The following is a 114,349-nucleotide window of genomic DNA, read 5'->3' on the forward strand; positions in this document are numbered from 1 at the left end:
CGCGGCGCTGGGCGCCTCGCGCGCGGCGGTGGACGCGGGCTTCGTGCCGAACGACTACCAGGTGGGGCAGACGGGCAAGATCGTGGCGCCGGGGCTGTACATCGCGGTGGGCATTTCCGGGGCGATCCAGCATCTGGCGGGCATGAAGGACAGCAAGGTGATCGTGGCGATCAACAAGGACCCGGAGGCGCCGATCTTCGGCGTGGCCGACTACGGCCTGGCCGGCGACCTGTTCGCCCTCGTGCCGGAACTGGTCGCGGCGCTCTGAGACCTGCCGCAAGCCGCCGCCAGAGCGGCATCGCGGCATCAACGGTACAGACAAGGGCGCCCATCGCGGCGCCCTTTTTCATTGGAGGAGACATGGCATACGAGGCACCGCTGGAAGACATGCGGTTCGTGATGAACCAACTTGCCGGTCTGCCGCAGCTCGCGACCTTGCCCGGCTGCGAGGAGGCGGGACCCGATACGGTCGCCGCCATCCTGACCGAAGGCGCCCGCTTTGCGAGCGAACGGCTGGCGCCGCTGAATCCGGTCGGCGATCGGCAGCCGCCGACGCGCGACGCCGACGGCGTGCACGCCACGCCCGGATTTGCGGCGGCCTTCAGGCAATACGCGGACAACGGTTGGCAGGGCGTGACGCACCCGGCGGAGTACGGTGGCCAGGGCCTGCCGAAGCTGCTCGCCGCGGCTCTGGCCGAGATGTTCAACGGCGCCAACCTGGCGTTCGCCTTGTGTCCGCTGCTGAGCGACGGCGCGATCGAAGCGTTGCTGATCGCGGGCAACGACGCGCTCAAGCGCGAGTACGTGCCCAAGCTCGTTGCCGGCGAGTGGACCGGCACGATGAATCTCACCGAGGCGCAGGCCGGTTCCGACCTGTCATTGGTGAGGACGCGCGCCGAGCCGGTCGGCGACGGGCGCTATCGAATCGTCGGCACCAAGATCTTCATTACCTATGGCGACCATGATCTCGCCGACAACATCGTCCATCTCGTGCTGGCGCGGCTCGCGGACGCGCCGGCCGGCATCAAGGGCCTGTCGCTGTTCCTGGTGCCGAAATGGCTGCCCGACGCGGCCGGCAAGCCGGCGCAACGCAACGATGTGCACTGCCTGTCGCTGGAGCACAAGCTCGGCATCCACGGCAGTCCGACTGCGGTGCTGCAGTTCGGCGAGCACGAGGGCGCAACTGGCTTTCTGGTCGGCCAGGAAAACCGCGGGCTGGAGACGATGTTCATCATGATGAACGCGGCCCGCTTCATGGTTGGCATGCAGGGCGTCGGCATCGCGGAACACGCCACCCAGCAGGCCCGCGCCTATGCGCGGGAGCGTTTGCAGAGCCGCGCGGTGATTGGCGCGGCCGACGGTCCGGCGCCGATCATCCGCCAGCCGGATGTGCGGCGCATGCTCGCCACGATGCGCTGCCTGACCGAGGCGGGGCGCATGGTGGCCTATCAGGCCGCGGCCGCGGCGGACCGGTCTCGCCACGAGATCGAACCGTCGCTGCGCGACGCGCAGCGCGCGCGTTATGCGTTCCTGGTGCCGATCGTGAAAGGCTGGTGTACGGAGATGTCGCTCGAAGTCAGCAGCCTGGCGGTACAGGTGCACGGCGGCAGCGGCTACATCGAGGAAACGGGCGTGGCGCAGTTCTACCGCGACGCCCGCATCCTGACGATCTACGAAGGGACGACAGCGATCCAGGCCAACGACCTGATCGGCCGCAAGATCCTCCGCGACGGCGGCGCGGTCGCTCGCGCGCTGTTCGCTGAAATACGCACGACGGCGTCCGCGCTGGGCGACGGAGACGCATTGGCGCGTGCGTACGGAGACGGGTTGACCGTCGCGGTCGAGTCGCTGGACCGCGCGGTGGCTCATGTACTGAAGGCGGGCGCCGCAAACGAGATCGTCGCCCATGCGGTTGCGGTGCCGATGCTGCTCGGCTTCGGCTACGTATTGGGCGGCTGGCAATATGGGCGGGCGTTGCTGGCCCTTGCGGCGGGCCCGGCGGCGAGCGACGTGAGCGAAGCGTACGCGCAAGGCAAGCGTGCCAGCGCACGGTTCTATCTGTCCGGCGTATTGCCGAGGGCCGAGGGACTGTGCCGCGCGATTTTGGCCTGCGACGAGGCCGACGCCGCCGCCAGCGAGACAGTCTGGGGTGTGCCCGACGCGCTTGTCTGACCCCGGCCGGCAAGGCCGAACCGTGAGCGGCCTGCGTACCAGCGCGCCGCCGTGTTCGCTTGGTTGCGGATTCGACGCGCCGGCCGCCGGAACGGGTGACGACTGGCGGCCGGCCGAAGACCCTTGCGACGCAGGAGGTCGCGTGGCGACCGGCATCGGCTAGCAATCGAGACCGCGCAGCCGACCGTGGTCAGCCTGCGGCGTCGGCTCAGGCGTCGGCTCAGGCGTAGGCTCAGGCGTAGGCTCAGGCGTAGGCCGGCGCCGCGGCCTGGCGCTGGCCGAGATAGCGGAACACCGACAAGTCGTCCGCCGCAATCGCCGGGCGGCGTCCAGAGATGAGGTCGGCGAGCAATTGCGCGGAGCCGCAGGACATGGTCCAGCCAAGCGTCCCGTGCCCGGTGTTCAGGAACAGGCCGTCGACCGGCGTCGGTCCGACGATCGGCGTGCCATCCGGCGTCATCGGGCGCAGTCCCGTCCAGAAGCTCGCGGCGGACGCGTCGCCCGCGCCGGGGAACAGATCGCCGACGCACATCTCCAGCGTGGCGCGGCGCTTCGGGTCGAGCCGGTAGTCGAAGCCGGCAATCTCCGCCATGCCCCCGACGCGGATGCGCGAGTCGAAACGCGTGATCGCGATCTTGTAGGTCTCGTCCAGCACCGTCGACACGGGCGCGGCGTCCGGCGCAACGATCGGCAGCGTCAGCGAATAGCCCTTGAGCGGATACACCGGCAACTCGACGATGCGCCGCATGAACGATGTCGAGAACGAGCCCAGGGCGACCACCACGGCCTGGGCGCGATGAAGTGTCTGACCGCATTGCACGCCGACCACGCGCTGGCCCGCGGTGGCGAGCGCATCGATCGGCGTGTCATATTCGAATGTCACGCCGAGCGCTTCGGCCATCGCGGCCAGGCGAGTGGTGAAGAGCTGGCAATCGCCGGTCTCGTCATTCGGCAAGCGCAAGCCGCCGCTGAGCTTCCCGGCGGCCAATGCGGGCTCGGCGCCATGCAGCGCGGCGGTGCTGTCGAGCAGCTCGAAAGGCACGCCCGCGTCCCGCAGGACGGCGATGTCCTTGGCCGCTGCGTCGAGTTGCTGCTGCGTGCGAAAGACCTGCAGCGTGCCGCGCGTGCGTCCTTCGTACTGGATGGCCGTGTCGGCGCGCAGCGCGCGCATGCAGTCGCGACTGTATTCGGCAATGCGCACCATGCGCGCCTTGTTCGTCGCATAGCGGTCGGCTGTGCAGTTCCGCAGCATCTGCGCCATCCAGCGCAGTTGCAACAGCGAGCCGTCGAGGCGAATCGCCAGCGGTGCGTGTTGCTGGAACATCCACTTCAGCGCCTTCAGCGGCACCCCCGGGGCGGCCCAGGGCGACGCATAGCCTGGTGAAATCTGCCCTGCGTTGGCAAAGCTCGTTTCCATCGCCGGTGCCGGCTGGCGGTCGATGACGCGAACCTTGTGTCCAGCGCGCGCGAGATAGTAGGCACTGGTGGTGCCGACGACGCCAGCGCCGAGAACGATGATTTCCATTGCAGGTTTGATGTTGATTGCCAGGAAAGATGCCTATGTTATTCGTTAAAATAAGGCGTTTGGGCACGAAAAAATCGCCTCATCCAGCGAAATAAAACGACAAGAAAGGCAAATCCAGTGAAAAACATCGACCGGATCGATCGCCGCATCCTCGGTGCGCTGCAGGCCGACGGCCGCATGTCGCTGAAAGACCTGGCAGAGCGCGTCGGGCTGTCGACCACGCCCTGCGCCGAGCGAGTCAGGCGACTTGAACGTGACGGTTTCATCACCGGCTATTACGCGCGCCTGAACCCTGCACTGCTTGGCGCGTCACTGTTGGTGTTTGTCGAGATCACGCTCGATCACAAGAACGGCAATATGTTCGAACAGTTCCGACGCGAGGTGCTGAAGGTGCCCGAGGTACTGGAATGTCACCTGGTATCCGGCGACTTCGACTATCTGATCAAGGCGCGCATTGGCGAGATGGCCGATTACCGCAAGATCCTTGGCAATGTGTTGCTGCAATTGCCCGGTGCCGTGCAGTCGCGGACCTATATGGTGATGGAGGAGGTCAAGGAGACGCTGGCACTGAAGCTGGACGATTGACCGGGTAGCGTGCGCGCGGAAATACTGTATATTTATACAATACTCATGCGCTGCGTGCTGCCATGCCTACTTCCAATTCCCGCTCCCCGGACGCGCCATACGAGCCATATGAGCCATACGCGCCTAGACCTGCGACGCGAGCAAGCGGGCGCGTCGCACCGTCCACGGCCGACGCCGTTACCGCCGCGGCATCCCGGCGCGTCGGCCGGGCAACGGTCTCCCAGAAAAACGGCGCCGCGACGCCGCGCGCTTCGCTGCGCAGCGGCTCGGATGCATCCGACGCGTCCGATCCATCCGGTGCTTGCATTGCTTTCGATGGCTTCAGTCCACCCGACCGAGCCGGCGCCCCCTCGTATGCGCCGGCAACGGCGCGCAAGGGACGTGGCGCCGTCAGCAATGTCGCCTCGCGCTTCGATGCCTGTCAACGCGAGGTCGACGATGGCCGCCTCGATGCCGACACGGCGCAAGAGCACGTGGTCCGTTTCGTGACCAGTGTCACCGCGGAAACCGCGCGTACCGTCATCTCGCGCAACACCTCGCCCGACATTCCCTTCGACCGTTCGATCAATCCCTACCGTGGCTGCGAGCATGGCTGCATCTATTGCTACGCCCGGCCCAGTCACGCCTATCTCGGGCTGTCGCCCGGTCTCGATTTCGAGACTCGTCTCTACGCGAAGACCAATGCGGCGGCCGCGCTGCGCGCCGAATTGGCGCGCCCAGGCTATGAACCCGCATGCATCGCGCTCGGCGCCAACACCGATCCGTATCAGCCGATCGAGCGGGAACACCGGCTGACCCGTGCGGTGCTCGAACAGCTCGACCGTTGCGGGCACCCTGTCACGATCACCACCAAATCCGCACTCGTGCTGCGCGATCTGGACATTCTGAGTCGTCTCGCGCAGCGGCAGCTGGTGCGGGTCTATCTGTCCGTTGCGACATTGGATGCCACCGTCGCGCGGCACTTGGAGCCGCGCGCCACCACGCCTGTCCGACGCATCGAAGCCGTTCGCCGCTTGTCCGAAGCGGGCGTGCCGACCGGCGTCGTCGTCGCGCCAGTCATCCCGTCCTTGACCGATGCGGATATCGAGCGGGTCTTGGAAGCGGCCGCGGCGGCGGGCGCCACGCAGGCGGGCTACGTCATGTTGCGCCTGCCCCGCGAGGTGCGCGACCTGTTCGTCGAATGGCTCGACGCCCATTTCCCGATGCGCAGCCGCCATGTGATGAGCCTGATCGAGCAGGTGCGGGATGGCGCGCACAACAGCGCCGAATTCGGTACGCGTCTGCGTGGCACCGGGGTGCATGCGGAACTGGTGGCGAAGCGTTTTTCGGTCGCGGTGCGGCGCTTGGGACTGAATGCGAAACGGCCGGATCTTCGCACCGATCTGTTCGTCCGGCCCGCGGGCGAGACGGCACAGATGCGACTGTTCTGACCATGCCTCACCGCACTGCACGGCGGGCGCCGCATCGGACTGCGCCGTCAGCCGTCAGCCGTCGGTCGTCAGCCGTCAGCCGTTCTACATCGGTGGTCGGTCGTCCGTCAGCAGCCGCCTGGCGCTTCAGCGCGCCGGCGCTTCCGTGCTCGTTTGACCGAGATCGAACTCGAAATAGGTCTGGAACGTGATGGCCAAGGCGGCCATCAGCAGGCTGGCACCGATGAAGAGCGAGAAGATCACGATGAACACCACTGGCCAGCCCGAGCGAGATTCGCGGCCGGTCGCGGCGTTGAAGCGCTGATCCCATTGCGCGTCGGGGCGCAGGCCGATCCGAAGTGCGGCGATAAACGCGGCGAATACGGATATCGCACCGATCGTCGCGAGGACCCAGCCGGTCAGCGACGCGCGGTGCGTTTCGAACAGCAGGCCCACGCCGACCGCGCCGAGCAGCGTGGCGGCGATGTGCAGCCACGCGTAGCGGTCGCGCCGTCCGAACAAGTAGAAGCGGTGTGCGCCAACGCTACCGAGCAGGAAGGCGAGCAGGGCGGCGAAGGTCTTGGACCGAAAGCGGGCGGGAGCCAACATGAGCGACGGCAATGGAAGCGGGACGAAGGAATGGCAGCCGCATCGCCAGCCGGTGCACGCTAGGCCGATGTGACCGCACGGCAATATGCGATGCCAGCGGCAGGCATCGGCGGGCATCGGCGGCCGGGCGGGCCGGCCTGACGTCTGGCGAGGGCGACGACTATCGATGACCGGCGCGGTACCGAATGCTCGAACGGCATCGGGATGGCGATGGGCAGCGGGATTGTACCGCCAGCGCGAGCGCCGGCACAGGCGCCGCCTGTCGCAGCCGCTGCTGTCCCTCTGGCCGCCGCCGCCGCCGTACCGAATATTGTTGACGTGCGCCCGGCGATGCCAGCAGATGGACTGCACCACGCGCGCGACAAGCTTTTCAGATAAAATCGCGCGCTCAACGGTTTACCCGCTATAATGGCGTGTTTTAGCTGAACCGAATTCGCAAGGAACCAGCATGGTCATTATCCGTCTGTCGCGCGGTGGCGCGAAGAAGCGTCCGTTCTACAACATCGTCGCGACCGATTCGCGCAGCCGCCGCGACGGCCGTTTCATCGAACGCGTCGGGTTTTACAACCCGGTTGCGAGCAAGGGTGAAACGCTGCGTATCGCGCAGGACCGCCTGAACTATTGGATTGGCGTCGGTGCGCAACTGTCGCCGACCGTCCAGCGTCTGGTGAAGCAGGCTGGCGCGACCGCCGCCGCTGAACCGGTTGCGGCGCCGGCTGCCTGAGTCCGTCCGGACCCAGCCAGCGGATCGGTGCGGTCAGGCCGATCGGTGAATCAGCATGAGTGAAAGCCGCCCCTTCGGTGCGTTTGTGCCGCGTGCCGCGAGAGGCGAGAAGGGCGCTGCGTCTGCGCGCCCGGTCGATGCCGAGACGGGCAGCGCCGGCGCGGGCGATGCGGTACACGCACCGCATGCAGCAGGTGAGCCGCCGGCCGATCTGATCGAAGTCGGCGTGATCCTGCAGGCTTACGGCGTGCGCGGCCAGGTCAAGGTCGTGCCACACGGCCAGGGCGGTGACGCGCTGTTGAACGCCCGCACGTGGTGGATCGATCGCCACGGGGCGTTGAGCGTGGTATCCGGTGTGCGAGCGCGTCTGCATAGCGGCAGTGTCGTGGCCGGCTGGGCGGGCTGCGATGACCGGGACGCCGCCGAGGCATTGCGCGGCGCACGGATCAAGGTCCGCCGCGGCGATTTTCCGACCCTGCCGGATGGCGAGTTCTATTGGGTCGATCTGATCGGTATCACGGTGTCGAACCCGTCCGGGGACGTGCTGGGCACGGTCGTGGACCTGGTCGACAACGGTGCGCATTCGGTGTTGCGGGTTGTCGCGCCGGGCACGGGTGACGACGCGGTCGAACGCCTGATTCCGTTCGTCGATGCCTATCTGGTCGAGGTCGACGTGCCGGGCCGACGCATCGTCGTCGACTGGCAGCTCGACTACTGACCCGCGGGGCGGCATGCGTTTCGACGTGGTGACCTTGTTTCCCGAGATGTTTCGGGCGTTGACCGATTTTGGCATCACGGCGCGCGCCGCGAAACTGGGCGCCTATTCGCTGATGACGTGGAATCCACGGGATTTCACGCAGAACGCGCATCGCACCGTCGACGATCGGCCGTATGGCGGCGGTCCCGGCATGGTGATGTTGGCGCGCCCGTTGGATGCGGCGCTGGATGCAGCCGCCGCGGCCCAGGCAGCGGAAGGACCGAAAACCCGCGTCGTGTTGCTGTCGCCGCAGGGCGCGCCGCTGACGCATCGTCGTGTGATGGCGTTGGCCGGTGAACCCGGCCTGACGCTGTTGTGTGGACGCTACGAAGCGATCGACCAGCGTCTGATCGATCGGCGTGTCGACGAGGAAATCAGCCTGGGCGACTTCGTCCTGTCGGGCGGTGAGTTGCCCGCGATGGCGCTGCTCGATGCGATCATCCGGCAATTGCCGGGCGTGCTTGGCGACGACAAGTCGGCAGTCGAGGACAGTTTTGTCGATGGCTTGCTCGACTGCCCGCATTACACCCGGCCCGAGGAGTACGACGGCGAACGGGTGCCCGACGTGTTGCTGGGTGGTCACCATGCGGAAATCATCGCGTGGCGCCGTCGGCAGTCGCTGACGGCGACATGGCGCAAACGGCCCGATCTGCTGGAGCGGGCGCGGCGCGAAGGATTGTTGAGCCCTGCCGACGAGGCATGGTTGACAAGCCTGGCGAAGGATTCGCCAGGCATATAGGCGGCGGCCGTTCGCGGTCGCCATGTTCCATCCATCCTATGCCGGGGCCGAAAGTGCTCAAACGCCGGTACGATGGGTTTGGGAGTAGAAGATGAATCTGATCGATCAGCTCGAACAAGAAGAGATCCAGCGCGTGCTGGAAGGCAAGACCATCCCCGATTTCGCACCGGGCGATACGGTGGTCGTGAACGTCAATGTCGTCGAAGGCAACCGCAAGCGCGTCCAGGCCTACGAAGGCGTGGTCATCGCGAAGCGTAACCGTGGCCTGAACTCGTCGTTCATCGTGCGCAAGATCTCGTCGGGCGAAGGCGTCGAGCGGACGTTCCAGACGTACTCGCCGCAATTGGCCAGCATCCAGGTCAAGCGCCGTGGCGACGTGCGCCGCGCGAAGCTGTACTACCTGCGCAACCTGTCCGGCAAGAAGGCTCGGATCAAGGAAAAGCTGGTTCGCCGTACGCCAGCCGCAGAGAGCAACGCTCAGGCGTAACGCTCGTGCAAGGCACCCCACGCGGTGCCTTGTTTTTTTCACGGTGTCGCCCGGCACCGGTGCGATGCCACCGCGCAGCGCGCGAATGTGATGGAATAGACGTTCGACGTCCACGCAGAAATTGTCAGTGCTTGCAGGCAGTCCCTTCGATCCCGAATCCGTCCCGGTCGAGTCGACCGGTGAGGGGCTGCCGCCTGTGCAGCCGGCCGCGCTTCGGCCGGCGGCGCTGCGGCAACGTTTCACGGCGCCGCCGACATGGCGTCCGGACATCATCGCGGAAGACCGGATGGCGGGGCTCGCGCGCGATCCGCGTCAGGCGGCCGTGCTGGTGCCGCTGGTCGATCGACCCGATGGCGTCACTGTCCTGCTGACGCACCGCGCCGCGCATCTGAGCAAGCATGCCGGCCAGATCAGCTTCCCCGGCGGTCGTCGCGACCCGGAAGACCACGATGCGGTCGCCACCGCGTTGCGCGAGGCGCTGGAGGAAGTCGCGCTCGATCCGGCGTGCGTCGAGCCGATCGGCGCCTTGCCCGACTATCTGACCGGCACCGGTTACCTCGTGCGGCCGGTGGTTGCGCTGGTTCATCCGCCGTTCGATGTGGTGGCGGCCGACGATGAAGTGGCGGAAATCTTCGAAGTGCCGTTGTCGTTCCTGATGGACCCGCGCCACCACGAGGTGCGCTGGCTGGAAACCGCCGCCGGTTCGCGCCGCTTCTTCTCGATGCCCTGGCCGCGGCCAGAGGGCGGCGGACGGCACTTCATCTGGGGCGCGACGGCGGGCATGCTGCGCAACCTCTATCGTTTCCTGAGCGCCTGACCGCAGCGGAACCAGACGCCCCGCCTCGGCGGAGCGGGCACCTGGCGTCTGTATCGGCCGTCTTCATCAGGCGTCTTCATCAGGCGTCGGCGCGGCGCGACGCCGCATCACCTCACACGTGCCCTGGCAGGCCGTGCCGGCCGCTTCCCGCATCTCGCCGCATCTCGTTGCATCTCCCCGCAGCGCGTCATCAGCCGAGCTGCTGTTGCGCTGTTGCAACGCGCCCCTGTGCTATCGTAGCTGCTCCCATTGGGCCGCCAACCGGGCACCTGGGCACTTTCCGGCACGCAGCATGACCTTCCTTTCCGTCCTCCTGGCACTGATCATCGAGCAGTTCCGTGCGCTGTCCGCGCGCAATCCGATAGCGCTGACGCTGGCGTCGCACGCACGCGCCGCGCACCAGCGGCTGGATGCCGGACGGACCCGACACGGCGCGCTCGCATGGTTGGCCGTGGTACTGCCGTGGACGCTGGCCGTCGGCCTGATCTACGTGCTGCTGCTCGAAGTCCATGTAGTGCTGGCGTTCGCGTGGAACGTGGTGGTGCTGTACTTCACGCTTGGCTTCCGGCAGTTCAGCCACTACTTCACCGACATCCACCTTGCGCTGAATGCGGACGACGTCGGGCAGGCGCGCGAAATCCTGGCCGAGTGGACCGGCATGACGACCGACGACATGCCGGTCGAGGAAATCGTGCGCCACACGCTGCGTTATGCGGTGGTCCAGTCGCATCGTCATGTCTTCGGCGTGTTCTTCTGGTTCATCGTGCCGATCGGCCCGGCCGGCGCGGTGTTGTACCGAATTGCCGAATACCTGTCGCGCGAGTGGATCGACGTCAGTGACGACCCCGACGCGGCGTTTCCGCGCTTCGCCGGACGGATCTTCTACCTGATCGACTGGCTGCCAGCACGCCTGACGGCGCTGGGCTTCGCCATCGTCGGCAATTTCGAGGACGCGGTGCACGCGTGGCGGCAGGCCGCCCGCCAATTGCCGCAGAGCAACGATGGCGTGTTGCTCGCGGCCGGCGGCGGTGGCCTCGGCGTGCGTCTGGCCACGCCGATCGCGGAACCGGACAGCCTCGATGCGTTGTCGGGGGACGTCACCGTCGAACTGGACGGCCAATGCACGCCACGCACCTTGCAGTCGGCGGTGGGCATGGTCTGGCGGGCGGTCATCCTGTGGATGATCCTGCTGCTGATGCTGTCCGCCGCGCTGTGGTTCGGTTGAGTGCACGACGGCGGTCGCGCTGATGCACCGATGCGCGCCGGCCGCCGGCACCGGCGCAACCGGCGCAACCGGCGGCCGCAGCACCGGCACCGACCGGTCGGCGCCGCAAGCGCCGCTCACGCGCCGCCGTCAGCGCACCATCTGGCTGGACTCATGGACCAACTGCGCATACAGCGCGTGGCGTGCGGGCAGCACCGCGCCGCTCGCGACGCCGGCCAGGATCGCGCAATCCGGTTCGCGCAGGTGCCGGCAATTGTAGTAGCGGCATCCGCCCAACAGCGGACGGAATTCCGGGAATGCGCGTTCCAGCTGACCTTCGCTCAGATGGTGCAGGCCGAATTCCTGAAAGCCAGGCGAATCGATCAGCGACGCGCCGTTCGAGCCGTTTGAGCCGTTCGGGCCCTCCCCGCTACGCTCCCTGTCAGGTAGGGTGAACAGCCGGGTGAAGGTCGTTGTATGCCGGCCCGAGTTCAACGCCGACGAAATCTCGCGCGTTGCCGCATCGGCGCCGGGCACCAGCAGATTCACCAGCGTCGACTTACCCATCCCCGACTGACCGAGCAGCAGACAGGCGTCGTGGCCGATCAAGCCCAACAGGGTGTCGGCCGCCGCATCGGGCGCCTGCCGCGCGCTGATCTCGACGACGCGGTAACCCAGCGCCGCGTAAGGCGCCAGGCGCGCCCGCGCAGCCGGCAGGGCCGGCGCGACGTCAGTTTTGTTCAGCACGATCGTCGCGGCGATGCCGGCGGCCTCGGCGGCGATCAGCGCGCGTCCCAGCAGGTCCTCGCTGAAGTGAGGTTCCGTGGCCAGCACGATCAGGAGGTGGTCGACGTTGGCCGCAAAGACCTTCGATTTGTATTGATCGGACCGGTACAGCAGCGTCACGCGCGGCAGGATCGCCAGGATGGCGCCCTGGTCGGCCGCGATCGCCGCGTACTGCACACGATCGCCAACCGCCACCTCGCTCTTCTTGCCGCGCGGGAAGCACTGGATCGGCGCGCCGCCCGCGGCCGGTTCGACCAGATAGTGCCGACCGTGGGCCGCAATGACTCGTCCTTCCGAAGTTTCCCCAACCGCCGTGACCTCTCGCGTGTCGCGCTGCCGGTACTTCATGCGGCCCCCGCCAGCCGGCCGATGCGTTCCGGCGCGGGCGGATGAGAGTAGTAGAAGGCGGTGTAGAGCGGGTCGGGCGTCAGCGTCGAGGCATTGTCCTGATACAGCTTGACCAAGGCGCTGACCAGATCGTTCGGATTCGTCTGCGACGCCGCGAACGCGTCGGCCTCGAACTCGTGCCGGCGCGAAGTCATCGCGCCGATCGGGCCGAGGAAGAACGTGAAGACCGGCAGGGCCAGGAAGAACAGCAGGAGCGCCAGCCCCTCGTGGCCGACCAGCGGCGACAGCCCGTCGCGGGCCCCGGCGGCCATCGCGTCGGCCACCGGCGCGGACACCGCATGCAGGCCCGCGTAGAACCAGGCGGTTGTCGACAGCCAACCGAGCAGCGCAAGCAGGGCCAGACTCAGGCCGAACAAGGTGGTCAGCCGCTTGATCAGATGCCGGTGCTTGAAATGGCCCAGCTCGTGCGCGAGCACCGCCTCGATCTCGTCGCCGTTCAGCCGTGCCAGCAGCGTGTCGAAGAAGACGATTCGCTTGGCCGCGCCAAAACCGGTGAAGTAGGCGTTGCCGTGCGCGGAGCGTCGGCTGCCGTCCATCACGAACAGCCCTTTCGAGCGGAAGCCGCAGCGCACGAGCAGGCGGTCGATACGCTCGCGCAGCGAAGCGTCGGCCAACGGCTCGAACTTATTGAACAGCGGCGCGATCACGGTCGGGAACAGAACCAGAGCGGCGAGGCTGAAGACCATCCAGGCGAGCCATGCGTAGAGCCACCACGCCTGCCCGGCGCGCGCCATCAGCCACAGCACCAGCGCGATCAGCGGCAGCCCGAACGCCGCGCCGAGCACCAGTGACTTCAGCCCGTCGAGGAAGAACAGGCGGCGCGTCATCCGGTTGAAGCCGAAGCGCTCCTCGATGACGAAATGGCGGGCGTAGTCGAACGGCAGGTCGACAATGCCCGAGATGACCAGCACCGAGGCGATCAACGCGAGTTGCTGCCCGATGCCGCGGCCGAACCAGCCCAGCGTCAATGCGTCCAGCGCGGCGATGCCACCGCCCAGCGTGAGCACCAGCAGGAGCAGCGCGCCGACCAGCGTTTCGGCGATTGCCAGGCGGGTCAGCGCCACCGTGTAGTCGGCGGCGCGTTGATGGGAGGTGAGTGGGATAGTGGTTGCGAAGCGGCTCGGCACGCTGTCGCGGTGCGCGCGCACGTGCCGGATCTGGCGAGCGGCCAGCCACAGCTTGGTGACGACCATCGCCGCGAGGGCCAGCGCAAAGACGAATGTAAACATCGGGACGTCCGTGGGAACTATGCCAAAATTATAGTTTGTGTCGTGGTTTCAGGCCCGCGTTCGGCCGCAGCGCGTTGACGATGCGCCGCGGCCGTTTCATTCGGGCGCGGAGCCACGGCGGTGCGCAAGGGCAAGGTTTACGAATGAACGACGAGCAAGCAAGCGGCACGACCGAACAGGCGCAGGCGCCGCTGGGCCGCAGTGAATACAACCTGATCTGGGTCGACATGGAGATGACCGGCCTGGTGCCCGAGCGCGACCGGATCATCGAGGTCGCAGTGGTCGTCACCGATCCCAAGCTGGAGCGCGCGGTGACCGGGCCGGTTTTCGCGATTCATCAGAGCGACGCCGCGCTCGACGCGATGGACGAATGGAACCAGTCCACGCATGGCCGCTCGGGCCTGATCGAGCGCGTGCGCGCCTCGAACACCGACGAGGCGACGGCCAGTGCCGAGCTGATCGCGTTCCTTGACCGCTACGTGCCGCGCGGCAAATCGCCGATGTGCGGCAACTCGATCTGCCAGGACCGCCGTTTCATGGCGCGTTGGATGCCCGAACTGGAGCGTTTCTTCCACTATCGCAACCTTGACGTCAGCACCCTGAAGGAGCTGGCCAAGCGCTGGCGGCCCGAGATCACGAAGGGATTCGTGAAGCGTGCCCAGCATACGGCGCTGGCAGACATCGAGGAGTCGATCGCCGAACTGAAGTACTACCGCAAGCACTTCATCAATCTCGGCTGACGGCCTGGCCGCGCCCAGTCCCCGGTCCCCGGTCCCGATACCGATGCCGATGCCGATACCGATCCGCAATGGTCGGAAAGCGTAGCGAACGAGCCGCGCGCTGGGAGCGGTGGGGCCGATCGGGGCGATCAAGCCAATCGGAACGTCGCGCCCGTTTACTGCCGGCGCGCGTTCTTCGGGCGGAAGGCGGACACCACGCTCTCATGCGTTTCGATATACGGGCCGCCGATCAAATCGATGCAGTACGGCACCGCGGCAAAGATGCCCGGCACCGTCACGCGCCCATCGCCGTCGCGCAGCCCTTCAAGCGTCTCCTTGATCGCCTTCGGCTGTCCCGGCAGATTGATGATCAGCGCCGCATGGTCATCGAGTTCGCGCAGCACCGCCACTTGCCGCGACAGGATGGCGGTCGGCACGAAATTCAGGCTGATCTGCCGCATCTGCTCGCCAAAACCGGGCATTTCCCGGCTTGCCACCGCAAGCGTGGCCTCGGGCGTCACATCGCGTCGCGCTGGCCCGGTCCCGCCGGTGGTCAGGATGAGCTCGCACCGGTCCTCGTCAACGAGATCGATCAGCGCCGAGGACACCTCGCCGATATCGTCGGCAACCAGTTTCTCGACGGCCGTCCAGCGCGTCGCCAACGCGCCGCCCAACCAATCGCGCAGGCCCGGGATGCCCTGGTCGACATAGTCGCCGCGGCTCGCGCGGTCGCTCACGGAGACCAGGCCGACGCGCAGCGGGCGATCGGCATCCAGCTCGTCGGCGGGCGGCGCTTCGGGTGAGGTCGTCATGATCATCGCTCCTTGAGTAGCGGCGCCGGCGCATGCCGGCTCCCGGTCACTGACCGCGCAGGGCCCGCAGGCGTGCCGCCGCGTCGCGCGCGTCGTCTTCGTCCGCTTCGTCAACTTCGTCCGTCGCGTCCGCGGCGCGGGCGGCACCGGTCGGGGCGCGGCCGCCCGTCCAGGCCGCGCCATTGTCGTCATCGTCATCGTCGAACGCGTCGGCGCCGTCGTCGGCGGTCGCGCCCGCATTGCCGGCATCGATCGCCGCCTTCACCCACTGGAAGATTTCGCGGAAGTAGCGCGGCGGCTTGCCGGCGGCGGCTTCGCGACGCGCGTTGCGGACCAGCGTGCGACCCTGCTGGCTGTCGGCTTGCGGGTGGGCGGCAAGGAACTCGGTCATCGCGGCATCGTCGGCCAGCAACCGCTCGCGCCAGCGCTCGACCGCGTGCAGCTTGGCGGTCTCCGCCCGGCTGTCGCCGCGGATCGCGGCAAGCGCCGCCTGCAGCGCGGCCACCTCCTGCTGTTCGAGCGTGCGCATCACCCGGCCGACGTATTGCATCTGACGGCGCCGACCTTCGTGGTCCGTGATGCGGCGCGCCTCGCGAATCGCGTCGTACAGCGCCTCGGGCATCGGCACCCGCTTGAGCGCGTCCTTCGGCAGTGCCGCAATGGCATCGCCGATTTCCTGCAACGCATGCATGTCACGCTTGCGCTGGGATTTGCTGGGACGGCCGTAGCCGTCGTCGGAAAGATCGTCGCTCGGCGCGGCGTCGTCGGGGAAATGGGATCGGCGGCTCATGGGCCGTATTGTAGCCCGTCGCGCCGCCGTGCCGGCACCCTGCCGTCAGGTGCCAGCGGCGTGCGTCGAGGCTTGCTATGATCGGCCCATCGATCGGAAGGAGAAGGAGCGTCATGGCTCGACGAGAGCGCTTGTTTACCCACACCCAGGATGAGCTGCGGACCATTGCGGCCGACATCCTCGCGCACGCGAAGGCACTCGGCGCGAGCGATGCCGCCACGGAACTGTCCGAGGGCGATGGCCTGTCGGTGTCGGTGCGACGCGACGAGGTCGAGACGATCGAGCATCACCGCGACAAGTCGGTCGGCGTCACGGTGTTCATCGGCAACCGTCGCGGCAACGCGAGCACTTCCGATTTTTCCGCGCAGGCGCTGCGCGACACGGTCGCCGCGGCCTACAACATCGCGCGCTTCACCGCCGAGGATCCGTGCGCGGGACTGGCCGAGGCGGAATTGCTCGAAACCGCGCCGCGCGACCTGGACCTGTTCCATCCTTGGGAACTGGATGCGACGACCGCCGTCGAGATCGCGCAACGCGCGGAGCGGGCCGCCTTCGAGACCGATGCGCACATCGTGAATTCGGACGGGGCAAGCGTTGCGGCGCAACACTCGCAGTTCGTGCTCGCGACCTCGCGCGGCTTCGTCGGCGGCTTTCCGTCGTCGCGGCACTACATCACCTGCGCGCCGATCGCCGGCCTGGACGGCCAGATGCAGCGTGACGACTGGCATTCGTCGCAGCGCGACGCGACGCTGCTCACCGCGCCGGAAGCCATCGGCAGGTATGCGGCGCAGCGGGCGCTGGCGCGTCTGCGCGCGCGTCCGATCGCCACGCGCAAGTGTCCGGTGCTGTTCGAGGCGCCCCTCGCGGCCGGCCTGGTGGCGTCGTTCGTGCAGGCGATCAGCGGCGGCGCGCTGTACCGGAACACCACGTTCCTGCTCGATAGTCTCGGGCGGCAGGTGTTTCCGGAGCACATCGACATCGTCGAGGATCCCCACGAGATTGGCGGCTCCGGCAGTGCGCCGTTCGACGACGAAGGGGTTCGCACGCAGCGCCGCAAGGTGGTCTCGAACGGTGTGGTCGAAGGTTATTTCCTGTCGACCTACTCGGCGCGCAAGCTCGGCATGGCCACCACCGGCAACGCGGGCGGGCCGCACAATCTGCACTTCGAAAGCCGCTTGACGGAGCCGGCCGACGACCTGGACGCGATGTTGCGCAAGCTCGATACCGGCTTGCTGGTCACCGACCTGATGGGGCAGGGCGTGAACCTGGTCACCGGCGACTACTCGCGCGGCGCCGGCGGCTACTGGGTCGAGAAGGGCGTGATCCAGTACCCGGTCGAGGAAGTGACGATCGCGGGCAATCTCACCGAGATGTTCTCGCGCATCGCGGCGGTGGGCGCCGATACGCTGGTGCGCGGCAACAAGCGCGTGGGCTCGCTGCTGATCGAGGAAATGACGGTCGCCGGTCGGGGCGACTGAACGCGACGCGGGCTGCGCCTCGGCGCGGCCCGGCGGAACCCCTGCCGGTCCGACCGTCCGCCGCCCGACCGTCTACGGGCGACCGGCTAAGGGCCACCGGCTAAGGGCGACGACGGTACTCGACGAACGAGAACGCGTAGCCTTCGGCGCCCGTCGAGCGATGCGACTCGCGCGCCGTTTCATGCCAAATCGCAGGGTCCGGCGCCGGGAACGACACGTCGCCCGCGACGTCGGCATCGACCTCCGTGATCAGCAGGCGGGTCGCCAGCTCGGCGGCGTCGGCGAACAGCTGCGCGCCGCCGATCACGAAGATCTCCGTGGCATCGGCGCAGCGCTGGATCGCCTCGTCGAGTCCGCCGACCACTTCGCAGCCCGCGCTCGCATAATCGGGATTGCGGCTCACCACGAGATTGCGCCGGCCGGGCAACGCGCGACCGATCGACTCGTGGGTCTTGCGGCCCATCACGATCGGCGCACCCATCGTCGTGCGCTTGAAGAACGCGAGATCCTCGGGGATGTGCCAGGGAAGCTGGTTGTCTCGTCCGATCACGCCGTTGCGGGCGCGCGCGACGATCATTGTGAGATAGGTCATTCGGCTGGAAGTCGGAAGCGCGGAACGAAGCGGCGGCGCGAGGCGAAGCGCCGCACCGTCGAGCCGATTCTACAAGATGCGGCCGTGCGGGCGGCCGCTCGCGCTTGGCCGGGCGCCGTTTTGCTACACTGGCGCATTACACGGAGGGGCAGGCATGCAGGCGTACTTGGATCTGGTCCGGATGGTGCTGGACACCGGCAGTTGGCAGGAAAACCGCACGGGAATCCGCACGCTCAGCGTCCCGGGGGCGGCCATGCGCTTCGACCTTGCCGAAGGCTTTCCGGCTGTGACCACCCGCAAGCTACCGTTCAAGTCGGCGATCGGCGAGCTGGTCGGCTTCCTGCGCGGCACGCGCAGCGCCGCGGATTTTCGCGCGCTCGGTTGCAAGGTCTGGGACCAGAACGCCAATGAGAACCAGGCCTGGCTGGACAATCCCTACCGGGGCGGGCCCGACGACCTGGGCGACATCTACGGTGTGCAATGGCGCGCCTGGCCCGCTTACAAGCGGGTCGCGCGCGACGCGCGCGCTCAGCTGGACGATGCGCTCGGCAAGGGTTTCCAGGTGGTTGCCGAGACGGCCGACTCGCTCGTGCTGTACAAGGCGATCGACCAACTGCGTCAGTGCGTCGAGACCATCCATGCGCGCCCGGGCGACCGGCGCATCCTGTTTCATGCATGGAACCCGGCCGAACTCGACCAGATGGCACTGCCGCCATGCCATCTGCTTTACCAATTCCTGCCGAATGCGCAGCGCCGCGAACTGTCGCTGTGCCTCTACGTGCGCAGCAACGACATCGGCCTGGGCGCGCCGTTCAATCTGTGCGAAGCCGCTGCGTTGCTGCACCTGATCGGCCGGCTGACCGGCTATCGGCCGCGCTGGTTTTCGTATTTCATCGGCGACGCCCACCTCTACGAAAACCAGCTCGACATGGTGCGTACCCAGCTCGACCGCGCGCCGTTGCCCGCGCCGACGCTGCGCATCGCGGACCGCATCCCCGACTTCAACGAGACGGGCGTGTTCGCGCCCGAGTGGCTGGAAAAGGTTGAACCCGCCGACTTCGTGCTCGAAGGGTACCAACATCACCCGCCGCTGACCGCGCCGATGGCAGTCTGACGCAACCGAACCGCTGCGGAGCCGCGACGATGAAAGTCCTGTTGATGGCGCTGGCTTGTGCGCTTGCCTGTGCCGGCTGCGCGCCGGTCGCGCCGCGTGCGAACGGCGGTCATGTGGAGATGTACGGCACGATCGACAGTGGCGTCACGGTGCACGACTGAGCCGGCGCGGATGCATGCCGTTCCGGACGATGCGAGCGCAGCGGCACGTCCAGCCGTTCCCGCCGCTCCAGCCGCTCCGGCAGGACGGCCGTGCACCGCGCGCTACGACGCACCGCGCGTGGCATGCGCGCGCGGCGATGCGGCATGCGCCGCGCGGCGGCTGCGGCCGGGCCCACCCGCGATGTGGCCGTGGCAGCGCCTGCTGCGCGTGCCCGCCGCGCTGTTGCTGGCTGTGGTACTGACGGCCTGTGCCGGCGCAACGGGGCGCGCCGCCGCACCGGAAGATCCGCTTTCAGGGGGCGATACGGCCGCGCCGGAGCCCGCCGGCCGGGTCGCCGGTGCCAGCGTGCGACCGCCACCGGTGGTGCGTTTCCTGACCCGCTACGACGCGGACGACGTGGTGCGCTGCATCGACGAGCGCTGGAGCCGTCTTTCGGCCCTGGGGCCTGGCGACATCCGGCGCCATGCGAGTTTCCGGGGCGCGATGGTCGACGTGCGTGTCGGCGGCGAGCCGCTGGCCCGTGCGCAGGCGGAGGTCTACCGCGTGCCGGGTGCGACGGTCGTCGACTACTTCATTCGTCCCGCAGTCGACGATCCGCTCGAGGACCTGAGACTGCGGGCATTGCGCTACTGCCTCGGCTGAGCGCGGTCGGGCCCGATCAGTCGCGGCGGCCCACCATCTGCTCCGGCCGGACCCACTCGTCGAACTGCGCGTCGGTGACGTGGCCGCTGGCGATCGCCGCCGCCTTCAGCGTCGTGCCTTCCTTGTGCGCCTTCTTCGCGATCTGCGCGGCCTTGTCGTAGCCGATGTGCGGGTTCAGCGCGGTCACCAGCATCAGCGATTCGTTGAGCAGCGCGTCGATGCGATCGCGATTCGGTTCGATGCCTACCGCGCAATGGTCGTTGAAGCTGAGTGCGCCGTCGGCGAGCAGACGGATCGACTGCAGCACGTTGTGGGCGATCATCGGACGGAACACGTTCAGTTCGAAGTTGCCGCTGGCGCCGCCCATGTTCACCGCGACGTCATTGCCGAAGACCTGGGCGCAGAGCATGGTGACTGCTTCCGACTGCGTCGGGTTGACCTTGCCCGGCATGATCGAGCTGCCCGGCTCGTTTTCGGGAATCGACAACTCGCCGAGCCCGCAGCGCGGGCCGCTGGCCAGCCAGCGCACGTCGTTGGCGATCTTCATCAGGCTGGCCGCGATTGTCTTCAGCGCGCCGTGCGCGAACACCAGCGCGTCGGCGGCCGCCATCACTTCGAACTTGTTCGGCGCGGTGACGAACGGCAGTTCGGTCAGCTTGCCGATCTCGGTCGCCACGCGCGCCGCGAATTCGGGATGCGCGTTCAGGCCGGTGCCGACGGCCGTCCCGCCCAGCGCCAGTTCATAAAGGTGGGGCAGCGTTGCGTCGAGGTGGCGCAGGCCCTGGTCGAGTTGCGCGACGTACCCGGAGAATTCCTGGCCGAGCGTCAGCGGCGTGGCGTCCTGCAGGTGCGTGCGGCCGATCTTGACGATGTCGGCGAAAGCCGCCGACTTCTTCGCCAGGGTCTCGCGTAGCGTGCGCAACGACGGGATCAGATGCTTGACGATGCCCTCGGCGGCGGCCACGTGCATCGCAGTCGGGAACACGTCGTTCGACGACTGGCCGCGGTTCACGTCGTCGTTCGGATGGATCGAGCGTTCCTCGCCGCGCGCACCGCCGCCCAGTTCGCTGGCGCGGTTGGCGATCACCTCGTTGAGGTTCATGTTGGTCTGCGTGCCGGAGCCGGTCTGCCAGACGGCCAGCGGAAATTCGCCCGCGTGCTTGCCGGCGATCACTTCGTCCGCGGCTTGCACGATCAGCGCGGCCTTGTCCTGCGCCAGCACGCCGAGCGATGCGTTGACCGTGGCCGCGGCGCGCTTGATCACCGCCAGCGCGCGCACCAGTTCGGGCGACTGCTTTTCCGACGAGATCTTGAAATTCTCCAGCGAACGCTGCGTCTGCGCGCCCCAGAGGCGGTCGGCGGGTACGGCGATCTCGCCGAAGGTATCGCGTTCGAGTCGGACTGATGTCATCGCTAGGCTCTCCTGTTTCCTGCTCATGGAAGGGCGACGGCGGCATCGCACGCGCCGTCGCATCGGGCCACCCACGTTTGGCGTTCGCGCGGCGAGGCGCGACGGCCGGTTTCGCGCGGAAGCCGGCCTACAGCTGGTCGTCGAGCGGCAGAATCGTAAACAGCGCACTCATCGCGTTGCGCTTGAAGCCGGCATCGGGGTCGAAGTTGTAACGGAGGATGTGGCCGTTTTCCTCGGTGATCCAGATCAACGGCGAATCGGGCGCGCCTGTCTTGGCGAGCGCATCCCGATCGGCCTGGTCGGCGAGGACCACATGATAGCTTTCGTCGAGCGAGGCGGTTTCGTCGAACAGTTCGACCACCTGCGCGGCGATGGGCGGGCTCTCGATTTCGAGCGCGACCTCGGTGTTGAGACCGACCGAGCGCGGATCGAAATTCAGCGAGCCGATCACCACGGTACGCCGGTCGATCACATAGGTCTTCGCATGCAGGCTCGCTCGGGATTTCGACCCGGCGATCGCCGTGCGCGGCTTGGAACCCGGGCTGGGCTTGTACTCGTACAGCGACACGCCGTTCTTCAGCAGCGGCACGCGAAACGGATTGTAGCCGGCCTGCACGGCGGGAGCGTCGGTCGCGGCCAGCGAGTTGGTCAGCACGCTCACCTTGACGCCGCGGCGCACCATCTCGCTCATCATGTCGACGCCGTGCTGGTGCGGCACGAAGTAAGCGGAGATCAGCAGGAACTCCTGCTGGGCCTGCTGCATCAGCTCGCCCAGCCGCTTCGCCGGCGGGCTCACGTAGTCGTCGGTCGGCTCCACGATCTTGTCCGGCGTATCGGTCCAGAAGCGCGCCTTCGCCCAGGTCAGCGGCATCTCACCGGTGCGGATCTGGCGCGCCAGCGGCGGCTCCTCGAGATGCGCGCCGCCGGTGATCGCCACCGATTCTTCCCAGTGACGCTTCAGGTCCTCCCGTACCCGCGCCATCTCCTCCCGGTCGACGTGGATCGGCTTCAGCGCGCGCAGCGGGTAGGCCTCGGCGCTGTTCCAGAACAGATCGAAGCTGCGCGAAATCGGCGGCACGATGTCGCCGGCCGCGACAATATCGAGATCCCGGAAGCTGAGCACGTGGCTCGCGTCGAAGTACGAGTCGCCCACGTTGCGGCCGCCCACGATCGCCACCTGGTTGTCGGCGATCATCGCCTTGTTGTGCATCCGTCGCGTCAGCGTGTCGAGGCTGGTGAACAGATTGCTCACCTTGCCGAACGGACCCTGCGCGGCCGTGCCGAACGGATTGAAGATACGAACCTCGATGTTCGGCGACGCGTCGAGCACGGCGATCGTCGAATCGTGGTCCTTGAAGTTCATGTCGTCGAACAGCATGCGCACCCGCACGCCTCGTTCGGCGGCGCGCAGCGCGGCCTCCAGCAACAGCTTGCCGGTTTCGTCCACGTCGGCGATGTAGTACTGCAGGTCGAGCGTGCGTTGCGCGGAACGCGCCAGCGCGATGCGCGCACCCAGTGCGTCGCTGCCCTTGACCAACAGCTTGAAGCCGGATTCGCCGGGATGGGCGGCTTTCAGTGGCGTCAGCGTCGCGTTCAGGGCGCTGGGCGTGCTGGCCGGCAACGCGAATTCGACCGCGCGCGGATAGGCGGTGGCCGGCAGCCGCTGGCTCGCGCAGGCGGCCAGCATGCAGGTGGCCGTGAGCAGAAACAGGCGCTGCAGGTATCGGCCCGCCTGGCTGTCATGCCCGGCCATGCCGCCGAGCGGCTGGCTTGAGGTGCGGCGCGGGGTGCGCATGCCTGCGGCGCCAAGCCGGATCCACCGCTTCCACACTCGCTGCACGCCCAAGTCTCGCTCCTCGTTCCGGGCTCGCGCCGCGCGATTGCGCGGCACGCCTTACTGCGGATCATTCTATGGGATTTCGGGACGCTGCATCGGTCGGGGCCGTGGCAAGGTTTGCTATACTCTGTGCCCGCGACCGACCGACCAATGCGCCGCTCGATGTCGCCACCGCGCCGCCGTAGCTCAGTGGATAGAGCATTTCCCTCCTAAGGAAAGGGTCACAGGTTCGATTCCTGTTGGCGGCGCCATCTTTCCGGAACGATGCGTGCCGACCCCAGGTGGATCAGGCCGCCCGACGGCATGAAGCGCACCGGCCGCCAAGCACGTGAAATCCCTGATGTCGCATTTTTGAGCACCGCCCGGCGCCGGCCTTCTCGCGTCGATTCTTTGCTGATACCGTCATCTCATCCGAGGCGCCCTAGCAGAACCGGTGTGTCGGATCAAGAGCAGGCAACGACAAGGAGAGGGCAATGGCATGGGACTTTCTGGCAGGCGGCATTGCGCTGGTCGGGATCACGCTGATCGCGCAAGCGCATGACCTGCTGCGCGCCGGCCGCAGCAAGCGTACGGGCCGCAGCGGGTGAGCGGGCAGGACCCGACGACGCTGTCCCGCGCAAGCGGCATTACAGGCAAGCAGGATGAAGTCGAATGAAACGGGTGGCCTTGCCGCCCGTTTCCTTTTTCAGGCACGTCAACAGCGCTGCCCGCGCGGCTGGCCGATCGAACTCAAAATTCGACGACCGCGAATTCCGACTTGCCCACGTCGCACAGCGGGCAACGCCAATCGTCCGGAATCGCCTCGAAGCGCGTGCCGGGCGCAATGCCCTCTTCGGGCAGACCTTCTTCCTCGTTGTACACCCAGCCGCAGATCACGCAGATCCAGCTCTTGTATTCGATCGTTTCCATTGCCTGTGCCGCGTTGAATTCACCACGGCGCGCATGTTACCCGCTTCCGGGGCACGGCGGGCCTCGGCTTGGCCGAGGGCCGCGCCCATAGCGCCCATAGCGCCCGTAGCGCCCGTAGCGCGCGCCACGCGCCGCCGCTGCCCGGCCCGCGGGTCGCCAGCCGCTACAATGGCGGCTTTCGCGCAACCGTTCCGACCATGTCGCTGTTTTCCATCACCGGCGCCCAGCTCGCCTTTGGCCATGTCGCGCTGCTGGACCACGCCGATTTTTCGATCGAGGCTGGCGAGCGCGTCGGCCTGATTGGTCGTAACGGCGCCGGCAAGTCCTCGCTGCTGAAGATCGTCGCGGGGCTCACCGCCCCGGACGACGGCTTGATCGCGCGGCAGCAGGGCCTGCGTACCGTGTATGTCGAACAGGAACCGCGCTTCGAGCCTGGCCACAGTGTCTTCGAGGCGGTTGCAAGCGGCCTCGTCGACGAGCAGCGGCTGCTGGCCGAATTCGATCGCGTCTCGGAACGGCTTGGCGACGCCGCCGCCGGGGCCGACGAGCGCGAAGGCCTGATGGCCGAACTCGGGCGCCTGCAGTCGGGCCTGGACGCACGCGACGGCTGGAACTGGCGCAACCGCGTCGAGGTGACGCTGGAACAGCTCGCGCTGGACGGCGCGGGCGACGTGGCGCGCCTGTCCGGCGGCCAGCAGAAGCGCGTCGCGCTGGCGCGCGCGCTGGTCTCCGCGCCCGATGTGCTGCTGCTCGACGAACCCACCAACCACCTCGATTTCGATACGATTCGGTGGCTCGAGACCCTGCTCGCACAGTTGCGGGTGAGCGTGCTGTTCGTGACGCACGACCGGGCGTTCCTGGATCGCGTCGCCACCCGCATCGTCGAACTCGACCGGGGCCGTCTGCTGTCCTACCCGGGCAACTTCTCGGCCTACCAGACGCGCAAGGCGCAGCAGCTCGAAGTGGAGCGCATCGAGAACGAAAAGGCCGACAAGCTGCTCGCGCAGGAGGAAGTGTGGATCCGCAAGGGCGTCGAGGCGCGCCGCACGCGCAGCGTCAGCCGCATCCAGCGTCTGCAGGCGATGCGCGAGGAGCGTGCGCAGCGTCGCCAGGTGCAGGGCAACGTTCGCCTGGAAGCGAGTCAGGCCGAGCGCTCCGGCAAGCTGGTGGCCGAGCTGACCGACGTCATCAAGTCGTTTGGCGGGCGCCGCCTGGTCGACGGCCTGACCGCGACCGTGATGCGCGGCGACAAGATCGGCCTGATCGGACCGAACGGTGCCGGCAAGACGACGTTGATCCGGCTGATCCTCGGCCTGTTGCCGCCCGACGGCGGCACGGTGCGCACCGGCAGCAATCTGCAGGTTGCGTATTTCGACCAGATGCGCGCCCAGCTGGACGACGAAAAGAGCCTCGCCGACACGATCAGTCCCGGTTCGGATTGGGTCGAGGTCAACGGCGCACGCAAGCACGTGATGAGCTATCTGGGCGACTTCCTGTTCTCGCCGGAACGCGCGCGCTCGCCGGTGAAATCGCTGTCGGGTGGCGAGCGCAACCGGCTGTTGCTGGCGCGCCTGTTCGCGCGTCCGGCCAACGTGCTGGTGCTCGACGAGCCGACCAACGACCTCGACATCCCGACGCTCGAATTGCTTGAGGAGTTGCTGGAAGACTTCGGCGGCACCGTGCTGCTGGTCAGCCATGACCGCACCTTCCTCGACAACGTCGTCAGTTCGGTGATCGCGCATGAGGGCGGCGCGAACTGGCGCGAGTACGTCGGCGGCTTCAGCGACTGGCAGGCGCAGTCGGCCAGGGCGGCCGAGTTCGCCGCGGCGCGGGCGGCGGGCGCAGCCGGTGCCTCGCGCGTGACGAGTGCCGGGAGTGCCGGGAGTGCCGGGAGTGCGCCGGCGGCCGGGGCCGGCAAACCGGACGGCAAGCCCGAACCGGCACGCAAGGCGCCGGAACGGCGCGTGAAGCTCTCGTTCAAGGAGCAGCGCGAACTGGAAGCCTTGCCCGAGCAGATCGCGGCGCTCGAGGCCGAGCAGAAGACGCTCGGCGAGCAGATTGCCGCCGGGCGCATCTTCGCGGAGGATCCCGCCGAAGGCGCACGCATCACCACGCGCTTTGGCGAGATCGACGAGGCGCTGCTGGTGGCGCTGGAGCGCTGGGACGATCTCGAAACGCGCAGCAAGGGCGGTTGAACCTCGTTGCGCCGGCGCTGTCCGAACACCGGTCCTTTCGTATGAGAGGCCAGACCCGCACCGTGGACGTGTCCGCGGCCTGCGCCCGGATGCCGGCGAGCGCGCCTGTCGACGGGCGTGACCGCCGCGTGCGCCAACGGATACTGGTCGGATATACAATACGCAGCTGCCGCTGGCCGCCGGGATCGTGCCGATCCGGGGGGCGCACTGGCGCGTGAACCGTCCGCGCAGGCAGCCTCGCCGCAATTCGTTTAGTTTCGGCCCCGCGCATCGATGCCGGCCGAAGTCATGGATCCCATGCCGAAGAACACCGCAAGCAACGCATACAGCGAGTCCTCCATCAAGGTGCTGAAGGGACTGGAACCGGTCAAGCAACGACCGGGCATGTACACCCGCACCGAGAACCCGCTCCACATCATCCAGGAAGTCATCGACAACGCGTCCGACGAAGCGCTGGGCGGCCATGGCCGGCGCATCGTCGTGACGCTGCGCGCCGACGGCGGCGTGAGCGTCGACGACGAAGGCCGGGGCATCCCGTTCGGCCTGCATCCGGAGGAAGGCGTCAGCGTCATCGAGATCGTCTTCACCCGGCTGCACGCCGGCGGCAAGTTCGACAAGGCCTCCGGTGGCGCGTATGCGTTCTCGGGCGGCCTGCACGGCGTTGGCGTGTCGGTCACCAATGCGCTGTCGACGCGGCTCGACGTCACCGTGTGGCGAGACGGCAAGGTCGCGCAGCTGGGCTTCGCCGGCGGTGCGCCGGTCGGCCCGCTGAGCGTGCGCGACGCCACGCGCGGCGAGAAGAAGTCGGGCACGCGTGTCGACGTGTGGCCGGACCCGAGCTACTTCGATGCGCCCGGGCTGCCGCAGGCCGAGCTGCAGCGCATGCTGCGCTCCAAGGCGGTGCTGCTGGCCGGCGTCGAGGTCGAGCTGGTCAACGAGAAGACCGGCGAACGGCAGACGTGGCGCTACGAGGACGGGCTGCGCGGCTATCTGACCGAGGGCCTGGGCGATACCGAGACGCTGATCCCGATTTTCGAGGGCGCGCGCTTTGCCGACCCGGCTCGCGCCGGCGAGGAAAGCTTCGCGGCCGGCGAGGGCGCCGAATGGGTGGTCGCCTGGTCGGAGGACGGCGCACTGGTGCGCGAGTCCTACGTCAACCTGATTCCGACGCCCGCCGGCGGGACGCACGATGCCGGCCTGCGCGATGGCCTGTTCCAGGCGGTCAAGAGTTTCATCGAACTGCACGGCTTGCAGCCGAAGGGCGTCAAGGTGCTGGCCGACGACGTTTTCTCGCGCGTGTCGTTCGTGCTCTCGGCCAAGGTGCTCGACCCGCAGTTCCAGGGGCAGATCAAGGAACGTCTGAACAGCCGCGATGCGGTCAAGCTGGTTTCCTCGTTCACGCGCCCGGCGCTCGAACTGTGGTTGAACCAGCACGTCGACTACGGACGGCGGCTGGCCGAGCTGGTCATCAAGCAGGCGCAGGCGCGCACCCGCGCCGGACAGAAGATCGAGAAACGCAAGAGCTCCGGCGTGGCGGTGCTGCCCGGCAAGCTGACCGATTGCGAATCCGTCGACACGACGCGCAACGAACTGTTCCTGGTCGAAGGCGATTCCGCCGGCGGCTCGGCGAAGATGGGGCGCGACAAGGAATTCCAGGCCATCCTGCCGCTGCGCGGCAAGGTGTTGAACACCTGGGAAACGGAGCGCGACCGCCTGTTCGGCAACAACGAGGTCCACGACATCGCCGTGGCGATTGGCGTCGATCCGCACGGACCGAACGACGAAGTGGATCTGTCGGGTTTGCGCTACGGCAAGATCTGCATCCTTTCCGACGCCGACGTCGACGGCTCGCACATCCAGGTGCTGCTGCTGACGCTGTTCTTCCGCCATTTCCCGCAATTGATCGCGCGCCAGAACGTTTATGTGGCGCGGCCCCCGCTGTTCCGCGTCGATGCGCCCGCGCGTGGCAAGAAGCCGGCGCAGAAGCTGTACGCGCTGGACGAGGGCGAGCTGCAGGCGACCCTCGACAAGCTCCGCAAGGATGGCGTGCGCGACACGCAGTGGAGCATCAGCCGTTTCAAAGGGCTGGGCGAGATGAGTGCCGAGCAGTTGTGGGATACCACGATGAATCCGGACACCCGCCGCCTGATGCCGATCACGCTTGGCGACTTCGGCTTCGAGGAAACGGTCGGCGTAATGACGATGCTGATGGGCAAGGGCGAGGCGGCCGCGCGCCGCGGCTGGCTGGAAGACAAGGGCAACCTCGTCGAAGCCGACATCTGACGGCCACGCGCAGCCACTGCGCCGGCCGGTCAATCCGACAATGGCGCGCCGTGATCTGACGGCGCGCGCTAGCAAGCAACATGGCACAAGAAGATATCGACAACACCGTCAGCGCCGACGGTGAACACCTCAGTCTCGGCAGCTATGCCGAGCGCGCCTATCTCGATTACGCGATCAGCGTGGTCAAGGGCCGCGCGCTGCCCGACGTCAGCGACGGGCAGAAACCGGTGCAGCGCCGGATCCTGTACGCGATGGGCGAAATGGGCCTGCGCGCCGACGCCAAGCCGGTGAAGTCGGCCCGCGTGGTGGGCGACGTGCTCGGTAAGTACCATCCGCACGGCGACCAGTCCGCATACGACGCGCTGGTGCGTCTCGCGCAGGACTTCGCGATGCGCTACCCGCTCATCGACGGGCAGGGCAACTTTGGTTCTCGCGACGGCGACGGCGCCGCGGCGATGCGCTACACCGAGGCGCGCCTGACGCCGATCGCCAGTCTGCTGCTCGACGAAATCGACATGGGTACGGTCGATTTCAACGCGAATTACGACGGCTCGACCGAGGAGCCGCAAAGGCTGCCCGCGCGGCTGCCGTTCGTGCTGCTCAACGGCGCGTCGGGCATCGCCGTGGGCCTCGCCACCGAGATCCCGTCGCACAATCTGCGCGAGGTGGCGGCCGCGACGGTCGCGCTGATCCGCAATCCCCGCGCGACCGTCGCCGATCTGCTCGCGCTGATGCCCGGACCCGATTATCCGGGGGGCGGCCAGCTGATCTCCGGACCCGCGGAGATCGCGGCGGCCTACGAAAGCGGCCGCGCGAGTCTCAAGGTGCGTGCGCGCTGGAAGATCGAGGAGCTCGCGCGTGGCCAGTGGCAGTGGGTGGTCACCGAACTGCCGCCGGGCGTGTCGTGCCAGAAGGTGTTGGAGGAAATCGAGGACCTGACCAATCCGAAGATCAAGCTCGGCAAGAAGGCGCTGACGCAGGAACAGCAACAGCTGAAGCAGTCGGTGCTCAGCCTGCTCGACACCGTGCGGGACGAGTCGGGACGCGAGGCCGCGGTGCGGCTGGTGTTCGAGCCGAAGTCGAGCCGCATCGAACAGGCCGAGTTGATCAACACGCTGCTCGCGCTGACCAGTCTCGAATCGAGCGCGGCGATCAACCTCGTGATGGTCGGCGCCGACGGCCGTCCGCGTCAGAAGAATCTGGTCGAGATCCTGTCGGAGTGGATCGGCTTCCGCCAAACCACGGTGACGCGGCGCACGCGGCATCGGCTCGACAAGGTCAACGACAGGATTCACATCCTGGAAGGGCGCCTGATCGTTTTCCTGAACATCGACCGGGTCATCGCGATCATCCGTGAATCGGACGAACCGAAGGCCGCGCTGATCGAAGCGTTCGGCCTCACTGACCGACAGGCGGAGGACATTCTCGAAATCCGGCTGCGGCAACTGGCCCGGCTCGAGGCGATCAAGCTGGAGAAGGAACTGGGCGAACTCCGCGCCGAGGCCGAGAAACTGGGTGAACTGCTGGCCAGCGAGTCGGCGATGCGACGCCAGATGATCCGTGAGATCGAGGCCGACGCGAAGCGCTTCGGCGACGATCGTCGCACGCTGATCCAGCACGAGAAGCGCGCCAGTGCCGAGGCGCGCGTGCTCGACGAACCGGTGACCGTCGTGGTCTCGACGCGTGGCTGGGCCCGTACGTTGAAGGGGCACGGCATCGAGCCGGCCACCCTGTCGTTCAAGGCAGGCGATGCACTTTATGGCGCGTTTGCCTGCCGCACGACCGACATGCTGGTCGCGCTGGGCAGCAACGGCAGGAGCTATTCGGTACCGGTCAGCAGTCTGCCGGGCGGTCGCGGCGACGGCGTGCCGGTGACGTCGCTGATCGATCTCGCGTCGTCGACCCATCTGCTGCATTACTACGCGGCGGCGGCCGATCAGGTGTTGTTGCTTGCGACCAGCAGCGCGACCGGTTTCCTGGTCAGGCAGGGCGACATGGTCGCCCGCAACCGGGGCGGCCGCGCCTTCGTCACGCTGGAGAAGGGCGCCGAGCCGCTGCAGCCGGTGCCGGTGTTGCCGACGGCCAGCCATGTCGCGTGCCTGGCCAGCGACGGGCGCCTGTTGGCCTTCGATATCGCCGAAATGAAGACGCAGCCCGGCGGTGGCCGCGGCGTCAGCCTGATCGCGCTCGATCCGGGCCAGACGCTGGTGTCGGCCATGCCCATCACGTCGGCGGGACTGATCCTGTCCGGCACCGGGCGCGGCGGCAAGGCGCAGGAGTCGACATTGTCGGGCGCCGCGCTGGCCGAGCATATCGGGCGGCGTGCGCGGCGCGGCAAGGCCGTGGCGACGCGCATGAAGATCGCATCGATGCGGCCGGTCTGGCCGCGCTGAGGCCGGAGCGGCATCGTCGCGGATCGGCGGCCGGCATGAACGGCCGCCGGGCGCGGTCCGCTATCATGCGATGATGTCGTGCGGCCGCACGGTTGTGCCCGCTTCATCATTCAAGGATTGACTCGATGGCTTACGCAGTACCGATCGCCGTATTCCTGCACCTGGTCGGCGTGATCGTCTGGGTCGGCGGCATGACGCTCGCCCATTTCTGCTTGCGGCCGGCACTCGCGGATCTGTCGCCGCAACTGCGCCTGCCGGTCGCGGAAGGCGTGTTTTCGCGTTTCTTCAATCTGGTCGGCACCGCGATCATCCTGATCCTGTTGAGCGGCGGCTACCTGTTCCCGAAATTCGGCGGCGCGCAGGCGCCGTGGCCAGTGCATGCGATGGTGGTGATCGGCATCGTGATGATGCTGATTTACGGCCACATCCGCTTCGCGACGTTCCCGAAGCTACGTCGCGCAGTGCAGGCGCAGAAGTGGCCGGAGGGCGCGATTGCGCTGGGCCGCATTCGGCGCCTGGTGGTTGTCAATCTGGTGCTCGGCTACGTCACGGTCGCGCTCGCCACCCTGGCGCGCTGACGCTCGCACGCCGCTCGCGTCACTTGCGCGGCAAGGCAGCAGGGTGCCGCTGGCATGCGGCCCGGCGCGCATCGCATGGTCTCGGGTCGCGATGCGCATTCGTGTCCCTGCGCTTGCCGGCCGATATGGCGCTTGCCCGGCGGTCGCATACGCGCTCGCGCGCAGCCTCGCTTCGCAACGCCGCTTCACAACGCCGCTTCACAACGCCGCTTCACAACCCCGCTTCACAACCCCGCTTCGCAACCTCGCTTCGCAGTGCCGCTGCGTGAGGCGCGCTCCATCGAGCGCGTTCCATTCGACCTGGTCGATTGCACCGTCGAATCGAGGCCATGAGCCGCCACGCGGTCATCGACGTCAAGCGATCGCGCGGTCAGCAGACGGGGCAGGGCCGCGGCCGAGGACGGCAATGACACGGCTGACCTGACACCGGTCGATCGATGCCAGGCACTACGCGGATCCGCAACTGCCCAGGCGCGTCTTGCAGCGCTCGACCAGATCGGGGACTTCGTCAGGCAACACCGACGGCGAGAACAGGAAGCCCTGTGCATCGAGCTGCCGGTGACAGCGCAGCAGCGACAGCCAGCGCAACTGCGCTTCGGTCTCGATGCCCTCGATCACGACGCCGAGTTTCATCGCGTTCGCCAGGCCGACGATCGATGCGACCAATGCCCGCACCTTCAGATCGTCCGGCAGCGGCGAGACGAAGACACGGTCGATCTTGATCGTATCGACCGGGAAGCGGTGCAGGTAGGCGAGCGACGAGTGCCCGGTGCCGAAGTCGTCCAGCGCGATGCGCAGCCCGAGCCGCTTGAGCGACAACATCTTCTGCGCCGCCAGGTCGGGCTGCGTCATCGCGGCGGTTTCAGTCAGCTCGATTTCCAGCGATTCCGGCGGGATGCCGGTCTCGGCGAGGCAACGTTCGACCGTCGCGAGCAGGTCACCGCGCCAGAAGTGCAGCGGCGACACGTTGACCGCCACGCTCAACGTCGTGAGACCCGCGGCGTGCCAGGCGGCCAGCTGCCGCGACGCCTGCTCCAGCGCGAATTCACCGATCGGCACGATCATGCCCAGCGTCTCCGCGATCGGGATGAACTGGGCGGCCGGAATCAGGCCCAGGCGCGGATGGCGCCAGCGCAGCAGCGCTTCGAGACCAGTCAGCGTGCGCAGCCGAAGGTCGACCTTCGGCTGGTATTCGAGATAGATCTGTCCCTCGGCGAGCGCGTCGCGCAGCATCTGTTCCCACTCGATCAGCCGCTCGCTGCGCAAGGCGAGATCGGGCTGGAAGAACGCATAGCGCCCCTTGCCCGAATCCTTCACCGCGTACATCGCGACGTCGCATTTGCGCAGCAGTTCGTCCTCGGTGTCGTCGGCGCGCGTGTGCAGCGCAATGCCGATGCTGGCGCGCAGGTCGAAGCTCACGCCGCGGCGCTCGAAGGCGGGAGAGCGGATCGTTTCGCCAAGCGTGGTCGCCAGACGCGCGGCCACCGTGTCGATGTCGTCGCCCTCGACGATCACGATGTAACCGTCGCCGGCGATGCGGCCGAGGATTGCGCGCTCGTGCAGACCGAGCTCGTCGATGCGGCGCTGCAGACGCCGCGCGACCAGTTTGATGACCTCGTCGCCTTCGCGGTGGCCCAACGTGTCGTTGACGACCTTGAAGTTATCGAGACCGACGAGCAGCACCGCCAGCCGCCCGACGCTGGCCTGGCTGGCGAGCCGCTCGCGCAGCAGCATCACGATGCGCCAGCGGTTGGCGAGGCCGGTCAACGGGTCGTATTGCGCGAGCCGGCTCATGGCGCGCTCGCGTTCGCTCAACTGTCCGATCACACCGCTGGTGAGCCCGACGAAGGCGATGATCGCCAGCGAGACGATGCCGGTCATCACGCGGTAGATCGTCCGCGTGTGCTGGAAGCTTTCCAGCACCGCCGCTTCGGAAAGCGCCACCACGACGGCCAGCGGATAGCCCGGGATGCGCTGATACGCGAAGATGCGCCGCACGTCGTCGACCGGGTCGGTCGTGACGCCGCTGGTGGTCACGAACGGTGGATACGATGCCTGCACCGCGGAGGCGGTCGCGCTCACCAGGGCCGCCGACGTGCGGCGCGACAGCACCGCGCCGTCCTCGTCGAGCACCGCGATCATGTCGTCGTGCTCGAAGATGCCGCCGTTGTAGAAATCGTTGGAGAAGTAGCGCGGGTTGACCGAGACGACCACCACGCCGCCGAAGCCGCCGTCCGGGTTGTTGAGCCGGCGTGTCAACTGCAGCGACCACAGATGCGAGACACGGCCGAGCACCGGCTTGCTCACGTACAGCCGGTCCTCGTCGCCCATCGTATGGACATGGAAGTGCTCGCGGTCCGACAGGTCGGTACCGATGGCCGCGTTCGGCACCGACGACGCGCGCAGGCGGCCATCCGACCCGATCAGCGCGATCTGCAGCAAATCCTGCTGCGGCAGTACGCCGCGGCGCATCATCGTCTGGAGATCGAAGCGCGCGGGGTCGCTTTCGTACTCGTACTTGACGAAACGCGTCAGCTGGTCGAGCTGGCGCAGTGAGCGCAGCGTGTGCTCGGCGAACGCGCTTGAGAGCAGGCGGGCATTTGAGATGGATTGCTCGAACACCGCGGTGCGCTCGTCGTCCAGCCGCTTGATGACGATGCCCCAGAGGATTCCGATCAACAGCAGGCCGAGCAGGGGCACGGTCAACGCCGACCCCGGCCTGCGCGCGCGTTCGACCTGGCCGACATCGCCCGGCCGTACGCGCAACAGGCGCATCAAACCTGCAAACAGTGATCTCATGGTCACCTATAGCCACCCACACGAGTCGCCGGGGACGGCAGCGGGCGGTAGCGCGCGCGTCCAGCAGGCGTGGCTATAGTAACCGGTGGCAGACCAATTCCAAAGCTTGAGGGAGCCGAAATCGCCGCGGCGGGCGACGAACTTTCGCTTAAAAGCCAGCAGCTTGCCGCGGCATGGCCCCCCGGTCCAGGCAGCGGGCCCTGGCCGCCCGTACACGTCGCGACCCGGCCCCGCGGCACGCCGTGGCGCGCCGCACGCCGCTCATTCGACTTCGGCGATCAGTTCGATTTCGACGCAGGCGCCCATCGGAATCTGCGCCACGCCGAAGGCCGAACGCGCGTGCCTGCCGCGCTCGCCGAACACCTCGGCGATCAGTTCGGACGCGCCGTTCGTGACCAGGTGCTGTTCGGTGTAATCGGGCGCCGAGTTCACCAGACTCATCAGCTTGACGATGCGCTTGACCCGCCCAAGGTCGCCGGTGTGCTGCTGCAACGTCGCGAGCAGGTCGATGGCGATGCGCCGGGCGGCCTCGCGACCTTCCTCGGTCGACATCGTCTCGCCCAGCTTGCCGACCCACGGCTTGCCATCCGGCTGCTTGGCGATGTGCCCGGACACGTAGACGGTATTGCCCGACTGCGCGCTCATCACGTAGGCGGCAACCGGCGCCGCCGCCGCGGGCAACGTGATGCCGAGCGCTTGCAACTTCTGGTATGCGGGATCCTGCGACATGTGTCCTCCTCGTGACGTTGAGGCCGGCGCGGCGAGGTGCACCGCATGGCCCGACCGCGGCATCATACGGGACCTTGCCGCTGGCTGTCTCACGCGGCGCGCGAGCCCGAGCCGATGCGGCGACGGATCAGTGCCGCCAGGCGGCCGACGCCTTCGTCGATGCGCGCCGGCGTCACGGTCGCGTAAGACAGACGCATGAAGTTGCGCTGCACATCGTTGGCGAAGAACGGCTCGCCCGGCACGAAGGCCACGTTTTCCTCGATCGCGTCGGCCAGCAGCGCGCGCGTATCGATGTGCGCGGGCAGTGCCAGCCAGACGAACATGCCGCCCGCCGGCTGGTTCCATGTCACGCCCTCGGGCATGTCGCGCGACAAGGCCGCCAGCATCGCGTCGCGTTGGCCCGCATAGAAAGCGCGCACGGCCGGCAGATGCCGGTCGAACAGGCCGTCCAGCGCCGCTTCGTGAATGATGCGCTGGTTCAGGTTCGGCGTGTGCAGGTCGCTCGCCTGCTTCGCCTGCGCGAGTTTCGCGCTCAACGAGCGCGGCGCGATCACGTAGCCGACGCGCAGGCCAGGCGCGAAGATTTTCGAGAACGAGCCGCAGTACACCACGCGCTCCGGGGCCATCGACAGAAGCGTGGGCTGTTCCGCGCCGTCGAAGTAGAGGTCGTGATACGGGTCGTCCTCGACGATCGGGAACGGCAGGCGGTCGGCAAGCGCGGCCAGCGCGCGGCGCCGGTCGGCGGGCATCGATCGACCCGTCGGATTCTGGAAGTTCGGTTGCAGGTAGAGCAGGCGCGTGCCCTTGATGGCGGCCGCGTCCAGCGCGTCGGGCAGCACGCCGTCCGCATCGCAGGCCAGCGAGCCGTAGACGGGCTCGAACATCGAGAACGACTGCAGCGCGCCCAGATAGGTCGGCGTTTCCACCAGCACCTTGCTGCCCGGATCGATCAGCGTCTTGCCGAGCAGGTCGAGCGCCTGCTGCGAACCGGTCGTGATCAGCACGTCCTGCGGATCGATGCGTCGGCCATTGCTCGAATGTCGTGCCGCGATCCACTCGCGCAGCGGCGCGTAGCCTTCGGTCGGCGCGTATTGCAGCGCTTGCGCATCGTCTGCGAGCGCGCGTACCGCGGCGGCGCGAATCGCCTCGACCGGGAAGGTGGTCGGCGACGGCAGGCCGCCGGCGAACGAGATGATTTCGGGACGTTCGGTGATCTTCAGCAGATCGCGGATCGCGGAACTGGTGATCTGTTTGGCCCTGTTCGACAGGTTCCAGGAGGGCGTCAGAGCGTGAGCGGAGAGGTCGGACATCGGTGTCTCGTATGAAAAGAAGGGTGGCGCCCGTCCCTCTGGCGCAGGCAGGATCACTGCCGCGCCCGACGCGCCACGGGCCGCATGGGCTTCAGCGAAGCGTTCGCAAGCCATGCGGTGTCTCTATGTCGGCGCTGAGTTCGGGGTCGAGCAGCGTCGCCTCGACGGTGATGACTGCGTCGGCACCCAGCCAGCGCAGCTGTTCGTTGATGACTTCGACAGCCGGATGCGCGCCACGCAAGGCCCGCAGCGTCAACCCGCAGGCATGCGCGACCGGCGGCGTGCCGCTGCGCTGCTGCACGACGGTCGGCACGATGCCGTCGCCGGCGCCGCGCCAGCGTGGCCATGCACCGTCGGCGCGGCGGCCGAGCAGGCATTCGCCGCTGCCGAGCCGCCCGGTCCCGACCGGATCCAGCCGGCGCGGGTAGTCGTCGGCCAGTTGCGGAAGCAGGGCCGGCCGTTCGAGCCGCAGTGTCCAGTGGCCGAGGAAGGCGCCGGTCGCGAGGCGTGCCGCGAAATGGCCCGGGTCAAGTCCGCGGCTGCGTGCCTCGGCCGGCGTGACGATGTCGAGCCGGCTGCCTCCGCCCAACGACAGGCCGAGGCAGTGCACGGGGTCCGCGTCGCCGGTCGGCACCGGCATGTGCGGCAGGTCGAGCTCGACGTCGAGCGTGTCGCGCAGGTGTGCCAGCCCCGCCTCGATCGAGGGAGCATACAACTGCAAGTGATCGAGCCTGACCCGGCCCGCGCGCAACGCCATCGCCTATCTCGCCAATGAAGCTATCTCGCCAGCAAAGCGTCGCGCTGCCAGCGCCGCGCGACGTCGAGCGGCTTTTTACCATAGGAGCGCCGGGTCTGGCACGCCGACAGTCGGAATTGCAGCCCGGCGTCGCCCGACTCGGCCGACAGCCATACGCGTTGTCCCTGCATCACGGGCAGCGTGTCGCCGGCGGCAAGCCAGTGGTCGCGCGGCGCGCCCTCGATGGTGGCCCAGACGGTGCCTTGCACGACAAGAATCTCGCCCCGGCCCGCTACGTCAAGCGCGACGCTGGCTGGACTATCGAGTAGGAAATGACGGATCTCTTGCATGGGACACTCCGGTGCGGCAATCAGCAGACAGCGAAAGGCGATACTTGCTAAGGCATCAGTGGCTTCCACTATATCGAGACGGACCGGCACAGTAACGGTACAATTTCTCAAATACCATTCAGTACAGTCATGGAAGACCAACCGCTTGCCACCGCGCTTGACTCGCTCGCCCAGATTCCCGCGCCGTTCGATTCAAACCAGTTCACGCTGGTCGAGCAGCTCACGCAATGGGCTCGACGCCGGATCGACGAACGCGTGTTCCGGCCCGGCATGCGCATGCCCTCGATCCGCCAGCTCGCGGTCGACAAGGGCGTGTCGCGCTTCACGGTGGTCGAGGCCTACGAGCGGCTCGTCGCAACCGGCTATCTCGAATCCAGGCGCGGTTCCGGCTTCTATGTACGCGAGCAGCGCTCGCCGGTGCTGGCGCCGAAGCGCTCGCGCGCAGTGCCGACCACCATGGACGTGACATGGCTGTTGAACGCGATGTTGCAGACCACCGTGCCGGAAAAAGGACCGGGGCTCGGCTACCTGCCCAATGCCTGGCTGGACGGCGAAATGCTGGCCAACGGCCTGCGCTCGGTCGCGCGGCGCAGCGGCGCGCTGCTGCAATACGCGGTGCCGCAGGGCTACGCACCGTTGCGCCAGCAACTGCAGACGCGTCTCGCCGAAATCGAGATTGCCGCATCGCCGGAGCAGATCGTCCTGCTCTCCGGCGTGACGCAGGGGCTCGATCTGGTGGCTCGCCTGCACGTGGCGCCGGGCGACGCGGTGATGGTCGGCGATCCGGCCTGGTTCCAGATGTTCGGCCGCTTCGCGGCCCAGGGCGCGCGACTGATCGGCTTTCCCTACACCAGCAACGGACCCGATCTCGACGCGCTGGAAGCGCTGGCCAAGGAATGGCGCCCGAAGCTGCTGGTCATCAACTCTGCGCTGCAGAACCCGACCGGCACGTCGTTGAGCGCCGCGCAGGCATTCCGCATCCTGCAGATCGCCGAACGCTACGATTTCAAGATCGTCGAGGACGACATCTACGGCGATCTGTGCCCGATGGGTGCCTCGATCGCCCGTCTGGCGAGCCTCGACCAGCTCAAGCGCGTGATCTACCTGAGCAGCTTCTCGAAAACGCTGGCCGCCAACCTGCGTGTCGGCTATCTGGCATGCGAGGCGGGGCTCGCGCGGCGCGTCGCCGACCAGAAGATGCTGGTCGGCTTTACCACGCCCGAGATCAACGAACGGCTGGTCTATCAAATCCTGACCGAAGGCCACTATCGCCGGCACGTCGAACGCCTGCGTCAGAAACTCGACCAGGCACGCGAGCCGGCCGCGCGCAAGCTGGAACGCGTCGGGCTGCGGCTGTTCGCCGAGCCGAACGCCGGCATGTTCCTGTGGGCCGACGCGCGACGCGACTCGTCCACGATTGCCGCCGCGGCGCACGAAGCCGGTTTCCTGTTCGCGCCGGGCGCGCTTTTCTCGCCGTCGCAGACGCCATCGAGCTGGATGCGCTTCAACGTCGCGAACCTCAACGATCCGCTGCTGTTCGATTTCCTTGCACGCCAGATGGACGCCTGAAGCGCCGCGCGGGCGGCGCGCGCCGCGGCGTGGCCGCGTTGCGCTCTTGAAATCGTGCGGATCGTCCCAACGTCTCGCGCAACGCGCGGCCTCTCGTGCCTGCGTGCAGCCGTGCGCTCGTGCCGGCATGCGCGCAGGCGCCCGACGCGCCTTTTGACTGATGACGACTTGAATCCAGGAATCGCTATGTCGCAAGAAACGATGCATTTCCAGGCGGAAGTGAAGCAGCTTCTGCAGTTGATGATCCATTCGCTGTACAGCAACAAGGAAATCTTCCTGCGCGAGCTGATCTCGAACGCGTCGGACGCGGCCGACAAACTGCGCTTCGAGGCGATCGCCAATCCGGCGCTGCTCGAAGAGGCACCGAATCTGCAGATCGAGGTGTCGCTGGACGCCGAGGCGCGCACCATCTCGATCGAGGACAACGGCATCGGCATGAGCCGGGACGAGGCGATTTCCCATCTGGGCACCATCGCGAAGTCCGGCACCAAGGAATTCTTCCAACGGCTGTCCGGCGATCAGCAACGCGATGCCGCGCTGATCGGTCAGTTCGGCGTGGGTTTCTATTCGGCGTTCATCGTGGCCGACGAGGTCACCGTCGAAAGCCGGCGTGCCGGCCTGCCGGCCAGCGAGGGGGTGCGATGGCAGAGCCGCGGCGAGGGCGACTTCGCCGTCGAGACGGTCGAGCGCGCGCCACGCGGCACGCGCATCACGCTGCATCTGCGCGAGGGTGAGGACGAGTTGCTGTCAAGCTGGCGGCTCAAGTCGATCATCCAGAAATACTCGGACCACATCGCGTTGCCGATCCTGATGCGCAAGGAGGAGTGGGACGCGGAAGCCGGCAAGACGGTGGTGAAGGACGAGACCGAGACCGTCAACCAGGCCAGCGCCCTGTGGACCCGCCCGAAGAGCGAGATCGACGACGCGCAGTACAAGAGCTTCTACCAGCATCTGTCGCACGACACGAACGAACCGCTGGCCTGGACGCACAATCGGGTCGAAGGCCGCAGCGAATACACGCAGCTGCTGTACGTGCCGTCGCGCGCGCCGTTCGACCTGTGGGACCGCAGCCGTCACGGCGGCCTGAAGCTGTACGTGCGCCGCGTGTTCATCATGGACGACGCCGAAGCGCTGTTGCCGTCCTACCTGCGCTTCATTCGCGGCGTCGTCGATTCCAGCGACCTGCCGCTGAACGTGTCGCGCGAGATCCTGCAGGAGAGCCGCGACGTGCGCGCGATCCGCGAGGGCGTGACGAAGCGCGCCTTGTCGATGATCGAGGATCTGGCCGAGAACCATGCGGAGAAGTTCGCGACGTTCTGGAGCGAGTTCGGCCAGACGCTGAAGGAAGGCGTCGGCGAGGATCACGCGAACCGCGAACGCATCGCGAAACTGCTGCGCTTCGCGTCGACGCACACCGGCACCGACGAACAGACAGTGTCGCTGGCCGACTACGTCTCGCGCATGAAGGACGCGCAGACGAAGATCTACTACGTGAACGCCGATAGCTATCGGGCGGCCGCCAACAGCCCGCATCTCGAAGTGTTCCGCAAGAAGGGCATCGAAGTCCTGCTGTTGTCCGATCGGGTCGACGAATGGATGCTGTCGTATCTGACCGAATTCGACGGCAAGCCGATCGCGAGCGTGGCGCGCGGCGATCTCGATTTGACGCCGGACGAAGCCGAGAAGGAAGCGCAGGAAAAAACCGGCGAAGCGTTGCAGCCCCTGCTGGAAGCGGCGAAGGTGGCCCTCGCCGACAAGGCCAAGGACGTGCGGCTGACATTCCGCCTGACCGAGTCGCCGTCGTGTCTGGTGGCGGACGAAGGCGAGTTGAGCGGCCATCTGCAGCGGATGCTCAAGGCCGCGGGGCAGGCGGCCCCGGACACCAAGCCGATTCTCGAACTGAATCCCGAGCACCCGCTGGTCAAGCGCCTGCAGGCCGGGCAGGCTGGCTTCGACGACTGGTGCCACCTGCTGTTCGACCAGGCGCTGCTGGCCGAGGGCGGCTCGCTCGACGATCCTGCGGCATTCGTCAAACGCTCCAACGCGCTGCTGCTTCAGGCCAACGCATGAGCCGGCGTGCGCTCGGCGGGCTGGTCGCGACGATCCGCGCTGCCGATGGCGCGCGCGCCGCGGTAGGCGGCTGGCGGCTTCGGCCGGCATCGACCAGCGACGTGGTGCAGCGCAGTTGGCTGCGGCGCGGCGGTGCGCTGACCGGGCACCTTCGCGGGCTGGGTCGCGTCACCGTTGACGTGCTCGACGAACGAGTCGACGGCGCGATGCCGGACGAGGCGGCGGCGCTCCACACCGTGTCGGGTGCCCCCGTGTGGATGCGCGCGGTGGCGCTGCGGGTCGACGGCGAAGCGCTGGTGGTGGCGCGCAGCGTCACGCCGCTCGCCGCCAGCCACGGTGTGTGGCTGTCGATGCGGCGGCTCGGCAGCCGGCCGCTGGCCGACCTGCTGTATCACGATCACGGCGTCTCGCGCACCCGGCTGGCGTCCTCGGTGATCCTGCCGGGCCACCCGTTGTATCGACTCGCAGCGGCATTGCCGGCGCCGGACGACGCGCCGGCATCGGCGCGAACGTTCGCGCCCAGCCAGCTGCCGCGGCGCTTGCTGGCGCGGCGTTCGGTCTTCGCGCGCAAGGGCGTGCCGTTGCTGATCGCCGAATGTTTCTTGCCCGCGCTGTGGCGGCGTCCGGACGCGCGCGACGGCGGGCTCGTTTTTCCGTATCGATGCTGAGCAGCTTCCCCCCGGTCGCCGATCGCGACACGCGCGTGATGATCTTCGGCAGTTTCCCCGGCGTCGCCTCGCTTGCGGCGACCCAGTACTACGCACACCCGCGCAACCACTTCTGGCGTCTGCTGGAAGCAGTGCTCGACGTGCCGGGACTGGCTGGCCGCAGCTATGACGACCGCCTGGCCTGCCTGCTCGCGCACCGGATCGGATTGTGGGATGTGTTCGCCGCCTGCGAGCGCGAGGGCAGTCTCGACTCGGCGATCCGGCAGGCGCAGTCCAACGCGTTCGAGGCCTTGCGCGAGCATGCGCCGGCCCTTGAAAAGGCCTGCTTCAACGGCAAGACGGCCGGCCGCGCCGCGCCGCTGCTTGCGGAAGCGGGCTATCGCACGCTGGTCCTGCCGTCGTCGAGTCCGGCGAATGCTATGCTCTCGTTCCCGCAGAAATTGAGCGCGTGGCGCCTACTGCTCGAATGACACGTCTCATCAAGCGCGCCTCCGCGGAGCAGCGCGCGTTCCGGCGCCGACGCGGCGCCGATGCCGTCCCCGCCGATGCCGTCGCCTTCCCCGACGAACTCGCGAGCGCCGACCGCTCGATGCGCGCGCGTCCACCTCGCTTCGCGCCGGTCACCTTTTCCGAGCTGGGCGGCGTGCGCTTCCTGCATTTCGGCAGCGAGTGGGTGCAGGGTGCGATGCGCATCAGCCGGCCGGACCGGATCGAACTCGAATACGCGCAGCAAATGATGGCCTGGCTGCTGTTCCTGGATCCACCCGCGGCCGATGCGCGCGTCGTGCAACTCGGCCTCGGCGCGGCGGCGTTGACGAAGTTCTGTTATCGCGCGTTTCCGGACAGCCGGGTCGAGGCGATCGAACTGAATCCGTCGGTGGTCGTCGCGGCGCGCAGCATGTTCGCGCTGCCGCCCGACGACGCGCGGCTGACGGTGACCGAAGCCGACGCCTGGGACATCGTGACGGCGCCCGAGCGGCGCGGCACCATCGCCGCCTTGCAGGTCGACGTCTACGACGCGACGGCGCGCGGTCCGGTACTCGACAGCGTTGCCTTCTATCGCGCCTGCCGTCAGACGCTGCGCGAGCCGGGCATGCTGACCGTCAACCTGTTCGGCGACCACGACAGCTATGCGCGCAATCTGCGCAATCTGTCGCAAGCCTTCGAGGGCCGCGTCGTGGTGTTGCCCGAGGTGCATGACGGCAACCGGATCGCGCTCGCCTTCGCCGGACCGGCGTTGGCCTTCCCCGCCGCCTTGCTGCGTGCCCGCGCCGCGTTCATTCGCGAGACCTGGGGACTGCCGGCGCAGCGCTGGTTGCGTGCGCTCGCGGCAGTGCACCCGTACGGCGACACCTTCGAGATCTGAGACGGGCCCGGCGCCGCCCGGGTGAAAGCGGACTATACGGCGCCACGCGAAGACCGCGGCGTCACGGGGAGACAGGCATGAATCGGCAGGATCTGGGCAGCGCCTTGTTGGTGGTGCTGGTGTGGGGCATGAATTTCGTCGTGATCAAGGTGGGCCTGCACGGCCTGCCGCCGATGCTGCTCGGCGCGTTGCGCTTCATTCTGGCGGCGGTACCGGCCATCTTCTTCGTGCGCCGTCCCGCCGTGCCCTGGCGTTTGATGCTTGCCTACGGCTTGACGGCCGCGTTCGGGCAGTTCGCGTTCCTGTTCTGGGCGATGTCGGTCGGCATGCCGGCCGGTGCCGCGTCCGTGGTGCTGCAGGCGCAGGCGTTCTTCACGATCGCGTTCGCCGCGCTGATGCTTGGCGAGCGCTGGCGCGCCCAGCACGTGGTCGGGCTGCTGATCGCGGCCGTCGGCCTGGCGTTGATCGCGGAAGGCGGCGGACAGGACATGAACGCGGTCGGCTTCATGTTGACGCTGGCCGCCGCGGCAAGCTGGGCCGCCGGCAACATCTGCATGAAGAAGATCGGCCGGGTGGATTTGCTCGGCCTGATCGTCTGGAGCAGTCTGATCCCACCGCTGCCGTTCGCGCTGGCCTCGCTCGTCTTCGAGGGGCCGGACAGGATCGGCCATGCGCTTGCCAACATCGAAGTCAGCTCGCTGCTTGCGCTCGCGTATCTTGCGTTCGCTGCGACGCTGCTTGGCTATTCGCTGTGGGGCAGGCTGCTTACCCGCTACCCGGCGGCGCAGGTGGCGCCGTTGTCGCTGCTGGTGCCGATTCTCGGCATCGCCTCGTCATCGCTGCTGTTGCATGAGCATTTCGCACGGCTGCAGTGGCTGGGCGCGGCGTTTGTACTGGGTGGACTGCTGGTCAACGTCTATGGTCCACGCTTGATCGGCCGCCAGTAAGTCGGCGCGGCGGCATCGCGCGTACTGGCCTCCTGCCGACGGGCGACGCGGCCCCGCCACCGCGCGCAGTGCGCGCCCCGCCACCCTGTGTTGAGTGGCACCGGGCAGGCGCGGGGCGACACTGGCCGCGTGGGCCGGTTCAGGCCTGCTGCAGCTCGCCGATCAGCTTTTCCAGCTTGCCGGCGTCGGTGGCGAACTGGCGGATACCGTCCGCAAGCTTTTCGGTTGCCATCGGGTCGTCGTTGACGGCCAGCCGGAACGTCGGTTCGTCGACCGGCACGCGCGCGATGTCCAGCGACGCGGCGCCCTGTGGGTCCAGCTTGCGCTCGATCTTCTGCGTCGAGTCCTGCAATTGCTTGAGCAGATCCGGGCTGATCGTCAGCAGGTCGCAGCCGGCCAACTCGACGATTTGCGAAACGGTGCGGAAGCTCGCGCCCATCACCTCGGTCGAATAACCGAACTTCTTGTAGTAGTTGTAGATCTCGCGCACCGACTGCACGCCCGGGTCGTTTGCGCCGCCATCGCGGTTCTCGTCCCAATCCGCGCCCGCGCGTTTCTTGTAGAAGTCATAGATTCGTCCGACGAACGGCGAAATGAGCTTCGCCTTCGCTTCCGCGCAGGCGACCGCCTGCGGCAGCGAGAACAGCAGCGTCATATTGCAGTTGATGTTCTCGCGCTGCAGGATTTCCGCGGCGCGGATGCCTTCCCAGGTCGACGCGATCTTGATCAGGATCCGCTCCCGGTCGATGCCCTGTCCCTCGTAGAGCTCGATCAGGTGACGCCCCTTGTCGACGGTTGCCGGCGTGTTGAACGACAGGCGCGCGTCGACTTCGGTCGAGACGCGGCCCGGCACGATTTTCAGGATCTCCTTGCCGAAGTTCACCAGCAATTGGTCGATCACGTCGCCGATCGAAGCGCCCTTGAGGTCCTTGACGGTCTTTTCGAGCAGGGGGCGGTACTCGTCCTTCTGCACCGATTTCAGGATCAGCGACGGATTGGTCGTCGCATCCTGGGGCTTGTATGCTTCGAGCAGATTGAAGTCCCCGCTGTCCGCAACGACTGTCGTGTACTGCTTGAGCTGGTCAAGGGCATTCATCTGACGATCTCCAAAGGGTGTGCCGCAGTGCAGCGTCGCCTGCCGCATGGTCAGGCATCGATCTGTTCATTGTAGCGAGCCGATGCCGCCGATGCAGCGCGACCGACCGTCCGGGTCCTCAACGACGGCGCCAGCCCAGCACCGCCTGCGCCACGACCCCGACCAGCACGCCCCAGAACGCCGAGCCGATCGACAGCACGGTGATGCCCGACGCGGTGATCAGAAAGGTCAGCAGCGCGGCCTCGCGCTCGCCCGGCGCGCGCAGTGCGTCGGCCAGCCCCTGGCCCATCGAGCCGAGCAGCGCCAGCGCGGCCACGGCCAGCACCAAGGCGCCAGGCAGCGCGGCGATCAAGGCCGCGATCGTCGACGCGAACAGGGCCGCCAGCAGGTAGAGCACGCCCGCAACGACGGCGGCGACGTAACGCCGGCGCGGATCCTCGTGCGCGTCCGGGCCGGTGCAGATGGCGGCGCTGATGGCCGCCACGGTCACGCCGTGCGCGCCGAACGGCGCGGTCAGCAGGGAGGCAAAGCCGGTTGCACCCAGCAGCGTCGAGGAGCGCACCTTGTAATGGTCGGCGCGCAGCACCGCGAGACCCGGCATGTTCTGCGAGGTCATCGCAACGATGAACAGCGGCAGGCCGATGCTGACCGTCGCCGCCACCGAAAAGCGCGGCAGCGTGAAGACCGGGCTGACCAGTTGCGGATGGACCGCCGAGAAATCGAGATGGCCGGCCGCCGCGCCGGCGATCACGCCGACCACGAGCGCCACGACGATCGCGTAACGGGGCTGCACCCGCTTGGCGAGCAGGTAGCTGGCCAGCATCAGCAACAGCGTGACCGGTTCGCGCGAAACGACGGGAAACACGGCGATCGCGATGCGAAACAGGATCCCCGCCAGCAGCGCGGCGGTGATGGCCGCCGGAATGCGGCGCATCAGCGCGTCGGTCCAGCCGGACAGGCCGATCGCGACGATCAGCGCGGCGCTGATCAGATACGCGCCGATCGCCTCCGCATACGGCACGCCGGGCAGGCTGCTGATCAGGAGCGCGGCACCGGGCGTCGACCACGCGATCACGATCGGCATGCGCCAGCGCAACGACAGGAAGATCGTGATCACGCCGATGGCCAGCGACAGTCCGGCCATCCACGAGGCGATCTGCAGGTCGCTCAGATGCGCGGCCGCGCCGGCCTGGTACATCAGCACCGCCGAACTGGTGAAGCCGGTCAGCACGGCAATGACGCCCGCGACCAGTGCCGACAGCGAGAAATCGTCGGTGAACCGGCGCGCGTGGCGGTGCCCGGGGGGCGGCGCGGAGACGATGACGGGCGTGTCGGCTGTGGCTGGCGGCGAGGCGGGGGAGGGCGGCGGAGGCGCGGTCATTGCAACGGACGAGGGTGAAGGTAGGGCGGCGACACGCCGCGCTGAGTGGCGGTGCCCATCATACGGCCAGCCGGCCCGGAGTCCAATGCTGCCGTGGCAATATTGCCTGGCCGGTTCCCTCCGACCGTGCACCGACACGGCCGAATCCGCTGGCGCGCTGGTTGCGCCTGGTTCGACTCGACCCCGCCCAACCGGTCGCCACCCGCTGACTTGCGACGCGCCGACCGGGGTCAGTCGCGGCTCAAGCGGTCGATTGCGTCTCCCAAGCCGTGCAGCGTCAGCGGATACATGCGGTCGTCGACCAGGTGCCGAATCAACGCCACCGACTGCCGGTATTCCCACAAGCCGCGCGGTTCCGGATTCAGCCACACATGGCGCGGGAACTGGCGGGTCAGCCGCTGCAGCCAGACCGCTCCGGGCTCGTCGTTGTTGTATTCGGTCGAGCCGCCCACCTGGGTGATCTCATAGGGCGCCATCGTGGCATCGCCCACCAGAATCAGACGGTAGTCGGACGGGAACTTGCGCAGCAGGTCCCAGGTGGACTGGCGTTCGGCATGGCGTCGGTGATTGTCGCGCCACAGGTTGTCGTACACGCAGTTGTGAAAATAGAAGAATTCGAGATGCTTGAATTCGCTGCGGGCAGCCGAGAACAGCGCGGCGACGCGCTCGACGTGGTCGTCCATCGAGCCGCCCACGTCGAGCAGCATCAGCACCTTCACGCGGTTGCGCCGTTCCGGCACCATGCGCAGGTCGAGCCAGCCCGCGTTCGACGCCGTGCCGTGTATGGTTGCCGGCAAGTCGAGTTCCTCGGCGGCGCCCTCGCGGGCGAAGCGCCGCAAACGCCGCAGCGCCACCTTCAGGTTCCGCGTGCCGATCTCGACGTCGTCGTCATAGTCGCGGAACGCACGCTCCTCCCATACCTTCACCGCCGTACGGTTGCCGGCCGACTCGCCGCCAATGCGGATGCCCTCCGGATTGAAACCGCCGTTGCCGAATGGCGACGTGCCGCCGGTGCCGATCCACTTGCTGCCGCCTTCGTGCCGCTCGTGCTGTTCTTCCTGCAACTGGCGCAGACGCTCGAGCAGCGCGTCGAGGCCGCCGAGTCTGGCGATCTTCGCCTTCTCGGCATCGCTCAACTCGCGGCGCAGCTTTCGTTCGAGCCACTCCAGCGGAATCGTCGGCAACGCGGCCATCTGCGCACCGCGCTGCGTGAAGAAGGCGGCGAAGGCGCGGTCGAACTTGTCGAAATTGCGCTCGTCCTTGACGAGGACGAGACGCGCCAGCCGGTAGAAGTCGTCGATCGACGGATCGATCAGGTCCCGCCGCAACGCATCGAGCAGCGTCAGGAATTCCTTGATCGAGACCGGGAGCCCCGCCTCGCGCAGCCGGTACATGAAATCGATCAACATGGCCGATCTCTCCTGGACGTGAACGTCGCGTTGGGCAGACGGCTCAGCGCCGCTGCCGGTTCATCGCGGCGAGGCGTCCGAACAGCTGCATGTCCTGCTCGTTCTTGAGCAGCGCGCCGAAATAGGGCGGGGTGCCGTCTTCGTCGCGCAAGGTGTCGGCCAGCACCCCCTCGGTGACCAGCAGCCTAAGCCAGTCCAGGAACTCGGACGTCGACGGTTTCTTCTTCAGTCCCGGCACGGTCCGCAGCGCGAAGAAACGCGCCAGCGCGGCGCTGAGCAGTTCCTGGTCCAGCCGCGGGAAATGCACGGCGACGATGCGCTGCATGGTCGCCGCGTCCGGGAACGTGATGTAGTGGAAGAAACAGCGGCGCAGGAAGGCGTCCGGCAGCTCCTTTTCGTCGTTCGAGGTGATGATCACCAATGGCCGATGCCGCGCCTGGACGAGCTGGCGGGTTTCGTAGACGTAGAACTCCATCCGGTCGAGTTCGCGCAGCAGGTCGTTCGGGAATTCGATGTCCGCCTTGTCGATCTCGTCGATCAGCAGCACGTGCTGGCGATCGCTTTCGAACGCCTGCCAGAGCACACCCTTGACGATGTAGTTGGCGATGTCGTGCACGCGCTCGTCGCCGAACTGCGAGTCGCGCAGGCGGGAGACGGCATCGTATTCGTACAGGCCTTGCTGCGCCTTCGTGGTCGACTTGATATGCCACTGCAGCAGCGGCATGTCGAGCGCCGCCGCCACCTGCTCCGCCAGCATCGTCTTGCCCGTGCCCGGCTCGCCCTTGATCAACAGCGGGCGTGCCAGCGTCAGCGCGGCATTCACCGCGAGCTTCAGATCGTCGGTCGCGACGTACTCGGAAGAACCTTCGAAGCGGGCCACGGAGCGCTCCTGTGAGAAAGCGGCCGCCAGGAGCGGCGGCCGGAACTCGCAGTATAGGGGCACGGTGGCGGACGCGTCGGCGCGGCGGCGTGGCCTCGCGGCTGTTTCGGGCTTGCGTTGCAGTTGCCTCGGGGTTGCCTAGGTGATGCTTAGGTGATGCTTAGGTAATGCCTAGGTGATGCCTTGGATTGGCGGCAGTGTCGGCAGCGCCTCAACGGCTGGCGCGTCGCTGCGCCTGGCCGAATTTGCCGCGCGCGCAGGGCCGATGCGCCGTTGCGCTGCGGGGTCTGCCGTCGCTGGACGGCAGACGGGTCCGGCGGCGCAGGCGGCCGCCGTCGCGGCATAGGCGTAGCCGCCGTAGCCGTAGCCGTAGCCGCAGTAGCCGTGGCGGCCTGGCGCCCAACGAGGCGCCGCGGCATGCGCCGTGCAGGATTGCAACGGCAGCGGGCAGCGCCGCCCGACGGCCGCGGCAGGGGCGGGCGTGATGCGCCTGCCGAGCACCGGCACGGCGCGTCAAGTGGACGGCAAGGGGCGTGCGCGCTACAATGCACCGATTTTTCGGCCTGCTTCCGGGCGAGTGCGGATCGCGCATCGCTCGCGAGCTGTCGAGGCGCACCCCCGCGGTCTTCACGCTTTTCCGGCTCCGGGAGGGCCGGAGCGGTCAAAGCGCGGTCCCCAACTCGATTTCAAGCGATGAACAAAAATGTGCTTGCCGCGGTGCTGACGCTGTCGGCGTTCGGCGCCCACGCGGCGGAACTGGTCGGTAATCCGCAGGCGGCGCGGGACAAGGTCGCCATGTGTATCGGCTGTCACGGCATCGCCGACTATCGCACCGCCTATCCCGAAGTCTATCGGGTGCCCAAGCTGGGCGGCCAGCCGGCCCGCTACCTGGCCAACGCCCTGCACGAATACAAGAACGGCAACCGGCGTTTCGAGACGATGCGCGCGATCGCCGTGTCGCTCTCGGACCAGGACATCGCGGACATCGCCGCCTACTATTCGGCGCAAAGCCCGAACAGTGCCGACAACCCCGTCAAGTAAAGCCGCGCGCGCACAGGAGAATTCATGAACAAGCTTTTGGCTGCCGTCGCGCTCGCGGTCCTGGGTTCGGTGGTCACCGCGCCGGCCAGCGCCGCGAACGCGGCAAACGGACGTGAGATCATCGAGCGCAGCAACTGCGCTGCCTGCCACGGTCCGGGTCTGGCCAAGCCGGTGAGCGGTGAATATCCGAAGCTCGCCGGGCAGTATGCGGACTACACCTATTTTGCGCTGCGGGCCTATCAGGTCGGCAATGCGAATCCGCTGTTCGGCCGCGACAACGCCGTGATGCGTGCCCAGGTGCAGAGCCTGTCCGAATCGGAACTGCGCGACATCGCCGCTTACATTCAGTCGCTGCCCAGCGACCTGGTCACGAAGAAGTAGGCACCGGCCTGGCCGCTATCGGCGGCGATCGGCTGTTGCGCTGCCTGACAACGCACCGTTCGCGGTGCGTTGTCGTTTCCGACGCCGGCGCGGCGTGAGTATTCGGACGTATTTCCCATACCCTGCCGGCGCGTGACGGGCCTGTTCCGGGCGCCGGCGCGGCGCTCGCTCGGGGTTGGCCGCCTGCGGTGCCGGGTCAGCGGCTGGCGCGTCGCCGGATGCGATCCAGATAGGCATCGGTGTCGGGCACCGTACCGGTGCGCTGTGCCTCCCACAGCGTCTCGCCCAGGCACTCGAAGATTTCGTGATGGGCGTCGTGTTCGGAACCCAGGCGGGCGGCGAGCTGTGCGTGCGCGGCCCGAATGCCGGGCGGCTGGTCGATCGACAGCTGCTCGCTGACCGCCAGATGCATCGACAGATGCAGAAACGGGTTGGAGCGTCCCTGCTCCGGCGAGTAGTCCGGTGTCTGTTCGGCCGGTGCCTCCAGGTCCGGATGATATTCGGGATGGGCCTTGACCCAGTCGATCGCCATCGCTTCCAACGGCGTCAGGACCTGGCCTGCCTGTTCCTTGCGCCAGGCGTCGCGGAAAAACTGGCGCACTTCGTCGCGGCTGGGATTGAACATGTACGGTTCGCGGTTGAACGGGGCTGATTGGAAAGCGCCGCACGCCTGCGGCATATTGCTTAGCGGCTGCATAACGGCTGCACAACGGCCGTGCCATGTGGCGGGTCGGTCGGCCCGTCGCACGACACTGGATGACCGCGCCGCGTGACGTTTCGACATGAAACGAGCGGGCGGCGGAACGCATGCCGGCGTAAGGACGCCGCGTCGGTGCGCCGAGGTGGGCAGGCGTTGACGGCTGGAACGGCTGTCGCTGCAGACGCCGGAATTCTACGCCTTGCCTCAGGTCGGCGCTGGCGTCTTGTCCCGATACTCGCACAGCGGTTCGATCACGCAATGCCAGCATTCCGGACGACGTGCCTTGCAGACATAGCGGCCATGCAGCAGGAGCCAGTGATGCGCGTCGCGCATGAACTCCGGTGGCGTAACCTTCAGCAACGCGTCCTCGACCGCCTTCACGTTCGGGCCCGGCGCCAGGCCCGTGCGGTTCGCTACGCGGAAGATGTGCGTGTCGACGGCGATCGTGTGCTCGCCAAAGGCGGTGTTCAGGACCACATTGGCGGTCTTGCGTCCAACGCCGGGAAGCGCCTCGAGCGCGGCGCGGTCGCGCGGGACTTCGCCCTGGTGACGTTCGAGCAGCGCCTGGCAGGTCGCGATGACGTTCTTGGCCTTGGTGCGGTACAGGCCGATCGTCTTGATGTAATCGGTCACGCCGGCCTCGCCGAGACGCAGGATCGCTGCGGGCGTGTTTGCGACCGGGAACATCCGGCGCATTGCCTTGTTCACCGAGACATCGGTTGCCTGCGCGGAGAGCAGTACTGCGATCAACAACTCGAACGGCGTCGTGTATTCGAGTTCGGTGGTCGGCGTGGGATTGCCTTCGCGCAATGTCTCGTAGATCGCACGGCGTTTCGTCGCGTTCAAGGCTGTGCTTCCCTGTCGTTGTGGCTTTGTGCTTCGGCTTCACGCCGAGCCCGTGCGCGCGCCACCGCGGCGGCCACGATCGCCCGCCGCTTGGCCGCTGCCGCGTCTTCCTGAGTCAGGGCGTCCGATGCCGTCGACGCGGCCTGCGCGCGCTGCGCCACACGTTCGGCCTTCGCGGCGCGTTCGCGTGCGAGGCGCGCGTTGCGCGCGTCGAAATGCCGGCGCGCCGTGTCGGCCTGGGCTTGTGACCATGCATCCCAGCCGGTCGCATCGCCGCTTACCGGTTCCATCGAGATGCAGTCGACCGGGCACGGTGCCACGCACAGATCGCAACCGGTGCACCAGTCCGCCAGCACCGTGTGCATCTGCTTCGGTGCGCCGACGATTGCATCCACCGGACAGGCTTGCATGCACAGCGTGCAACCGATGCAGATGCGCTCGTCGATGCGGGCGAGCGGACGTGGCCGCTCTGTGCCGGTGGCCGGATCGAGCGGCACGATCGGTGCGTCGAGCGCCGCGGCAAGGCGAGCGATGCCGTCGGCGCCGCCAGGTGGACAGCGATTGTGTGCAGCCTCGCCGCTTGCCATCGCCGCCGCGTACGGAGCGCACCCTGCGAAGCCGCACTTGGTGCACTGCGTCTGCGGCAGCAGGCGATCGAGCCGCGCTGTCAGTTCAGGGTCGGGGAGCAATTCATCTTCTCGGTGATCTGCCGCCATTATCCCGCATTTCGCGGACCGTCCCTGGGCAGTGTTCCGGTTTCAATCGCGGCTGTGACATAATCAACCGTCCGTTGCCGAGGCGGCGGACAGCAGGAAAATATAATTGGCTATCCTTATAAACTAGAAGAGGTAATAGAGATGGGAGCTATTGGCAGCAGACGCGATCCAGAGGGGACGAGACGACGGATCCTGCAGGCAGCGGTGGACGAATTCGTTGGTGGCGGTTTGTTCGGCGCCCGCGTCGACAGGATCGCCAGGCTGGCGGGTGCCAACGAACGGATGATCTATTACTACTACGGATGCAAGGAGCGTTTATTCGTTTCGGTATTGGAGGAGACGGTCCGCGACTTCGTCGAATCGATGGCGGCAATCGATGTCAACGGACTCTCTCCGATCGACGCGATAGTTAGGCATGCAGAGAAAATGTGGCTGTATTTCCGCGACACGCCCAGGCTCGTGCGCCTGATCAACAACGAGAATCTGCACGAAGCGCGGTATTGGCGAAGCGGTGACGTGCCAAAGCTGGTGGCGCCAACGCGCGAGCGCTTCGATCATCTGTTGCGACAGGGCGTCGCCCGCGGCGAGATCCGCGCCGGCATCGATCCGCTGCATCTGTTCCTGCTGGCGGCGTCGCTTGGCTACTACGTGGTATCGAACCGTCACACGCTGCACGCATCGCTGATGCGCGACATGGCCAGCGGCGAAGAGCACGAAGCATTGATGCGCAGCGGCGCGGACATGTTGCGCCGCTATTTGCAGGCGGAGGGCACCCCTACCGGCGCGGCGTCGGCGGGCGGGCAGGGTGCGGGAGTCGGCGACGACCGAAAGCGCGAGCGCAACGCGTCGATCGAAGTTGAGCCGGCGGCGGAGACGTTGCCGCGGGTGAGCGAAGTGTGACACCGCCGGCGCGCTCGACATGGCGTGCGCCGGCGAGGGGACGATGCGCGGTGGCTCAGGGGCGGTGCGCGTCGATGAAGGATTGGACCTGCGGGTAGACCACGTTGCGCCAGCGTCGGCCCGAGAAGATGCCGTAGTGTCCAGCACCGGCGACGTCGAAGTGCCGCTTGCGGTCGTCGGCGATGCCGGTGCAAAGCGCGTGTGCTGCACGCGTCTGCCCGCTGCCCGAGATGTCGTCCAGTTCGCCTTCGATGGTCAACAGCGCGGTGCGCTCGATCGCGGCCGGCCGTACGGTTTCGCCATCGATGGTCCAGGTTCCGTTGGCCAGCGCATAATCCTGAAATACCACCTGAATGGTCTGCAAATAATACTCGGCGCTCATGTCGAGTACCGCGTTGTACTCGTCATAGAAGCGCCGGTGCGCCTCGGCGTCGCTGTCGTCGCCGCGCATCAGATTCAGGTAGAAATCCCAGTGCGATGCGACGTGGCGATCGGCGTTCATCGCGACGAAGCCGGCGTGCTGCAGAAAGCCCGGATAGACCCGGCGGCCCGAGCCCGGATAATTCGCCGGCACGGTGCAGATCACATTGTTCTCGAACCACTCGTACGAGCGCTGCGTGGCAAGCGAGTTGACCGACGTGGGACTCATGCGCGCATCGATCGGGCCGCCCATCATCGTCATCGTCAGGGGCGTCGCTTCCCCACGAGCCGCCATCAGTGAAATGGCGGCCAGTACCGGTACCGTCGGCTGGCATACCGAGATGACATGCAGTTCCTCGGCGCCAATGTGACGAATGAATTCCTCGATATAGTGGACGTAGTCGTCGAGATTGAAGCGGCCATCGGCGAACGGCACCATCCGCGCATCGAGCCAGTCGGTGATATACACCTTGTTGCCGCGCAGCAGCGTGGCGACGGTATCGCGCAGCAGCGTTGCATGGTGGCCCGACAGCGGCGCGCAGACCAGCACCGTCGGCTGCTTGCGCAGCGTCTCGACGGTCTGTGGATCGTCGGCATAGCGCTTGAAACGCAGCAGTCGACAGAACGGTTTTTCGAGAACGACCTGCTCGACAATTGGCACGTGGTGCCCATCGACCTCGACCTGGCGGATGTCGAACTGCGGCTTCTCGTAATCCTTACCGATGCGGTACATCAGTTCCAGCGCGGCGGATGTGCGGCTTGCGCCGGGCAGATAGGCGGCGGGATTGGCCGGGTCGGCGAAGGTCCGCGAAGCGACGTGCGCCCAGGCGTAGAACGGCGCCAGCATCGCCCGCTGGTATTCGTGCAGCAAATACAGCATGAGGGCTCTCCAGAGAGGCGCACGCCTCGGCGCGCGCGCGGCGAGGGTCGGTCAGGCGCCCTCGGCGAGAAAAATGTTGCAAAGCAACATTGTCGCTCAAGCGGCGTCGTCCTGCCGAAGTGCGCGCGTGTCGATGTTGCGGTAACCCATCAGATTCATCGCGCTGTGGACCAGTGCGAAGTGGGAGAAGGCCTGCGGGAAATTGCCGACCTGACGCTTGTGGTCGGGGTCGTATTCCTCTGCCAGCAGGCCAACGTCGTTGCACAGGGAAAGCAGCCGCTCGAACAGGGCGACCGCCTCGTCGCGCCGGCCAAGGGCCACATAGCTGTCGACCAGCCAGAAGCTGCAGGCCAGGAAGGTGCCTTCGCCGGGCGGCAGCCCGTCGTCGGTCTCGTTCGTGTGATAGCGCTTGACCAGGCCCTCGACCGTCAGCTCCTTCGCCACCGCCTCGACGGTGCCGACATAACGTGGGTCTTCCGCGGGCAGGAAGCCGATGGCGCCGATCAGCAGCAGGCTGGCGTCGAGCGATTTGGAGCCGTACGCCTGGACGAAAGTGTTGCGCTCGGCATCGTAGGCGTTGGCGCACACGTCGGCGTGGATTTCGTCCCGCAGCGTCTTCCAGTGTGCGACAGGGCCGTCCAGGCGGAAACGCTCGGCGGAATGGATCGCCCGGTCGAACGCCAGCCACGCCATGATCTTCGAGAACGTGAAATGCTGCCGGCCGCCCCGGACTTCCCAGACGCCTTCGTCCGGCTGGCGCCAGACCGTTTCGAGATGCTCGCAGATCTTGCACTCGATGGCCCAGCTTTCCTCGTCGTTCGGCAAGCCCCCGGCCCGGGCCACATACAGCGCGCTGAGCGTTTCGCCGAACACGTCGAGTTGTAGCTGGCACACCGCACCGTTGCCGATCCGCACCGGCCGCGCCCCCTGGTAGCCTTTCAACCAGTCCGCTTCCCACTCCGGCAGGCGCCTTTCGCCGCCGATGCCGTACATGATCTGCAACTGCGAGGGCGAACCGGCGATGGCGCGGGTCAGCCAGTCGCGCCAGGCCGCGGCTTCGTCGTAGTAGCCCGCCCGCATCAACGCGATCAGGCTGATCGTCGTGTCGCGCAGCCAGCAATAGCGGTAGTCCCAATTCCGCGTGCCACCCAGTGCCTCGGGCAGCGAGGTGGTCGGCGCCGCGACGATGCCGCCGGTGGGCTCGTAGGCCAGCGACTTGAGCACGATCAGCGAGCGGCGAACCACGCCGGCCCACTCCCCTTCGATCTCGCAACGGCCCGCCCAGTCGCGCCACCACGTCTCGACGCGGGCGAGGGCGGTATTGACGTCGCTGCCGGGCGGCACCGGCTCGTGCGAGGCGCCGTACGCCAGCACGAAGGGCACCGATTCGCCGGCGCTGAGGCTGAAGGTGGACACCGTGTGCATGTTCTCGCCGCACAGCATCACCGGGGTGCGCATGACCACCATGTCGGGGCCGGCGATCGCGCGCACGCCGCTTTTATCGTCGAGTTGACGCACCCACGGCACCGAACGCCCGTAGTCGAAGCGCAGGACAAGCTCCATGCGCATCTTTACCGCGCCTGCCCGGCAGACGACCAGACGCATCAGCTCCGGCCAGCCGTTGCGGCGGGGCATGAAATCGATCAGGTCGACGACACCTTCGGGCGTTTCGAAGCGCGTTTCGAGAATCAGCGTGTCCGGGCGGTAACGCCGCGTCACGGTTGCCTCGCCGGCTTCCGGCGATGGCGCGATCAGCCAGCGCCCGTTCTCCGGCGTGCCAAGCAGTGCCGAAAAGCAGGCGCTGGAGTCGAAGCGCGGCCAGCACAGCCAGTCGATGGAACCGTCTTTTCCGACCAGCGCGGCGCTGTGGCCGTCGCCGATCATTGCGTAGTCTTCAATATTCAGTGGCATGCGGGATATCGAAATTTGACGTGAGCCGTCCGGCGGCATGCGACGGTTCGATGCAGGGGGCGCTGACGGCGCCAGACAGGTGGCATTCCGCTCGTTCAAGTTCTAGCATAAAGGCACACCGCCATGACGTGCTCGCCGGTGGCTGCGAAGAGGCGAGGTTCCGCCTCGTCGCGGCGACTTGCTGCACCTCGCCGACGATTCGCGGGCAACGCGAGCAAGGCCCCGGCGTGGCGCCAACGACGATCAACCGCAGGAGACGCGACATCATGACCATGATGGACAGATCGAATTGCATCGCGATTTTGTCGCTGGCCGGCCGGCTTGCGCCCGATGCGCCGCCGCAGCCGCTCGACGCTGCGATGCTCGGACTGGGTCGTAACGATCTGGAAACGACCGCGGCGTTTCTGGTCGAGCGTGGCTGCTTCATGAGCCACCGGATCTCCGCGCGTGAATACGCGGTTGGTCCGCTGTCGCTGCAAGGCCGCCTGCGGTTGCAGCAATTGTGCGACGACTGACGGACGCGCTCGCTTTCGCAAATCCCAAAAAAATAGCCCGCGGACGGGAACCGTCGCGGGCCAATGCCGCCATCTCACGGGGGGCTTGATGGCGGAAGACCTGAAAGACCACGCGTGCACAGCTCGGGGGAACTGCCGCAACGCGCTTGCAGTCTCAATGCAACCCCTGTGCCAGGGGCCTGCGTACCTCCCGCTGTCCAGCGCAGGTGCAGGCCCGCGCTACCGTCATAAGCTTGCGTACGGCTTTCGAGCGTCGTGACGGAGTCGCCTGAAGTCGTGCCCGGCGCCGCTCGCCGCATTGCGTCAACTGACGCGCCGCCCGCTGAGCCTACCCGCCGCGCCGCTGTCGCTTGGCAGGGCGGACGCCATCCCGGTCCTGCCTGCTTCATTGCGGCGTCGCGTTCGATCGACGGTAACCCGATCGCCCCGCAGCCACCGAGATTTACAACGGTTTGGCATATTTTTCCGGTCTGACGCACGGCTGTGCCGCCAGCAGTGCAGGCCAAAAGCGGGGCACGGCATGGCGCCTGAGCATGCCATCCATTCGTGCCCGGTTGCGGTGGTTGCCGACGCCGCTCGCGATGCCACTTGCGACGCCACTTGCGACGCCACTTGCGACGGCGCACGCCCGCGCCGCCTCCACTATGATGAGCATTGCCCTGGCGCGCGCTCTCGCTCCGTTCCGGGCACGGACGCCGGTGAATGAGGTCAGTAATGAAGGACAGCGATGAATGAGATGACAGGCAAGCAGGTCGCGCCGGAGGGTTACATCCGCGGCTTTCAATTCATCGACGGCAAGGCCGTGGCGCTCGACTGGGCCACCGCGTCGACATTGCCTGGCGAGCAGCATGCGCCATGCTGGCTGCATCTGGCCGGTACCGATGAGCATATCGATGCGTGGATCGACACGCTCGAGATGTTGCCGCCGGGCGTGCGCAGCTTTCTCGGTGGCACCGACAAGCGGCCGCGCCTGCATGTCGGCGTCGGCTTCATGTATGGCGTGATTGCCGATCTGGAACTGGGCGGGGAGCCGGACATCGACAAGGACAAGGGTGCGCTGCGCTTCTTCGTCGACCAGAAGCGGCTGCTGACGGTTCGCGCCCGCGCATTGCAATCAACCGACCGCCTGCGGCACGCAGTACTCGACGGCGACGCGTTCAGCGACACCATCGACCTCTTCGCATCGTTGATCGGCGCGCTGAACGAGGGCTTTGCCGAGCGGGTGAACGATCTGGGCGAGCAGCTCGACGACATCGAGGAGGCCGTGCTCGACGGCCACCACAACGAACTTCGCAGCGCGCTGGGTGCGTTGCGCCGAAGTCTGGTCGAACTGAAACGTTACGTCGATCCGGAGCGCACCGCGCTGGCCCAGTTGATCGGCAAGCGGCTCGACTGGGCGGAGCCGCGTTCGAGCGAGGCGCTGGTGCAGGCCGTGCAGGCGTTGAACGGCATTGGCGGGGCGCTCGAAGCGCTCTACGAGCGCGCCAAGCTGATGCAGGAAGAAATGGCGTCGCTGCTTGCGGAGAACATCAATCGCAAATTGCTGGTGCTCTCGATCATGTCGGCGCTGCTGCTGCCGGCGACGCTCGTGACCGGTGTGTTCGGCATGAATGTGGCCGGCTTGCCCGGCCTGCACAATCAGCACTCGTTCTGGATCGTCACCGGCATGATGGTCGTGCTTGCGGCCTGCACGCTGGGCGTCCTGAAAAAGTTCAAGCTCTGGTGACGCTGACTGTCGCGAGCTCGGCAGTCGAATAGTGCGGCGTCTGGGATAGACCAATGCGTGCGCTGATCGTGCCCCGACACCGGGACCGCGCGAACCGCGGACGGAACTGCACGGCGCGCGCCAAAACGAGCGCACCAAAAGAAAAAGCCCGCACACCGTGCGGGCTTTTTGCTGTTCTTTGGCTCCCCGACCTGGGCTCGAACCAGGGACCTGCGGATTAACAGTCCGTCGCTCTACCAACTGAGCTATCGGGGAACAGCAGAGAAAGAGATTATATGAACTGGAACAGCTTGCGTCAAGGACTTTCGCGAACTTCCGTCTTATTTTTCACCACGGACGGCTGTCGCAGGACCGTCGCGCGCGCTCAGCGCTCCAACAGCTTCAGCTTGTCCGGCACATCCTTCCACTCGTCAGCATCCGGCAACGGCGCCTTGGTTTTGGTGATGCTGGGCCAGTCGCGCGCCAGTTCGGCGTTCAATTCGAGGAAGTGCTGCTGGTCGCCGGGCACGTCCTCTTCCGCGTAGATCGCATTGGCCGGGCACTCGGCCACGCACACTGCGCAGTCGATGCATTCGTCCGGATCGATCGCCAGGAAGTTCGGGCCCTCGCGGAAGCAGTCGACCGGGCATACATCGACGCAATCCGTATAGCGGCACTTGATGCAATTCTCGGTCACAACGTGAGTCATTCCAGCTCCTGCATCCGGCAATTAGGCAAACCGTTATTGTAGCGCAGCGCTGCCGCACGGGGCCCCCGCGACGCGTAGACATCCTGGCAATTAGCTTATGCGGCGCTTTGCGTCGCCGCGCCGTGCACACCACGTGTTACTCCGCCTGGCCGCAAGGCCATGCGGCCGGCCGGCGATGCCATCGGTTACTATCGACGCTTGCACTGCTTCGCGCTCCGCTGCGTAGCGCCGCACCGTTCGCCTCCGGCTCCGCAGTTCGACAACGCCATGATCATCACATCGCTGCTCGATACCGACCTCTACAAATTCACGATGATGCAGGTGGTGCTGCATTGCTTCCCGGCGGCACAGGTCGAATATCGTTTCCGTTGTCGGACGCCGGACGTCGATCTGGTGCCCTACGTCGACGAGATTCGCGCGGAGATCGCGGGCCTGTGCGAACTGCGCTTCAGCGACGAGGAACTGGATTATCTGCGCCGCCTGCGTTTCATCAAATCCGATTTCATCGACTTCCTCTCGCTTTACCAGCTCCGCGAAAAGTACATCGACGTGCGTCCCGCCGCGAGCGGCAACGGCGAGATCGACATCGAGATCCGCGGTCCGTGGCTGCACACCATCCTGTTCGAGATCCCGGTCCTGTCGATCGTCAACGAGGTGTATTTCCGCAATACGCAGCGCGTGCCCGACTACACCGAGGGCCGCGCGCGCCTGGCCGACAAGATGTACATGCTCGGCGGCCGTCCCGAATATGCCGAGTGCAAGATCGCCGACTACGGTACCCGCCGGCGTTTCTCGAAACGCTGGCACGAGGAAGTGATTCTCGCGCTCAAGGATGGTCTGGGGTCGCAATTCGCCGGCACCAGCAACGTCTATTACGCGATGAAGCACGGGCTGGTCCCGCTCGGCACGATGGCACACGAGTATCTGCAGGCGTGCCAGGCCCTTGGCCCGCGGCTGCGCGACTCGCAGGTGTTCGGTTTCGAGATGTGGGCGCGGGAGTACCGGGGCGATCTCGGCATCGCGCTTTCGGACGTCTATGGCATGAGCGCATTCCTGCGCGATTTCGACATGTTCTTCTGCAAGCTCTTCGACGGCGCCCGGCACGACTCCGGCGACCCGTTCGACTGGGGCGAGCGCCTGATCGCGCACTACGAGGCCAATCGCTGCGATCCGAAGACCAAGACGCTGATTTTCAGCGACTCGCTCGATATTCCAAAGGTGCTCAAGCTGTTCGAACGTTTCCACGATCGCTGCCGACTGGCATTCGGCGTCGGCACCAATTTGACCAACGACCTGGGTTACGTGCCGCTGCAGATCGTGATCAAGATGGTCCGCTGCAACGGCCAGCCCGTCGCCAAGCTGTCCGACTCGCCAGGCAAGAACATGTGCGACGATGCCGCCTACCTGGCTTACCTCCGGCAGGTATTCGAGATACCGCCGCCGGCGGCCGACTGAACCGGCCGACTGAGCGGGCCGAGTGAGCGGGCCGACTGAGCGGGCCGCATCGCAGTGGCCAAATCGCGGCGGCCGCGTCGTGCCGTTCGCGCGGCCGCCATTGTCGTCGCCGCCTGCACGCAGACACCGGCACGCAGACCCCATTCTCACCGACCGCATTCCCACCGAGAGAGACACGATGACTGACAAAGTCCTGGTCACCCGCAGGGTGGCGCCCGAGGCGCTGGCCAAGCTGCGGCGGTTCGTCGAGCAGGTCGACGTTCACGAGGGCAACACGGCACTGTCCGAGGCCGAACTGATCGAACGGGTCGGCGATGCCACCGGTCTGCTGGTGCCGGGCGACGTGATCAGCGCGGCGGTGGTCGCCGCCGCGCCCCGGCTGCGCGCGGTGGCCGCCGTCTCGGTCGGCTACAACAACCTCGACATTGGCGCGATGAACGCGCGCGGCATCCTCGCGACCAACACGCCCGACGTGCTGACCGACACGACCGCGGACCTCGGTTGGGCGTTGATGATGGCAACCGCACGCCGCGTCACGGAAGCCGAGCACTATCTGCGCGCCGGCCGCTGGCGCGAGTGGCAGGCAGATCTGCTGCTCGGCCAGGATGTGCATCACAGTACCCTCGGCATCATCGGCATGGGCCGCATCGGGCAGGCGATCGCGCGTCGCGCACGCGGCTTCGACATGAACGTGCTGTATCACAATCGTTCGCGCTTGGACGAGGCGGTCGAGCGCTCGCTGGCCGCCGAGTGGGTGGCGAAGGACGAGTTGTTCCGGCGCGCCGACCACGTGGTGGTGGTCGTACCATATTCGCCCGCCACCCGGCATCTGATCGGGACCGCGGAGCTCGCGCTGATGAAGCCGACCGCGACCCTGACCAACATCGCGCGCGGCGGCGTCGTCGACGAAGAGGCGCTGCTCGCGGTGCTGCGCGATCGTCGCATCGCCGGCGCTGGACTGGACGTGTTCGAGGGGGAGCCGGACTTCCGCAAGGGCTTCCTCGATCTCGATAACGTCGTGCTGTTGCCGCACATCGGCAGCGCCAGTGCCGCGACCCGTTTCAAGATGGCCGATCTGGCCGTCGACAATCTCATCGCGGCGCTGAATCTGGGGCCGCATGCCGGCCGGCCGGCGCACGTCGTCAACCCCGAAGCGCGGCGCGGTTGACGATGCGGCGCCGTTTCCGTTTGTCTGTTGTTGCCGCTGAAAGATGATCGTTTCGATATTGCTGGGCCTCGTCGCGCTTGCGTTGATCGCAATCGCCATCCTCGGCGCATTGCTCTGGCAGGCGCTGCGCGGCAGCGGCGATGGCCACGCCGAACGTGCCGCGCTCGCCGCCGATGTTGCCGAGCGGCTGCGCGCGGCACAGGCTGAGAGCGAGCGCGCGCTACGCAGCGAAATCAGCGAAAGTGGCCGGCTCGGCCGCGTCGAGGCCGGCAGCGCGTTCGTCCAATTCCAACAGGCGCTGGGCCAGCAACTGGCCCAGCTCACGTCGACGCAGCGCGAGCAGGTGACCGGCTTCGCACGTGAACTGGCTCGCCTGACCGAGCAGAATGGCGAACGCTTCGATGTCATCCGCGCCAGTCTCAGCGCTGACGCGGCGAGCAGCCGTGACGAACAGGCCGCGGCGCTGCAGCGCTTCGGCGATACGCTGCAGCAGCAGTTGCGGTTCCTGGCCGAGCGCAACGATGCCGGTCTGGCCGAGGTGCGGGCCACCCTCGAACGCAAACTGCGGGATATCGAGACGAACAACGCGGCGCGGCTCGACGAAATGCGACACGTCGTCGATGAAAAGCTGCACGCAACGCTGGAGCAGCGGCTCGGCGAGTCGTTCCGGCTCGTCTCCGAACGGCTGGAACAGGTGCAGCGCGGCCTCGGCGAGATGCAGACGCTCGCCGCCGGCGTCGGCGATCTCAAGAAGGTATTGAGCAACGTCAAGACGCGTGGCACGTGGGGCGAGGTGCAGCTCGAGGCCTTGCTCGAACAGTTGCTGACGTCGGAGCAGTATGCGAAGAACGTCGCGACGGTACCGGCGAGCGCCGAGCGGGTGGAATTCGCGATCCGCTTGCCGGGTCCCGAGGAGGGACGCGTGGTATGGCTGCCGATCGACGCGAAGTTCCCGCGCGAGGATTACGAGCGACTGCTGGATGCGCAGGACCGGGCGGACCCGGCTGCCGCCGAGGAAGCGGCACGCGCGCTGGACGCGCGCGTCAGATTGGAGGCTCGGTCGATCGCGCAGAAATACCTGTCGCCGCCTCACACGACTGACTTCGCATTGATGTTCCTGCCGACCGAAGGGCTGTACGCGGAAGTGCTGCGGCGGCCCGGCCTGACCGACGCTTTGCAGCGGCAATACCGGGTGAGCGTCGCCGGGCCGACGACCTTGAGCGCGCTGCTCAACAGCCTGCAGATGGGGTTCCGGACGTTGGCGATCGAGCGACGTTCGAGCGAGGTCTGGCAAGTGCTCGGTGCGGTGAAGACGGAGTTCACCAAGTTCGGCGAGGTCCTGGCCAGGACCCGTAGCCAACTCGAGACGGTCACGCGTTCGATTGACATGGCGGAGCGCCGCAGCCGCGCGATGAGCCGGAAACTCAGCGATGTCGAGGCACTACCCGAAGAAACCGCGCCGCACGTGCTCGGACAGGGCTATCTCGGTATCGAAGCGGACGACGGCACGGCCCCCTGAGGGCAGGCCGTCGCGCGGTTTCAGACTTCTTCGGGAAGGTCGCTGAGGACGATCTCGATGCCGCCGAAGCGGCTCGCGACCCAGTTGTAAGCATGGCAGGCGATCCACAGCAGCACAAAGCCGATCAGCGCATTGAAGATCAGCGCGCTGAACACGGTGCCGAGCGGAATCTCGCCATAGCGGAAGAAGGCCACGACCACGGCCAGCAGCACGATGGGCACGCTGAACGTCAGATAGATCAGGATCAGGGACTTCGCCGTCTGCCCCGGTGCGATGTAGCTGATTTGTTTTCTCATTTGATTCTCCTCTTTTTGTTTGTCGCGCCGCGTGTCGGCAATCGGCTCCCGGGCCGGCGCACCGCACGCGCGTTCATCCGGCCGCTCAAAGCAGGCCGTCGAAGAAGGTCACGTCGACCGTATCCCCGGCGTTCACTGCCGCGCGCTCGGCTTCCAGCAGAACCAGGCAATTGGCTTGCACCATCGCGTTGAGTGCGCCGGAACTCGGCGAACCGACCGGCGCGACGGTCCAGCCGCCGCCGTCTCGCTGCGCCCGCGCGCGGATCACTTCGGCCCGCCCGGCGCGCTTCGGCAGGGCGGCCGTCGTCGTCGCCGGCACGCGCGGCACCGGCTCGGCGCGGGCTTGCGCGAGTCGCAGCAACGCGTCCCGCACCAGCAGGTAGAACGTCGCCACGACGGCGGCAGGATTGCCGGGCAATCCGAAGAACGGCACCGATTGGCGCGGCTGAGCGGTCGCATCGGCAGGCACGCGCAGCGTGCCGAACGCGAATGGCCGGCCAGGACGCAGCGCCAGCTTCCAGTATTCGACTTCGCCGGACGCCGCGACCGCCGCGCGCACATGGTCCGCGTCGCCGGCCGACACGCCTCCCGACGTGATGACCGCGTCGGCCAGCCGCGCGGCATCGACGAGCACCTGCCGCAGGGCTGCCGGATCGTCCGGCACGATGCCGAGATCGAGCGGTTCGACGCCGAGCCGCCGGAGCATGGCCAGCAGGTTGAAGCGATTGCTGTCGTAGATCGCGCCGGCCGGCAGTGCGTCGCCTGGCTCGCGCAGTTCGTCGCCGGTGGAAAACACCGCGACGCGCAGCCGCCGCCTGACCGCGACGCTGGCGATTCCAAGCGACGCCAGTACCCCCAGCGCCGGTGGCCGCAGCACCGTGCCGGCGGGCAGGGCGATATCGCCGCGCGCCCAGTCCTCGCCGGCGTGCCGGCGGTTCGCGCCGGGCCGCACCGCCGCGCGCGCGAATTGCACGCGCGCCGGCGAGCACGTGGCGGCCTCGATCGGCACCACCGTGTCGGTGCCTTCCGGCATTGCCGCGCCGGTCATGATGCGCACCGCCATGCCGCGGCCGACATCGCCGTCATGCGGCCGGCCGGCAAGCGCGCGACCGACCACCGGCAGGCTCACCGGTTCGCCGTCGGGCAGGCCGGCATGGGCGAACGCATAGCCGTCCATCGCCGAGTTGTCGTGGGCCGGCACGTCGATCGGCGCAACCACATCGTCGGCCAACACCCGGTCCAGCGCCTGCGCGAGTGGCAGCCGCTCGGTTGACAACGCCGCCCCTCGCGCATCGCACAGGACAGCGAGGCGGGTGGCGATGAGGCGGTGCGCGGCATCTGGCGATAGATCGCTATTGCCGGACAGCGCCCGGGACGGATCGGGCATGACTATTCGTTGCGACAGGGAAAAGGAGTGGCCGGGCGCGTCGTGGCCGGCGGCAAGGCCCACCGGATCGGCCCGAGCGACGCGCATCCTTGGTCGGGCGCGCTGCCTCGTTCAGTCCGGCCCGGGGCCGGGTGAGGCGAGCCGGTGCGCCGCGCGGTCGAGCGCGTCGCGGTCGTTCGCATTGTAGAACGACCGCCGCTCGCCGAACGCGACGGTGACGGCATTGTGGCGTTGCTGCCACGACCTGACGCGTCGACCGCCGTCCGCCATATAGCGCGCCAGATCGTCAGCCAGCGCGGCGAGGGCGCTGCCGCGCAGGAGTGCGCACAGCGGATGCACCCGCTCGTCATCGGCCTCGTCCCGCGTCGTCGCGACCGCGATCGAGGCATCGCCGAGGCCGGCATGCAGGCGGGCGGCGAGATCGAGCGGCAGGAAAGGGGTGTCGCACGGCGCGCACAGCAACCATCGCGTGTCGCCGATTGCGCGCAGGCCGGCCAGCATGCCGGCGAGCGGACCGTCGTAGATCGGCGCGGCACCCGGTGCCGCGTCAGGCAAGACCGTATCGGTGACCACGCGCGAGGCGTAGCGACGATAGCGATCGAGGTTGCGATTCGCGCTGATCACCAGGGCGCCGGCCTGCGGGCGCACGCGCTGCACGACGTGCTCGATCAGCGGGCGTCCGTCCAGCAGCGCAAGCCCCTTGTCGCAGCCACCCATGCGGGTGCCGGCGCCGCCAGCGAGGATCAGCGCGGTGACGTCGCCGGGCTGTAGCGCGGCGCTCATCGTCGCGACCCTCGCCCTGAAAGTCGCAGGGCGTGTCCGTGGGCGGTCCGCGTAGCGCGTTCGCGTGCACGCATCGCGCCCTTCGCGGGAGCCGGCCGTCCGGACTGTCGTGCCTGTCTCATCCGCCGATGTACGACATTTCCACGCGCTTGCGGGCGTGAGCCGGACGTGGCGACGCCTCGCTGCGCAACTGGGAGTATTGATCGGTGCGGCGTCCCCAGACATGGGCGACCGCCGCGGCCAGGCGTTCATCGGCGTCCGCTGCGTCGCTGCGCAACAGAGCGCGCAGGTCGGTGCCTTGCCCGGCGAACAGGCAGGTGAACAACCGTCCCTCTGTCGACAGCCGCGCCCGACTGCAGTCGCCGCAAAACGCCTGCGTGACACTGGCCACCACGCCGATTTCGCCGCCACCGTCGAGGTAGCGCCAGCGCGAGGCCGTGTCGCTCGGACGGTCCCGCTCGGCCGCCTGCAACGGCAGCGCCGCGTCGACGCGCGACACGATTTCGTCGGCGCTGACCACGTCGTCGAGGCGCCAGCCGTTGGATTCGCCGACGTCCATGAACTCGATGAAGCGCAGGACCACGCCGGAGCCGTGGAAGTAGCGCGCCATCGGTACAATTTCCGCGTCGTTGACGCCACGCTTGACCACCATGTTGACCTTGACGGGCAGGCCGGCCTGCTGGGCCGCTTCGATGCCGCGCAGTACGTCGGCGACGGGAAAGTCGACATCGTTCATGCGGGCGAACAGCGCGTTGTCCAGTGCATCGAGGCTGACCGTGACCCGGCCGAGACCCGCGTCGCGCAGTCGCTGCGCGTGACGGGCAAGCAGCGAGCCATTGGTCGTCAACGTCAGGTCGAGTTGGCCGCCGTCCGGGCGGTGCAGCGCGGCCAGCTTCTCGACCAGGCGGTCGAGGTGCTTGCGCAGCAGCGGCTCACCGCCCGTCAGCCGGATCTTGTCGACGCCCAGGCCGGCGAAGATGCGCGCCAGCCGCTCGATCTCCTCGAAGGTCAGCAGTGCCGCGTGCGGCAAGAAACGGTAGTGCTTGTCGAATACCGCTTTCGGCATGCAGTACACGCAACGGAAGTTGCAACGGTCCGTGACCGAGATCCGCAAGTCGGTCAGCCGGCGACCGAGTGCATCACGCGGTGCCTGCGCACCCGATGCAAGGCCGTCTGCAACCGGCGGCAGATCGAGAAGGGTACGGGCATCGACGAGCGGAATGACGGCCCGCTCGCGCTTGTGTGAGGTCACGACAGCGACTTTTTCCGTTCAAAACAACATTTTAGCGCCGCCGCGAAAAGCACGTAGCCGGTGCTTCAAACGCCGAAGGTCCGCCGCGCCTGGCGGCGTGGCGGACCTTCGGCAGATCAATGCAGGCGATGCCGCTTACTTGGACGCTTACTTGGACGCTTGTTCGGACTCGGCCGGGCGCGCGGTCTCGATCTGCGTCATCGGCTGGGCGGGCGCGGCGACACGCGGCTTGCGCCGGCGTGGCGCGACGGGCGCCTGCGCTTGCGCGGCCTGTTCCGCCTGCACGGCGGCCAGCTTGCTTTGGTCGGTGTTGACCCAGACCAGGCCGGCGGCATCGAGCATCGGCTTCAGCGACTCGACCGGCAGGTCGGCCGCCGCCGTTGCCGAATCCGTCTGCGACCCGGTGTCGCTGACACGAGCCGGCGCAGCACCCGTGCTCGCCACCGGTTGCGCAGCCGGCTCGGCCGGCGCTTGCGCCGCCTCGCTCACCGCATCAGGCACCGGAACCACGGCTACGACCGGGGCGGCGCTAGCGACGTCCGCGCTCGACGGGGTCGGCGACGCTTCGCCGGACGTGGCGCGCGCGCGTTCGGCCGATTGTGCCTCGGACCCGGCCGGCACATCGCTCGGAATGGCATCGGCCAACGACTGCTGCGGCGCGACCGGCTCCGCATCCGCGGTGGGCTTGTCGGCAGCGCGCGGCGCGCGTGCCGGTTGCGCGGCTTCCGCCGACTCCGCCGACTCCGCCAACGGCGTCGCCTGCGTCGCGGCGGGCGGCGTCACGGCCTGCTCGGCCGACGGAATGCCGACTGCATCGCCGGCGCTGGCCGGCGCGCCAACGGCACGGGCCAGCGACGATGCCGGTTCGGCAGCGACCGGCGCGACCGGTACGTCGCTGTGCGCCGCTGGGCTATCGGCCGCTGTGCCGCGTTCCAGATCCGCCGGCACCGATGCGCCAGCCAGGTCGACCGACGGCGCGTCGCTGTCGGTCGCCACCACCGGCGCGGGCGACGGCTCCGTGCGCTCGGTCGGGGCGACGGTCGTCGCGTCGGCGGCGGCCAGCACCGCTGCGCGTACGTCGGGCGTGCCGGCGACCGGCGCATCCTCCTGCGCCGTCGCATCCAGCGCCGCTACCGGCAGCGGCGCGACCGGAGCGTCGTTTGCGTCGTTCCCATCGTTCGCATCGTTCGTCACGGCACCCTGAGCTGCGTCGTCGAGCGCGTCGTTCGGCACGAATGCCGCTTCGCCGTTCTCGTCGCGATCGCGACGGCCGCCTCGGCGACCGCGGCGGCGCCGACGGCGCTCCTCACCTTCCCGTGCGCTTTCCTCGGTCTCGGCGATGGCCGGCGTGGCGATGGCGGGCACCGGTTCGACGGCGTCGCGGTCCAGCGCCGGTGCGGCAGGCACCTGCACCGTCAATGCCTCGACGGCGGTTTCGGCGGTGACTCCGGCGGCGACATCGGGGCTCCTGCGCTCACGCCGCTGACGGGGCTGCCGTTCGCTGCGGCCGGCGCCATTGCCGTTCGCCTCGGCCACTGCCTCGCCGGGCGCCACGACCCCGGCCGCGATCACGGCCGCCTCCACCGGGCGTGCCGGCTGGCGCGTGCCGCGCTCGGCGCGTTCGCCGCGCTCCGGCCGTTCGCCGCGCTCGCGGCGTGCCGGACGCTCGGCGTCGCGCGGCGCCTGTGCGTTTGCGCGAGTCTCGTCGCGCCGTCCGCCGTTGCGGTCGGCCCGTTCGGTGCGCTCGCCGTCGGCGTCGCGCGTGTCACGACCGTCGCGACCGTCACGGCCATTGCGGCGACGTCCGTCGCCGCGCTCGGCGCGCGAGGGGGTGGCGGGGGCAACCGGCGTGGCCGGCGCTGCGGGCGTGGCAACCGGTTGCGGCGTGGCCTGCGGCGGGGCGACCAGGCCGAGCACGCGTCGCAGCCAGCCGACGAAGCCCACTTCGGGCTGCGCTTGCGGGGCGGGCTGGACCGGTGCCGGGGCCACGGCCTCGGGTGCGACCGGCTTGGGCTGGCTGACCGGCGCCGGCTGCGTCGGCGTGATGCCCTTCACGGCCGCTTCCTGGCGCGGCTTCAGGTCCTCGTCACGGCGGCTGTAACCGCTTTCGGCTTCCAGCTCGCGCGCCGCTTCCAGCGCCATCCGATAGCTGGTGCGCGGATCGTCCAGGCGCGGATCGTCGTGGCGCAGGCGTTCGAGCTTGTAGTGCGGCGTTTCGAGGTGCTTGTTCGGAATCAGCACCACGCCGACCTTGAAGCGCATCTCGATCTTGTTGATCTCCTGCCGCTTTTCGTTCAGCAGGAAGGCGGTGACCTCGACCGGAACCTGGCAGTGGATGACCGCCGTGTTCTCCTTCATCGCCTCTTCCTGGATGATGCGGAGCACCTGCAGGGCGGACGATTCGGTGTCGCGGATGTGGCCCGTGCCATTGCAGCGCGGGCAGGTGATGTGGCTGCCCTCGGAAAGGGCGGGGCGCAGGCGCTGGCGCGACAGTTCCATCAGGCCGAAGCGCGAGATCTTGCCCATCTGCACGCGGGCCCGGTCATAGCGCAGCGCGTCCTTCAGGCGCTGCTCGACTTCGCGCTGACTCTTCGACGACTCCATGTCGATGAAGTCGATCACGATCAGGCCGCCCAGGTCGCGCAGCCGCAACTGGCGGGCGACTTCGTCGGCGGCCTCCAGATTGGTGCGCAGCGCGGTTTCCTCGATGTCGGCGCCGCGCGTCGCGCGTGCCGAGTTGACGTCGATCGACACCAGCGCTTCGGTGTGATCGATCACGATCGCGCCGCCCGACGGCAGCGAGACGGTGCGGGCATACGCCGTTTCGATCTGGTGCTCGATCTGGAAGCGCGAGAACAACGGCACGTCGTCGCGGTAACGCTTCACCTTGGCGAGGTTGTCCGGCATCACGACGCCCATGAACGCGCGTGCCTGTTCATCGATATCGTCGGTATCGATCAGGATCTCGCCGATATCAGGCTGGAAATAGTCGCGAATCGCGCGGATCACCAGGCTCGATTCGAGATAGATCAGCAGCGGGGCGCGCATGCCGCCGGCGGCCGCGTCGATCGCATGCCACAGCTGCAGCAGGTAGTTCAGATCCCACTGCAGTTCCTCGACGCTGCGTCCGATGCCGGCCGTGCGCGCGATGATGCTCATGCCTTCCGGCATCTTCAGCTGCGCGATGGCCTCGCGCAGTTCCTGGCGCTCCTCGCCCTCGATGCGGCGGGACACGCCACCACCACGCGGGTTGTTCGGCATCAGCACCAGGTAGCGGCCGGCCAGCGAGATGAACGTGGTGAGCGCGGCGCCCTTGTTGCCGCGCTCTTCCTTCTCGACCTGGACGATGACTTCCTGGCCTTCCTTCAGCGCATCCTGGATGCGCGCGCTGCGCACATCGATGCCGTCGCGGAAGTATTGGCGGGCGCATTCCTTGAACGGCAGGAAACCGTGCCGATCTTCGCCGTAATTCACGAAGCAGGCTTCGAGCGACGGCTCGATCCGCGTAATCACGCCCTTGTAGATATTGCCCTTGCGCTGTTCGCGGCCGGCCGTTTCGATATCGATGTCGATCAGTTTCTGGCCGTCGACGATCGCGACGCGCAGCTCTTCCTGCTGCGTCGCGTTGAACAACATTCGTTTCATAAAGCGGCTCCAAACGGTCGTGCTGTCCGCTCTGTCGCGGATGCACGCCGCACTTCTTGTCGTTGAGAGCACGCCGGGCTGAAGACTTCGACGGGAGAATCGCCTGCCCTGGAGAACACAGGCGAGCGCGAACACGCCTGCGGGGCCGTTGCGCGGGCACGCGTGCGCCGGCCGGGCCGGGCACGCCGAGGCAGCGGGCCGTCAGGCGACTGCCGCCGGCGCCACCGCGCGGAAAGCGCGCCCGGGGCGGCGGCATGGCCGGACGCGAGCGCCCCTGCCGGGGCGCGCGCGACGGCGCGTTCGCGACCGGTCAGCCCCGATGCGACATCTCGTCGGCAAGGCTGACCAGCAAAAATTCTTTTCGTCCAGAAATCCGTGCAACCTTTCGACCCGGCCAGTCGGCCGGATGCGCCTGTGGGCGCAATCCCTGCCAAGGCATCGGGTCGGGCGTGCCACCTGCTGCTTGATTCACCGGAATAGCAGCCGATCCGGGGTGCAAGTAAAATACGCTTTTCCGCACCGGGCAACCGCCTTGCCGCTGCAGTGTCCTGCGCCGCCAAACGGGTGCTGGCAAATTATATTGCAGGATGAATGAGTTAGGGAAAATGTCCGATCCGCAAGGCGTGCCGCGCGTCACTTTCATCGAAATCGACGAGGATGCGGCCGGCCAGCGCATCGACAACTTCCTCTTGCGACTGTGCAAGGGCGTGCCAAAAAGTCATATCTATCGGGTGCTGCGCTCCGGCGAAGTACGGGTCAACAAGGGGCGGATCGACGCCACCTATCGGCTTGCCGTCGGCGACAGCGTGCGCGTGCCGCCGCTGCGCCTGCCGAGCGTCGATGAACGCGCGCACGCGCCGGTCCCGGTCGGAGCGCCGCTACCGATCCTGTTCGAGGACGCTCATCTGCTGGCGATCGACAAGCCCGCGGGCACGGCCGTGCACGGCGGCAGCGGGGTCAGCCACGGTGTCATCGAGCAACTGCGCCACCAACGGCCGGAAGCGCGCTTCCTCGAACTGGTGCATCGGCTCGACCGCGACACATCCGGTGTGCTGCTGCTGGCCAAGAAGCGCTCGGCGCTGGTGGCCATGCATGCGCAACTGCGCGAAGGGCAAACCGACAAGCGCTACCTGGCCTGCGTGGCGGGCGACTGGAGCGAGCCGAAGCGGGTCGTCACCGCGCCGCTGCACAAGTTCCTCACACCCGAAGGCGAGCGCCGCGTCGCGGTGCGCGACGACGGCCAGCGTGCCCATACGATCTTCCGCCTGCGCGAACGCTTTGCCGGCTACGCGCTGGTGGAGGCGGAACTGAAGACGGGCCGGACGCACCAGATTCGCGTTCACCTCGCGCACCTCGGCCGGCCGATCGTCGGCGACGACAAGTACGGCGACTTCGCGTTGAACAAGGCGCTGGCCCGGCAGGGCGCCCAGCCCGGCCTGAACCGGATGTTCCTGCATGCGGCCCGCCTCGGCTTCACGCACCCGGCCAGTGGCGAAGCCATGCACCTCGAGGCGGCGCTGCCGCTGGCTTGCGAGCGCTTTCTCGGGCAGTTGCGCGAGGTCGCGCGCACCCCGACGCCCGCCCCGGCGCCCACCCCGACGCACTGATACGACGCAGTATTCACGGAGACTTCCATGGCGCGACGCCGCTTTGATCTGATCATCTTCGATTGGGACGGTACGCTGAGCGACTCGACCGCGCACATTACCTACAGCATCCAGGCGGCATGTCGGGACCTGCGCCTGCCGGTGCCCGGCGACGACGCCGCCAGCTACGTGATCGGTCTCGGACTGCGCGACGCGTTGCAATCCGTGACCCCGACCCTCGACCCGGCCGATTATCCTAAGCTGGCCGAGCGCTATCGCTATCACTATCTGACCGGCGAGCCCCAGTTGGCCCTGTTTGCCGGGGCGCGCGAGATGCTGCAGGCGCTGCGGCAGCAGGGCTATTTCCTGGCGGTGGCGACCGGCAAAAGCCGCGTCGGTCTGAATCGGGCGCTGGACACGGCGCGTATCGGGCCGTTCTTCGACGCCACCCGTTGCGCGGACGAAACGTTCTCGAAGCCGCACCCAGCGATGCTGCACGAACTGACCCGGGAGCTGGGCCAGGACGTCGGCCGCTCGGTGATGATCGGCGACACCACGCACGACCTGCGCATGGCCGAAAACGCCCGCATGGCGGGGATTGCGGTGACCTACGGCGCGCATCCGCGCAGTGCGCTCGACGAATGCGCGCCGATCTTCTCGGCAGACAGCATCGCGGCGCTGGCCGGCTGGCTCGACGCGCATGCCTGAGTTCGACGGCGGCGCGCCCGGCGGGGCGGAAGCCGAAGCAAGCGGCTGGCGCCGCGTCTGCGACGCGGGGCAACTGCGCGAGCGCGGCTGCGCGGTGCTGCTGCCGGTGCGGTGCGCGGGCCAGACGCTGGACGCGTTCTTCGTGCGCGTCGACGGCGTGGCCCGTGGTTATCTGAACCGTTGCGCGCACCAGAGCGTACCGCTCGACTGGAATCCGGGCCAGTTCTTCGACACGGACGGCCTGATCGTGTGTGCGATGCACGGTGCGCGTTTTCGGGCGGACGATGGTGTGTGCATCGAAGGTCCGTGCCGGGGCGGTCGCCTTCAGCCGTTGCAGGTCGTCGAGCGGCCGGACCCGGAAGGCGGTGGCGTCTACTGGCGGCCGGCCGAGCCGGTGTCGGCAATCGATTGAGCGTTCAGACGTACCGCCGGTCCGGCCGTGCCCGGCGCAGTCATCGGGCCGTCACGTGGCCGTAACTTGGTCCTAGCTTGACCCTAACTCGACCATAACTTGGCCATAGCGCGGCCGGAACCGGCATTCATCCACTCTATTCCAACTGATCCATGTCAAATCTCGATTACCGGCCGCAGGGCGACGCCCGTTGGGAGCGCGCCGCGCTCGAAACCATCGCACTGGCGGCGATCCGCGAACAGCGCGCCGCACGGCGTTGGCGCATCTTCTTCAGGCTGGTCTATCTGCTGATCTTCCTGTTCGTGATCGGCAATCTGGTGTTCTTCTCCGGCTGGTCGGAAACCTCCAGCCGGCACACCGCACTGGTCAAGCTGACCGGCGAGATCGCCGACGAAAAGCTGGCCAATGCCCGCGATATTGGCTCGGCGCTCGACAAGGCATTCGCCGACAGCGGCAGCGTCGGCGTCGTGCTGGAGATCAACAGCCCGGGCGGCAGCCCGGTGCAGTCTGGCATCCTCTACAAGCGGATTCGCGATCTGCGCAAGCAGTACCCGAAGAAGCCGCTGTATGTCGTCATCGACGACATCTGTGCTTCCGGTGGTTATTACGTCGCCGCGGCGGCCGACAGGATCTATGTCGACCCCGCCAGCTTGATCGGCTCGATCGGCGTGATCTACAACGGCTTCGGCTTTGCCGGCTTGATGGATCGGGCGGGCGTCGAGCGGCGCGTGCAGACGGCCGGCGCGAACAAGGATTTCCTCGATCCGTTCAAGCCGCAGAGCGACGCGGCCAAGGCACATCTGCAGACCATGCTCGACCAGATCCATGCGCAATTCATCGCGGCGGTGAAGGCCGGACGCGGCGCGCGCCTGAAGGAAACGCCGGAAACCTTCTCCGGTCTGGTCTGGACCGGCGAGCAGGGCGTGGCAATGGGGCTGGCCGACGGCTACGGCAGCGTTGAATCCGTCGCGCGCGATGTGCTCAAGGCGAAGGACATCGTCGAATACGAGGAGCGCGGCAGCCTCAGCGAGCGACTCAATCGTCGCATCGGCACCACGCTGGGTGCGAGCCTTGCCACGGCGTTTGCCGACGCGGCCGAGCGGCTGGGCCTGCACGGCGCATCGGCCGACGCGCTCCGCTGAGTTCCAGCGGACGGGGTGGGGCGGGTCGGTTTTCGCCAACGGTGGGGAGACACCGCTCCGAAGCTGGCTTGACTGCGGCACGGGCTCCGGCGGGTGTCTTAGCAAGGACGGGCTGCCGTCGGATGGCGTCCGGGCACGTCCGATTACGGCCCGGGCACGTCCCGGGCACGTCCGGTTGCGTCGCCTCGCGCCGGTCAGCGGCGCGACCGGCGTGTTCGTCTGCGGCTGAGCCGCGCGCCGGCAAGTTACTGCGCGAGCAGCATGAAGATCGTCGGCCGCTTCTTCATGTCCGGGATACGCCCACTGCTCATCCGCTTGCGCCATTCCGCAACGGAGGCGCTGGCCACCGTCTCGCCCGCCAGAGTGAGGTCGATCGCCAGCGAGAGCCGGGTGGTGGGCTGGCAGTCCGCGAGCAGGGCCTCGAACAGCGCGGCGTTCCGATAGGGCGTCTCGATGAAGACTTGCGTCTGGCGGTGCCGGCGCGAGTGGCCCTCCAGTTCGGTCAGCACCCGTCGCCGTTCGCCCGCGTCGGTGGGCAGATAGCCGTTGAACGCGAAGCGTTGCCCGTCCAGCCCCGAGGCCATCAGCGCCAACAGTATCGAACTGGGCCCAACCAACGGACGGACCGTCAGTCCCCGCTCGTGTGCGCGCCTGACCAGCGCCGCGCCCGGGTCGGCCACCGCGGGGCAGCCGGCCTCGGACACCAGGCCGGCGTCGCGGCCGTCGAGCAAGGGCCCGAGCAGGGCATCGACCGCATCCGCAGGCGTCTTGACGTTCAATTCCCTGATCTCGATTTCCTGCAGCGGCCGCGTCACGCCCAATTGCTTCAGGTAGGCGCGCGTCGTCTTCGCGTTCTCGCCGACGAAATAGTCGAGTCGCAGGGCCAGCGCGCGCACTTCGGCCGGCAGGACGAATGGCAGGTGTTCGGGTGCGCTGTCGCCCAGCGTATTCGGAATCAGATAAAGCGTGCCGTTCATGAGTCAGTCGTCAGAATGGGAAAGCCAATGGCGCGCAGCATGCCGCACAGGGCGATCAGCGGCAGGCCGACGAGGGCGGTCGGATCGTCGCTGCGCATCGATTCGAGCAATGCGATGCCCAGTGCCTCCGATTTCGCACTGCCAGCCACGTCGTACGGTTGCTCGGCCAGCAGATAGGCTTCGAGCTCCGCATCCGCCAGGTCGCGAAAGCGCACATGGGTGATGACGTCCGCGCGTTCCGCGGCCTGAGTGCCCGTATCGACCACACACAGCGCGGTGTGAAACGCCACCTCGCGGCCGCGCATGATCCGCAACTGGGCCAGCGCGGCGGCGTGCGTGCCCGGTTTGCCGATCTGTTGCCCGTCCAGCGTCGCCACCTGGTCGGAGCCGATCACCACGCAGCCGTTGCGGTCCTCCGCCACCGCGCGCGCCTTGGCCTCGGCGAGGCGCAGCGCGGTCGCCTCCGGCGACTCGCCGGGCAGTGGCGTTTCGTCCACCTGCGGCGCCACCACATCGAAGGGCAGGCGCAGGCGGCCCAGCAGTTCGCGACGGTAGGGCGAGGTCGACGCCAGGATCAATCGGCGCGGGTCGGCCGGAACGGCGGTGCGCGTGTCGGCTTGGATCATTGAGCTTAAGTTATTGACCGGAAAAGGGTAAGGGGTTAAAATCACGCGCTTTTTACGGCTGCGCTCGCGCTTTTTACGGCTGCGCTCGCGCTTTCGACGGCTGCGCTCGCGCTTTCGACGGCTGCGTGCAGGTGCCGCGCCGTTCCGGCCACGGGCTCGGCCAAGGTCGCCCGCCTCGTCGCCGCAGGCGTTCGGGGTAGGCTGCGGCGGGCGCACCGATGCCGCCGGTGGCCGATACGAGGCCCGCATCGCCTGGATTACTGCGGTGCCGTCCCTGCGGTGCGGTCACTGTGACGCGGCAACTGCGCGATGGTACCTGCTTCGCGCGGCCCGGGCGGCGCCCGATCGGGTTATCGCATGCAATGCGGAGTGCGATGCGACGATCATCCGCGGCGCTGGCCGCAGCAGCAACCGCAGCCCCGGAACCGGGCCGCAGACAGGCCGTGCGACGGCTGGAGATAAGCGAATGAAGCCCGAAGACAAAGCGGTGCCGCCGGAGACGGGCACGGACGTCGGCGACACGCCTGACGCGGCCGCGCAAAGCGCGGCGCTGGCGCGCTGGCGCGCCGTCGATCTGTTCGAATGGACGCGCCGTGGCCTGTCGTTCGAGGGCGCGGTGCCCCTCTCGGCGCTGCCGCGCATCGTTGAAATGTTGCCGGCAGGCGTGCCGGACGAAGCGAAGGACACCCCGGTTACGTTCACCGCGCGCGCGGCCATGCAGCGCGAAGGCGGCGCGGTGCGGCCGACGCTGGATCTCCATGTCTCGGGACTGACCTGGCTGGAATGCCAGGACTGCCTGGGCCCGTTCGAGTTGCCGATCGAGATCGATACGCCGTTCCGGGTGGTGCAGACCGAAGAGCAGGCCGACGCGATTCCGCTCGACGACGACGGTCCGGATGTGATCGTCGGCTCGGCGACTTTCGACCTGCTCGACCTGATCGACGAGGAAATCGCGCTGTCGCTGCCGATGGTGCCGCGGCACGAGACCTGTCCGACGGCGAACGCGGACGATTCGGTGGCCCCGATCGTGTTCGACGATACGGCCGCTGCGCCGGCCGAGGAAGGCGAGCGCCGCCGTCCGTTCGCCGGCCTGGCCGAGATGATCGAGCGCAAGCGCAACACGCACTGACTTGTCTTCGGGGCAGTGCAGGGCCGCTGCCCGCACCACCGCTTGACGGTGGCGTGGCCCGGCCACCCCGGTTTTCGCCGTGCCGAAGCATGCCGCCAGCGCGGCGCGCCGGTGCAGCATTTTTCCGACGCTGACATGGACCGGCTCGCCAAAGCCGAGCGGTCGGCCAAGCGTTTTATGTTACACTCCGGACCCTCACAGGAGCACTCTCATGGCAGTTCAGCAAAACAAGAAGTCGCCGTCGAAGCGCGGCATGCACCGTTCGCACGACTTCCTCGAGACCGCGCCGCTGGCCGTCGAAGGCACGTCGGGCGAGGTCCATCGCCGTCACCACGTCAGCCCGAACGGTTTCTACCGCGGCAAGAAGGTCCTCAAGACCAAGAACGACTGACGTTCGCTGCGCCGCATCGCGACGATGAGGCGATCAGCGTGCGAAAACAGCGGCATCGGTTTGCCGCTTTTTTGCGCCCAACGATCTGGTAGATGACCGTCAAACTCACAGTCGATTGCATGGGCGGCGACTTTGGTCCGTCCGTCACCGTGCCGGCCGCTGTCGATTTTGTCCGTTCGCATGATGATGTCGAGCTGATTCTGGTCGGCCTGCGGGACGCGATCGATGCGCAGCTCGACCGAGCCGGGGCGAAGGCGCAAGCGCGCCTGCGCGTGGCGCCGGCCAGCGAGGTCGTCGCCATGGACGATCCGATCGAGGTCGCGCTGCGACGCAAGAAGGACTCGTCGATGCGCGTCGCGCTCAATCTCGTCAAGGACGGGGAGGCGCAGGGCTGCGTGTCGGCCGGCAATACCGGCGCCTTGATGGCCGTGTCCCGCTACGTCCTCAAGACGCTGGCCGGCATCGAACGGCCCGCGCTCGCCACCTTCATGCCCAGCCAGCAAGGCCACACGATGGTGCTCGACCTGGGCGCCAACGTCGATTGCGAGCCGCAGCATCTGCTGCAGTTCGCCGAGATGGGGCATGCGTTCGTCTCGGCCGTCGATGGCAAGGAGCGGCCCACCATCGGCCTGCTCAACATCGGCGAGGAAGTCATCAAGGGCAACGATGTCATCAAGCGCGCCGGCGAACTGCTGCGCGCCAGCACCTTGAACTTCCACGGCAACGTCGAAGGCAACGACATCTTCAAGGGCACCACCGACGTCGTGGTCTGCGACGGCTTCGTCGGCAACGCGGTGCTGAAGGCCTCCGAAGGGCTGGCGCAGATGTTGATGGGGATGATCCGCGAGGAATTCGGCCGCTCGGTGTTCTCCAAGGTGGGCGCGATCTGCGCGCTGCCGGTCCTCAAGCGGCTGAAGCGCCGCACCGATCACCGCCGCTACAGCGGCGCGGTGCTGCTCGGACTGCGCGGACTGGTCATCAAGAGCCACGGTTCGGCGGATGCGTATGCGTTCGGCGTCGCGCTCGAGCGCAGCTACCAGGCCGTGCGCAACGGCGTGCAACAGCGGCTGGCGCAGGCGCTCGAAGAAAACCATCTCGATCCGGTCCAGGCCGACGTGCCGCAGGCCGACCTTACCCAGCGCGCGCCGCTTGACGCGAGAGCATGATGTCGAATCGTTCCCTGCATTCCCGGATCATCGGTACGGGCAGTTATCTGCCGCCGCGCCGCGTCAGCAACGGCGAACTGGCGCACATCCTCAGTACCGAGCACGGTGTCGAGACCAGTGACGCGTGGATCGTCGAGCGCACGGGCATTGCCGCGCGCCATTTCGCGGACGCCCATGTCGCAAGCAGCGATCTGGCCCGCGAGGCAGCGCTGCGCGCCATCGAAGCGGCCGACGTCGATCCGCAGTCGATCGATCTGATCATCGTCGCGACCTCGACGCCCGACTACGTCTTTCCCAGCACCGCCTGCCTGCTGCAGAACAAGCTCGGCATCACCAACCAGTGTGCCGCCTTCGACATGCAGGCGGTGTGTTCGGGCTTCGTCTATGCGCTGGCGACCGCCGACGGCCTGCTCAAGAGCGGCGTGCACAAGCGCGCGCTGGTGGTCGGCGCGGAGACCTTCTCGCGTCTGCTCGACTTCAAGGACCGCACCACCTGCGTGCTGTTCGGCGACGGCGCGGGCGCGGTCGTGCTGGAGGCTTCGGGCGAGCCGGGCATCCTGGCCAGTGCGCTGCACGCCGATGGCAGCCATGTGGGCATGCTGTGCGTGCCAGGCAACGTCAATGGCGGCGTGGTGCAGGGCAGTGCGTTCCTACACATGGACGGCCAGGCGGTCTTCAAGCTGGCCGTGTCGGTGCTGGACAAGGTGGCGCGCGAGGCGCTCGAGCGCGCCGGCTGCGAGGCCGGCCAGCTCGACTGGCTGATCCCCCACCAGGCCAATATCCGGATCATGCAGAGCACCTGCAAGCGCCTGGGCCTGCCGCCGGAAAAGATGGTCGTCACCGTGCACGAACACGGCAACACGTCGGCTGCCTCCGTGCCGCTGGCGCTCGACGCGGCGGTACGCGACGGCCGCATCCAGCGCGGCCAGCTGTTGATGCTCGAGGGCGTCGGCGGCGGCTTTACCTGGGGCGCCACGTTGCTGCGCTACTGAGCGCCGCGCCGACGATCCGATACGCCATTTCGATCAAGCCAAATCGATGACATTTGCATTCGTATTTCCCGGTCAGGGCTCCCAAGCGGTCGGCATGCTCGACGCGTTCGCCGACATGCCGGTGGTGCGCGAGACCGTAGCCGAGGCATCCGATGCGCTCGGGCAGGATCTGGGCAAGCTGATCGCCGAAGGTCCCGCCGACCAGCTGGGCCTGACCACCAACACCCAACCGGTGATGCTGACCGCGGCCTACGCCGTGTACCGCGCCTGGCAGGCCGAGGGCGGTCCGACGCCCGGTCTGGTCGCCGGCCACAGTCTTGGCGAGTACACCGCGCTGGTCGTGGCGGGCGCGCTCGCGTTCGCCGATGCGGTGCCGCTGGTGCGCTTCCGTGCCGAGGCGATGCAGAGCGCGGTGCCGGTCGGCGAAGGCGGCATGGCCGCGATCCTCGGCCTGGATGACGCCACCGTCGAGGCGGTTTGCGTCGAGGCGTCGAGCGTCGGCGTCGTCGAGGCCGTGAATTTCAATGCGCCAGCGCAGGTCGTCATCGCCGGCGCGAAGGCCGCCGTCGAAAAAGCCTGCGAGATCGCCAAGGCGCGCGGCGCGAAACGCGCGTTGCCGCTGCCGGTGTCCGCGCCGTTCCATTCGTCGCTGCTGGCCCCGGCATCGGAGCGCCTGCGCGAGCGTCTGGCACAGATCCAGATCAATACGCCGGTCATCCCGGTGGTTAACAATATCGATGTCGCGGTCGCCAGCGACCCGGCCGCGATCCGCGACGCGCTGGTGCGGCAGGCCGCCGGCCCGGTGCGCTGGGTCGAATGCGTGCAGGCGCTCGGCGAGCGCGGCGCGACGACGGTGATCGAGTGCGGCCCCGGCAAGGTGCTGGCCGGACTGGTCAAGCGCATCGAGCCGGCCCTGGCTGGCGGCGCGATCGTCGATCCGGCCAGCCTGCGCGACGCGCTGGCGACGCTCGGCGCGCGATAGCGCGGACGACGACGCGACCGGGTGCGCCCGGCAGCGTGGCTACAGTGGAAAGAGACATGAGTGAAAACATGAAGGGTCGTACCGTGTTGGTCACCGGCGCCTCCCGCGGCATCGGACGCGCGATCGCATTGCGCCTGGCGGCAGCCGGTGCCACGGTGATCGGCACGGCGACCAGCCAGGCCGGCATCGACGGGCTGCTCGGCGCGCTGCGCGACGCGGGCCACGACGGCGACGGCCGTGTCGTGGACGTCAACGACGCGGCGGCCGTCGAGGCGCTGGTCGACGAGATCGTCAAGACCCACGGCGCGCTCGACGTGCTGGTCAACAACGCCGGCATCACCCGCGATCAGTTGGCGCTGCGGATGAAGGACGACGACTGGGACGCGGTGCTCGATACCAATCTGAAGTCCGTGTTCCGCCTCTCGCGTCTCGCCATCAAGCCGATGATGAAGGCCCGGCGCGGGCGTATCGTGAACATCACCTCGGTGGTCGGTTCGTCCGGCAACCCTGGGCAGGCCAACTACGCGGCGGCGAAGGCCGGCGTGGCCGGCATGAGCCGCGCGCTGGCGCGGGAAGTGGGCAGCCGCGGCATCACGGTGAACTGCGTGGCGCCCGGTTTCATCGATACCGACATGACGCGCGAGCTGGGCGAGGCGCAGCAGACCGCGCTCAAGGCACAGATCCCGCTGGGCAGGCTGGGCAGCGTCGACGACATCGCCGCCGCCGTGGCTTTTCTGGCCTCGGACGACGCCGGCTACATCACTGGCACCACCTTGCACGTCAACGGCGGCATGTATATGTAATTCCGCCGCGGCGGAGCTTTTCGACAGCCGTTGCGGTGCAATCCGTGCGGCTGTATACCCCTGTGCGCGGGCGACTATTTTGCGGTGGCAAACCTGCTAAAATGCGCGCACTCGCATTTCTGACTTTAATACCCGTGGAGGGCTGAATGGACAATATCGAACAGCGCGTCAAGAAGATCGTTGCAGAACAGCTTGGCTGCGCCGAAGCCGAAATGAAGAACGAAGCGTCGTTCGTCAACGATCTGGGCGCGGACTCGCTCGATACCGTCGAGTTGGTGATGGCCCTCGAAGACGAGTTCGGCATGGAGATTCCGGACGAGGAAGCCGAGAAGATCACGACCGTGCAGCAAGCGATCGACTACGCTCGCGCCAACGTCAAGTCCTGAGATCGACACTTTCGCAGTGTTGGTCCTGGCATGCGTCCCGTTACGGGGCGGACCTGACCGGCCACAGCCGCGGCAAGGCAACGGCCTTCGCCGCCGCTGTGGCTTTTGTCATGTGGAAAAGGAAATGAGGAAAGCATCGTGAGCCGCCGTGTCGTTGTAACGGGACTTGGTCATATTTCTCCGGTCGGCAATACCGTCGAGGCGGGCTGGCAGAGCCTGCTGGCCGGCAAGACCGGGATCGCGAATATCACGAAATTCGACGCGACCGACTTTTCGACCCGCTTCGCCGGCGAGGTCAAGGATTTCGACATCGCCCGCTTCCTTCCGGTGAAGGACGCGCGCAGCATGGATACGTTCATCCATTACGGCTTGGCCGCGGCGATCCAGGCGCTGGAGGACAGCGGGCTGGTCGCGGCGCGCAGCTATGACGAGCGCGGCACGGTTGCCCACGGCGCGCTGGTCGGCGGTCTCGATCCGGAGCGCGTCGGCGTGATCATCGGCTCGGGCATCGGCGGTCTGCCGCGCATCGAGGAAACCCATGCGACGCTGACCGACAAGGGTCCGCGACGCATCAACCCGTTCTTCGTGCCGGCGTCGATCATCAACATGGTGGCCGGCCACCTGTCGATTCTGTACGGCATCAAGGGGCCGAATCTGGCGATCGTGACCGCCTGCACCAGCGGCACGCATTCGATCGGTGAGGCCGCGCGGATGATCCGCCACGGCGAGGCCGAAGTGATGGTCGCGGGTGGCGCGGAAGCGACGGTGTCGCCGCTGGGCATCGGCGGCTTCGCCGCGGCGCGCGCGTTGTCGACGCGCAACGACGATCCCGCCACCGCCAGCCGGCCGTGGGACAAGGGGCGTGACGGCTTCGTGCTGGGCGAGGGCGCCGGCGTGCTGGTGCTCGAGGACTACGAACACGCGAAGCAGCGCGGCGCGACGATCTATTGCGAGATCGTCGGCTACGGGCGCACCGCCGATGCGTACCACATGACGTCGCCTTCCGAGGACGGCGAGGGCGCCCGCCGCTGCATGCAGGCCGCTCTGAAGGACGCCGGCCTGACGCCGGATGCGATCCAGTACATCAATGCGCACGGCACCTCGACGCCGCAAGGCGACGTTGCCGAATCCGAGGCGGTGAAGGGCGCGCTCGGCAGCGCGGCGCAGAAGGTCGTGGTCAGCTCGACCAAGTCGATGACCGGCCACCTGCTGGGCGCCGCGGGCGGCATCGAGGCGGTGTACACCGCGTTGGCCGTCAAGCATGGCAAGATCCCGCCGACCATCAACCTGCACGACCAGGATCCGGCCTGCGATCTCGACTATTGCGCGAACACCGCGCGGGACGTCGCGATCGATGCCGCAATCTCGAATTCGTTCGGGTTCGGTGGAACCAACGGCTCGCTGGTCTTCAAGCGCGTCTGACCGATGGCGCGTCAGCGACGCCGCGGGCCGCTCGGTCGCTGGCGGCTGCTGGCGGGTGCTGGCGGATGGTGGCGGATGGTGGCAGGCTCTAGGCAAGGCCATTGGTAACATTCGCGTCGGTCGGGTGGCGATACAATGCCGTCTCATGCGTTGCGGATGGCCAGCTTCGACCGCTTTCCGTCATTTGTCGCATCGGACGGCGCCGACGGCAGCGTGTGCAGTGAGCGGCGGGCGCGCGGCGTATCCGATGCCGCTGCTGTCCGGCACCCCGGCCGGCGCCTCCGTTGCGGGTCACGTTGCCGGCCTGCACCGCCCATCTGCATCGCCATGTGCATTGCCATCTGCGTCACCCATACGCTGTGCCGGTGAGCACTGGCGTCGCGCCCAGCGGCCGCCGACGTCGCCGCGGTCGCGTTTGCCTTCGATGGCGTTTGCGTCGACCAGCGCGCCGGTACTGCTGCGGGCGCAAGTGCGCGTTGGCGGCATCGCCGTGCGCTCAGTGCGACAGGCACGGCGCATGCATCCCTTCCTAGCCCCATCGTCGCGACCGCCAGACACGGATTGCCCAGTTGACCGAAAAAGACATCGACCAGACGCTTGTCGAACGCGTACAGCGCGGCGACAAGGCCGCGTTCGAGCTTCTGGTCGCCAAGTACCAGCGCAAGATCACGCGCCTGATCGCACGCCTCGTGCGCGACCCCGGCGAGGTCGAGGACGTGTCGCAGGAGGCCTTCATCAAGGCTTACCGCGCGCTGCCGCTGTTCCGCGGCGAATCCGCGTTCTACACCTGGCTGTACCGCATCGCGATCAATACCGCGAAGAACCATTTGGCCACGCGCAACCGCCGCGCGCCGACCAGCACGGAAGCCGATGCAGAAGAAGCTGAAACTTTTGCCGAAGGTGACCAACTAAGGGATATCAATACGCCCGAGTCGGTGTTGATGAGCAAGCAGATCGCGCAGACGGTGAATCGCGCGATGGCCAGCCTGCCGGAGGAACTGCGCGTCGCGATCAGCTTGCGAGAAATCGATGGTCTCAGCTATGAGGAGATTGCCGAGATGATGGATTGTCCGATCGGGACGGTGCGTTCGCGCATCTTCCGCGCGCGGGAAGCCATCGCCAGCAAGCTCAGGCCGTTGCTCGACACGCCCGAAGGACGCCGCTGGTAAGGCGGCCGCACACAATCGTTGGTCGGAGAGGATGATGGAGCAAAGCGTCAAGAAGCAGGATGAAGGCAGCGAAGCGGCGTGGCTGTCGGGGTTCATGGACGGGGAGGCCAGTGCCGAAGGGACTGCGCTTTCCGCGGAGGGCCGCGAGACGTGGACGCTGTACCACCTGATCGGCGATACCTTGCGTTCCGACGACCTGGCCGCGCCGCCCGCGCAGTCGCTGGCCTTCGTCGGCGCGTGCAGCGCCCGGCTTGAAAGCGAACCGTTTTTGCTGGCCCCGTCCGCGCCTCGCACATCCGTCCCGCTGCGCCGCCGCGTACTGCCGGCGCTGGCCGTCGCGGCCGCGGCGACGATGGTGTGGATCGCAGTGCCGCAGCTGCAGGCCGTGTCCGGCGGCGACGCGCAACTCGCCGGGACCCCGACCGGTGCGCAGCCGGTCCAGCACCTGGCCGCGCGCGACGACGCCGACCTCGATCCCTATTTCCAGGCGCATCAGCGGCTGGCGCCCGATCCGATTCTTCGTGACGGCGCCGCACTGATGACAGTTTCCGCCGCGGCCGGCCGGTGAAGTTGCCCGGCAACGCGCCCGCCAGCAGGCGCGGTCACGGCGGTGTGCGCTGCGGCGACGGCTGCGGTTGCTGTGCCGCCCGCGTGCCGGGCCGGACCGGCACGCCGATCGTCCTGGCCACTGTCGCTGTTCTGCCCCGGCTCAAGGCCGATCCATATCGATGACCCCAAGTCGGCGCTTCATCCCCACGCTCGTCGCACGCAGACGGGCGCTGCACGTCGCGCGGCGCCTGCTGCGCGCGTCCCATGCCGCCTTGCCCGCACTGCTCGGTGCCGCCCTCGTGGCGAGCGCCGGCCTGTCCACGCAGGCGCTCGCACGGCACGGCGCGCCGTCGGCGCCACCTGCCCTGTTGAGCAGCGCGCCCGCCGACGGTGCCAGCCCGCAACAGCAGGCGCGCTGGCTGCAACGCATCGCCGACGCCGCGACCCGCCTCGATTACGAGGGCACCTTCGTCAATCAGCGCGAAGGCACGGTGCAGTCGTTCCGCATCACGCACGCGGCCGGCCCGGGTGACGACGGCTACCTGCAGGTCGACGCGCTCGACGGGACGCCGCGGACCACGCTCACCCATCTTGGACGACGGCTCACTTTCCTGCCGGGACGCAAGACCTTGATGATCGCCGCGCAGCAGGACGCGGCGGTGTTCCCGTCGCTCTTCAAGCCGACCGGCGTCGACGCCCTGTTGGACGTGTACAGCGTGCGGCCGCTCGGCACGCATCGTGTGGCCGGGCGCAGTTGCGAGCTGACCGAACTGCGTCCGAAGGACGCGCTGCGTTTCACCTATCGCTTCTGCGCCGACAGCGCGACCGGCTTGCTGCTGAGCGCGCAGACCGTCGATCGCCAGGACGTCGTTCTTGAGCAGGTTGCATTCACGGGCCTGCGCATCGGCGGCTTGGGCGAGACCGAACGTCTGGCGCTCGAGCGGCGCTACAACGAACGCAACGGCTGGCAGGTGATCGACGTGCCGACCGTTGCCGCGCTTGGTCCCGCGGTCAACGCAGCCGGCTCGGCTGCCGCGGGCGATGCGCGGCGCCTGAACTGCGACGTGCCGGGCTTCCGCAAGCTGGGCGAGTGGCGGCAGGCGATGGCGGCGCGGGCGCCCGGGCAGGCGCCGGTGTCCGTGGTGCAGGCGGTGTTCGGCGATGGCGTGACCGGAGTGTCCGTCTTCCTCGAGCCGGTCGGCACGAGCAATCGACAAGCGCGTCAGGTGCGCAGCGGCGCGACCAATCTGATCGCCGAGCAGCATGGCGAGCAATGGGTGACCGTGGTCGGCGAGGCGCCCATCGAAACGCTGCAGCGCTTCGCGTCTTCGCTAGAATACAAGGCCGCGAAGTAGTGCCGTTCCGATCCGGTCAGGCGCGTCCCTTGTCGTTTCGTCGGATCTCGACCACAATTTCAGCCCCGCGCTTAGTCCCGCTTTTTGGTCCCGCTTTTTGGTCCCGCCGTCGGGACCTTCACCGTTCAGGTTCGCCCCAGTTCATGACCGCATCCGTGCTTCAACGTCTGGTCGCAGCCGCCGTGAGCTGTGTGTCGCTGTCCTCCGTCGCCACGGGCGTGCTGGCCGCGCCCGCGCCCGCGGCTTCGGCGCCGCCTGTCGCGAGCGCACCGGCCGCGGCAGTGCCGGCCAGTGCCGCCGTGCCGACCGCGCCGCCGGCGGCCGCGCTGCCGAATTTCGCCGATCTGGTCGAGCGTGTCGGCCCGGCAGTCGTCAATATCCGCACCGCCGAGAAGATCCAGCGCGCGCAGCAGTCGTTGCCGCCGTCGCTGCGCGACGGCGACATGGCGGAGTTCTTCCGCCGCTTCTTCGGCATTCCGCTGCCCCGCGGCGACCAGCGCGACAGTCCGGCCGAGCCCGCGCCTTCGGAAAGCGAGCGCGGCACCGGCCTCGGCTCGGGCTTCATCATCTCGCAGCAAGGCTACGTGATGACGAGCGCGCACGTCGTGGACGGCGCGGACACGATCTACGTCACGCTTACCGACAAGCGCGAATTCAAGGCCAAGCTGGTCGGCATCGACGAGCGCACCGACGTCGCGGTGCTGAAGATCGAAGCGCAGGGGCTGCCGGTCGTGACGATCGGCGATTCGGATCGCGTGCGGGTTGGCGAATGGGTGGTGGCGATCGGTTCGCCGTTCGGACTCGACAACACCGTCACGGCCGGCATCGTCAGCGCCAAGGGTCGGGACACGGGCGACTATCTGCCGTTCATCCAGACTGACGTGGCGGTCAATCCCGGCAACTCGGGTGGCCCGCTGCTGAACATGCGCGGCGAGGTGATCGGCATCAACTCGCAGATCTACAGCCGCACCGGCGGCTTCATGGGCATTTCGTTCTCGATTCCGATCGACGAGGCGATGCGCGTCGCCGATCAGTTGCGCAAGTCGGGGCGGGTCACGCGCAGCCAGATCGCCGTGACCATCGGCGAGGTGTCGAAGGACGTGGCCAGCTCGCTCGGTCTGCCGCGCGCGCAGGGCGCGCTGGTCAGCGGCGTCGTGCCCGGTGGTCCGGCCGCGAAGGCCGGCGTGCAGTCGGGCGACATCATCCTGAAGTTCAACGGCCGCGTCATCGATCGCGCCACCGACCTGCCGCGGCTGGTCGGAGAGATGAAGCCGGGCGCCTCGGTGCCGATGACGATCTGGCGCAAGGGACAGTCGCGCGACGTAACCGTCCTGCTGACCGAGGCGGAGGGACCGGCCAGCGCGGCCACCCCGACGGCCGCGCCGCGCAGTGCCGGCAATGGCCTCGGCATCGCGGTGGCGGACCTCACCGAGAGCGAGCGCCGCGCGCTCGATCTCGGCGCAACCGGCGTGAAGATCACGCTGGCCGAAGGAGTGGCGGCCGAGGCGGGGTTGCGTCGCGGCGACGTGCTGCTGCGCATCGGCAACGTCGACGTGAGCAACGCCAAGCAGTTCGAGTCGATCGTCGCGCGCGTGCCGCCTGGCAAGCTGGTGCCGTTGTTGATCCAGCGTGGCGGCGTGACCATCTTCATCCCGTTGCGCGCCCGCGCGGCCGACGCGCGCTGACCGCGGCGGCGGTCGGTCCCGCGCCGCGCGGCCGGCCACCCCGTGGCGCCTCGGTTGCGCGCCGCGCACGGTTGGCGCACTGTTCGCGCCGCTTGCCCCGGCGCGCCTGCCGTGGCGCGCGACCGTGCGCCTGACAATTTGGGCTAGAATGCCGGGGTTCCAGGTGCCGTCAGCGGCACCTTGCGACGCCCGCGCCGCCGACGGCGTACCGATGCCGGCGTCCGCCCTCGATCCGATTTCTGGAAGGCGTGTTCCTGACGACACGCCTTCTTCGCTTAATGGCCCGCATGCAGCATATTCGCAATTTCTCGATCATCGCGCACATCGATCATGGCAAGTCGACGCTCGCGGACCGCATCATCCAACTCTGCGGCGGGCTGTCGGACCGTGAGATGGAAGCCCAGGTGCTCGACTCGATGGACCTGGAGCGCGAGCGTGGCATTACTATCAAGGCGCAGACCGCGGCCCTGACCTACAAGGCGCGCGACGGGCAGGTCTACGCGCTGAATCTGATCGACACGCCGGGTCACGTCGACTTCTCGTACGAGGTCAGCCGTTCGCTGTCAGCCTGCGAGGGTGCGTTGCTGGTCGTCGATGCCAGCCAGGGCGTCGAGGCGCAGACCGTTGCCAATTGCTATACCGCGATCGAGCTCGGTGTCGAAGTGGTGCCGGTCCTCAACAAGATCGACTTGCCCGCCGCCGATCCGGACCGCGCGATCGAGGAGATCGAGGAAGTCATCGGCATCGAGGCGACCGACGCGACGCTGTGCAGCGCGAAGACCGGGCTCGGCGTCGAGGACGTGCTCGAAGCGCTGATCGCGCGCGTGCCGCCGCCGAAGGGCGACCCGCAGGCACCGCTGCAGGCGCTGATCATCGATTCGTGGTTCGACAATTATGTCGGCGTCGTGATGCTGGTGCGTATCGTCAATGGCACGGTGCGCACCAAGGACAAGATCGAACTGATGGCCACCGGCGCGACGTTCCCGGTGGAACAGGTCGGCGTGTTCGCGCCGCGGTCGCGCCAGTTGCCGGAACTCAGTGCCGGACAGGTCGGCTTCGTCATCGCGGGCATCAAGGAACTCGGCGCGGCCAAGGTGGGCGACACGGTCACGCTGGCCACCCGCCGCGCGGCCGAGCCGCTGCCCGGCTTCAAGGAAGTCAAGCCGCAGGTGTTCGCCGGGCTGTATCCGGTCGAGTCGAACCAGTACGACGCGCTGCGCGAATCGCTCACCAAGCTCAAGCTGAACGACGCGGCGCTGCAGTTCGAGCCGGAAGTGTCGCAGGCGCTCGGCTTCGGCTTTCGCTGCGGCTTCCTTGGCCTGCTTCACATGGAGATCGTGCAGGAGCGGCTCGAACGCGAGTTCGACATGGACCTGATCACGACGGCGCCGACCGTGATCTACCAGGTACAGGCCCGCGACGGCACCGTGATGCAGGTGGAAAATCCGTCGAAGATGCCGGACCCGACGCGGATCGACCAGATCCTCGAACCGATCGTCACGGTCAATCTCTATCTCCCGCAGGAGTATGTCGGCGCCGTGATCACGCTCTGCACGCAGAAGCGTGGCGTGCAGATCGACATGAACTATCACGGCAAGCAGGTGCAGCTGACCTACGAGATGCCGATGGCGGAAATCGTCTCGAATTTCTTCGACCGGCTCAAGTCGGTGTCGCGCGGCTACGCGTCGATGGAGTACGAGTTCAAGGAATACCGGCCGTCGGACGTGGTGAAGGTCGATATGCTGGTCAACGGCGATCGCGTCGACGCGTTGTCCGTGATCGTCCACCGTTCGCAGGCGCAGTACCGCGGCCGCGAGGTCGCGGCGAAGATGCGCGAGATCATTCCGCGGCAGATGTTCGACGTGGCGCTGCAGGCGGCGATCGGCCCCAACATCGTGGCCCGCGAGAACATCAAGGCGATGCGCAAGAACGTGCTGGCCAAGTGCTACGGCGGCGACATCACCCGGAAGAAGAAGCTGTTGGAGAAGCAGAAGGAAGGCAAGCGGCGGATGAAGCAGGTGGGCAATGTCGAGATCCCGCAAGAGGCCTTCCTGGCGATCCTGCAGGTCGAGGACAAGTAAGCGCACGCATCGCCGCGCGCCCGCGTTCGCTGCGCGGCCGCGGCGCCCCTCCCGCCGCACCGCTGCACCGCCGTGCCCCCGCCGCCACGCGGCCACGCGGCCTGAACGGCTGGCACCGAGATACCAAGAGAAGTCGCAATGAATTTCACCTTGATCCTGTTCATCCTGACCATCGTCACCGGCGTGGCATGGCTGGCCGACCGTTTCGTCTTCATGCCGGGCCGCCGCCGCAGGGCGGATGCCGCGTTGGCGGAGTTCGACCGCCAGCAGCGCGCCGCCGGCACGCAGCATGCGCTGGCCGGCAACGAAGCCGCGAGCGCCCGCGCCCGCGTGCGTGACGAGCAACTGCGGCAGCCCTGGTGGCTCGAATACTCGGCCAGCTTCTTCCCGGTGATCCTGCTGGTGTTCGTACTGCGCTCGTTCATCATCGAACCGTTCAAGATTCCGTCAGCGTCGATGGTGCCGACCCTGCAGGTCGGCGACTTCATCGTCGTCAACAAATTTAGCTACGGCCTGCGGCTGCCGGTGCTGAACCGCAAGGTCGTGCCGCTCGGCGACCCGCAGCGTGGCGACGTCGTGGTGTTCCGTTATCCGGAGGACGAATCGGTCGACTACATCAAGCGCGTCGTCGGCCTGCCGGGCGACACCGTCTCCTACCAGGACAAGCGGCTGACGATCAACGGTCAGCCGGTGCCCGAACAGGCGCTGCCCGATTATTTCGATGCCGAGCGCGTGAACTACGCGAAGCAGTATCGGGAGGACCTGCTGGGTCGCAAGCACTTGATCCTGAACAACCCGTCGGTGCCGCCCTACGTGCTCGGCGCCAGCCAGTTCCCGAACCGGGAGGCGTGTCAGTACAACGACCGTGGCGTGGTTTGCAAGGTGCCGGCCGGCAGCTATTTCGTGATGGGCGACAATCGCGACAACAGCGCCGACAGCCGTTACTGGGGCTTCGTGCCCGACCGCAATCTGGTCGGCCGCGCCTTCTTCATCTGGCTGAATTTCGGCGACATGAAGCGGATCGGCCGCTTCGACTGACAGGACAGCCGCCCGCGCGGGTGACGGACAAGCGATGGCAACGCATGCGCTCGAAAAGCGACTCGGCTACACGTTCGGCGACGCCGGCCTGCTGGCTCGTGCGCTGACGCATCGTAGCCACGGCGCCAACCACAACGAACGCCTGGAATTCCTCGGCGATTCGGTGCTGAACTGCGCGGTCGCGGCGATGCTGTACCGCCGCTTCGGCGATCTGGACGAGGGCACGCTGTCGCGGGTACGAGCCGGTCTGGTTCGACAGGAAACGCTGCACGAGCATGCGCTGCGACTCTCGTTGTCCGACGCGCTGCTGCTCGGCGAAGGCGAACTGCGCAGCGGCGGCGCGCACCGTCCGTCGATCCTGGCCGACGCGCTCGAAGCGGTGATCGGCGCCGTCTATCTCGATGGTGGTTTCGACGCGGCCAGCGCGGTGCTCGAACGCCTGTATTTGCCGCTGCTCGACCGGGTCGACACCAGCGCGCGCGGCAAGGACGCGAAGACGCGGCTGCAGGAGCATCTGCAGGGCCGTCGGCTGGCGCTGCCGACATACACGCTGCTGGCCACGGTGGGCGCCGCGCACGATCAGGCGTTCGAAGTCAGTTGCAGCGTTCCGGCACTCGACGTAACGGCGAACGGTCGCGGCACCAGCCGGCGTGCGGCCGAGCAGGAGGCGGCGGCCGCGGTCCTGCAGCGGCTCGCGCCCGCAGACAGCTTGCCTGACGCGGCCGCGACCGTCGCGACAGCGGCATCGGCCGCCGCGCCGACAGCCGGAGCCACCGCCTCGCCGGCGCGCTCGCAGCGCGCGCCGCGGCCAACCTTGCGTCGCAAGGAGCGCGCGCCGTCCGAGGCGCGGCGCGACGCTGCCGACCGTTCTGGCGACGGCGATGAAGCCTGATTCGCGTGGCACGTTTCTCGCAGCACATGACTGGCCGTTCGCGCGCGAGCGCGGTCCGGCCGTTTCCACGGTTTTCACCGTTTGTTTCCTTACTCCGAGCTTCCCGTGATGGCGACGCCAGCCCCTGATTTCCGCTGCGGCACGATCGCGATCGTCGGCCGCCCGAACGTCGGCAAATCGACGTTGATGAATGCGATGGTCGGCCAGAAGATCAGCATCACCTCGCGCAAGGCGCAGACCACGCGTCACCGGATCACCGGTATCCAGACGCTCGACGATGCGCAGTTCGTGTTCATCGACACACCGGGATTCCAGACCCGGCACAACAACGCGCTGAACCGTACCTTGAACCGCACGGTGACGTCGACGCTCGCCGGTGTCGACCTGATCCTGTGGGTGATCGAGGCCGGCGTGCTGGGCGCCGACGACAAGCAGGTGGCCAGCCTTCTGCCGGAGGGCGCCAACGTGGTCGTGGTGGCGAACAAGAGCGACCGCGTAAAGGACAAGGAAACGCTGCTGCCGTTTCTCAAGCAATTGGCCGAGACCCGCGATTTCGCCGACATCGTGCCGATGTCCGCGAAGAGTCGCGACGACGTGCAACGCCTGTTGTCGCTGCTCAAGCGGTACCTGCCGTTCGGTGAGCCGATCTACGGCGAGGACGAGCTGACCGACCGCAGCGAGCGCTTCCTGGCAGCCGAAATTATTCGCGAGAAGGTGTTCCGCTGGACCGGCGAGGAAATCCCGTACACCAGCACGGTGCTGATCGAGAAGTTCGAACAGGAAGGCAAGCTGCGGCGCGTCTTCGCGACGATTCTGGTCAGCCGCGACAGTCACAAGGCGATGATCATCGGCGTAAAGGGCGCGAAGCTGAAGCAGATCAGCACCGATGCCCGGCTCGACATGGCCAACCTGTTCGACGGGCCGATCTATCTCGAAGTATTCGTCAAGGTACGCAGCGGCTGGGCCGACAACGAAGCGGGCCTGAGGGCCTATGGCTACGAGTGAGACGGTTGCGCGGCCGGCGCTGCCGCGCCTGCCGCCGCGCCAGGATCATCGTATCGCCCAGCAGCCAGGCTTTGTGCTGCACACCTATCCATACCGCGAGACCAGCCTGATTGCCGAGGTCTTCACCCGCGATCACGGCCGTCTGTCGCTGCTCGCGAAAGGCGCCAAGCGGCCCCATTCGGCGCTGCGCTCGGTGCTGCACACGTTTCAGCCGCTGGCGCTGGGCTGGACCGGCAAGGGCGAGCTGCGCACGATGACCCAGGCCGAGTGGCTCGGTGGCCTGCTGCCGCTGGGCGGCGACGCGCTGCTCTCGGGCTTCTACGCCAACGAACTGCTGTTGCGCTTCCTGGCCCGCGAGGACGCGCACACGCGTCTGTTCGATCACTACACGCTGACACTGACGCGGCTCGCCCACGGCGAGCCGTTGCAGCATACGCTGCGGGCGTTCGAGCGGGTGCTGCTGATGGAGACCGGCTACGGCCAGGCCTTCGACACCACCGACAGCGGCCGCCGGCCGTTCGAGCCGGCCAGCGTCTACACGTTCGAACCGGAACGCGGCTGGCGTGCGCCGCGCAACGATGACCCGACGGTCTGGCCGCAGGTGAGCGGGCAGACGTTGCTGGACATTGCCGGCGACGATTACCGCAACCCGCGCACCGCTGCGCAAAGCCGGCAGCTGATGCGTTTCTTGCTGCACCTGTACCTGGGCGGACAGACGCTCAATACCCGTCAGATCCTGATCGACCTGCAGAAACTATGAATCCTTTCGCCTCGGCCGGACCGGCCCTCGAACTCGGCGTGAACATCGACCATGTCGCGACGCTGCGCAATGCGCGTGGCACCGCGTATCCGGACCCGGTGGCGGCGGCGCGCATCGCGGAAGAAGCGGGTGCCGACGCAATCACGCTTCATCTGCGCGAAGACCGCCGGCATATTCGCGATGCCGACGTCGATGCGATCCGGGCGAGCATCGTCACGCGGATGAACCTGGAATGCGCGCTGACACCCGAGATGCTCGCGATCGCCTGCAAGGTGCGGCCGCACGACGTGTGTCTGGTGCCGGAGAAGCGCGAGGAGGTCACGACCGAGGGCGGCCTGGAAGTGGCCGGCCAGCGCGCCCGAGTGGCGGACGCCTGCGCGCAATTGCGCGAGGCCGGCAGCCGCGTGTCGCTGTTCATCGACGCTGAGCCGGCGCAGATCGACGCCGCCGCGGCGGTGGGGGCACCGGTCATCGAAATCCATACCGGGCGCTATGCGGACGCGGTGGACGACGCCGAGCGCGCCCGCGAACTGCGCCGCATCGTCGAAGGCGTCGCGCGCGCCGAGGCGCTGGGCTTGCACGTCAATGCCGGGCACGGCCTGCATTACACCAATGTCCAGCCGATCGCCGCGATGGCGGGGATCCGCGAACTGAACATCGGGCATGCGCTGATCGCGCACGCGGTGTTCGTCGGACTGGCGAATGCGGTGCGCGAAATGAAGGCGATCATGACGGCGGCGCGTTTTGGCGCGGCGCATGGCGCGCCGCAATGATCGCCGGCATCGGCACCGACCTGATCGAAATCGCGCGCATCGCGGCGACGCTGGAGCGCACCCATGGCCGCTTCGCGCAGCGCGTGCTGGGCCCCGATGAGCTGGCGGTCTACGAGGCGCGCACGCGCCGCCTGCCACGGCGCGGCTTGACCTATCTGGCGACGCGTTTCGCGGCCAAGGAAGCCTTTTCCAAAGCGATCGGACTTGGCATGCGCATGCCAATGACCTGGCGCGCGATGCAGACGCTGAATGCGCGCTCCGGTGCGCCGCAGGTCGTGCTTAGTGGCGTGCTGGCCGACTGGGTCGCCGAGCGCGGTTTGCGCTTCCACGTGAGCCTTACCGACGAACGCGAAATGGCGGTCGCCTTCGTGGTGGCCGAACGAGACTGACATTTGCTTCCTGACATGATCGATCCTTCCGTTTCTCCCGCAGGCCGGCCGGTACCGACGCAGCATGCCGTGCCGAATGCGGCCCCGAATGGGTCCTTGAAAGCGCCCTTGAATGCACCCTTGAATGCGACGCCCGCCGCATTGCCGCCCGGTCCATTGATGCTCGACGTGCTCGGCACCGAGTTGAACGCCGACGACCGGCGGCGCCTGCGCGATCCCGCGACCGGCGGCGTGATCCTGTTCGCGCGCAACTTTGTGTCGCGCGCCCAGTTGCTCGCGTTGACGGCCGCGATTCGCGCGGTTCGGCCGGAACTGCTCATCGCAGTCGACCAAGAGGGCGGACGGGTACAGCGCTTCAGGACCGACGGGTTCACCCGCGTGCCGCCGATGCGCGAGATCGGCCGCGTCGCGGCGACGGATCTCGGTCGCGGCATCCGGCTCGCCGCCGCCGCGGGGTTCGTGCTGGCCGCGGAACTGCGCGCGCACGGCGTCGATTTGAGTTTCACGCCGGTGCTGGACGTGGACATCGGCCGCTCCAGCGTGATCGGCGATCGCGCCTTCGATGGCGATGCAACACGCGTCGCGCTGTTGGCGGGCGCGCTCAATGGCGGTCTGCTGGCCGCCGGCATGGCGAATTGCGGCAAGCACTTCCCGGGGCACGGCCACGTGGCGGCCGACACCCATGCCAGCGCGGCGAGCGACGAGCGCGACCGGACGACGCTGCTGCGTGATGCACGGGATTTCCTGGCGGTGGGCGCGTCGTTGCGCGCGGTGATGGCGGCGCACGTCGTCTACCCCGCGGTGGACAGTGTGCCGGCCGGCTTCTCGAAGGTATGGCTGAAGGACGTGCTGCGCGGACAGCTCGGCTTCGATGGCGCGGTGTTCAGCGACGATCTGTCGATGGCAGGGGCGCGCGTCGCGGGCGACGTATTGGCCGGCGCGCGCATGGCGCTGCGAGCAGGCTGCGACATGGTGCTGGTGTGCAACGATGGCGCCGCGGCCGACCGCGTTCTCGACGGCTTAGGCGACGGCTTAGGCGACGGCTCAAGCGACGGTCCGAGCGACGGTGCCGGCGCAACGACCCACTCGACCACCGGCGCAGCGGCGGGCGCGGAGCCGGCCGCTGCCGATTCCGCTTCATTTCCAGACTGGGATCGCGCCAGCCGACAGCGCATTGCGGCGCTGCGGCCGAGCGGTACGGCATGGGATTTCGAGACGCTGCGCGGCCGGGACGACTACCAACTCGCCGTTCGCGCGCTCGCTGCGCTTGCCGCGGTGGCTTGAGCGAGACGCGGCCGCTTGATGCTGCAAGCGAGTTCCTGCGCTGCGCATGGCCGAGCGGGCGGGGCGGTCCGTCGAATCCAGACGGAGTCCGGCTCGCGCCGCTAGTACTTCATCCGCTGCAGCTTGTTATACAGCGTCTTGGGGCTGATGCCGAGCATCGATGCGGCGCGATGACGGGTGCCGCCGACTGCATCCAGCGTCGCGCGGATCAGCATCTCCTCCACATCGGCCAGCGGCGTGCCGACATCGATGTGCACGCTGCCGCCGCGACTGCCTTGCCCATTGACCTGGCCGTCGAGCGCCGAGATGGTCAACAGATCGTCGGCGCCGCGATAGGCCTGCTCGATGGCATCGCGCAGTTCCTTGACGTTACCCGACCAATTGCGCGCTTCGAGGGCCGCAAGCGCGTCGGCCGCCAGCCGCTTGTTGCCGCCTTCGCGTTGATTGAACAGGTCGACGAAATGGTGCGCGAGTTGCGCGACGTCTTCGCGGCGCTCGCGCAGCGGCGGGATGGACACGGTCGATGCCTCGAACGCAAGATAGAGGTCCTGACGCAACCGGCCTTCGGCGACCGCACGTTGCGGATCCTGGGTCGTCGAGGCGATGACCCTGAAGTCGGCCGGCAGATCGACGCTGCCGCCCAGGCGCTGAAACGTGCGCGAGCGAAGCGTGGCTGCCAGTGCGTGCTGGTGTTCGATCGGCAACTGCGTCAACTCGTCGAGGAACAAGGTGCCGCCGCTCGCGCGCTCCAGCGCCCCGGCCGCCCGGCCATCTGCACTCAGGAACGGCGTGGCCGGCCCGCCTTGTTCCTGGCCGAACAGCATCGTCGCGAATGGCCGGCTGCTCGCCGCGATCCGGCAGTCGAAGCTGACGAACGCACCCTTGCGGCGACGGCTCATCTGATGCAGCGTCTTCGCGGCGATCTGCTTGCCAGCGCCACTTTCGCCGACCAGCAACACCGCGTGTTCGGTGCCGGCGTGCTGTTCCAACGAATCGTAAAGCGTATTGATCGCTTGCGAGCGCCCGACCATCGGTCCGAAGTGACCGAGCTGGCGCAGCTGCGCCTTCAGCGTCTGGACCTGCTCGGTGAGTTCGAACGGGCGCGGAATGCGCGCCAGCAGGCTGCGCAGGCGGGGAATGCTGACCGGCTTGAGGAGATAGTCCCAGATGCCGTGGCGCAATGCCTCGATCGCGCTTTCGACGGTGGCGTTGCCAGTCATCACGATGACCGGCACCGAGGCGTTAGGCGGTTGCAGCGGCAGATGCGGCAGCAGGTCCAGGCCTTTGCCATCGGGCAGGTTCAAATCGATCAGCACGATGTCGGGAATGAAGCGCGACAGCGCACGCTTGGCTTCGGCGAGCGTCGCGGCGGTATCAACCGAGAAGTCGTCGGCTTCGAGGATCGCGGCGAGTCCCGAGAGGCTGTTCGGATCGTCTTCGACTATGAGTGCGTGAGGCATGTTCGGCTTCGCAGTGGGCGGCAGGCATGCCGGGTGTCAGGGCGTGGCGACACGCAGTGCGTTGATGACGCCGTCGACGCCCTCGACGTTGCGCGCGACCTCGGCGGCCGCGACGCTTTGGTCCGCGCTGCCGACCTGGCCGGACAGGGTCACGACGCCGCCCTGGCTGTCCACTTTCACATCGGTTCCAGACACCGCGGCCGTGCGCAGCAGCTCGGCCTTCACGCGCGCGGTCACCGTGGTATCACGTGAAAACGCGGTCGCGTTGGCGCGGGCATTGGCCGAGGCGCAGCCGCCCAGCTGCGTGACGGCGAGCGTTGCCGCCAGGGCGGCAACAGCCAGTGTGGACCAAGGTGCGGCAAAAACGCGCGCCTGCGTGCAATGCGTCATCGAGATCGGTCCTGACAAGCGGGAAGGGTTGCCGACCTGGACCCGCAATCAGGCGCAGTCGGCATGAATGGCTTAAAGCATATTGCATGCCATTGCGGCGCGGCACGGCGCTTGCACAGTTCGCCGGCAATCGCATGGCAAGTCGGCCGGCTTAGCGGTAAAAATAACCTGCGAAAAACGCCGGGCGAAAAAAAACGCTCCGGAAACGGAGCGTTCTTCAAGGCAGTTGGTTTTACGCGCGGCTGCGATATTCGCCAGTGCGGGTGTCGATTTCGATCTTGTCGCCGATCGCGCAGAACAGCGGCACCGGCAGTTCCATGCCGGTCGAGATCTTGGCCGACTTCATCACCTTGCCGGACGACGTATCGCCCTTGACGGCCGGTTCCGTATAGATGATCTCGCGCACGACCGTAGTCGGCAGGTCCACCGAGATCGCCTTCTCGTTATAGAACACCACCTCGCACGCCATGCCGTCCTCGAGGTAGTTGAGCGCGTCGCCCAGGTTCTCGGCTTCGACTTCGTACTGGTTGTAGTCGGCGTCCATGAATACGTACATCGGGTCGGCGAAGTACGAGTACGTGACTTCCTTGCGTTCCAGCACGACGACTTCGAACTTGTCGTCGGCCTTGTAGACCGCCTCGCTCGCCGCGCCAGTCAGAAGGTTCTTCAACTTCATCTTGACCACGGCCGAGTTGCGGCCCGATTTGTTGTAATCGGCTTTCTGCACGACCAGCGGATCGTTGCCGACCATCACGACGTTACCGGCGCGAAGTTCCTGAGCAGTCTTCATAAGGGTCCTGAACGGTTGTTCCGGCGCAGTCCGAGAGCCGCACGCGCCGCTTGAAACGGTTGCTTGGCGAACGCCGGCCGCGTTCGCAGATTCGGTTGCCGGCGGGCCGCGGCTGCTTGCCATGCCTGCCCGCCTCGCGCCTTTGGGGCGCGCATCGTGCCGCCGGATGCCGCGCGCCCGCGCATTCCACGAACGAAATGCGCCGGGCGGCGACACCGCCACGGTTGCCAACGCGGCAATGCCGGATGGCTGGCCGATGACCAACTCGCAATTATAGCCTTTCTTCTGTAAATTCAACTAGTTTTGCCGCAAGCCCGGCTTGTCCGCCAAGCCGCTCGGCCCACTGTGCCGCATGGCGGCGCCAGCCGGGCAAGTGCGCGTCCGCGTTTCGCCAGGCCAGCCCGGCGCGCGCCGCCTGCTCGGGACGATTCCAACTCTCGAAGCAAGCGATGATTGCGCTGGCCACCGCTTCGTCGAGCCCGGCCGTGTAGCGCTGCAGGAAAGCGTCGAGCTTGGGCAGATGCGCACCGTCGTCCTGTGGGTAGATCTGCCAGCAGAATGGCCGGCCCGCGAGTTGCGCGCGCACGAAGGAGTCCTCGCCGCGGACGAAATTCAGGTCGGCCAAACGGAGCAGGCGGTCGTAGTCATCCTGTCTCAGAAAGGGCAAGGCATGCACGGTCAGCGCATCGCGTCGTGCCACGGCGCCGGCGGCCAACGGTTGGCCCAGCGCCGCCGCGACGCCGGCACTGGCGCGCGACTCAGGCACCAGCAAGACGGTTGGCGCGCCGGCATGGCGCCAGGCATCGAGCAACGACGGCAACGACGGGTTCTCGTACGCGAAGAGGGACACGAGCCGGCTGTCCGCCTGCGGCGGGGCGCCCGCCAAGCCCAGTGCGCGCCAGGTGCCGGCGCGATCCGCATCGACAGCGGCGAAACGCGCGCCAAGGTCGGCTTCGACCAGCAAACCGCCGCTGCCTACGTCAAAACCCGGGAAGAAGAACGTCTTCGACAGGGGCAGGCGCGGGTGGGGCGATGCGCAGCCATGCAGCGCCGTGGTCCAGGTCTCGGCGCTCAGGTATTCGAGATTGAGCCAGACGGCCGGTTTCGCGCGCGCCGCCGCCGCAAGACTTGCTTCGTAGGCCGACGGCAGTGCGCAGGCGAACGCTTCGATCACCACCTCCACCGACGGGTCGGCGCGCACGGTGTCGCGCCACGGCACCACCTGCACGCTGCCGGCGCCGACCGCCAGGCCGGACGGTGCGTCCACTGGCCCGGCGAGCGCGCGCAGCGGCACGGCGTCGTCGATGATCAGCCGCACTTGCCAGCCGTGTTCGCGCGCCAGCTGGCGGGCCAGCCGCCAGCACACGCCCGCGTCGCCGAAGTTGTCGACCACGCGGCAAAACAGATCGCAGCGGCGACCGGGCAGAGGCATTGCTTGCATCCAGGTGTGGCGTCGCCGGGCGCCGGTCGGCGCAAGCCGCTTCCGCGCCGGTCGAATCTCTTTAAACTGGCGATTCTAGCCGAACGCAAGCAGGCAAGTCCGTCCCAGCATGTCCGAATCCCCAGTGCCCTCTCCAGCAGGCGCCAGCACCGATGCAGCGGCCCGGCCGGCGCCCGCCGACCGTGCCGCGCTCAAGCGCCAGATCCGCCAGTTGCCGAACCTGCCCGGTGTCTACCGCTACTTCGACGAGGCCGGCAACGTGCTGTACGTCGGCAAGGCGCGCGACCTCAAGCGGCGGGTGTCGAGCTATTTCACGAAGACGCAGGCCTCGCCCCGCATCGCGATGATGGTCTCGCGCATCGCGCGTCTCGAAACGACCGTGACGCGTTCCGAAGCCGAGGCGCTGCTGCTCGAAAACAATCTGATCAAGGCGCTGACGCCGCGCTACAACATCCTGTTTCGGGACGACAAGTCGTATCCCTACCTGAAGCTCACCGGTCACCGGTTTCCGCGCATGGTCTATTACCGCGGCGCGATCGACCGCGGCAGCCAGTACTTCGGTCCGTTCCCGAGCGCGTGGGCGGTGCGCGAGAGCATCCATATCCTGCAGCGCGTGTTCCGTTTGCGCACCTGCGAGGATTCGGTGTTCAACAACCGCACGCGCCCCTGCCTGCTGCATCCGATCGGCCGTTGTACCGCGCCATGCGTCGCTGCCATCAGCCAGGAGGATTACGCGGCCGACGTCCACAACGCGGCCCGCTTCCTGCGCGGACAGCAGGGCGAATTGATGAGCGAGCTCGAAACGAAGATGCAGGCGTTCGCCGGCGAGCTGAAATTCGAGCAGGCGGCCCAGGTGCGCAATCAGATGAGCGCGCTGGCCAGCGTGTTGCGCCAGCAGTCCGTGGAGACCGGCAGCGACAGCGATGCCGACATCCTGGCCGTCGTCGCGCATGGCGGCCGCGTCTGCGTCAATCTCGCGATGGTGCGGGGCGGCCGGCACCTCGGCGACAAGGCGTATTTCCCGAGTCATGTCGAACGCAGCGTCGCCGGCGCACCGGACATGGAAACTGTCGGCACGGCCGCCGCCGACGCGAGCGTGGCGGATCTGACGTTGGCTGACCATGCATTGGCCGATCCGGCGTTGACTGATCCGGCGTTGGCCGATGCAGCGACGCACGATACCTTGGCCGCGCTGGCCGACCCGGACGAACTTGCGGCCGCCGTCGACGAGCGGGAAGCCGAAGCGGACGCCAGCGACGAAGGGCGCGTTGCTGTGACTGACCACGCGACTGTCAACACGGCTGATGACGGGGCCGAGGGCGCCGGTGAGGACGGCACGACCGCTGATGCCAGCGTTCACGACGAGGCGGCGACGCGTTCGCTCGAAGCCGACGTGCTCGAAGCCTTCATCGGCCAGCACTATGCCGGCCAGAGCGTGCCGCCGGTGCTGGTGGTCAATCAGAAGCTGCCGAACCGGGAATTGATCGACCTGCTCGCGGAGCAGGCCGGTCACCGCATCGCGCTGATTCGCCAGCCGCAAGGCCAGCGGCGCGCATGGTTGACGATGGCCGAACAGAATGCGCGTTTGTCGCTTGCGCGGCTGCTCGCCGAATCGGGCTCGCAGCAGAGCCGCACGCGCGCGCTGGCCGATACGTTGAGCATCGACGCTAGTGCGCTGGAGGGCGGCAATCTGGACACGCTGCGCATCGAGTGCTTCGATATCAGCCACACGATGGGGGAGGCCACGCAGGCTTCGTGCGTGGTCTATCACCACCATGCGATGCAGAGCAGCGAATACCGCCGTTTCAACATCAACGACGTGATCGCCGGTGACGATTACGCGGCAATGCGGCAGGTCTTGACGCGCCGCTACGAGCGGCACGCAACGACGGGCGAGACCGCCGACGAGGCGTCGGGTGAGATGGCCAGTCAGGCGGCCGATCACGCGGCCGATGAGACGGCCGGCGAGGCGGCGGTACGGCTCGCAGAGGACGGCGCCGCCGAAGCCGCCGTTGCAGCGAGCGGCGACACCGAGGCCGGCGCGCATGCCGGTCCCCTGGCCGGCGACGGGGGCGATGATGGAGTCGATGCCGCGGCCGCTGTCCCGGCGCGCCGTGCCGTCAAGGCGCCAGCGATCCTGCCGCATATCGTGCTGGTCGACGGCGGCAAGGGTCAGGTCGAAGTGGCGCGGCAGGTATTCGTCGAACTGGGTCTCGATATCGGCATGATCGTCGGCGTCGCGAAAGGAGAGGGGCGCAAGGTCGGACTCGAAACCCTGATCTTTGCGGATGGCCGCGCGCCGCTCGAGCTGGGCAAGAACAGTGCGGCGCTGATGTTGGTCGCCCAGATTCGAGACGAGGCACATCGGTTCGCGATAACCGGCATGCGCGCGAAGCGCGCGAAGGCACGGCAGCGCTCGCGGCTCGAAGAGTTGGAGGGTATCGGGCAGAAGCGACGCCAACGTCTGTTGGCGCGCTTTGGCGGACTGCGCGGCGTGATGGCGGCAAGTGTCGAGGAGCTCGCGAGCGTCGAAGGCATTTCGTGGACGCTCGCGGAGCAGATCTATCAGCAGTTGCATTGAGCCGGCCGAGCAAGCCGCGTCGAAAAAGCTTTACTTCGTGCCGTCTGTCTGCAATAATTCTTGCCTTCCTCGGTGCTCGACGGCGCAGCGGGATGGCTCGAAAGACCTTGGGCCATGCGGCGACGGCGGTTGATTGCCGGCGGGACGGCGGTCCGCAGCATTGCGGATGTCTGCCAGGCAATGCAGGGTTTGGGCGGTTAACTCAGCGGTAGAGTGCCACCTTCACACGGTGGAAGCCACTGGTTCGATCCCAGTACCGCCCACCAAATTCTGCTTGTTATTGATTGATTGTCTTTCGTCGCGCGTCTGTCCTTGCTTTTCTGTCCTTGCTTGCTCGTTGCCGCTTCCTCCCGGAGAAGGTTGGCGATGGTGTCGAAGCGTGGAGCACTCGATGCACACGTGTCTTCGGCGGCTGATCAGCAGCGACTGTCTTCCGCGCGTTCAGCGCACTCAACACTTCCCGGATTTCTGTTCGACCGCCGCTCGTGCGTTGCGATAGTGCCGACAGCACTGCATTGGTGGCGCGCTGTCTCCGCGCGCCTGTCTGTTCATGCTGCAGCAGAATTCGTTCGCTGAACGGTCCGGTCCGACCCGCGGCACCGATCTCGGCGCCGATCTCGACAACGCAATCCGCAGGTTGCGCGCTGGCGCACGACGCGGCGCACTCCGCAACGTGAAGGGCGGATGGAAATGCGACACGCGCGACCTCATCGCGACGGCTCGACGCTGGACATAAGCAGCCAGTGTCGGCCGCGGCGCGCTGGCCACATTGCCGGCGGCGCAGCGTCTTCGTTCATGTCTTCGCGCAATTCTTCGCGCATGTCTCCCCGGCTGCGATACCGTTGTCGTCCCGCTAGCGGGTCAGCATGATCGCCAGGTAGCCCACGTAAAGCGCGCCGTTGACCATCAGCGCCCACAACGCGATGCCGCGTTGGCCGTTGGCGTTCAGCCGCAGCCACAGCGCTGCCGCCAACGTCGCGATCACCCCGGTAAGCACCTCGATGCGTGGCTGCCACGGCGTGAGCAGAATGCCGATCGCGGGCAGCAGCGTGCCCTGGAACACCATCGCGCCCGTGATGTTGCCGAACGCGAGGGTGTCCTTCCCGCGTCGCACCCACAGGATGCTGTTTACCTTCTCGGGCAGTTCGGTCGCGATCGGCACGATCAGCAACGACAGCAGCAGCGCCGAAATGCCGAAGTGTGTCGAGGCGTCGCGCACACCATCGATAAAGCCTTCCGCGCCGATCACCAGCAGAACCAGGGCGGCGCCCAGTTGCACCGCCAGTGTGATGCCGTTGGCCGGTAGCCGCAGCCGGGTGAGCAGCAGCGTGCCGGGCGCTTCGGTGCCGTGACCCACTGCCACCAGTCCTTTCGACGCGCGCACGGTGGCCACGATGTACCAGACATACGTCGCTACCAGCACCACGCTGAGGGCCGCGCGCGCGCTCCAGGCCGCATGCGGAATGAACATCGCCGCGGTCGCGACCGCGAACGCGAACAGGAAGAAATCGAGATCGCGCTTCAGACCGGTCGGTTCCGGTGCGATATGGCCCGAGGCGCCTCGCTTGCCAAACGCGACCGCCGCCATCAGGCAGGTGGACAGCGTCGAGAGCATCAGCGGCGCGCCCAGGATGGCACCGACACCGATCTCGTCGCTGACCGAGCCGTTGCCGGTGCTGCCGGTGATCGCCAGGATCGGCACCAGCGTTTCGGGCAGCGCCGTGCCGACCGCCGCGAACAGCGAACCGGTCACGCCTTCCGAGATGCCGAGCCGTTCGCCCAGGTGCTCGAGGGCATTGGTGAACAGTTCGGCGGCGACAAGGATGATGACGAGCGTGGCGAGAAGCTGGACGGCCGTCATGCGGCACGCCCTTGCGCACGGCAACGGTGGTCGGCCGGCATGGCGGCGGAACGAGACGCTGAAGGAGCGGTCTGCGCACGACGACTGGGCGCGTGCGGCAAGCGTGGACGGCGAGCTTGGATCATGACAGGGGCGGCCGGACGCGTTAACCAGTGACGCGTGCCTGACCGTCCGGCGACGCCGGGCACGCGACATTGGTCTCGCCAGCCCGACGGGCCGAGCACACCACGGCGCTTGCCGAGTATGTTGACGTGCTCTTTCTTCCGGGGCGGAAGAGCGGCTACTCCCCATTGACGGCGCCATTCTAAAGTGAGCGGCAGCGGCTGACAACCTCGCGTGCGCCGTGACGCTTGCCCGCAACTGTGAGAAGACGTGACGTCGCCGCCGCAACCCCATTGCGGCACACTTGCGGCATGCTATTCTTCGCGCCTTTTGTGGATGGCGAGACCTTTCCATGCGCAAGCAGACACCCTCGAATGCGGCTGAGACCCACGCGCCGGCCGGCGCCGGTCGCCGAGCCGATGCCTGGCCTGCGCGCGTCCCGATCTTGCCGCTCTGGCTGATCCTCTGCTTCGCGGCCTGCTACCTGCTGCCGGGCAGTATCGGCCACGAGCCGTGGAAGCAGGACGAAACCTATACGTTCGGCATCATCGATCACATGCGGCGCACCGGCGACTGGCTGGTGCCGACCAATGCGGGTCAGCCGTTCATGGAGAAGCCGCCGATCTATTCGTGGGTCGCGGTCGCGCTCGTCCATCTGCTCGGCCCCTGGTTGCCCGCGCACGACGCGGCACGGCTGGCCAGCGTGCTGTTCATGCTGGTCGGCTTCGCGGCGGCGCTGCGCCTCGCCAGCCGCGCATATGGTTGTCACTGGCGCGCGCTGCCGTCGCTCGCGGTCGCCGCGCTGATGGCCGGCTCGGTGCTGGTGCTCAAGCACAGCCATGACCTGTTCACCGACGTCGCGCTGCTCGCGGGTGCCAGCCTTGCATGTTGCGGCCTGCACGGCATCGTGGCGGACATGCGCGATGGGCGCGCGCGAGCGCGCACCGCTGACGTGGTGCTGTTCGGCGTCGGTGTCGGTCTCGCCCATCTCGCCAAGGGCGTGTTTCTGCCGGCCGTGTTTCTGCTCGCGACCTTGCTGCAGATCGTTTGGCATCCCGAATGTCGTCGCGCAAGTTATGTCGGCGCGGTCGCCTGGGCGGTCGCCGTCTGTGCCCCGTTCCTGCTGATCTGGCCGGCACTGCTCGAACAACGTTCGCACGCATTGTTCATGGCCTGGTTCTGGGACAACAATGTCGGCCGTTTCCTGGGCTTCTCGGTGCCTCAGCTCGGCAGCGACAACGAGCGTGGCTTCGTGTTCAAGGCGCTGCTGCTCGGCACCTTCCCGCTGGGCCTGCTGGCCGTGCTCGGCGCGGCGCGCATCACGGTGACCGAGCGGCGCCGCTGGCGGGCGCCGCATCTTTCGATAGCGCTGTCGTTGACGGCCATCGGTCTGGCACTGCTGATCGAGTCCGCCACCGCGCGGCAGCTGTACCTGCTGCCCTTTGCGTTGCCGCTGGCCCTGTTGGCGGCCGAAGCGATGCCTGCCCGGCTCGGCCGCACATGGGCGGCAGTGGACTGGTCGCTGCGCCTGGTGTTCGCGGGTCTCGCCGGGCTGGTCTGGTATCTCTGGTGGGTGATGCGTGCCCCGGTCGACGGCGCGCGCGGCGGCCCGGTGGCCATGCTGGGCAAGTGGTTGCCGCTCGACTATGTACTGCCGGCGCAAGGCGTGGCGATTGTCGCCGCCTGCGCGCTGAGCGCCGGCTGGCTGGTGGCAATGGCTTGGCTGCCGCGCGTCGGCCGCTGGCGCGCGCTGCTCAGCTGGCTATGCGGCCTGACGCTGATCTGGGGGCTCGTCGGCACCCTGCTGTTGCCCTGGCTGGACCGGGCGAAGAGCTATGGGCCGGTGTGGCGCGATCTCGCGCAGCATATCGCGCCGGTCTGGCGCGATGGCGACTGCATGGCGAGCATCGATCTCGGTGAGGGGGAGGCGCCAATGCTCTACTACTTCGCCGACATCCTGCATCAGCCAGTCGACCGGCCGGACCGCACCAACTGTCGTTGGCTGCTGACGCAGGGGCGTGCGCACGCGGCCGAGGCGGACCCGCGCGCGTGGGCCGCCTTCTGGCACGGTGCCCGGCAAGGCGACCGCGACGAGTGGCTGGAAGTGTTCGAACGCCGTCCGGACGCCGGCCGCGCGACGACGTCAGGCCAGCGTCGCTGACATGGACGGCGGTCGCGCTGCGTTGCTACCGTCAGGCGTCAGCGCGGGTCGATAAAGCCGGCGGGGCGTCCGGCGCGGGCCGGAAGGTCGTGGCGATCGCCAGGGATGGCCGGTTCCGACCGCGCTGATGGCGGGTCGGTCTCGATCTGGTCGTCGACGCGATCTTGCGCGAGCGCCGGGGCGTCGCTCGCCGTAGCCAGCGAGGCTGTTGGCGCTGACTGCGACGCTGATGGCGTCGCTGGTTGCGTCGCCGGAGAGGCGGTGGCGGGTACGACGCCATCGGCGACGGCGGCATGGCTGCCTTCTCTAGCGCTGCGCTGGGTATCCATGACCGAACCATCGACGACTGCGGCATCCATGACCGCAGCATCCACGGCTGCCGCATCGATGGTTGCTGCCTGGGTGACTGCTTCGTCCGCGGCCATCACCTCCGCCGCCACCGCGTCGGGCGCCGTGGCGCCGGTCGTCTGCATTCGCGTCAGTGCCGCATCCAGCGCGTCGGCCGACCGCCGTTCCCCGCTCGATGCGATCCGTGTATCAATGATGCACCGCCGGTTGTGTCCCGCTGCCGCGAGCGACGTCCAACTGAGCGTGAAGCGGGTGAACAGGCGGCCACGCCGTTGCTGGATCCGCAGCGCGCTGACCGGATACTGGCCAACCTTGCGATTCTGATCCCACACGACCGCGTGCGCGTTGACGGCGTCGAGCGCCACGGCAAAGCGGCCGACCGCAAAGCGGCCGGCGATGGCGCGGGTCCGCCACAGCGGTCGGGCGCGGCAGAGCCACGCGACGGCCGCGTACAGGACCAGCAGCACCGCGGGCCAGCCGTTTGCGTCGCGGACCACATACAACAACGCGCGCGGGCCGGCGCCCCACCAGTAGCTGCCGAATGCCGCCAGCACGAACAGGATGCCGGCCAGCGAGAGGACGCGCAGCGTCTGCCGCAGCCACCGCGGCAACGGTTGAAACGGCTTGCCCGCCAACGGTTTCGCACCCGGCAGCGCCAGCAGCAGGAGGATGAAGAGCAGATGAAGGATGGCCGTCGGCGAGCGCGGGATCTGCTGCAGCGTCGCGCCGAAGCCACCGTCGCTCATCGAGTTCAGCCAACGGACGAGCAGCAGCAGACCGATGCCGCGCAACGCGAAGACCGTGCCACTGCCGCTGACTGCCTCGTCGCCGATCCGCTTGTTGCTGATCAATCTGTTCTCCGGAAAACGTCCCAATGACGCGTGCGCAGTTCATCCGTCGCATCGCCGCGCCCGGTCGATGGCGTGCCATTGCCACACCGATGCCGCCTTGACGCCATACCGATGACGCCATACCGATGACGCCATACCGATGCGGCATCGACGCCGCAGCAAGACGGCGCGGCGCCAACGCGCGCAAGGGACGACGCATTATAGAGATAGCACAGTCGGCGGCGGCGCGCCGTGTCCGAGCGCCACGTGGCGAGCCGTCGCAAAAAAGCGACGCCCCGCGTGCGGGGGCAGCGGGGCGTATTCAGGGCGCCGCCAGCTGTCGGCCAGCCGGCGGTCGCGTCGATCAGTTGCGTTGATCAGTTGCGCCGGCCGACCGACGGTGCGGCCGGCGCGGCCTCAGCCGGCGTTGACCTCGCGCAGTACCGGACGCTGCGAGCGGCGCAGCAGTTCCTCGTACGCGGCCACGTATTCCTGCGCCATGCGGCGCGCCGTGAAGCGTTCCTCGAAGCGCTGGCGCACGGCGGCGCGCGACAGCGTCGGCAGGCGATTGACCGCGGCCACCGCGCTCAGTTCGTCTTCGACGATGAAGCCCGATACGCCGTTGTCGATCACTTCCGGCACGGAACCGCGGTTGTACGCGATCACCGGCGTGCCGCAGGCCATCGCCTCGATCATCACCAGACCGAACGGCTCCGGCCAGTCGATCGGGAACAGCAGGGCATGCGCGCCCGACAGGAAGGCCGGCTTTTGCGCTTCGTTGATCTCGCCGACGAACTCGACGTGGGTGCGGCCCAGCAGCGGCTTGATCTTCTCTTCGTAATAGGCGCGATCGGCATTGTCGAGCTTGGCCGCGATCTTGATCGGCATGCCGGCCTTGGCGGCGATCTCGATGGCCCGGTCGACGCGCTTTTCCGGCGAGATGCGGCCCAGGAAGGCGAGGTAGGACGGCTTGATCTCCGGACGCGGCGTCAGCAGCTTTTCCGGCAGGCCATGCAGTACCGTGGTCAGCCAGTTCGCCTGCGGCAGCGGCGTGCGTTGATTGTCCGAGATCGATACCGTCGGCACGCCGTTGAAGGTGTTGAAGATCGGTTGCAGTTCCGGCAGGTCCAGGCGACCGTGCATCGTGGTCACGTGCGGCACCGGCTGCTGGCTGAATAGCGAGAACGGGTAGTAGTCGATGTGGAAATGCAGGACGTCGAACTCGTTCGCGCGCTTGCGAACCTGTTCGAGCAGCAGCATGTGCGGCGCGACCGTGTCGCGGATCGTTGGGTCCAGGCGCAGCGCCTGTGGCCATACCGCGTCCAATTCGGCGGACGTCTGCGAGTCGCCGCTGGCAAAGAGCGTCACTTCGTGACCGAGCTCGACGAGCGCCTCGGTGAGATACGAGACGACACGTTCGGTGCCGCCATAGAGCTTCGGCGGAACAGCTTCGTGCAACGGTGCGATCTGGGCGATGCGCATGTGACGCTCCTGCGTGAATGGTCGCCCGGGTCCGGGCGCATTGCCGCGGGTTCGCGGCGGAGAGGATTATCGGTCTCGCAATAGCAAAGCGCGCGCCCGGATTTCAAAGTTTTTATCTTGTTACAAAGCAGATACAAGTCGCCTCTCAAGCGTGCCCCTTCCATGCCGTTTTACGGTGCAAATGCGGGGCAATCGTGGCATCCTGCGCACGCCCGCTGAACGCGGTGTATCCTGAATCGTGCGTTGCCACAATTTGCCGCCGGCGTGCCCGGTTTGCAATGGGTGCTTCGATGCAGCCGCGCAGCGCACCGGTGCTGTCCATCCGCATTCACATCCGCATGGCATCGTGCCAGAAAGGACGTCCGGTCCCGTCCGCGTCCGCCACACCTGCAGCCACATCTTCGTTCAATGTCCGCAGCTGTCAAAAAAACTAACGGGAAATCAAGCATGGCCAGTCACCTCGACGCGTACAGCAACGAGTCCTTCGAGCATCTGACGTCGAAGGAAAGAAACGCGTTGAATGCTGACATCGCTTCCTACGCGACGCGTCCGCTCGCTTTCCTGTCGTCCTACATCCGCCGTCACCCGGTCGCGCACGCCGTGGTGCTTGCCAGCGTCCTGTCCGCCGTCGCGTGCGCGCTGCTGTCCCAGTACGCGATCAAGAACCTGATCGACGTGCTGAGCCAGGGGCGCGAGCACGCCGACGGCCTGCTCGCGGCGTTTCTGATCCTGGTCGGCCTGATCGCCGCCGACAACCTGCTCTGGCGGGTGGGCGGCTGGGTGGGCGCCCACGCGTTCGTGCAGGTGACCGGCGACCTGCGCCGCGACCTGTTCCGCTATCTCGGCGGCCACTCGCCGACCTACTTCGCCGAGCGCCAGCCAGGCATGCTGGCGAGTCGGATCACCGCCACTTCGAACGCGGTGTATATCGCCGAGAACACCTTCGCGTGGAATGTCCTGCCGCCCTGCATCGCCGTGCTGGGATCGATCGTGATGATCGTTGCCGTCAATCCGATGATGGCGGCCGGCTTGCTCGGCGTTTCGGCGATCCTGTCCCTGGTGCTGTACCGGCTGGCCGGGCGCGGCACCCGTCGCCACCACGCGTTCGCGACGCGCGCGGCGTCGGTCGACGGCGAACTGGTCGACGTGATCGGCAATATGGGACTGGTGCGCGCGTTCGGCGCGACGTTCCGCGAGCAGCGGCGCTTCGGCACCAAGGTGCGCGAGGAGATGTCGTCGCGCACCGAGAGCCTGCTCTATCTGGAAAAGCTGCGTCTGCTGCACGCGGTCGTTACCGCGCTGCTGTCCGCGGCGCTGCTGGGTTGGGCGCTGGTGTTGTGGAAGCGCGGGCAGGCGACCTCGGGCGACATCGTGCTGGTCAGCTCGCTCGGTTTCACCATTCTGCACGGCACGCGGGACCTGGCTGTCGCACTGGTCGATATCACGCAGCACGTCGCGCGGCTGGCCGAGGCGGTGGAAACGCTGCTGCAACCGCATGGCATGCCGGATGCCGACGACGCGGTGGATCTCGAAACCCGCGGCGGCGAAGTGCGGTTCGATCGGGTCACGTTTGCCTATCCGCGCCGTCAGGCGATCCTGTCGGATTTCTCGCTGACCATCGAGTCGGGCCAGCGGGTCGGCTTGATCGGCCGCTCCGGCGCCGGCAAGTCGACCGTGTTCGCGCTGCTGCAGCGTTTCTACGATGCGCAGGAAGGTGCCGTGCTGATCGACGACCAGAACATCGGGCGCGTCACGCAGATGAGTCTGCGCAATGCGATCGCGCTGGTGCCGCAGGACATTTCGCTGCTGCACCGGACGGTTTTCGAGAACATCCAGTACGGCCGGCCCGATGCCTCGCCCGAGGACGTCTACGCGGCGGCCCGCGAGGCGCGTTGCACGGAGTTTATCGAGGCGATGCCCGAGGGCTTCGATACGATGGTCGGCGACCGCGGCGTCAAGTTGTCGGGCGGTCAGCGTCAGCGCATCGCGATCGCGCGCGCGATCCTGAAGAACTCGCCGATCCTGCTGCTCGACGAAGCGACATCGGCGCTCGACAGCGAATCGGAGGACGCGATCCAGCAGGCGCTCGACCGGCTGATGCGCGGGCGGACCGTGATCGCAATCGCGCACCGGCTTTCGACGCTGCAGAATTTCGACCGCATCGTCGTGATGGATCAGGGCAAGGTCATTGATGACGGCCCGCCGGACGTGCTGCGCAACCGGCCCGGCCTGTACCGCGAGCTGCTCGCGCATCAGGCCGGCCAGGCCAGCGCCGCGCTGGCGCCCGAGTCGGTCCGGGAGGCGGCTTCGGCGCAGGCCTGAGGCACACACCCAGGCAGGATGGCGCGGCGGCGGTCTAGTCGGTCAGCCCTGCTCGCGCCGTTTCAGGCAGTGGCCAGGCTTCGCCGCGCAGGGCGCGCAGGAAGTCGTCCCGCCACACGGAGACGTTCTCGTCTCGCAACATCTTCATCATGTCTCGATAGCGCGAGCGACGCTCGTCGCGCGGCATCGACAGCGCACGGTCCAATGCCTCGGCCATGCCAACCCGGTCGATCGGATTGACGATCAAGGCGCCGTGCATCTGCTGCGCCGCGCCGGCGAACCGCGACAGCACCAACACCCCCGGGTCGTCCGGATCCTGCGCGGCGACATACTCCTTGGCCACCAGATTCATGCCGTCGCGCAGCGGCGTGACGTAGCCCACCGCGGCGGCCCGGAACACCGAGGCGAGCACCGCACGGTCGTACTGGCGATGGATGTAGCGAATCGGCGTCCAATGCAGCTCGCCAAAGCGGCCATTGATGCGGCCAGCCTCCGACTCCAGCTTGGAACGCATCGCCTGGTAGGCATGCAGGTCGGCGCGCGTCGGCGGCGCGATCTGCATGAAGGTCACCTGCTGACGCTGCGCCGGCGAGTGCTCCAGCAAGGTTTCGAATGCGCGGAACCGTTCCAGCAGACCCTTCGAGTAATCGAGCCGGTCGACACTGATGATCAGCTTGCGGGCTCCCATCGTGTCGCGCATCGCATGGACCACGTCGTCCTCGCTACCCGACGCTGCCAGCGAGGCAATCTCGTCTGGATAGATGCCGATCGGAAACGCGCCGATCTGCAGCGTGCGGCCGAATGCGTCGACTCGGCCGTCATGCGTGACCGTGCCGCCCGCCTCGCAGACGATGTAGTCGACGAGCGCGCGCAGGTCCGGCGCCGTCTGTACGCCGACCACGTCGTAGCAAGTCAGCGCCCGCACCAGCTCGGCGTGCGGCGGCACCGTGGTCAGCACCTGGGCGGCTGGGAAGGGCGTGTGCAGGAAGAAACCGAGGCGGTTGCGTACGCCGGCCAGCCGCAGCGCTTCGGCGAACGGGATCAGGTGGTAGTCGTGCACCCAGACGATGTCGTCCGGTTCGAGCAATGGCACCAGCCGGGCCGCCAGCCACGCGTTGACGCGGCGGTATCCGTCGAAATCGCTGCGATCGTATTCGGTCAGGTCGCTGCGATAGTGCAGCGTCGGCCAAAGCGTCGCGTTCGAGAAGCCCCGGTAGTACTGATCGTAATCGCGGCGCGTCAGACCGATCGTCGCGAAAGTGACCGGGCCGCGTTGCGTGACGGTCAGCATTGGCTGGCCGGCGCCAAGGATTTCGCCGCTCCAGCCGAACCACATGCCCCCGGTCTCCTTGAGCGCGTCGTAGACCCCGACGGCCAGACCGCCCGCGGCCGGCCCCCCTTCGGAGATCGGGGCGACGCGGTTCGAGACGATGATCAGACGGGCCACGGTTGCCTCGGTCGGAAGGGGGGCGGCGCGACGCGCACCGCAAGCAGAGTGAAGGGCGCGCGGCGCGCCGGCGGGTTCGTCAGCCGGCCGACGCGACCAGGGACTCGATCCATTCGATGCACGCGGTCACTGTGGCAAGCCGGTACGGCGCCAGCGTTTCGCCCTCGCCCACCTTCACCGACATGCCGCCCAGCCGGTTCACGACCGCGAAGCCCTTCTCATCGGTCAGATCGTCGCCCAGGAACACCGCGGTGCGTCCGGCAAACGGTGCTTGCGCCATGAACGCGTCGATCGCGCGGCCCTTGTCGACGCCGCTTGGCTTGATCTCGACGACCATCTTGCCCGGTTGCAGCGTGAAGGTGTCGGCATAGGGCGCCACCGCCGCCTCGGCGGCGGCGCGCACCACGTCGCCCAGCGTTGGCGCCAAGCGGTAATGCACCGCAAGGGCCACGTCCTTGCGTTCGAGCAGCAGCCCTTCGTGCGCGGCCACCGTGCCCTCGAGTTGCGTGTGCATCGCCGCGAGCCGC

98 protein-coding genes, 3 tRNA genes, 3 pseudogenes and 1 riboswitch (1 of these 105 cut by a window edge) are annotated in these 114,349 nt (G+C 67.4%); of the genes and pseudogenes, 62 read left to right on the forward strand and 42 right to left on the reverse strand.

Going from position 1 to position 114,349, the window contains the following annotated elements:
• Window positions 1–268, forward strand: a 268-nt coding sequence (locus tag BLU54_RS19615; protein WP_211435385.1) for an FAD-binding protein, incomplete at its 5' end; no start/stop codon positions are given.
• A gap of 92 nt (window positions 269–360) precedes the next feature.
• Window positions 361–2,172 carry an acyl-CoA dehydrogenase gene (locus tag BLU54_RS19620; protein WP_091912210.1) on the forward strand — a complete coding sequence of 604 codons (1,812 nt, stop codon included), beginning with the start codon at window positions 361–363 and terminating at the stop codon, window positions 2,170–2,172.
• A gap of 244 nt (window positions 2,173–2,416) precedes the next feature.
• On the opposite strand, the gene BLU54_RS19625 is transcribed toward BLU54_RS19620, so the two are convergent.
• A complete protein-coding gene (locus BLU54_RS19625; protein WP_091912213.1) occupies window positions 2,417–3,697 on the reverse strand; it encodes a D-amino acid dehydrogenase in 1,281 nt (426 codons plus the stop codon).
• A 117-nt stretch (window positions 3,698–3,814) separates the two neighbouring features.
• Between BLU54_RS19625 and BLU54_RS19630 the strand changes: the two genes are divergently transcribed.
• Window positions 3,815–4,282: a winged helix-turn-helix transcriptional regulator gene (locus BLU54_RS19630; RefSeq protein WP_235838041.1), complete on the forward strand. Its 468-nt coding sequence runs from the start codon at window positions 3,815–3,817 to the stop codon at window positions 4,280–4,282.
• A gap of 62 nt (window positions 4,283–4,344) precedes the next feature.
• On the forward strand, window positions 4,345–5,712 hold the full coding sequence (locus tag BLU54_RS19635; protein WP_091912215.1) for a PA0069 family radical SAM protein: 1,368 nt from the start codon (window positions 4,345–4,347) through the stop codon (window positions 5,710–5,712).
• Window positions 5,713–5,838: 126 nt separating this feature from the next.
• Here the strand turns inward: BLU54_RS19635 and BLU54_RS19640 are convergent, their stop codons facing one another.
• On the reverse strand, window positions 5,839–6,300 hold the full coding sequence (locus BLU54_RS19640) for an NINE protein (protein WP_091912217.1): 462 nt from the start codon (window positions 6,298–6,300) through the stop codon (window positions 5,839–5,841).
• A gap of 448 nt (window positions 6,301–6,748) precedes the next feature.
• Here BLU54_RS19640 and rpsP point away from each other — a divergent pair, with 448 nt between their 5' ends.
• The 6 genes from rpsP (at window position 6,749) to BLU54_RS19670 (ending at window position 11,049) form a co-directional block, all read left to right on the forward strand.
• The gene (gene rpsP, locus BLU54_RS19645; protein WP_091912219.1) at window positions 6,749–7,024 is read left to right on the forward strand and encodes a 30S ribosomal protein S16; all 276 of its coding nucleotides are present in this window, start codon (window positions 6,749–6,751) and stop codon (window positions 7,022–7,024) included.
• Between the two features lie 55 nt (window positions 7,025–7,079).
• Window positions 7,080–7,742 (forward strand): ribosome maturation factor RimM, encoded by a 663-nt coding sequence (gene rimM, locus BLU54_RS19650; protein ID WP_091912221.1) that lies wholly within the window; start codon window positions 7,080–7,082, stop codon window positions 7,740–7,742.
• Window positions 7,743–7,755: 13 nt separating this feature from the next.
• Entirely contained in the window at window positions 7,756–8,520 is a 765-nt protein-coding gene (gene trmD, locus BLU54_RS19655; RefSeq protein ID WP_091912224.1) for a tRNA (guanosine(37)-N1)-methyltransferase TrmD, read from the forward strand.
• 91 nt (window positions 8,521–8,611) lie between these two features.
• Entirely contained in the window at window positions 8,612–9,007 is a 396-nt protein-coding gene (gene rplS, locus BLU54_RS19660; protein WP_091912226.1) for a 50S ribosomal protein L19, read from the forward strand.
• Window positions 9,008–9,134: 127 nt separating this feature from the next.
• Window positions 9,135–9,824, forward strand: coding sequence for a CoA pyrophosphatase (locus tag BLU54_RS19665; RefSeq protein WP_091912228.1), 690 nt, complete (start codon window positions 9,135–9,137; stop codon window positions 9,822–9,824).
• Window positions 9,825–10,116: 292 nt separating this feature from the next.
• A complete protein-coding gene (locus BLU54_RS19670) occupies window positions 10,117–11,049 on the forward strand; it encodes a CobD/CbiB family protein (RefSeq protein WP_091912229.1) in 933 nt (310 codons plus the stop codon).
• 129 nt (window positions 11,050–11,178) lie between these two features.
• Here BLU54_RS19670 and rsgA read toward each other — a convergent pair whose 3' ends face one another.
• Together rsgA and BLU54_RS19680 are read right to left on the reverse strand one after the other, a co-directional pair.
• On the reverse strand, window positions 11,179–12,162 hold the full coding sequence (gene rsgA, locus BLU54_RS19675) for a ribosome small subunit-dependent GTPase A (RefSeq protein ID WP_091912231.1): 984 nt from the start codon (window positions 12,160–12,162) through the stop codon (window positions 11,179–11,181).
• A complete protein-coding gene (locus BLU54_RS19680) occupies window positions 12,159–13,451 on the reverse strand; it encodes a M48 family metallopeptidase (RefSeq protein ID WP_091912233.1) in 1,293 nt (430 codons plus the stop codon). The genes rsgA and BLU54_RS19680 overlap by 4 nt, the downstream gene beginning before the upstream one ends.
• Before the next feature lie 143 nt (window positions 13,452–13,594).
• Between BLU54_RS19680 and orn the strand changes: the two genes are divergently transcribed.
• A complete protein-coding gene (gene orn, locus BLU54_RS19685; RefSeq protein ID WP_091912235.1) occupies window positions 13,595–14,191 on the forward strand; it encodes an oligoribonuclease in 597 nt (198 codons plus the stop codon).
• 155 nt (window positions 14,192–14,346) lie between these two features.
• Here orn and mog read toward each other — a convergent pair whose 3' ends face one another.
• Together mog and yjgA are read right to left on the reverse strand one after the other, a co-directional pair.
• On the reverse strand, window positions 14,347–14,982 hold the full coding sequence (gene mog / locus BLU54_RS19690) for a molybdopterin adenylyltransferase (protein WP_091912452.1): 636 nt from the start codon (window positions 14,980–14,982) through the stop codon (window positions 14,347–14,349).
• A 184-nt stretch (window positions 14,983–15,166) separates the two neighbouring features.
• A pseudogene (yjgA, locus tag BLU54_RS19695) lies at window positions 15,167–15,772 on the reverse strand (ribosome biogenesis factor YjgA); the annotation flags it as partial.
• Between the two features lie 113 nt (window positions 15,773–15,885).
• On the opposite strand from yjgA, the gene pmbA reads away from it, so the two are divergent.
• The gene (gene pmbA / locus BLU54_RS19700; protein WP_091912239.1) at window positions 15,886–17,250 is read left to right on the forward strand and encodes a metalloprotease PmbA; all 1,365 of its coding nucleotides are present in this window, start codon (window positions 15,886–15,888) and stop codon (window positions 17,248–17,250) included.
• Window positions 17,251–17,350: 100 nt separating this feature from the next.
• Here the strand turns inward: pmbA and BLU54_RS19705 are convergent, their stop codons facing one another.
• Window positions 17,351–17,842: a dihydrofolate reductase gene (locus tag BLU54_RS19705; RefSeq protein WP_091912241.1), complete on the reverse strand. Its 492-nt coding sequence runs from the start codon at window positions 17,840–17,842 to the stop codon at window positions 17,351–17,353.
• 154 nt (window positions 17,843–17,996) lie between these two features.
• Here BLU54_RS19705 and BLU54_RS19710 point away from each other — a divergent pair, with 154 nt between their 5' ends.
• From BLU54_RS19710 to BLU54_RS19715, 3 genes are all read left to right on the forward strand, one after another.
• Window positions 17,997–18,956, forward strand: a complete 960-nt coding sequence (locus tag BLU54_RS19710) for a thymidylate synthase (protein ID WP_091912243.1) — start codon at window positions 17,997–17,999, stop codon at window positions 18,954–18,956.
• Window positions 18,957–18,985: 29 nt separating this feature from the next.
• Window positions 18,986–19,117 carry a hypothetical protein gene (locus BLU54_RS24400; protein ID WP_268874550.1) on the forward strand — a complete coding sequence of 44 codons (132 nt, stop codon included), beginning with the start codon at window positions 18,986–18,988 and terminating at the stop codon, window positions 19,115–19,117.
• A 181-nt stretch (window positions 19,118–19,298) separates the two neighbouring features.
• Window positions 19,299–19,760 (forward strand): hypothetical protein, encoded by a 462-nt coding sequence (locus tag BLU54_RS19715; protein ID WP_139169774.1) that lies wholly within the window; start codon window positions 19,299–19,301, stop codon window positions 19,758–19,760.
• A gap of 16 nt (window positions 19,761–19,776) precedes the next feature.
• On the opposite strand, the gene fumC is transcribed toward BLU54_RS19715, so the two are convergent.
• Complete coding sequence (fumC, locus tag BLU54_RS19720) at window positions 19,777–21,171, reverse strand: class II fumarate hydratase (protein ID WP_091912247.1); 1,395 nt, start codon at window positions 21,169–21,171, stop codon at window positions 19,777–19,779.
• A gap of 127 nt (window positions 21,172–21,298) precedes the next feature.
• On the reverse strand, window positions 21,299–23,011 hold the full coding sequence (locus BLU54_RS19725; RefSeq protein ID WP_235838053.1) for a phospholipase D family protein: 1,713 nt from the start codon (window positions 23,009–23,011) through the stop codon (window positions 21,299–21,301).
• A 172-nt stretch (window positions 23,012–23,183) separates the two neighbouring features.
• Between BLU54_RS19725 and BLU54_RS19730 the strand changes: the two genes are divergently transcribed.
• A tRNA-Arg gene (locus BLU54_RS19730) sits at window positions 23,184–23,259 on the forward strand.
• Between the two features lie 478 nt (window positions 23,260–23,737).
• Here the strand turns inward: BLU54_RS19730 and BLU54_RS19735 are convergent.
• Window positions 23,738–23,917 (reverse strand): rubredoxin, encoded by a 180-nt coding sequence (locus BLU54_RS19735; RefSeq protein ID WP_091912248.1) that lies wholly within the window; start codon window positions 23,915–23,917, stop codon window positions 23,738–23,740.
• A gap of 197 nt (window positions 23,918–24,114) precedes the next feature.
• Here BLU54_RS19735 and BLU54_RS19740 point away from each other — a divergent pair, with 197 nt between their 5' ends.
• The 4 genes from BLU54_RS19740 to BLU54_RS19755 all read left to right on the forward strand — a co-directional run bounded on the left by BLU54_RS19740 (window position 24,115) and on the right by BLU54_RS19755 (window position 31,366).
• Window positions 24,115–26,112: an ATP-binding cassette domain-containing protein gene (locus BLU54_RS19740; protein WP_091912251.1), complete on the forward strand. Its 1,998-nt coding sequence runs from the start codon at window positions 24,115–24,117 to the stop codon at window positions 26,110–26,112.
• Between the two features lie 297 nt (window positions 26,113–26,409).
• Window positions 26,410–28,395, forward strand: coding sequence for a DNA topoisomerase IV subunit B (locus BLU54_RS19745; RefSeq protein ID WP_091912457.1), 1,986 nt, complete (start codon window positions 26,410–26,412; stop codon window positions 28,393–28,395).
• An 80-nt stretch (window positions 28,396–28,475) separates the two neighbouring features.
• On the forward strand, window positions 28,476–30,788 hold the full coding sequence (gene parC / locus BLU54_RS19750; RefSeq protein WP_091912253.1) for a DNA topoisomerase IV subunit A: 2,313 nt from the start codon (window positions 28,476–28,478) through the stop codon (window positions 30,786–30,788).
• 125 nt (window positions 30,789–30,913) lie between these two features.
• On the forward strand, window positions 30,914–31,366 hold the full coding sequence (locus tag BLU54_RS19755) for a CopD family protein (protein WP_091912255.1): 453 nt from the start codon (window positions 30,914–30,916) through the stop codon (window positions 31,364–31,366).
• A gap of 447 nt (window positions 31,367–31,813) precedes the next feature.
• Here the strand turns inward: BLU54_RS19755 and BLU54_RS19760 are convergent, their stop codons facing one another.
• The 5 genes from BLU54_RS19760 to BLU54_RS19780 form a co-directional block, all read right to left on the reverse strand.
• Window positions 31,814–34,165 (reverse strand): bifunctional diguanylate cyclase/phosphodiesterase, encoded by a 2,352-nt coding sequence (locus BLU54_RS19760; protein WP_091912257.1) that lies wholly within the window; start codon window positions 34,163–34,165, stop codon window positions 31,814–31,816.
• Between the two features lie 261 nt (window positions 34,166–34,426).
• Window positions 34,427–34,894 (reverse strand): RidA family protein, encoded by a 468-nt coding sequence (locus BLU54_RS19765; protein WP_091912259.1) that lies wholly within the window; start codon window positions 34,892–34,894, stop codon window positions 34,427–34,429.
• A gap of 89 nt (window positions 34,895–34,983) precedes the next feature.
• Entirely contained in the window at window positions 34,984–36,204 is a 1,221-nt protein-coding gene (locus tag BLU54_RS19770; RefSeq protein ID WP_091912261.1) for an aminotransferase-like domain-containing protein, read from the reverse strand.
• A 91-nt stretch (window positions 36,205–36,295) separates the two neighbouring features.
• Window positions 36,296–36,961, reverse strand: a complete 666-nt coding sequence (locus BLU54_RS19775) for a hypothetical protein (RefSeq protein WP_091912263.1) — start codon at window positions 36,959–36,961, stop codon at window positions 36,296–36,298.
• A 20-nt stretch (window positions 36,962–36,981) separates the two neighbouring features.
• Entirely contained in the window at window positions 36,982–37,290 is a 309-nt protein-coding gene (locus BLU54_RS19780; RefSeq protein ID WP_091912266.1) for a DUF2917 domain-containing protein, read from the reverse strand.
• A gap of 129 nt (window positions 37,291–37,419) precedes the next feature.
• Between BLU54_RS19780 and BLU54_RS19785 the strand changes: the two genes are divergently transcribed.
• From BLU54_RS19785 to BLU54_RS19810, 6 genes are all read left to right on the forward strand, one after another.
• Window positions 37,420–38,859 (forward strand): aminotransferase-like domain-containing protein, encoded by a 1,440-nt coding sequence (locus BLU54_RS19785; protein ID WP_091912268.1) that lies wholly within the window; start codon window positions 37,420–37,422, stop codon window positions 38,857–38,859.
• 186 nt (window positions 38,860–39,045) lie between these two features.
• Window positions 39,046–40,929 carry a molecular chaperone HtpG gene (htpG, locus tag BLU54_RS19790; RefSeq protein ID WP_091912270.1) on the forward strand — a complete coding sequence of 628 codons (1,884 nt, stop codon included), beginning with the start codon at window positions 39,046–39,048 and terminating at the stop codon, window positions 40,927–40,929.
• On the forward strand, window positions 40,926–41,597 hold the full coding sequence (locus BLU54_RS19795) for a chorismate--pyruvate lyase family protein (RefSeq protein WP_091912272.1): 672 nt from the start codon (window positions 40,926–40,928) through the stop codon (window positions 41,595–41,597). Before htpG ends, BLU54_RS19795 begins: the two co-directional genes overlap by 4 nt.
• The gene (locus BLU54_RS19800; protein WP_091912274.1) at window positions 41,591–42,067 is read left to right on the forward strand and encodes a DNA-deoxyinosine glycosylase; all 477 of its coding nucleotides are present in this window, start codon (window positions 41,591–41,593) and stop codon (window positions 42,065–42,067) included. The genes BLU54_RS19795 and BLU54_RS19800 overlap by 7 nt, the downstream gene beginning before the upstream one ends.
• A complete protein-coding gene (locus BLU54_RS19805; RefSeq protein WP_091912276.1) occupies window positions 42,064–42,963 on the forward strand; it encodes a class I SAM-dependent methyltransferase in 900 nt (299 codons plus the stop codon). The genes BLU54_RS19800 and BLU54_RS19805 overlap by 4 nt, the downstream gene beginning before the upstream one ends.
• A gap of 77 nt (window positions 42,964–43,040) precedes the next feature.
• On the forward strand, window positions 43,041–43,910 hold the full coding sequence (locus BLU54_RS19810) for an EamA family transporter (RefSeq protein WP_091912279.1): 870 nt from the start codon (window positions 43,041–43,043) through the stop codon (window positions 43,908–43,910).
• 139 nt (window positions 43,911–44,049) lie between these two features.
• Here BLU54_RS19810 and tal read toward each other — a convergent pair whose 3' ends face one another.
• From tal to BLU54_RS19830, 4 genes are all read right to left on the reverse strand, one after another.
• On the reverse strand, window positions 44,050–45,006 hold the full coding sequence (gene tal, locus BLU54_RS19815; RefSeq protein ID WP_091912459.1) for a transaldolase: 957 nt from the start codon (window positions 45,004–45,006) through the stop codon (window positions 44,050–44,052).
• 118 nt (window positions 45,007–45,124) lie between these two features.
• A complete protein-coding gene (locus BLU54_RS19820) occupies window positions 45,125–46,387 on the reverse strand; it encodes a benzoate/H(+) symporter BenE family transporter (RefSeq protein ID WP_091912281.1) in 1,263 nt (420 codons plus the stop codon).
• A gap of 230 nt (window positions 46,388–46,617) precedes the next feature.
• Window positions 46,618–47,796 (reverse strand): vWA domain-containing protein, encoded by a 1,179-nt coding sequence (locus tag BLU54_RS19825; protein ID WP_091912284.1) that lies wholly within the window; start codon window positions 47,794–47,796, stop codon window positions 46,618–46,620.
• Window positions 47,797–47,839: 43 nt separating this feature from the next.
• A complete protein-coding gene (locus tag BLU54_RS19830; protein ID WP_235838042.1) occupies window positions 47,840–48,676 on the reverse strand; it encodes an AAA family ATPase in 837 nt (278 codons plus the stop codon).
• Between the two features lie 693 nt (window positions 48,677–49,369).
• Here BLU54_RS19830 and BLU54_RS19840 point away from each other — a divergent pair.
• Complete coding sequence (locus BLU54_RS19840; protein WP_091912290.1) at window positions 49,370–49,717, forward strand: c-type cytochrome; 348 nt, start codon at window positions 49,370–49,372, stop codon at window positions 49,715–49,717.
• 24 nt (window positions 49,718–49,741) lie between these two features.
• Entirely contained in the window at window positions 49,742–50,098 is a 357-nt protein-coding gene (locus tag BLU54_RS19845; protein ID WP_091912292.1) for a c-type cytochrome, read from the forward strand.
• A gap of 196 nt (window positions 50,099–50,294) precedes the next feature.
• Here BLU54_RS19845 and BLU54_RS19850 read toward each other — a convergent pair whose 3' ends face one another.
• The 3 genes from BLU54_RS19850 to rsxB form a co-directional block, all read right to left on the reverse strand.
• Entirely contained in the window at window positions 50,295–50,723 is a 429-nt protein-coding gene (locus BLU54_RS19850) for a DUF1841 family protein (RefSeq protein ID WP_091912461.1), read from the reverse strand.
• 279 nt (window positions 50,724–51,002) lie between these two features.
• Window positions 51,003–51,644, reverse strand: a complete 642-nt coding sequence (gene nth, locus BLU54_RS19855) for an endonuclease III (RefSeq protein ID WP_091912294.1) — start codon at window positions 51,642–51,644, stop codon at window positions 51,003–51,005.
• Window positions 51,641–52,333, reverse strand: a complete 693-nt coding sequence (rsxB, locus tag BLU54_RS19860) for an electron transport complex subunit RsxB (RefSeq protein WP_235838043.1) — start codon at window positions 52,331–52,333, stop codon at window positions 51,641–51,643. The genes nth and rsxB overlap by 4 nt, the downstream gene beginning before the upstream one ends.
• 168 nt (window positions 52,334–52,501) lie before the next feature.
• Here rsxB and BLU54_RS19865 point away from each other — a divergent pair.
• Window positions 52,502–53,092 (forward strand): annotated as a pseudogene (locus BLU54_RS19865) (TetR/AcrR family transcriptional regulator); the annotation flags it as partial.
• A gap of 223 nt (window positions 53,093–53,315) precedes the next feature.
• Here BLU54_RS19865 and BLU54_RS19870 read toward each other — a convergent pair.
• Both BLU54_RS19870 and BLU54_RS19875 read right to left on the reverse strand, forming a co-directional pair.
• Window positions 53,316–54,560, reverse strand: a complete 1,245-nt coding sequence (locus BLU54_RS19870; RefSeq protein ID WP_091912301.1) for a polyhydroxyalkanoate depolymerase — start codon at window positions 54,558–54,560, stop codon at window positions 53,316–53,318.
• Window positions 54,561–54,656: 96 nt separating this feature from the next.
• The gene (locus BLU54_RS19875) at window positions 54,657–56,471 is read right to left on the reverse strand and encodes a glycoside hydrolase family 15 protein (protein WP_091912302.1); all 1,815 of its coding nucleotides are present in this window, start codon (window positions 56,469–56,471) and stop codon (window positions 54,657–54,659) included.
• A 50-nt stretch (window positions 56,472–56,521) separates the two neighbouring features.
• On the opposite strand from BLU54_RS19875, the gene BLU54_RS24295 reads away from it, so the two are divergent.
• Together BLU54_RS24295 and BLU54_RS19890 are read left to right on the forward strand one after the other, a co-directional pair.
• On the forward strand, window positions 56,522–56,986 hold the full coding sequence (locus BLU54_RS24295; protein ID WP_235838044.1) for a hypothetical protein: 465 nt from the start codon (window positions 56,522–56,524) through the stop codon (window positions 56,984–56,986).
• Window positions 56,987–57,713: 727 nt separating this feature from the next.
• Window positions 57,714–58,712 carry a CorA family divalent cation transporter gene (locus BLU54_RS19890; RefSeq protein WP_091912305.1) on the forward strand — a complete coding sequence of 333 codons (999 nt, stop codon included), beginning with the start codon at window positions 57,714–57,716 and terminating at the stop codon, window positions 58,710–58,712.
• 179 nt (window positions 58,713–58,891) lie between these two features.
• Here BLU54_RS19890 and BLU54_RS19895 read toward each other — a convergent pair.
• Together BLU54_RS19895 and fdxA are read right to left on the reverse strand one after the other, a co-directional pair.
• Window positions 58,892–58,967: transfer RNA gene (locus tag BLU54_RS19895), tRNA-Asn, on the reverse strand.
• A gap of 109 nt (window positions 58,968–59,076) precedes the next feature.
• A complete protein-coding gene (gene fdxA / locus BLU54_RS19900) occupies window positions 59,077–59,400 on the reverse strand; it encodes a ferredoxin FdxA (RefSeq protein ID WP_091912307.1) in 324 nt (107 codons plus the stop codon).
• A gap of 267 nt (window positions 59,401–59,667) precedes the next feature.
• On the opposite strand from fdxA, the gene pncB reads away from it, so the two are divergent.
• From pncB to BLU54_RS19915, 3 genes are all read left to right on the forward strand, one after another.
• On the forward strand, window positions 59,668–60,855 hold the full coding sequence (pncB, locus tag BLU54_RS19905) for a nicotinate phosphoribosyltransferase (RefSeq protein ID WP_091912465.1): 1,188 nt from the start codon (window positions 59,668–59,670) through the stop codon (window positions 60,853–60,855).
• Window positions 60,856–61,033: 178 nt separating this feature from the next.
• Window positions 61,034–62,023 carry a 2-hydroxyacid dehydrogenase gene (locus BLU54_RS19910; protein WP_091912309.1) on the forward strand — a complete coding sequence of 330 codons (990 nt, stop codon included), beginning with the start codon at window positions 61,034–61,036 and terminating at the stop codon, window positions 62,021–62,023.
• 43 nt (window positions 62,024–62,066) lie between these two features.
• Complete coding sequence (locus tag BLU54_RS19915; protein WP_091912311.1) at window positions 62,067–63,542, forward strand: DNA recombination protein RmuC; 1,476 nt, start codon at window positions 62,067–62,069, stop codon at window positions 63,540–63,542.
• A gap of 20 nt (window positions 63,543–63,562) precedes the next feature.
• On the opposite strand, the gene BLU54_RS19920 is transcribed toward BLU54_RS19915, so the two are convergent.
• The 5 genes from BLU54_RS19920 to BLU54_RS19940 form a co-directional block, all read right to left on the reverse strand.
• Entirely contained in the window at window positions 63,563–63,838 is a 276-nt protein-coding gene (locus BLU54_RS19920; protein WP_091912313.1) for a hypothetical protein, read from the reverse strand.
• 85 nt (window positions 63,839–63,923) lie between these two features.
• Window positions 63,924–65,225: a molybdopterin molybdotransferase MoeA gene (gene moeA, locus BLU54_RS19925; RefSeq protein ID WP_091912315.1), complete on the reverse strand. Its 1,302-nt coding sequence runs from the start codon at window positions 65,223–65,225 to the stop codon at window positions 63,924–63,926.
• Between the two features lie 111 nt (window positions 65,226–65,336).
• Window positions 65,337–66,008: a molybdenum cofactor guanylyltransferase MobA gene (mobA, locus tag BLU54_RS19930; protein WP_091912317.1), complete on the reverse strand. Its 672-nt coding sequence runs from the start codon at window positions 66,006–66,008 to the stop codon at window positions 65,337–65,339.
• A gap of 118 nt (window positions 66,009–66,126) precedes the next feature.
• Window positions 66,127–67,260 (reverse strand): GTP 3',8-cyclase MoaA, encoded by a 1,134-nt coding sequence (moaA, locus tag BLU54_RS19935; protein WP_407919444.1) that lies wholly within the window; start codon window positions 67,258–67,260, stop codon window positions 66,127–66,129.
• A 147-nt stretch (window positions 67,261–67,407) separates the two neighbouring features.
• Window positions 67,408–70,905, reverse strand: a complete 3,498-nt coding sequence (locus tag BLU54_RS19940; RefSeq protein WP_091912319.1) for an Rne/Rng family ribonuclease — start codon at window positions 70,903–70,905, stop codon at window positions 67,408–67,410.
• Between the two features lie 587 nt (window positions 70,906–71,492).
• On the opposite strand from BLU54_RS19940, the gene BLU54_RS19945 reads away from it, so the two are divergent.
• The 4 genes from BLU54_RS19945 to BLU54_RS19960 all read left to right on the forward strand — a co-directional run bounded on the left by BLU54_RS19945 (window position 71,493) and on the right by BLU54_RS19960 (window position 74,753).
• On the forward strand, window positions 71,493–72,512 hold the full coding sequence (locus tag BLU54_RS19945; protein ID WP_091912322.1) for an RluA family pseudouridine synthase: 1,020 nt from the start codon (window positions 71,493–71,495) through the stop codon (window positions 72,510–72,512).
• A 27-nt stretch (window positions 72,513–72,539) separates the two neighbouring features.
• Window positions 72,540–73,199, forward strand: coding sequence for an HAD-IA family hydrolase (locus BLU54_RS19950; protein ID WP_091912324.1), 660 nt, complete (start codon window positions 72,540–72,542; stop codon window positions 73,197–73,199).
• Window positions 73,192–73,611, forward strand: coding sequence for a Rieske (2Fe-2S) protein (locus tag BLU54_RS19955; RefSeq protein ID WP_091912325.1), 420 nt, complete (start codon window positions 73,192–73,194; stop codon window positions 73,609–73,611). The genes BLU54_RS19950 and BLU54_RS19955 overlap by 8 nt, the downstream gene beginning before the upstream one ends.
• 152 nt (window positions 73,612–73,763) lie before the next feature.
• Complete coding sequence (locus BLU54_RS19960) at window positions 73,764–74,753, forward strand: S49 family peptidase (protein ID WP_091912327.1); 990 nt, start codon at window positions 73,764–73,766, stop codon at window positions 74,751–74,753.
• A 245-nt stretch (window positions 74,754–74,998) separates the two neighbouring features.
• On the opposite strand, the gene BLU54_RS19965 is transcribed toward BLU54_RS19960, so the two are convergent.
• On the reverse strand, window positions 74,999–75,730 hold the full coding sequence (locus tag BLU54_RS19965) for an SAM-dependent methyltransferase (RefSeq protein ID WP_091912329.1): 732 nt from the start codon (window positions 75,728–75,730) through the stop codon (window positions 74,999–75,001).
• Window positions 75,727–76,356, reverse strand: coding sequence for a Maf family nucleotide pyrophosphatase (locus BLU54_RS19970; RefSeq protein WP_091912331.1), 630 nt, complete (start codon window positions 76,354–76,356; stop codon window positions 75,727–75,729). The genes BLU54_RS19965 and BLU54_RS19970 overlap by 4 nt, the downstream gene beginning before the upstream one ends.
• A gap of 466 nt (window positions 76,357–76,822) precedes the next feature.
• On the opposite strand from BLU54_RS19970, the gene BLU54_RS19975 reads away from it, so the two are divergent.
• The 20 genes and pseudogenes from BLU54_RS19975 (at window position 76,823) to nagZ (ending at window position 96,607) form a co-directional block, all read left to right on the forward strand.
• A complete protein-coding gene (locus tag BLU54_RS19975) occupies window positions 76,823–77,485 on the forward strand; it encodes a YceD family protein (RefSeq protein ID WP_091912333.1) in 663 nt (220 codons plus the stop codon).
• 211 nt (window positions 77,486–77,696) lie between these two features.
• Window positions 77,697–77,876, forward strand: coding sequence for a 50S ribosomal protein L32 (gene rpmF, locus BLU54_RS19980; protein WP_091912335.1), 180 nt, complete (start codon window positions 77,697–77,699; stop codon window positions 77,874–77,876).
• A 92-nt stretch (window positions 77,877–77,968) separates the two neighbouring features.
• Window positions 77,969–78,967, forward strand: a pseudogene (gene plsX / locus BLU54_RS19985) (phosphate acyltransferase PlsX); the annotation flags it as partial.
• 74 nt (window positions 78,968–79,041) lie between these two features.
• Window positions 79,042–80,034, forward strand: a complete 993-nt coding sequence (locus BLU54_RS19990; protein ID WP_091912469.1) for a beta-ketoacyl-ACP synthase III — start codon at window positions 79,042–79,044, stop codon at window positions 80,032–80,034.
• 46 nt (window positions 80,035–80,080) lie between these two features.
• Window positions 80,081–81,016, forward strand: a complete 936-nt coding sequence (gene fabD / locus BLU54_RS19995; RefSeq protein ID WP_091912339.1) for an ACP S-malonyltransferase — start codon at window positions 80,081–80,083, stop codon at window positions 81,014–81,016.
• A gap of 56 nt (window positions 81,017–81,072) precedes the next feature.
• Window positions 81,073–81,819 carry a 3-oxoacyl-ACP reductase FabG gene (gene fabG / locus BLU54_RS20000; protein WP_091912341.1) on the forward strand — a complete coding sequence of 249 codons (747 nt, stop codon included), beginning with the start codon at window positions 81,073–81,075 and terminating at the stop codon, window positions 81,817–81,819.
• A gap of 146 nt (window positions 81,820–81,965) precedes the next feature.
• Complete coding sequence (gene acpP / locus BLU54_RS20005) at window positions 81,966–82,205, forward strand: acyl carrier protein (RefSeq protein ID WP_091912342.1); 240 nt, start codon at window positions 81,966–81,968, stop codon at window positions 82,203–82,205.
• 135 nt (window positions 82,206–82,340) lie between these two features.
• Window positions 82,341–83,627 carry a beta-ketoacyl-ACP synthase II gene (gene fabF / locus BLU54_RS20010; protein ID WP_091912471.1) on the forward strand — a complete coding sequence of 429 codons (1,287 nt, stop codon included), beginning with the start codon at window positions 82,341–82,343 and terminating at the stop codon, window positions 83,625–83,627.
• Window positions 83,628–84,196: 569 nt separating this feature from the next.
• Complete coding sequence (rpoE, locus tag BLU54_RS20020) at window positions 84,197–84,796, forward strand: RNA polymerase sigma factor RpoE (RefSeq protein WP_091912346.1); 600 nt, start codon at window positions 84,197–84,199, stop codon at window positions 84,794–84,796.
• Between the two features lie 34 nt (window positions 84,797–84,830).
• Window positions 84,831–85,364 carry a sigma-E factor negative regulatory protein gene (locus tag BLU54_RS20025; protein ID WP_235838045.1) on the forward strand — a complete coding sequence of 178 codons (534 nt, stop codon included), beginning with the start codon at window positions 84,831–84,833 and terminating at the stop codon, window positions 85,362–85,364.
• Between the two features lie 160 nt (window positions 85,365–85,524).
• Window positions 85,525–86,700: a MucB/RseB C-terminal domain-containing protein gene (locus BLU54_RS20030; RefSeq protein WP_091912350.1), complete on the forward strand. Its 1,176-nt coding sequence runs from the start codon at window positions 85,525–85,527 to the stop codon at window positions 86,698–86,700.
• A 143-nt stretch (window positions 86,701–86,843) separates the two neighbouring features.
• Window positions 86,844–88,385, forward strand: coding sequence for a DegQ family serine endoprotease (locus BLU54_RS20035; RefSeq protein WP_091912352.1), 1,542 nt, complete (start codon window positions 86,844–86,846; stop codon window positions 88,383–88,385).
• A gap of 287 nt (window positions 88,386–88,672) precedes the next feature.
• Window positions 88,673–90,466: a translation elongation factor 4 gene (gene lepA / locus BLU54_RS20040; protein WP_091912355.1), complete on the forward strand. Its 1,794-nt coding sequence runs from the start codon at window positions 88,673–88,675 to the stop codon at window positions 90,464–90,466.
• Between the two features lie 138 nt (window positions 90,467–90,604).
• A complete protein-coding gene (gene lepB, locus BLU54_RS20045; protein WP_091912357.1) occupies window positions 90,605–91,504 on the forward strand; it encodes a signal peptidase I in 900 nt (299 codons plus the stop codon).
• 34 nt (window positions 91,505–91,538) lie between these two features.
• Entirely contained in the window at window positions 91,539–92,396 is an 858-nt protein-coding gene (rnc, locus tag BLU54_RS20050; protein WP_091912359.1) for a ribonuclease III, read from the forward strand.
• A 108-nt stretch (window positions 92,397–92,504) separates the two neighbouring features.
• On the forward strand, window positions 92,505–93,401 hold the full coding sequence (era, locus tag BLU54_RS20055; protein WP_091912361.1) for a GTPase Era: 897 nt from the start codon (window positions 92,505–92,507) through the stop codon (window positions 93,399–93,401).
• Window positions 93,388–94,161, forward strand: a complete 774-nt coding sequence (gene recO / locus BLU54_RS20060; protein WP_091912363.1) for a DNA repair protein RecO — start codon at window positions 93,388–93,390, stop codon at window positions 94,159–94,161. Before era ends, recO begins: the two co-directional genes overlap by 14 nt.
• Window positions 94,158–94,934: a pyridoxine 5'-phosphate synthase gene (gene pdxJ, locus BLU54_RS20065; protein WP_091912365.1), complete on the forward strand. Its 777-nt coding sequence runs from the start codon at window positions 94,158–94,160 to the stop codon at window positions 94,932–94,934. The genes recO and pdxJ overlap by 4 nt, the downstream gene beginning before the upstream one ends.
• The gene (gene acpS, locus BLU54_RS20070; protein ID WP_091912367.1) at window positions 94,931–95,323 is read left to right on the forward strand and encodes a holo-ACP synthase; all 393 of its coding nucleotides are present in this window, start codon (window positions 94,931–94,933) and stop codon (window positions 95,321–95,323) included. Before pdxJ ends, acpS begins: the two co-directional genes overlap by 4 nt.
• Window positions 95,324–95,482: 159 nt before the next feature.
• Window positions 95,483–96,607 (forward strand): beta-N-acetylhexosaminidase, encoded by a 1,125-nt coding sequence (nagZ, locus tag BLU54_RS20075; RefSeq protein ID WP_091912473.1) that lies wholly within the window; start codon window positions 95,483–95,485, stop codon window positions 96,605–96,607.
• A 101-nt stretch (window positions 96,608–96,708) separates the two neighbouring features.
• Here the strand turns inward: nagZ and BLU54_RS20080 are convergent, their stop codons facing one another.
• The 4 genes from BLU54_RS20080 to earP all read right to left on the reverse strand — a co-directional run bounded on the left by BLU54_RS20080 (window position 96,709) and on the right by earP (window position 100,679).
• Entirely contained in the window at window positions 96,709–98,067 is a 1,359-nt protein-coding gene (locus BLU54_RS20080; RefSeq protein WP_091912369.1) for a sigma-54-dependent transcriptional regulator, read from the reverse strand.
• Between the two features lie 36 nt (window positions 98,068–98,103).
• Window positions 98,104–98,457, reverse strand: a complete 354-nt coding sequence (locus BLU54_RS20085; RefSeq protein WP_091912371.1) for a BON domain-containing protein — start codon at window positions 98,455–98,457, stop codon at window positions 98,104–98,106.
• Between the two features lie 232 nt (window positions 98,458–98,689).
• Window positions 98,690–99,247 carry an elongation factor P gene (gene efp / locus BLU54_RS20090; protein WP_091912373.1) on the reverse strand — a complete coding sequence of 186 codons (558 nt, stop codon included), beginning with the start codon at window positions 99,245–99,247 and terminating at the stop codon, window positions 98,690–98,692.
• Window positions 99,248–99,518: 271 nt separating this feature from the next.
• A complete protein-coding gene (gene earP, locus BLU54_RS20095; protein ID WP_235838046.1) occupies window positions 99,519–100,679 on the reverse strand; it encodes an elongation factor P maturation arginine rhamnosyltransferase EarP in 1,161 nt (386 codons plus the stop codon).
• 118 nt (window positions 100,680–100,797) lie between these two features.
• Between earP and uvrC the strand changes: the two genes are divergently transcribed.
• Together uvrC and BLU54_RS20105 are read left to right on the forward strand one after the other, a co-directional pair.
• On the forward strand, window positions 100,798–103,269 hold the full coding sequence (gene uvrC / locus BLU54_RS20100) for an excinuclease ABC subunit UvrC (protein WP_091912375.1): 2,472 nt from the start codon (window positions 100,798–100,800) through the stop codon (window positions 103,267–103,269).
• Between the two features lie 191 nt (window positions 103,270–103,460).
• Window positions 103,461–103,535: transfer RNA gene (locus tag BLU54_RS20105), tRNA-Val, on the forward strand.
• A 587-nt stretch (window positions 103,536–104,122) separates the two neighbouring features.
• Here BLU54_RS20105 and BLU54_RS20115 read toward each other — a convergent pair.
• Window positions 104,123–105,130, reverse strand: a complete 1,008-nt coding sequence (locus BLU54_RS20115; RefSeq protein WP_091912379.1) for a sodium:calcium antiporter — start codon at window positions 105,128–105,130, stop codon at window positions 104,123–104,125.
• A 205-nt stretch (window positions 105,131–105,335) separates the two neighbouring features.
• Window positions 105,336–105,434: riboswitch (yybP-ykoY riboswitch) on the reverse strand.
• A 150-nt stretch (window positions 105,435–105,584) separates the two neighbouring features.
• Between BLU54_RS20115 and BLU54_RS20120 the strand changes: the two genes are divergently transcribed.
• Window positions 105,585–107,393: an ArnT family glycosyltransferase gene (locus tag BLU54_RS20120; RefSeq protein ID WP_235838047.1), complete on the forward strand. Its 1,809-nt coding sequence runs from the start codon at window positions 105,585–105,587 to the stop codon at window positions 107,391–107,393.
• A 38-nt stretch (window positions 107,394–107,431) separates the two neighbouring features.
• Here BLU54_RS20120 and BLU54_RS24045 read toward each other — a convergent pair whose 3' ends face one another.
• Window positions 107,432–108,592, reverse strand: a complete 1,161-nt coding sequence (locus tag BLU54_RS24045) for a hypothetical protein (RefSeq protein WP_211435386.1) — start codon at window positions 108,590–108,592, stop codon at window positions 107,432–107,434.
• Window positions 108,593–108,988: 396 nt separating this feature from the next.
• A complete protein-coding gene (locus BLU54_RS20130) occupies window positions 108,989–110,053 on the reverse strand; it encodes a glycosyltransferase family 4 protein (RefSeq protein WP_091912380.1) in 1,065 nt (354 codons plus the stop codon).
• A 447-nt stretch (window positions 110,054–110,500) separates the two neighbouring features.
• Here BLU54_RS20130 and BLU54_RS20135 point away from each other — a divergent pair, with 447 nt between their 5' ends.
• Window positions 110,501–112,375 (forward strand): ABC transporter ATP-binding protein, encoded by a 1,875-nt coding sequence (locus tag BLU54_RS20135; RefSeq protein WP_091912382.1) that lies wholly within the window; start codon window positions 110,501–110,503, stop codon window positions 112,373–112,375.
• A gap of 34 nt (window positions 112,376–112,409) precedes the next feature.
• Here the strand turns inward: BLU54_RS20135 and otsA are convergent, their stop codons facing one another.
• Window positions 112,410–113,822, reverse strand: a complete 1,413-nt coding sequence (gene otsA / locus BLU54_RS20140) for an alpha,alpha-trehalose-phosphate synthase (UDP-forming) (protein ID WP_091912385.1) — start codon at window positions 113,820–113,822, stop codon at window positions 112,410–112,412.
• A gap of 79 nt (window positions 113,823–113,901) precedes the next feature.
• Window positions 113,902–114,349, reverse strand: partial view of a trehalose-phosphatase gene (gene otsB, locus BLU54_RS20145; RefSeq protein ID WP_091912387.1) — the 3' portion only. It continues 296 nt past the right edge of the window; 448 of the gene's 744 nt are visible here — the last part of the coding sequence; the start codon falls outside the window, past its right edge; it ends in the stop codon at window positions 113,902–113,904.

This window comes from Chitinasiproducens palmae (assembly GCF_900095735.1).
Classification (GTDB): Bacteria; Pseudomonadota; Gammaproteobacteria; order Burkholderiales; family Burkholderiaceae; genus Chitinasiproducens; species Chitinasiproducens palmae.

Excerpts from the sequence above, each read along its gene's own strand:
- BLU54_RS19620 (WP_091912210.1), top strand. The coding sequence starts at position 361 with ATGGCATACGAGGCACCGCTGGAAGACATGCGGTTCGTGATGAACCAA.
- BLU54_RS19625 (WP_091912213.1), bottom strand. The coding sequence starts at position 3,697 with ATGGAAATCATCGTTCTCGGCGCTGGCGTCGTCGGCACCACCAGTGCC.
- BLU54_RS19635 (WP_091912215.1), top strand. The coding sequence starts at position 4,345 with ATGCCTACTTCCAATTCCCGCTCCCCGGACGCGCCATACGAGCCATAT.
- BLU54_RS19640 (WP_091912217.1), bottom strand. The coding sequence starts at position 6,300 with ATGTTGGCTCCCGCCCGCTTTCGGTCCAAGACCTTCGCCGCCCTGCTC.
- rpsP (WP_091912219.1), top strand. The coding sequence starts at position 6,749 with ATGGTCATTATCCGTCTGTCGCGCGGTGGCGCGAAGAAGCGTCCGTTC.
- rimM (WP_091912221.1), top strand. The coding sequence starts at position 7,080 with ATGAGTGAAAGCCGCCCCTTCGGTGCGTTTGTGCCGCGTGCCGCGAGA.
- trmD (WP_091912224.1), top strand. The coding sequence starts at position 7,756 with ATGCGTTTCGACGTGGTGACCTTGTTTCCCGAGATGTTTCGGGCGTTG.
- rplS (WP_091912226.1), top strand. The coding sequence starts at position 8,612 with ATGAATCTGATCGATCAGCTCGAACAAGAAGAGATCCAGCGCGTGCTG.
- BLU54_RS19670 (WP_091912229.1), top strand. The coding sequence starts at position 10,117 with ATGACCTTCCTTTCCGTCCTCCTGGCACTGATCATCGAGCAGTTCCGT.
- rsgA (WP_091912231.1), bottom strand. The coding sequence starts at position 12,162 with ATGAAGTACCGGCAGCGCGACACGCGAGAGGTCACGGCGGTTGGGGAA.
- BLU54_RS19680 (WP_091912233.1), bottom strand. The coding sequence starts at position 13,451 with ATGTTTACATTCGTCTTTGCGCTGGCCCTCGCGGCGATGGTCGTCACC.
- orn (WP_091912235.1), top strand. The coding sequence starts at position 13,595 with ATGAACGACGAGCAAGCAAGCGGCACGACCGAACAGGCGCAGGCGCCG.
- mog (WP_091912452.1), bottom strand. The coding sequence starts at position 14,982 with ATGACGACCTCACCCGAAGCGCCGCCCGCCGACGAGCTGGATGCCGAT.
- pmbA (WP_091912239.1), top strand. The coding sequence starts at position 15,886 with ATGGCTCGACGAGAGCGCTTGTTTACCCACACCCAGGATGAGCTGCGG.
- BLU54_RS19705 (WP_091912241.1), bottom strand. The coding sequence starts at position 17,842 with ATGACCTATCTCACAATGATCGTCGCGCGCGCCCGCAACGGCGTGATC.
- BLU54_RS19710 (WP_091912243.1), top strand. The coding sequence starts at position 17,997 with ATGCAGGCGTACTTGGATCTGGTCCGGATGGTGCTGGACACCGGCAGT.
- BLU54_RS24400 (WP_268874550.1), top strand. The coding sequence starts at position 18,986 with ATGAAAGTCCTGTTGATGGCGCTGGCTTGTGCGCTTGCCTGTGCCGGC.
- BLU54_RS19715 (WP_139169774.1), top strand. The coding sequence starts at position 19,299 with ATGTGGCCGTGGCAGCGCCTGCTGCGCGTGCCCGCCGCGCTGTTGCTG.
- fumC (WP_091912247.1), bottom strand. The coding sequence starts at position 21,171 with ATGACATCAGTCCGACTCGAACGCGATACCTTCGGCGAGATCGCCGTA.
- BLU54_RS19735 (WP_091912248.1), bottom strand. The coding sequence starts at position 23,917 with ATGGAAACGATCGAATACAAGAGCTGGATCTGCGTGATCTGCGGCTGG.
- BLU54_RS19740 (WP_091912251.1), top strand. The coding sequence starts at position 24,115 with ATGTCGCTGTTTTCCATCACCGGCGCCCAGCTCGCCTTTGGCCATGTC.
- BLU54_RS19745 (WP_091912457.1), top strand. The coding sequence starts at position 26,410 with ATGCCGAAGAACACCGCAAGCAACGCATACAGCGAGTCCTCCATCAAG.
- parC (WP_091912253.1), top strand. The coding sequence starts at position 28,476 with ATGGCACAAGAAGATATCGACAACACCGTCAGCGCCGACGGTGAACAC.
- BLU54_RS19755 (WP_091912255.1), top strand. The coding sequence starts at position 30,914 with ATGGCTTACGCAGTACCGATCGCCGTATTCCTGCACCTGGTCGGCGTG.
- BLU54_RS19760 (WP_091912257.1), bottom strand. The coding sequence starts at position 34,165 with ATGAGATCACTGTTTGCAGGTTTGATGCGCCTGTTGCGCGTACGGCCG.
- BLU54_RS19765 (WP_091912259.1), bottom strand. The coding sequence starts at position 34,894 with ATGTCGCAGGATCCCGCATACCAGAAGTTGCAAGCGCTCGGCATCACG.
- BLU54_RS19770 (WP_091912261.1), bottom strand. The coding sequence starts at position 36,204 with ATGTCCGACCTCTCCGCTCACGCTCTGACGCCCTCCTGGAACCTGTCG.
- BLU54_RS19775 (WP_091912263.1), bottom strand. The coding sequence starts at position 36,961 with ATGGCGTTGCGCGCGGGCCGGGTCAGGCTCGATCACTTGCAGTTGTAT.
- BLU54_RS19780 (WP_091912266.1), bottom strand. The coding sequence starts at position 37,290 with ATGCAAGAGATCCGTCATTTCCTACTCGATAGTCCAGCCAGCGTCGCG.
- BLU54_RS19785 (WP_091912268.1), top strand. The coding sequence starts at position 37,420 with ATGGAAGACCAACCGCTTGCCACCGCGCTTGACTCGCTCGCCCAGATT.
- htpG (WP_091912270.1), top strand. The coding sequence starts at position 39,046 with ATGTCGCAAGAAACGATGCATTTCCAGGCGGAAGTGAAGCAGCTTCTG.
- BLU54_RS19795 (WP_091912272.1), top strand. The coding sequence starts at position 40,926 with ATGAGCCGGCGTGCGCTCGGCGGGCTGGTCGCGACGATCCGCGCTGCC.
- BLU54_RS19800 (WP_091912274.1), top strand. The coding sequence starts at position 41,591 with ATGCTGAGCAGCTTCCCCCCGGTCGCCGATCGCGACACGCGCGTGATG.
- BLU54_RS19805 (WP_091912276.1), top strand. The coding sequence starts at position 42,064 with ATGACACGTCTCATCAAGCGCGCCTCCGCGGAGCAGCGCGCGTTCCGG.
- BLU54_RS19810 (WP_091912279.1), top strand. The coding sequence starts at position 43,041 with ATGAATCGGCAGGATCTGGGCAGCGCCTTGTTGGTGGTGCTGGTGTGG.
- tal (WP_091912459.1), bottom strand. The coding sequence starts at position 45,006 with ATGAATGCCCTTGACCAGCTCAAGCAGTACACGACAGTCGTTGCGGAC.
- BLU54_RS19820 (WP_091912281.1), bottom strand. The coding sequence starts at position 46,387 with ATGACCGCGCCTCCGCCGCCCTCCCCCGCCTCGCCGCCAGCCACAGCC.
- BLU54_RS19825 (WP_091912284.1), bottom strand. The coding sequence starts at position 47,796 with ATGTTGATCGATTTCATGTACCGGCTGCGCGAGGCGGGGCTCCCGGTC.
- BLU54_RS19840 (WP_091912290.1), top strand. The coding sequence starts at position 49,370 with ATGAACAAAAATGTGCTTGCCGCGGTGCTGACGCTGTCGGCGTTCGGC.
- BLU54_RS19845 (WP_091912292.1), top strand. The coding sequence starts at position 49,742 with ATGAACAAGCTTTTGGCTGCCGTCGCGCTCGCGGTCCTGGGTTCGGTG.
- BLU54_RS19850 (WP_091912461.1), bottom strand. The coding sequence starts at position 50,723 with ATGTTCAATCCCAGCCGCGACGAAGTGCGCCAGTTTTTCCGCGACGCC.
- BLU54_RS19870 (WP_091912301.1), bottom strand. The coding sequence starts at position 54,560 with ATGCTGTATTTGCTGCACGAATACCAGCGGGCGATGCTGGCGCCGTTC.
- BLU54_RS19875 (WP_091912302.1), bottom strand. The coding sequence starts at position 56,471 with ATGCCACTGAATATTGAAGACTACGCAATGATCGGCGACGGCCACAGC.
- BLU54_RS24295 (WP_235838044.1), top strand. The coding sequence starts at position 56,522 with ATGCAGGGGGCGCTGACGGCGCCAGACAGGTGGCATTCCGCTCGTTCA.
- BLU54_RS19890 (WP_091912305.1), top strand. The coding sequence starts at position 57,714 with ATGAATGAGATGACAGGCAAGCAGGTCGCGCCGGAGGGTTACATCCGC.
- fdxA (WP_091912307.1), bottom strand. The coding sequence starts at position 59,400 with ATGACTCACGTTGTGACCGAGAATTGCATCAAGTGCCGCTATACGGAT.
- pncB (WP_091912465.1), top strand. The coding sequence starts at position 59,668 with ATGATCATCACATCGCTGCTCGATACCGACCTCTACAAATTCACGATG.
- BLU54_RS19910 (WP_091912309.1), top strand. The coding sequence starts at position 61,034 with ATGACTGACAAAGTCCTGGTCACCCGCAGGGTGGCGCCCGAGGCGCTG.
- BLU54_RS19915 (WP_091912311.1), top strand. The coding sequence starts at position 62,067 with ATGATCGTTTCGATATTGCTGGGCCTCGTCGCGCTTGCGTTGATCGCA.
- BLU54_RS19920 (WP_091912313.1), bottom strand. The coding sequence starts at position 63,838 with ATGAGAAAACAAATCAGCTACATCGCACCGGGGCAGACGGCGAAGTCC.
- moeA (WP_091912315.1), bottom strand. The coding sequence starts at position 65,225 with ATGCCCGATCCGTCCCGGGCGCTGTCCGGCAATAGCGATCTATCGCCA.
- mobA (WP_091912317.1), bottom strand. The coding sequence starts at position 66,008 with ATGAGCGCCGCGCTACAGCCCGGCGACGTCACCGCGCTGATCCTCGCT.
- BLU54_RS19940 (WP_091912319.1), bottom strand. The coding sequence starts at position 70,905 with ATGAAACGAATGTTGTTCAACGCGACGCAGCAGGAAGAGCTGCGCGTC.
- BLU54_RS19945 (WP_091912322.1), top strand. The coding sequence starts at position 71,493 with ATGAATGAGTTAGGGAAAATGTCCGATCCGCAAGGCGTGCCGCGCGTC.
- BLU54_RS19950 (WP_091912324.1), top strand. The coding sequence starts at position 72,540 with ATGGCGCGACGCCGCTTTGATCTGATCATCTTCGATTGGGACGGTACG.
- BLU54_RS19955 (WP_091912325.1), top strand. The coding sequence starts at position 73,192 with ATGCCTGAGTTCGACGGCGGCGCGCCCGGCGGGGCGGAAGCCGAAGCA.
- BLU54_RS19960 (WP_091912327.1), top strand. The coding sequence starts at position 73,764 with ATGTCAAATCTCGATTACCGGCCGCAGGGCGACGCCCGTTGGGAGCGC.
- BLU54_RS19965 (WP_091912329.1), bottom strand. The coding sequence starts at position 75,730 with ATGAACGGCACGCTTTATCTGATTCCGAATACGCTGGGCGACAGCGCA.
- BLU54_RS19970 (WP_091912331.1), bottom strand. The coding sequence starts at position 76,356 with ATGATCCAAGCCGACACGCGCACCGCCGTTCCGGCCGACCCGCGCCGA.
- BLU54_RS19975 (WP_091912333.1), top strand. The coding sequence starts at position 76,823 with ATGAAGCCCGAAGACAAAGCGGTGCCGCCGGAGACGGGCACGGACGTC.
- rpmF (WP_091912335.1), top strand. The coding sequence starts at position 77,697 with ATGGCAGTTCAGCAAAACAAGAAGTCGCCGTCGAAGCGCGGCATGCAC.
- BLU54_RS19990 (WP_091912469.1), top strand. The coding sequence starts at position 79,042 with ATGTCGAATCGTTCCCTGCATTCCCGGATCATCGGTACGGGCAGTTAT.
- fabD (WP_091912339.1), top strand. The coding sequence starts at position 80,081 with ATGACATTTGCATTCGTATTTCCCGGTCAGGGCTCCCAAGCGGTCGGC.
- fabG (WP_091912341.1), top strand. The coding sequence starts at position 81,073 with ATGAGTGAAAACATGAAGGGTCGTACCGTGTTGGTCACCGGCGCCTCC.
- acpP (WP_091912342.1), top strand. The coding sequence starts at position 81,966 with ATGGACAATATCGAACAGCGCGTCAAGAAGATCGTTGCAGAACAGCTT.
- BLU54_RS20025 (WP_235838045.1), top strand. The coding sequence starts at position 84,831 with ATGGAGCAAAGCGTCAAGAAGCAGGATGAAGGCAGCGAAGCGGCGTGG.
- BLU54_RS20030 (WP_091912350.1), top strand. The coding sequence starts at position 85,525 with ATGACCCCAAGTCGGCGCTTCATCCCCACGCTCGTCGCACGCAGACGG.
- BLU54_RS20035 (WP_091912352.1), top strand. The coding sequence starts at position 86,844 with ATGACCGCATCCGTGCTTCAACGTCTGGTCGCAGCCGCCGTGAGCTGT.
- lepA (WP_091912355.1), top strand. The coding sequence starts at position 88,673 with ATGCAGCATATTCGCAATTTCTCGATCATCGCGCACATCGATCATGGC.
- lepB (WP_091912357.1), top strand. The coding sequence starts at position 90,605 with ATGAATTTCACCTTGATCCTGTTCATCCTGACCATCGTCACCGGCGTG.
- rnc (WP_091912359.1), top strand. The coding sequence starts at position 91,539 with ATGGCAACGCATGCGCTCGAAAAGCGACTCGGCTACACGTTCGGCGAC.
- era (WP_091912361.1), top strand. The coding sequence starts at position 92,505 with ATGGCGACGCCAGCCCCTGATTTCCGCTGCGGCACGATCGCGATCGTC.
- recO (WP_091912363.1), top strand. The coding sequence starts at position 93,388 with ATGGCTACGAGTGAGACGGTTGCGCGGCCGGCGCTGCCGCGCCTGCCG.
- pdxJ (WP_091912365.1), top strand. The coding sequence starts at position 94,158 with ATGAATCCTTTCGCCTCGGCCGGACCGGCCCTCGAACTCGGCGTGAAC.
- acpS (WP_091912367.1), top strand. The coding sequence starts at position 94,931 with ATGATCGCCGGCATCGGCACCGACCTGATCGAAATCGCGCGCATCGCG.
- nagZ (WP_091912473.1), top strand. The coding sequence starts at position 95,483 with ATGCTCGACGTGCTCGGCACCGAGTTGAACGCCGACGACCGGCGGCGC.
- BLU54_RS20080 (WP_091912369.1), bottom strand. The coding sequence starts at position 98,067 with ATGCCTCACGCACTCATAGTCGAAGACGATCCGAACAGCCTCTCGGGA.
- BLU54_RS20085 (WP_091912371.1), bottom strand. The coding sequence starts at position 98,457 with ATGACGCATTGCACGCAGGCGCGCGTTTTTGCCGCACCTTGGTCCACA.
- efp (WP_091912373.1), bottom strand. The coding sequence starts at position 99,247 with ATGAAGACTGCTCAGGAACTTCGCGCCGGTAACGTCGTGATGGTCGGC.
- earP (WP_235838046.1), bottom strand. The coding sequence starts at position 100,679 with ATGCCTCTGCCCGGTCGCCGCTGCGATCTGTTTTGCCGCGTGGTCGAC.
- uvrC (WP_091912375.1), top strand. The coding sequence starts at position 100,798 with ATGTCCGAATCCCCAGTGCCCTCTCCAGCAGGCGCCAGCACCGATGCA.
- BLU54_RS20115 (WP_091912379.1), bottom strand. The coding sequence starts at position 105,130 with ATGACGGCCGTCCAGCTTCTCGCCACGCTCGTCATCATCCTTGTCGCC.
- BLU54_RS20120 (WP_235838047.1), top strand. The coding sequence starts at position 105,585 with ATGCGCAAGCAGACACCCTCGAATGCGGCTGAGACCCACGCGCCGGCC.
- BLU54_RS20130 (WP_091912380.1), bottom strand. The coding sequence starts at position 110,053 with ATGCGCATCGCCCAGATCGCACCGTTGCACGAAGCTGTTCCGCCGAAG.
- BLU54_RS20135 (WP_091912382.1), top strand. The coding sequence starts at position 110,501 with ATGGCCAGTCACCTCGACGCGTACAGCAACGAGTCCTTCGAGCATCTG.